This is a genomic window from Curtobacterium sp. MCBD17_021 (assembly GCF_003234525.1).
Classification (GTDB): domain Bacteria; phylum Actinomycetota; class Actinomycetes; order Actinomycetales; family Microbacteriaceae; genus Curtobacterium.
This window is the reverse complement of record NZ_QKTS01000002.1, coordinates 288,358-380,309: the sequence shown is the minus strand read 5'-3', so window position 1 is coordinate 380,309 and position 91,952 is coordinate 288,358. Positions and strand designations below refer to the sequence as shown.

82 protein-coding genes and 1 riboswitch are annotated in these 91,952 nt (G+C 72.2%); of the genes, 55 read left to right on the top strand and 27 right to left on the bottom strand.

What is annotated here, in order from left to right; genetic code table 11:
• Nucleotides 1-147 precede the first annotated feature (147 nt).
• Nucleotides 148-1,116: an ADP-ribosylglycohydrolase family protein gene (locus DEI83_RS03625; RefSeq protein ID WP_111080395.1), complete on the top strand. Its 969-nt coding sequence runs from the start codon at nucleotides 148-150 to the stop codon at nucleotides 1,114-1,116.
• An 83-nt stretch (nucleotides 1,117-1,199) separates the two neighbouring features.
• On the opposite strand, the gene DEI83_RS03620 is transcribed toward DEI83_RS03625, so the two are convergent.
• A complete protein-coding gene (locus DEI83_RS03620; protein WP_111080394.1) occupies nucleotides 1,200-2,654 on the bottom strand; it encodes an APC family permease in 1,455 nt (484 codons plus the stop codon).
• Nucleotides 2,655-2,750: 96 nt separating this feature from the next.
• On the opposite strand from DEI83_RS03620, the gene DEI83_RS03615 reads away from it, so the two are divergent.
• Nucleotides 2,751-3,179 (top strand): DUF6892 domain-containing protein, encoded by a 429-nt coding sequence (locus DEI83_RS03615; RefSeq protein ID WP_111080393.1) that lies wholly within the window; start codon nucleotides 2,751-2,753, stop codon nucleotides 3,177-3,179.
• Nucleotides 3,180-3,309: 130 nt separating this feature from the next.
• On the opposite strand, the gene DEI83_RS03610 is transcribed toward DEI83_RS03615, so the two are convergent.
• Nucleotides 3,310-3,945 (bottom strand): uracil-DNA glycosylase, encoded by a 636-nt coding sequence (locus DEI83_RS03610; protein ID WP_258371045.1) that lies wholly within the window; start codon nucleotides 3,943-3,945, stop codon nucleotides 3,310-3,312.
• A 7-nt stretch (nucleotides 3,946-3,952) separates the two neighbouring features.
• On the bottom strand, nucleotides 3,953-5,152 hold the full coding sequence (locus DEI83_RS03605) for a glycosyltransferase (RefSeq protein WP_111080392.1): 1,200 nt from the start codon (nucleotides 5,150-5,152) through the stop codon (nucleotides 3,953-3,955).
• Between the two features lie 168 nt (nucleotides 5,153-5,320).
• Between DEI83_RS03605 and ligD the strand changes: the two genes are divergently transcribed.
• The gene (gene ligD / locus DEI83_RS03600) at nucleotides 5,321-6,340 is read left to right on the top strand and encodes a non-homologous end-joining DNA ligase (RefSeq protein ID WP_111080391.1); all 1,020 of its coding nucleotides are present in this window, start codon (nucleotides 5,321-5,323) and stop codon (nucleotides 6,338-6,340) included.
• On the opposite strand, the gene DEI83_RS15810 is transcribed toward ligD, so the two are convergent.
• The 3 genes from DEI83_RS15810 to DEI83_RS03595 all read right to left on the bottom strand — a co-directional run bounded on the left by DEI83_RS15810 (nucleotide 6,337) and on the right by DEI83_RS03595 (nucleotide 7,836).
• The gene (locus DEI83_RS15810; protein WP_181431054.1) at nucleotides 6,337-6,486 is read right to left on the bottom strand and encodes a hypothetical protein; all 150 of its coding nucleotides are present in this window, start codon (nucleotides 6,484-6,486) and stop codon (nucleotides 6,337-6,339) included. The two genes, ligD and DEI83_RS15810, sit on opposite strands and share 4 nt — an antisense overlap.
• The gene (locus DEI83_RS15805) at nucleotides 6,483-6,644 is read right to left on the bottom strand and encodes a hypothetical protein (protein WP_181431053.1); all 162 of its coding nucleotides are present in this window, start codon (nucleotides 6,642-6,644) and stop codon (nucleotides 6,483-6,485) included. The genes DEI83_RS15810 and DEI83_RS15805 overlap by 4 nt, the downstream gene beginning before the upstream one ends.
• A gap of 145 nt (nucleotides 6,645-6,789) precedes the next feature.
• A complete protein-coding gene (locus tag DEI83_RS03595) occupies nucleotides 6,790-7,836 on the bottom strand; it encodes an ATP-dependent DNA ligase (protein ID WP_111080390.1) in 1,047 nt (348 codons plus the stop codon).
• Between the two features lie 86 nt (nucleotides 7,837-7,922).
• Here DEI83_RS03595 and DEI83_RS03590 point away from each other — a divergent pair, with 86 nt between their 5' ends.
• Nucleotides 7,923-8,942: an MBL fold metallo-hydrolase gene (locus DEI83_RS03590; RefSeq protein ID WP_181431052.1), complete on the top strand. Its 1,020-nt coding sequence runs from the start codon at nucleotides 7,923-7,925 to the stop codon at nucleotides 8,940-8,942.
• 100 nt (nucleotides 8,943-9,042) lie between these two features.
• On the opposite strand, the gene DEI83_RS03585 is transcribed toward DEI83_RS03590, so the two are convergent.
• The 3 genes from DEI83_RS03585 to DEI83_RS03575 form a co-directional block, all read right to left on the bottom strand.
• Nucleotides 9,043-10,752 carry a putative Ig domain-containing protein gene (locus tag DEI83_RS03585; RefSeq protein WP_111080389.1) on the bottom strand — a complete coding sequence of 570 codons (1,710 nt, stop codon included), beginning with the start codon at nucleotides 10,750-10,752 and terminating at the stop codon, nucleotides 9,043-9,045.
• A 311-nt stretch (nucleotides 10,753-11,063) separates the two neighbouring features.
• A complete protein-coding gene (locus DEI83_RS03580) occupies nucleotides 11,064-12,884 on the bottom strand; it encodes a putative Ig domain-containing protein (RefSeq protein WP_111080388.1) in 1,821 nt (606 codons plus the stop codon).
• Between the two features lie 166 nt (nucleotides 12,885-13,050).
• On the bottom strand, nucleotides 13,051-13,953 hold the full coding sequence (locus DEI83_RS03575) for a LysR substrate-binding domain-containing protein (protein WP_111080387.1): 903 nt from the start codon (nucleotides 13,951-13,953) through the stop codon (nucleotides 13,051-13,053).
• An 82-nt stretch (nucleotides 13,954-14,035) separates the two neighbouring features.
• Here DEI83_RS03575 and DEI83_RS03570 point away from each other — a divergent pair, with 82 nt between their 5' ends.
• Nucleotides 14,036-17,500, top strand: a complete 3,465-nt coding sequence (locus DEI83_RS03570) for a proline dehydrogenase family protein (protein ID WP_111080386.1) — start codon at nucleotides 14,036-14,038, stop codon at nucleotides 17,498-17,500.
• 343 nt (nucleotides 17,501-17,843) lie between these two features.
• On the opposite strand, the gene DEI83_RS03565 is transcribed toward DEI83_RS03570, so the two are convergent.
• The gene (locus tag DEI83_RS03565; protein WP_181431051.1) at nucleotides 17,844-18,470 is read right to left on the bottom strand and encodes a QsdR family transcriptional regulator; all 627 of its coding nucleotides are present in this window, start codon (nucleotides 18,468-18,470) and stop codon (nucleotides 17,844-17,846) included.
• A 63-nt stretch (nucleotides 18,471-18,533) separates the two neighbouring features.
• On the opposite strand from DEI83_RS03565, the gene DEI83_RS03560 reads away from it, so the two are divergent.
• A complete protein-coding gene (locus tag DEI83_RS03560) occupies nucleotides 18,534-19,727 on the top strand; it encodes an acyl-CoA dehydrogenase family protein (protein ID WP_111080385.1) in 1,194 nt (397 codons plus the stop codon).
• Nucleotides 19,728-19,748: 21 nt separating this feature from the next.
• Here the strand turns inward: DEI83_RS03560 and DEI83_RS03555 are convergent, their stop codons facing one another.
• Nucleotides 19,749-20,627, bottom strand: a complete 879-nt coding sequence (locus tag DEI83_RS03555; RefSeq protein WP_111080384.1) for a patatin-like phospholipase family protein — start codon at nucleotides 20,625-20,627, stop codon at nucleotides 19,749-19,751.
• A 160-nt stretch (nucleotides 20,628-20,787) separates the two neighbouring features.
• Between DEI83_RS03555 and DEI83_RS03550 the strand changes: the two genes are divergently transcribed.
• Nucleotides 20,788-21,612: a GAF domain-containing protein gene (locus tag DEI83_RS03550; protein ID WP_146243227.1), complete on the top strand. Its 825-nt coding sequence runs from the start codon at nucleotides 20,788-20,790 to the stop codon at nucleotides 21,610-21,612.
• A 40-nt stretch (nucleotides 21,613-21,652) separates the two neighbouring features.
• Nucleotides 21,653-21,853, top strand: a complete 201-nt coding sequence (locus tag DEI83_RS03545) for a hypothetical protein (RefSeq protein ID WP_111080382.1) — start codon at nucleotides 21,653-21,655, stop codon at nucleotides 21,851-21,853.
• A gap of 6 nt (nucleotides 21,854-21,859) precedes the next feature.
• On the opposite strand, the gene DEI83_RS03540 is transcribed toward DEI83_RS03545, so the two are convergent.
• Both DEI83_RS03540 and DEI83_RS03535 read right to left on the bottom strand, forming a co-directional pair.
• Entirely contained in the window at nucleotides 21,860-22,891 is a 1,032-nt protein-coding gene (locus tag DEI83_RS03540; RefSeq protein ID WP_111080381.1) for an NADPH:quinone reductase, read from the bottom strand.
• Nucleotides 22,892-22,940: 49 nt separating this feature from the next.
• Nucleotides 22,941-23,306, bottom strand: a complete 366-nt coding sequence (locus DEI83_RS03535; protein ID WP_111080380.1) for a helix-turn-helix domain-containing protein — start codon at nucleotides 23,304-23,306, stop codon at nucleotides 22,941-22,943.
• Between the two features lie 113 nt (nucleotides 23,307-23,419).
• On the opposite strand from DEI83_RS03535, the gene DEI83_RS03530 reads away from it, so the two are divergent.
• A complete protein-coding gene (locus tag DEI83_RS03530) occupies nucleotides 23,420-24,067 on the top strand; it encodes an NAD(P)-dependent oxidoreductase (protein WP_111080379.1) in 648 nt (215 codons plus the stop codon).
• Between the two features lie 136 nt (nucleotides 24,068-24,203).
• Here DEI83_RS03530 and DEI83_RS03525 read toward each other — a convergent pair whose 3' ends face one another.
• Nucleotides 24,204-25,529, bottom strand: coding sequence for an MFS transporter (locus tag DEI83_RS03525; protein WP_375334640.1), 1,326 nt, complete (start codon nucleotides 25,527-25,529; stop codon nucleotides 24,204-24,206).
• Nucleotides 25,530-25,652: 123 nt separating this feature from the next.
• Between DEI83_RS03525 and DEI83_RS03520 the strand changes: the two genes are divergently transcribed.
• Entirely contained in the window at nucleotides 25,653-26,510 is an 858-nt protein-coding gene (locus DEI83_RS03520; protein ID WP_111080377.1) for a LysR substrate-binding domain-containing protein, read from the top strand.
• Nucleotides 26,511-26,531: 21 nt separating this feature from the next.
• Here the strand turns inward: DEI83_RS03520 and DEI83_RS03515 are convergent, their stop codons facing one another.
• Nucleotides 26,532-28,196, bottom strand: a complete 1,665-nt coding sequence (locus DEI83_RS03515; RefSeq protein WP_146243226.1) for a hypothetical protein — start codon at nucleotides 28,194-28,196, stop codon at nucleotides 26,532-26,534.
• A 104-nt stretch (nucleotides 28,197-28,300) separates the two neighbouring features.
• Complete coding sequence (locus DEI83_RS03510; RefSeq protein ID WP_111080375.1) at nucleotides 28,301-28,948, bottom strand: NADPH-dependent F420 reductase; 648 nt, start codon at nucleotides 28,946-28,948, stop codon at nucleotides 28,301-28,303.
• 101 nt (nucleotides 28,949-29,049) lie between these two features.
• Between DEI83_RS03510 and DEI83_RS03505 the strand changes: the two genes are divergently transcribed.
• From DEI83_RS03505 to DEI83_RS03495, 3 genes are all read left to right on the top strand, one after another.
• On the top strand, nucleotides 29,050-29,346 hold the full coding sequence (locus DEI83_RS03505) for a GNAT family N-acetyltransferase (protein ID WP_111080442.1): 297 nt from the start codon (nucleotides 29,050-29,052) through the stop codon (nucleotides 29,344-29,346).
• Between the two features lie 209 nt (nucleotides 29,347-29,555).
• Nucleotides 29,556-30,032, top strand: coding sequence for a MarR family winged helix-turn-helix transcriptional regulator (locus tag DEI83_RS03500; protein WP_111080374.1), 477 nt, complete (start codon nucleotides 29,556-29,558; stop codon nucleotides 30,030-30,032).
• Nucleotides 30,029-30,565, top strand: a complete 537-nt coding sequence (locus DEI83_RS03495; RefSeq protein ID WP_111080373.1) for a metallophosphoesterase — start codon at nucleotides 30,029-30,031, stop codon at nucleotides 30,563-30,565. Before DEI83_RS03500 ends, DEI83_RS03495 begins: the two co-directional genes overlap by 4 nt.
• On the opposite strand, the gene thiD is transcribed toward DEI83_RS03495, so the two are convergent.
• The 3 genes from thiD to thiM form a co-directional block, all read right to left on the bottom strand.
• Nucleotides 30,551-32,146, bottom strand: a complete 1,596-nt coding sequence (gene thiD, locus DEI83_RS03490) for a bifunctional hydroxymethylpyrimidine kinase/phosphomethylpyrimidine kinase (protein ID WP_258371042.1) — start codon at nucleotides 32,144-32,146, stop codon at nucleotides 30,551-30,553. The two genes, DEI83_RS03495 and thiD, sit on opposite strands and share 15 nt — an antisense overlap.
• On the bottom strand, nucleotides 32,143-32,835 hold the full coding sequence (gene thiE / locus DEI83_RS03485; RefSeq protein WP_258371041.1) for a thiamine phosphate synthase: 693 nt from the start codon (nucleotides 32,833-32,835) through the stop codon (nucleotides 32,143-32,145). The genes thiD and thiE overlap by 4 nt, the downstream gene beginning before the upstream one ends.
• Nucleotides 32,832-33,704, bottom strand: coding sequence for a hydroxyethylthiazole kinase (gene thiM, locus DEI83_RS03480; RefSeq protein WP_111080372.1), 873 nt, complete (start codon nucleotides 33,702-33,704; stop codon nucleotides 32,832-32,834). The genes thiE and thiM overlap by 4 nt, the downstream gene beginning before the upstream one ends.
• Nucleotides 33,693-33,789: riboswitch (TPP riboswitch) on the bottom strand. It overlaps the preceding gene by 12 nt.
• Nucleotides 33,790-33,856: 67 nt before the next feature.
• Between thiM and DEI83_RS03475 the strand changes: the two genes are divergently transcribed.
• The 3 genes from DEI83_RS03475 (at nucleotide 33,857) to DEI83_RS03465 (ending at nucleotide 36,728) form a co-directional block, all read left to right on the top strand.
• A complete protein-coding gene (locus DEI83_RS03475; RefSeq protein ID WP_111080371.1) occupies nucleotides 33,857-34,798 on the top strand; it encodes an NUDIX domain-containing protein in 942 nt (313 codons plus the stop codon).
• A gap of 128 nt (nucleotides 34,799-34,926) precedes the next feature.
• Nucleotides 34,927-35,673: a phosphotransferase enzyme family protein gene (locus DEI83_RS03470; protein WP_111080370.1), complete on the top strand. Its 747-nt coding sequence runs from the start codon at nucleotides 34,927-34,929 to the stop codon at nucleotides 35,671-35,673.
• 104 nt (nucleotides 35,674-35,777) lie between these two features.
• A complete protein-coding gene (locus DEI83_RS03465) occupies nucleotides 35,778-36,728 on the top strand; it encodes a DnaJ domain-containing protein (RefSeq protein WP_111080369.1) in 951 nt (316 codons plus the stop codon).
• A gap of 10 nt (nucleotides 36,729-36,738) precedes the next feature.
• On the opposite strand, the gene DEI83_RS03460 is transcribed toward DEI83_RS03465, so the two are convergent.
• Entirely contained in the window at nucleotides 36,739-37,101 is a 363-nt protein-coding gene (locus DEI83_RS03460) for an RNA-binding S4 domain-containing protein (protein WP_111080368.1), read from the bottom strand.
• Between the two features lie 87 nt (nucleotides 37,102-37,188).
• Here DEI83_RS03460 and DEI83_RS03455 point away from each other — a divergent pair, with 87 nt between their 5' ends.
• Both DEI83_RS03455 and DEI83_RS03450 read left to right on the top strand, forming a co-directional pair.
• Nucleotides 37,189-37,485, top strand: a complete 297-nt coding sequence (locus DEI83_RS03455; RefSeq protein ID WP_111080367.1) for a hypothetical protein — start codon at nucleotides 37,189-37,191, stop codon at nucleotides 37,483-37,485.
• 73 nt (nucleotides 37,486-37,558) lie between these two features.
• A complete protein-coding gene (locus tag DEI83_RS03450) occupies nucleotides 37,559-38,731 on the top strand; it encodes a hypothetical protein (protein WP_111080366.1) in 1,173 nt (390 codons plus the stop codon).
• A 129-nt stretch (nucleotides 38,732-38,860) separates the two neighbouring features.
• On the opposite strand, the gene DEI83_RS03445 is transcribed toward DEI83_RS03450, so the two are convergent.
• On the bottom strand, nucleotides 38,861-40,357 hold the full coding sequence (locus DEI83_RS03445; RefSeq protein WP_146243225.1) for a trypsin-like peptidase domain-containing protein: 1,497 nt from the start codon (nucleotides 40,355-40,357) through the stop codon (nucleotides 38,861-38,863).
• A 174-nt stretch (nucleotides 40,358-40,531) separates the two neighbouring features.
• Between DEI83_RS03445 and DEI83_RS03440 the strand changes: the two genes are divergently transcribed.
• From DEI83_RS03440 to DEI83_RS03415, 5 genes are all read left to right on the top strand, one after another.
• Complete coding sequence (locus DEI83_RS03440) at nucleotides 40,532-41,566, top strand: iron ABC transporter permease (protein ID WP_111080365.1); 1,035 nt, start codon at nucleotides 40,532-40,534, stop codon at nucleotides 41,564-41,566.
• Complete coding sequence (locus tag DEI83_RS03435; RefSeq protein ID WP_258371040.1) at nucleotides 41,563-42,597, top strand: iron chelate uptake ABC transporter family permease subunit; 1,035 nt, start codon at nucleotides 41,563-41,565, stop codon at nucleotides 42,595-42,597. Before DEI83_RS03440 ends, DEI83_RS03435 begins: the two co-directional genes overlap by 4 nt.
• Nucleotides 42,598-43,008: 411 nt before the next feature.
• Entirely contained in the window at nucleotides 43,009-43,485 is a 477-nt protein-coding gene (locus DEI83_RS03425; protein WP_111080364.1) for an FHA domain-containing protein, read from the top strand.
• Nucleotides 43,485-44,189 (top strand): MerR family transcriptional regulator, encoded by a 705-nt coding sequence (locus DEI83_RS03420; protein WP_111080437.1) that lies wholly within the window; start codon nucleotides 43,485-43,487, stop codon nucleotides 44,187-44,189. Before DEI83_RS03425 ends, DEI83_RS03420 begins: the two co-directional genes overlap by 1 nt.
• A 184-nt stretch (nucleotides 44,190-44,373) precedes the next feature.
• Nucleotides 44,374-44,934 (top strand): MerR family transcriptional regulator, encoded by a 561-nt coding sequence (locus DEI83_RS03415; RefSeq protein ID WP_110825505.1) that lies wholly within the window; start codon nucleotides 44,374-44,376, stop codon nucleotides 44,932-44,934.
• 257 nt (nucleotides 44,935-45,191) lie between these two features.
• Here DEI83_RS03415 and DEI83_RS03410 read toward each other — a convergent pair whose 3' ends face one another.
• The gene (locus DEI83_RS03410) at nucleotides 45,192-46,010 is read right to left on the bottom strand and encodes a ParA family protein (protein WP_111080436.1); all 819 of its coding nucleotides are present in this window, start codon (nucleotides 46,008-46,010) and stop codon (nucleotides 45,192-45,194) included.
• A gap of 60 nt (nucleotides 46,011-46,070) precedes the next feature.
• Here DEI83_RS03410 and DEI83_RS03405 point away from each other — a divergent pair, with 60 nt between their 5' ends.
• From DEI83_RS03405 to DEI83_RS16185, 4 genes are all read left to right on the top strand, one after another.
• Nucleotides 46,071-49,481 carry a pyruvate carboxylase gene (locus DEI83_RS03405; RefSeq protein ID WP_111080363.1) on the top strand — a complete coding sequence of 1,137 codons (3,411 nt, stop codon included), beginning with the start codon at nucleotides 46,071-46,073 and terminating at the stop codon, nucleotides 49,479-49,481.
• Between the two features lies 1 nt (nucleotide 49,482).
• Nucleotides 49,483-49,977, top strand: a complete 495-nt coding sequence (locus DEI83_RS03400; RefSeq protein ID WP_111080362.1) for a peptide deformylase — start codon at nucleotides 49,483-49,485, stop codon at nucleotides 49,975-49,977.
• A 189-nt stretch (nucleotides 49,978-50,166) separates the two neighbouring features.
• Nucleotides 50,167-52,389 carry a hypothetical protein gene (locus DEI83_RS03395; protein ID WP_146243224.1) on the top strand — a complete coding sequence of 741 codons (2,223 nt, stop codon included), beginning with the start codon at nucleotides 50,167-50,169 and terminating at the stop codon, nucleotides 52,387-52,389.
• Nucleotides 52,390-52,547: 158 nt separating this feature from the next.
• Nucleotides 52,548-52,679, top strand: coding sequence for a hypothetical protein (locus tag DEI83_RS16185; RefSeq protein ID WP_258371039.1), 132 nt, complete (start codon nucleotides 52,548-52,550; stop codon nucleotides 52,677-52,679).
• A gap of 105 nt (nucleotides 52,680-52,784) precedes the next feature.
• Here the strand turns inward: DEI83_RS16185 and DEI83_RS03390 are convergent, their stop codons facing one another.
• Complete coding sequence (locus tag DEI83_RS03390; RefSeq protein WP_375334639.1) at nucleotides 52,785-54,671, bottom strand: AMP-dependent synthetase/ligase; 1,887 nt, start codon at nucleotides 54,669-54,671, stop codon at nucleotides 52,785-52,787.
• A gap of 141 nt (nucleotides 54,672-54,812) precedes the next feature.
• On the opposite strand from DEI83_RS03390, the gene DEI83_RS03385 reads away from it, so the two are divergent.
• From DEI83_RS03385 to DEI83_RS03375, 3 genes are all read left to right on the top strand, one after another.
• A complete protein-coding gene (locus DEI83_RS03385) occupies nucleotides 54,813-55,766 on the top strand; it encodes an ROK family glucokinase (RefSeq protein WP_111080435.1) in 954 nt (317 codons plus the stop codon).
• A gap of 28 nt (nucleotides 55,767-55,794) precedes the next feature.
• The gene (locus tag DEI83_RS03380; protein WP_110889603.1) at nucleotides 55,795-56,520 is read left to right on the top strand and encodes a 1-acyl-sn-glycerol-3-phosphate acyltransferase; all 726 of its coding nucleotides are present in this window, start codon (nucleotides 55,795-55,797) and stop codon (nucleotides 56,518-56,520) included.
• Between the two features lie 117 nt (nucleotides 56,521-56,637).
• Nucleotides 56,638-57,981, top strand: a complete 1,344-nt coding sequence (locus DEI83_RS03375; RefSeq protein WP_111080434.1) for a class II 3-deoxy-7-phosphoheptulonate synthase — start codon at nucleotides 56,638-56,640, stop codon at nucleotides 57,979-57,981.
• Nucleotides 57,982-58,006: 25 nt separating this feature from the next.
• On the opposite strand, the gene pknB is transcribed toward DEI83_RS03375, so the two are convergent.
• Together pknB and DEI83_RS03365 are read right to left on the bottom strand one after the other, a co-directional pair.
• Nucleotides 58,007-60,049, bottom strand: coding sequence for a Stk1 family PASTA domain-containing Ser/Thr kinase (gene pknB, locus DEI83_RS03370; protein WP_111080433.1), 2,043 nt, complete (start codon nucleotides 60,047-60,049; stop codon nucleotides 58,007-58,009).
• Nucleotides 60,050-60,162: 113 nt separating this feature from the next.
• On the bottom strand, nucleotides 60,163-61,404 hold the full coding sequence (locus DEI83_RS03365) for a LysM peptidoglycan-binding domain-containing protein (protein WP_258371038.1): 1,242 nt from the start codon (nucleotides 61,402-61,404) through the stop codon (nucleotides 60,163-60,165).
• 238 nt (nucleotides 61,405-61,642) lie between these two features.
• Here DEI83_RS03365 and DEI83_RS03360 point away from each other — a divergent pair, with 238 nt between their 5' ends.
• Complete coding sequence (locus DEI83_RS03360) at nucleotides 61,643-61,999, top strand: Rv2175c family DNA-binding protein (RefSeq protein ID WP_258371037.1); 357 nt, start codon at nucleotides 61,643-61,645, stop codon at nucleotides 61,997-61,999.
• A gap of 97 nt (nucleotides 62,000-62,096) precedes the next feature.
• On the opposite strand, the gene DEI83_RS03355 is transcribed toward DEI83_RS03360, so the two are convergent.
• A complete protein-coding gene (locus tag DEI83_RS03355) occupies nucleotides 62,097-63,215 on the bottom strand; it encodes a polyprenyl synthetase family protein (protein ID WP_111080359.1) in 1,119 nt (372 codons plus the stop codon).
• An 84-nt stretch (nucleotides 63,216-63,299) separates the two neighbouring features.
• Here DEI83_RS03355 and DEI83_RS03350 point away from each other — a divergent pair, with 84 nt between their 5' ends.
• From DEI83_RS03350 to DEI83_RS03235, 24 genes are all read left to right on the top strand, one after another.
• Nucleotides 63,300-63,701: a DUF3040 domain-containing protein gene (locus tag DEI83_RS03350; protein WP_111080358.1), complete on the top strand. Its 402-nt coding sequence runs from the start codon at nucleotides 63,300-63,302 to the stop codon at nucleotides 63,699-63,701.
• 354 nt (nucleotides 63,702-64,055) lie between these two features.
• Nucleotides 64,056-64,487 carry a division/cell wall cluster transcriptional repressor MraZ gene (gene mraZ, locus DEI83_RS03345; protein WP_110825266.1) on the top strand — a complete coding sequence of 144 codons (432 nt, stop codon included), beginning with the start codon at nucleotides 64,056-64,058 and terminating at the stop codon, nucleotides 64,485-64,487.
• Nucleotides 64,488-64,592: 105 nt separating this feature from the next.
• Nucleotides 64,593-65,546, top strand: a complete 954-nt coding sequence (gene rsmH / locus DEI83_RS03340; RefSeq protein WP_111080357.1) for a 16S rRNA (cytosine(1402)-N(4))-methyltransferase RsmH — start codon at nucleotides 64,593-64,595, stop codon at nucleotides 65,544-65,546.
• A 1-nt stretch (nucleotide 65,547) separates the two neighbouring features.
• Nucleotides 65,548-66,234 carry a hypothetical protein gene (locus DEI83_RS03335; protein ID WP_111080356.1) on the top strand — a complete coding sequence of 229 codons (687 nt, stop codon included), beginning with the start codon at nucleotides 65,548-65,550 and terminating at the stop codon, nucleotides 66,232-66,234.
• Nucleotides 66,235-66,268: 34 nt separating this feature from the next.
• On the top strand, nucleotides 66,269-68,038 hold the full coding sequence (locus tag DEI83_RS03330) for a penicillin-binding protein 2 (protein ID WP_111080355.1): 1,770 nt from the start codon (nucleotides 66,269-66,271) through the stop codon (nucleotides 68,036-68,038).
• Between the two features lie 35 nt (nucleotides 68,039-68,073).
• Nucleotides 68,074-69,696: a Mur ligase family protein gene (locus DEI83_RS03325; RefSeq protein WP_111080430.1), complete on the top strand. Its 1,623-nt coding sequence runs from the start codon at nucleotides 68,074-68,076 to the stop codon at nucleotides 69,694-69,696.
• Complete coding sequence (gene murF / locus DEI83_RS03320; protein ID WP_111080354.1) at nucleotides 69,693-71,159, top strand: UDP-N-acetylmuramoyl-tripeptide--D-alanyl-D-alanine ligase; 1,467 nt, start codon at nucleotides 69,693-69,695, stop codon at nucleotides 71,157-71,159. Before DEI83_RS03325 ends, murF begins: the two co-directional genes overlap by 4 nt.
• Nucleotides 71,156-72,259: a phospho-N-acetylmuramoyl-pentapeptide-transferase gene (mraY, locus tag DEI83_RS03315; protein ID WP_111080353.1), complete on the top strand. Its 1,104-nt coding sequence runs from the start codon at nucleotides 71,156-71,158 to the stop codon at nucleotides 72,257-72,259. Before murF ends, mraY begins: the two co-directional genes overlap by 4 nt.
• The gene (gene murD / locus DEI83_RS03310) at nucleotides 72,256-73,785 is read left to right on the top strand and encodes a UDP-N-acetylmuramoyl-L-alanine--D-glutamate ligase (protein ID WP_111080352.1); all 1,530 of its coding nucleotides are present in this window, start codon (nucleotides 72,256-72,258) and stop codon (nucleotides 73,783-73,785) included. The genes mraY and murD overlap by 4 nt, the downstream gene beginning before the upstream one ends.
• Nucleotides 73,748-75,082 carry a putative lipid II flippase FtsW gene (ftsW, locus tag DEI83_RS03305; RefSeq protein ID WP_111080351.1) on the top strand — a complete coding sequence of 445 codons (1,335 nt, stop codon included), beginning with the start codon at nucleotides 73,748-73,750 and terminating at the stop codon, nucleotides 75,080-75,082. Before murD ends, ftsW begins: the two co-directional genes overlap by 38 nt.
• Nucleotides 75,079-76,221, top strand: coding sequence for an undecaprenyldiphospho-muramoylpentapeptide beta-N-acetylglucosaminyltransferase (gene murG / locus DEI83_RS03300; protein WP_111080350.1), 1,143 nt, complete (start codon nucleotides 75,079-75,081; stop codon nucleotides 76,219-76,221). The genes ftsW and murG overlap by 4 nt, the downstream gene beginning before the upstream one ends.
• Nucleotides 76,218-77,642, top strand: a complete 1,425-nt coding sequence (murC, locus tag DEI83_RS03295) for a UDP-N-acetylmuramate--L-alanine ligase (RefSeq protein ID WP_111080349.1) — start codon at nucleotides 76,218-76,220, stop codon at nucleotides 77,640-77,642. The genes murG and murC overlap by 4 nt, the downstream gene beginning before the upstream one ends.
• Nucleotides 77,639-78,877, top strand: coding sequence for an FtsQ-type POTRA domain-containing protein (locus DEI83_RS03290; protein WP_111080348.1), 1,239 nt, complete (start codon nucleotides 77,639-77,641; stop codon nucleotides 78,875-78,877). The genes murC and DEI83_RS03290 overlap by 4 nt, the downstream gene beginning before the upstream one ends.
• A 159-nt stretch (nucleotides 78,878-79,036) precedes the next feature.
• Entirely contained in the window at nucleotides 79,037-80,203 is a 1,167-nt protein-coding gene (ftsZ, locus tag DEI83_RS03285; RefSeq protein ID WP_110903099.1) for a cell division protein FtsZ, read from the top strand.
• A gap of 76 nt (nucleotides 80,204-80,279) precedes the next feature.
• On the top strand, nucleotides 80,280-80,981 hold the full coding sequence (locus tag DEI83_RS03280; protein WP_111080347.1) for a YggS family pyridoxal phosphate-dependent enzyme: 702 nt from the start codon (nucleotides 80,280-80,282) through the stop codon (nucleotides 80,979-80,981).
• A 44-nt stretch (nucleotides 80,982-81,025) separates the two neighbouring features.
• Entirely contained in the window at nucleotides 81,026-81,610 is a 585-nt protein-coding gene (locus DEI83_RS03275; RefSeq protein WP_111080346.1) for a cell division protein SepF, read from the top strand.
• Nucleotides 81,611-81,706: 96 nt separating this feature from the next.
• On the top strand, nucleotides 81,707-82,003 hold the full coding sequence (locus DEI83_RS03270) for a YggT family protein (protein WP_258371036.1): 297 nt from the start codon (nucleotides 81,707-81,709) through the stop codon (nucleotides 82,001-82,003).
• A gap of 191 nt (nucleotides 82,004-82,194) precedes the next feature.
• Nucleotides 82,195-82,875, top strand: a complete 681-nt coding sequence (locus tag DEI83_RS03265; RefSeq protein ID WP_111080345.1) for a DivIVA domain-containing protein — start codon at nucleotides 82,195-82,197, stop codon at nucleotides 82,873-82,875.
• Between the two features lie 2 nt (nucleotides 82,876-82,877).
• On the top strand, nucleotides 82,878-83,543 hold the full coding sequence (gene lspA, locus DEI83_RS03260; RefSeq protein WP_258371035.1) for a signal peptidase II: 666 nt from the start codon (nucleotides 82,878-82,880) through the stop codon (nucleotides 83,541-83,543).
• 10 nt (nucleotides 83,544-83,553) lie between these two features.
• On the top strand, nucleotides 83,554-84,477 hold the full coding sequence (locus DEI83_RS03255) for an RluA family pseudouridine synthase (protein WP_111080344.1): 924 nt from the start codon (nucleotides 83,554-83,556) through the stop codon (nucleotides 84,475-84,477).
• A gap of 162 nt (nucleotides 84,478-84,639) precedes the next feature.
• On the top strand, nucleotides 84,640-88,122 hold the full coding sequence (dnaE, locus tag DEI83_RS03250; RefSeq protein ID WP_375334642.1) for a DNA polymerase III subunit alpha: 3,483 nt from the start codon (nucleotides 84,640-84,642) through the stop codon (nucleotides 88,120-88,122).
• Between the two features lie 78 nt (nucleotides 88,123-88,200).
• Complete coding sequence (gene hisD / locus DEI83_RS03245) at nucleotides 88,201-89,508, top strand: histidinol dehydrogenase (RefSeq protein WP_111080342.1); 1,308 nt, start codon at nucleotides 88,201-88,203, stop codon at nucleotides 89,506-89,508.
• A 12-nt stretch (nucleotides 89,509-89,520) separates the two neighbouring features.
• Nucleotides 89,521-90,024 carry a transcriptional regulator NrdR gene (gene nrdR / locus DEI83_RS03240; RefSeq protein ID WP_111080341.1) on the top strand — a complete coding sequence of 168 codons (504 nt, stop codon included), beginning with the start codon at nucleotides 89,521-89,523 and terminating at the stop codon, nucleotides 90,022-90,024.
• Nucleotides 90,021-91,088, top strand: a complete 1,068-nt coding sequence (locus DEI83_RS03235; RefSeq protein ID WP_111080340.1) for a quinone-dependent dihydroorotate dehydrogenase — start codon at nucleotides 90,021-90,023, stop codon at nucleotides 91,086-91,088. Before nrdR ends, DEI83_RS03235 begins: the two co-directional genes overlap by 4 nt.
• Before the next feature lie 247 nt (nucleotides 91,089-91,335).
• Here DEI83_RS03235 and DEI83_RS03230 read toward each other — a convergent pair whose 3' ends face one another.
• Entirely contained in the window at nucleotides 91,336-91,911 is a 576-nt protein-coding gene (locus tag DEI83_RS03230) for a DUF3043 domain-containing protein (protein ID WP_258371034.1), read from the bottom strand.
• Between the last annotated feature and the right edge of the window lie 41 nt (nucleotides 91,912-91,952).

Genomic DNA, 91,952 nt, shown 5'->3' with positions numbered 1-91,952 from the left:
CGGGTCCTCCGTCAGGGTGGGCGGGTCGGAACGGGATCGGACGGGTCGGGCACCCTCCGGTACCACGAGGCTAAGCGCTCCTGCTGGACGGCGGGCGTGCCGACATGCCCCCGGTTCGCGGCACTACCGTGGGGCGCGGAGGGAACGATGGACACAGCGATGCAGGACCGGGCGCTCGGCGCCGTGTTGGCGAGTGCGTGCGGGGACGCGCTCGGAGCCCCGTACGAGTTCGGTCCGCCACTGGCGGCCGACCACCCGGTCGAGATGCGCGGCGGCGGGCCGTTCGGTTGGGGGCCGGGGGAGTGGACCGACGACACCAGCATGGCGATCCCGGTCCTCGAAGCGGTCGCGAACGGCGCTCGGTGGAACGAGACCCGGACCCACGGACGGCTCCTGGCCGCGTGGTCGGATTGGGCGCAGGACGCTCCCGACGTCGGCGCGCAGACCCGTGCCGTCCTCGGCCGGATGACCGCGAACACCGAGGACGCCGCGAAGGCCGCCGCTCGGGCCGTGCACGACCAGCGCGGACAGTCGGCGGGGAACGGCTCGCTCATGCGGACGACACCACTCGTGCTCGGGTTCCTCGGCGACGGCACGAAGCGCTCCCTCGCCGTCGCCGCCCGGCGGGTGAGCGACCTCACGCACCACGAGGACGACGCTGGCGACGCCTGCGTGCTCTGGACGGTGGCGATCCGGCACGCCATCCGCCGCGGGCGGCTCGACGTCCGCCGAGGGGTGCCGCTGCTGCCGCGGGAACGCCGCACCCTGTGGCTCGACCGGATCGCGGAGGCCGAGGCCTCGACGCCGGCGGACCACACCGGACGGAACGGCTGGGTCGTCGCGTCGCTGCAGGGCGCCGTCGCGGCGATCACGCACGGGGACGGCGTCGTCGACACCCTCGAGCGGGCCGTCCGCGGGGGTGGGGACACCGACACCGTCGCCGCGATCACCGGCGGACTGGCCGGAGCGCTCGCCGGGGCGTCGGCGCTGCCCGAGCGCTGGACCGTGCTCGTGCACGGGTGGCCGGGCAAGCGGCTCGACTGGGTTCGGGCGCTGGCCGTCCGGGCGATCGAGCGGACCCCGGGCCCGCTCGGGCTGCCGGCCCGCCGGGCCTGAGCCGGGTGGGCCTGAGTCGGGCGGGCCACCGGGGTCGTCGGTGCCGTCGGTGCGCCGGGCTGAGCCCGGCGCACGGGTCCGGGTCAGCGGTGGTCGTCGCTGCGGTCGCGCTGTACGGCGGTCGGCTCCGTGACGAGGCCGGTCGGCGCCTTGTCCGCGACCTTGCGGCCGTGCGTGAACCAGGTCACGAGCCACAGCACGACGCCGAGCGCGAGCAGCGCCCCGGCGATCTGGTACTGCTCACCGGCGCGGCCCGACGAGAACGGCAGCACCAGCCACAGGCACGCCACCACCCCGATGACGGGGAGGACGACGCCCGCCCTAAAGTGCTTGTGCCCGACCTTGTCCCGTCGCAGCACGAGCACCGAGGTGTTGACGACCGCGAACACGGCCAGCAGCAGCAGCGAGGTCGTCCCGCCCAGGATCACCACGATCGGCGACTCCGGGTCGAGCGACACCCAGCCGATGAGCACCAGGGAGATGAGGGTCGTGAAGACGATCGCGGTCGACGGGGTCCGACGCGTGGGGGAGACCCGTCCGAGGAAGCCCGGCAGCACGCCCTGCTTGCTCATGCCGTACAGCAACCGGGACGCCATCATCATGTTGATGAGCGCGGTGTTCGCGACCGCGAACATCGAGATGAACGGCAGGACCGCACCGATCGGGAAGTCCGGCGCCGCGGTCTGCACGACGGTCACCAGCGGGGTCTCGTTGCCCGCGAGCTGGCCGATCGGGACCACGGCGACGGCACAGATCGACACGAGGACGTAGATGACGGCGGTGATGCCGAGGCCGGTCAGCATCACGCGGGGGAAGATCCGCGACGGGTCCTTCGTCTCCTCCGCCATGTTCACCGAGTCCTCGAACCCGACCATCGCGAAGAACGCCAGCGACGTCGCCGTCGAGACGCTGAGCAGCAGGCTCTTGTCCTCCGGGGTCTCGAACATCACCACCCGCGAGAAGTCCGCGTTGCCCCCGGCGATGGCGGCGAAGCCCACCAGGATGACGAGCACGAGACCCGAGAGCTCGACGAGGGTGAGCACGACGTTGGTCTTCACGCTCTCACTGACCCCGCGGAAGTTCACCGCCATCACCGCGAGCATGAACCCCATCGCGATGAGCATCACCACGGTGTTCGGCAGCTCGAGCCCGAAGCCGACGCCGAGGTTCGCCGCGAACGCCCGCGACGCCGTCGACGCCGACGTGATCCCCGAGCACATCACGATGAAGGTGACGATGAACGTGACGAAGTGGATGCCGAACGCCTTGTGCACGTAGAGGGCGGCACCGGCCGTCTGCGGGTACTTCGTCACGAGCTCCAGGTACGAGAACACCGTGAGCAGCGCCACCGAGAAGGCGATGAGGAACGGCAGCCACGCAGCACCGCCGACCTCCGCCGCCACCTGCCCGGTGAGCGCGTACACCCCCGTTCCGAGGATGTCGCCGACGATGAACAGCAGCAGGAGTTTCGGACCGATGACGCGACGGAGCTCGGTCTGCTGCCCCGGGTCGTGCTCGGTCTTCGTGGTGGTCGCCATGCCTCACCCTGGTCCTGCTGACCGCTCCCTGTCCAGTCCCACAGGGAAATCCGCCGGCCCGGGCACGTGCAGCGGTCCGTCGATACGCTGCCCTGCATGGACGAGGAGTCGACGACCACCGAAGAACCCATCGAGTTCGCGGACTTCAACGCGAAGCTGCTCGTGCTCGACGTGCTCTGCTACGACCTCGACGTCATCGAGCCCTACGACGGGGACGACGACGAGGACGTCGTCGCGGACGAGGACGTCGACGGGCAGGACGACCGTGCGCGGGAGTACTACGACGAGCTCGACCTCCTGCCGTCGCAGCTCGACCTGGTGACGGAGCTCACCGTCGACTCGGACCTCGAGATCCTGCAGGACCTGCACCCCGGGTGGGACGGGTCCGACGACCGCTACGACCCGCAGAACTGGGACGACCTCGTCGACCTGCCGGCCCTCCGGGTCGTGTACGCGGCAGCGCCGTTGCCGGCGCACGTGTCCGAGGCGCTCACCGCGAAGGGCGTCGAGGTCCGCTCGGCCTGACGCCGACGCACCATGGGGCACCGCCCGCCTGCGACGCCTGACCGCGCACCGACCGGTCGAACACCGACCGGTCGAACACCGACCGGTCGAACACCGCCCGGCCGCACACCGCCCGGCCGCACACCATGCGTCAGCGCAGTTCGGCCAGCTGCGCGGTGAACTGCGCCGCGCCTCCCTGAGCGGGGTGCCGCACCGCGATCGCGTCGATGCCCGCTGCCGCCAGGGCACCCTGTGCCTTCCGCCCCACCGCGACGAACCGACGCGCTCCGACGGCCTCGGCCAGGGCGAGTGCGACGGGAGCGCCGTCCCGCACCTCGGCCGACCGCGGCGTCCGGTTCGTCAGCCGGTCCGGGGCGACGAAGGGGTGGTGCGGGAACACCGCCCACAGCACCGGGAGCGGGCCGTGCCATCCGCGGAGGGCGGCGTGCACCACCCGGGAGGACGCCTCCCACGGCGCGGTCGGGGCGTCGGGGACGGTGAGGGGGACGTCGGCGAAGAGCCCGTGCGGGTCCTGCAGCTCCCGCATGCTCGTGAAGGGCACACCGGTGTTCGTCATGCCACGCCACCCCGGAGCCTCCGCGACCAGGATCGTGTCGGCGCCCGGCCCGGACCGCTGCAGGTAGCGGTCGAGGTTCGCGCGCCGGAGGGCCCCCGCCCCGCCGACCCCGTCGACGTCGAACAAGCGCTCGGCGTCCGCCGCTGCCGGGACGGCGTCGAGCGCCGCCCAGAACGCCGCCAGGTCGACCGGTGCGGTGTCGAGCGTCACGTCGCCCTCAGCGTCCGAGGACCCGCAGGTACACGCGCTCGAGCCCGGCGGCCGACCGTTCCCAGCTCAGGCGCTCCGCGTGCTCGCGACCGGCGGAGGCCAGCGCGGCGGCGTACTCCGGCTCGGTCAGGATGCGCTGGATCTCCGAGGCCCAGACAGCGGGGTCGCGGGACTCGAGGACGACACCGGTCTCCCCGTCGACGACGGCTTCGCGGAGGCCGCCGGCAGCGGCTGCCACGACGGGCACACCGGACGCGGAGCCCTCGAGCGCCACCAGGCCGTAGGTCTCGGAGTGCGACGGCACCAGCACGGCTGCCGCCCCGCGGAACAGGAACGCCAGGTCGGCGCGCGACTGCGGCCCGATGAAGGTGACACGGTCGGCGATGCCCCGCGACTCGGCGAGCCGACGCAGTTCGGCCACGTGGTCGCCCGCCTCGCTCGAGGCGTCCCCGGCGATGACGAGGGTGGGACGGGCCTCCCGGTCGATGCCGGCGACGGCCTCGATCGCGAGGTCCAGGCCCTTGAGCGGTTGCACGCGTGCGGCGGCGACGACGTAGGGGGCGGCCGCACGGCGGGCACCGAGGCCGGCAGGTCGGAACACCGACCCGTCCACCCCCGGCGGGACGATCCAGACGCGCGACGGGTCGCCGCCGAGCCGGGCGCGGACGGTCTCGGCCTCGGCCTCGCTCACGACGACGATCGCGTCGGAGCCGCGGGCGAGCTGCTGCTCGCCGGCCATCCGCCCGGCCGACTCCGGTCGCTCGCCCTCCGACAGGGGCGTCGCGGCGTCGGCGGCGATCGAGTGGAAGGACTGCACGTGCGGCACGCCGCGATCACGGGCCACGGGCAGTGCGGCTGCGCCGGAGAACCAGTGGTGCGAGTGGAACACGTCGAACGGTCCGAGGGCGGCGAGTCCCTGTCGGAACGGTTCGATGAAGCCGTCGTGCTCGCCCTTCGGGACCGGTTCGGCAGGGCCGGCGGAGAGGAACCGCAGGCAGACCCCGGGGACGAGGGCCACGGAGTCGGGCTGCGTCGGAGCCGACCGGCGGGTGATGATGTCGACCTGGTGGCCGCGGTCGGCGAGGGCCTCGGCCTGGTGCCGCACGACGACGTTCATGCCGCCCACCTCGCCGGAACCCGGTTCGTCACCGGGGGAGGTGTGCAGCGAGACCAGCCCGATGCGCAGCGGTTCGGTCGTCGTGCTCACCGGACCAGCCTAGCGAGCGGGTGGTCGCGCCCAGGCCGCGGGACGCTGCTCCGGGCGCACAGGAGCGACGACGGCGGGCTGCCGGCCGGCGTCGTCCACCGGGTCGGACGGGAGGCCCGGGACGGTCCCGAGCACGTGCACCCGCGCCGAGGGAGTAGGTTCCGCAGCATGGCGACACCGGCGACGACGCTGACCGTACCCGGACCCGCTGGCGACCGGGAGGTCCGGATCTCCAGTCCGTCCCGCGTGCTCTGGCCGGACCTCGGCATCACCAAGCTCGACCTGGCGCAGTACCTCGTCGACGTGGGCGAGCCCTTCGTCCGGGCGAACGGCGACCGGCCGATCTCGCTGCAGCGGTTCCCGGACGGCGTCGACGGCGAGCAGTTCTTCTCGAAGAACCCGCCGAAGGGCGCCCCCGACTACGTCCGCGCCGTGACGGTGACCTACCCGAGCGCCCGGAGTCACCCGCAACTCGTCGTCGACGAGCCGGCCGTCGCGGTGTGGGCCGCGCAGATGAACACCGTCGTCTTCCACCCTTGGGCGTCCCGTGCCGAGGACAGCGACCACCCGGACCAGCTCCGCATCGACCTGGACCCGCAGCCCGGTACCGACTTCCACGACGCCGTCCCCGCCGCGCACGAGTTGCGGAAGGTCCTGGCCGAGGTCGGTCTGGAGGCGTGGGTGAAGACGAGCGGCAACCGTGGCCTGCACGTGTTCGCACCGATCGAGCCCGCGTACGAGTTCCTCGACGTCCGGCACGCGGTGATCGCGGCGGCACGCGAACTCGAGCGACGGATGCCCGAGCAGGTGACGACGGCGTGGTGGAAGGAGGAGCGCGGCCAGCGCGTATTCGTCGACTTCAACCAGGCGAACCGCGACCGGACGATGGCCGGCGCGTACAGTCCGCGCGCACTGCCGCACGCCGCGGTGTCGACCCCGCTCGCCTGGGACGAGCTGGACGCAGCCGACCCGACCGCGTTCACGATCCGGACCGTGCCCGAGCGGCTCGCCACGGTCGGCGACCCGTGGGAGACGATGTCCGCTGCGCCGCGGAGCATCGACCCCCTGCTCGAGTGGTGGCGGCGGGACCTGGAGGACGGCCTCGGCGAACTGCCGTTCCCGCCGGACTTCCCGAAGATGCCCGGCGAGCCGCCCCGCGTGCAGCCGTCCCGAGCCAGGAAGGCCTAGACGAGCGAGGAAGCGTCCTCGCGACGGACCCCGTCGTCCTCGACGCGGGAGGTCTGCAGCGGCAGGCCGACCGTGGCGGTGTGCAGTCGGGTGAGGCGCGACCAGGTGCGGCGGTTGCCCTGCGTGACGCCGTCGAGGACGATCATGCGCCGAGTCCGACCGTGACGAAGGCGAGCGCTGCGGCGGTGACGCCGGCGATGCCGCTGACGACCGCGCTGGTCTGGAGGGCACGCTGGTGACGCGCCTCGCGGACCTCGCTGAGAGGGCTGCGCTGTGCTCGGCGTACGAGGATCTCGTTGCTCATGTCCACTCCGATCCGTGATGTCGAGACGGTGGCGGACCACCGTTCCCCTGGTGTCTGGAATGCTTCCACAGTTTCACTAGTTCGGCTAACTACCGATGAGACCGGAGCGCCAATCGGACAACTGCTCGCCCGTTGCTGCGCCCCGTCAGGACAGGACGTCGCTGAGGTCGTACGCCGCCGGGACCTCCAGCTGGTCGAACCCGCACGAGCGCGCCTCGCGGTCCGGCCGCCACCGAGAGAACTGCACCGTGTGCCGGAACCGGTCGCCCTCCATCTGGTCGTACCGGACCGCCAGCACGCGCTCCGGTGCCAACCGGACGAAGGACGTGTCGCGACCGGACGAGAACCGCGACCGTTCCCCGTCGCCGGTGACGGGCCTCCCGTCCGCGTCCCGCTCGACGAGCGGCTCCAACTCGTCGACCAACTCGCGACGGCGCTTGTCGGAGAACGCGGACACGCCGCCGACCATCCGCAGCTCGCCGTCCTCGTCGTACAGGCCGAGCAACAGCGACCCGACGCCGGTCCCGCTCTTGTGGACCCGGTACCCGACCGCCACCACGTCGGCCTCGCGGTGGTGCTTCACCTTGAGCATCGTCCGCTTGGCCGGCTCGTAGGGACGACGCCGCGGCTTCGCCACCACCCCGTCCAGTCCCGCCCCCTCGAAGGTCGTCAACCACCGGCGGGCGGTCTCCACGTCGAGCGTCGTCCGGGTCACGAACAGCGGAGACGTCAGACCGTCCCCGAGTGCCTCGAGCGCCGCCCGTCGGTCGTCGAACGGTCGACCGGTCAGGTCCTCGCCGTCCAGGTGCAGCACGTCGAACGCGACGAACTGCGCGGGCGTCTCCACCGACAGCTTCGCGATCCGGGACGCCGCCGGGTGGATCCGCTGCGACAACGCCTCCCAGTCCAGCCGTTCGTGCCCGGGCTCGCCAGAGCGGACGATCACCTCACCGTCGAGCACGACCGGGTGGTCGCGACCGCCGAACTGGTCGCGGAACGCCTCGACCAGCTCCGGGAAGTACCGGGTCAGCGGCTTCGACCCGCGGCTGCCGATCTCGACCTCGTCGCCCTCGATCGTCACGATGCCGCGGAAGCCGTCCCACTTCGGCTCGTACCGCAGGCCGCCGGCGACGCTGTCGGGGTCGGGCACGGTGGCGACGGCCTTGGCGAGCATGGGCGCGATGGTCTCCATGCGGCCTGTCTACGCGCAGACGACGGGTCCGGCCTGGAGGCGCGACCCGGGCCCGCCAGGACGCCGTCGGTCGTTATGGTGGTCGCGTGTCGATCCCGCCGCCCGTCAGCAGCGTGCAGGCCGAGGCGCTCGCCGCCGGTGTCCTGCCGCCCGTCGAGGAGGTCCGGCCCGGCATCTGGACCGTCGCCGTCCCCTTCCGCAGCGGTGTCCCCGACGCGACGCTCGCGTACGTCGTCGAGGGTGCCGACGGATCGCTCGCGGTGATCGACCCCGGGTGGAGCGAGGACGGGGCGCTCGACGTGCTGTCCGAGGGGTTCCGGGCCATCGGTCGGGCCGTCGAGGACGTCACCCTGATCGCGGTCACGCACCTGCACGCCGACCACCTCGGTGCTGCCGCCCACGTGCGACGGGTCTCCGGCGCCCCGGTCGCGATGCACGCGGCGGAGGTCCGGGCGCTCGAGCACGAGCGTGACGACGCCGAGCAGGACGAGCGGGACGTCCGGACGTGGGGCGTGCCCGAGCACCTGCTCGGCGGGTTGCTGGCTGCGTGGGGGACCGGTCGGCGCATCGGCTCCGGCACCACGGGGGCTCCGGTCGCCGACCTGCTGCTCGCGGACGGCGACGTGCTGCCGATCCCGGGCCGGTCGATCCGCACACTGTGGACGCCGGGGCACACCGGGGGACACGTCTGCTTCGTGGACGAGCCGGACGGGCTGCTCTTCACGGGCGACCACGTGCTGCCGCGCATCAACTCCGGCATCGGACTCGGCGGCCGGACGGAGTCGAACCCGCTGCGCGACTCGCTCGACTCCCTGGCCGCACTGGCCGGGTTCGCCGCGTTCGAGGTCTGCCCGGGGCACGAGTACCGCTTCCGTGACGTCGTGTCGCGGAGCCGGGAGCTGGTGCGGCACCGGGACGAACGCACCCGGCACGTGGCGGACGCCCTCGACCGACTCGACCGCCCCACACTGTTCGAGGTGGCGTCCCGCGTGCCGTTCACGGGCGGGATCGGAGCGCTGTCGGGGTACCTGCTCGGCAGCGCTCTGCGGCAGACCGCGTACCACGTCGACCTGCTCGGTCGCGCCGACGAGGTCCGACCCGTCTGACCCGCCGGCGGGCAGCCGACCGATCGCGCTGCCGGACGGGAACGGCCCCGTCGATCCGTGACGGGATCGACGGGGCCGCGGGAGGAGCCTCCCGTCCGGGTCAGCGCTGGGCGCGACGACGGACGATGCGCAGGCCCACCATGGCCGCACCGGCGGCGAGCATGCCGAGCGCCCAGGGCAGGGCGTCGGTGCTGTCGGAGCCGGTGTAGGCAAGACGGCCGTGCGAGGCGGACCGGACCGGGACGGTGCCGATCGGGGCCGCGGCCGTCGGCGGGGTGACGATCGGGGGCGTCGCGACCGGGGCGGTGGCGGTCGGGACGACCTCGACCGGGAACGAGGTGGCGAACTGCTCCGACGCCACCGTCAGGGTGTGCGTCGACGCGTGCGGGAAGGTCACGTCCACGAAATTCGTGAAGCCCCCGAAATCCTCGTCGACCGTGACGACGTCCGACGCGACGTCGGACGTCACGGTGACCGGGGAGAGGTCACCCTCCTCGTCGATCACCTGGTTCCCGAAGCGGTCGACGATCCCGCCGTTCACCAGGAGGGTCCCGCCCTGGGCCACGGTGGGCTGTCCACCGGGAGTGACGACGGGCATGACGTCACCACCCTCCGGGCCGGTGCTCCAGTTGAGGTCGAGCGTGTCGATGTCACCGTCCGCGTCGATGATCCAGCTCCGGACGCTGCCCTCGCGGGCCGCGTCGTCCTCGAAGCCGAACGCCAAACCGTCCTCGATGAACTCGATGTAGTCGGCGCGGTCGGAGGCGAACACCTCGACACCGACCGGTGCTGCGGCGTCGACCGTCAGCTCGACGTACTGCGTGACGGAGTCGGTGCCGTTCGACGCGGTGACGGCGAAGTCGTAGGAAGACGCCCACTCGGCCGTCCCGGACAGGACGCCGGTCTCCGCGTCGAAGGTGATGCCCTCGGGAAGCTGACCCTCGGGGGTGTCTTCCGGGAACTCGGGGTCCGCTTCGAGCCCGTCGTAGAACCACGCGAGCGTCAGCTCCGGAGCGGGGAACCCGACGGTCCGGAAGGTGTACGAGAAGGCCTCGCCGGCGGTCGTCCCGAGGGGCAGGACGTCCTCGTCGGCATCGGTCCCGCCGACGACGGGCGCACCGGCGGCGTCGACGAACACCGGGGCCTGCCGCACGACGGCACTGCTCGTGGTCGCCGTCTCGTCGGTGTGCCCGGTCGAGGTGTTCTGCACGGTCACCGAGACGACCTTGCCGGCGTCCGCTGCGACCACGTCGTAGGTCGATCCCTGGTCGCCGGTCACGACGCCGTCGACGGACCACCGGTACGCGAGGGCGGCCGGGTCGGTGAAGCCCTTCGGCTTCGCGTTGAGCGTCTCACCCACCTTGGCGGTGCCGGAGATCGTGACGGTCGCAGCAGCCGCTGCCGCGGGAGCGGCCTCGGCGGGGCTGGTGGCGCTCGGCTTCGTGCTGGTCGACCCGGACGGCGCCGGTGCGGCGGTCACGGGAGCGATCGGGGTGGTGCCGCCGGGTGCGCTGGTCGCGCCGTCGGCGGGGAGGCCCGGCTCGGCCGGCGCGGTCGCGCCGGCTCCCGGGGTGGTGGCGTCTGCGCCGGGCGCGGTCGTGTCGGCTCCCGGGGTGGTGGCGTCTGCGCCGGGCGCGGTCGTGTCGGCTCCCGGGGTGACGGGGGCAGCGACCGACGAGCCGGTCGTCGGGGCCTCGGCCGCGGACGCGGTCGTGGCGGTCATGACACCGAGGCCGGTCGTGAGGCCGATCAGGGCGGTTGCGGTGCCGACGGCGCAGGCGCGTCGGACGAAGGAGGTGCTGCGGTGCACGGGTCTTCCCCCAGGTCGAGTCCGGCCGGGTGCCGGAACACAAGAGTTCACCGAGAATCCTCGGGTGGTCGGAGCGTATTGGGCTCTGAAGGTGTAACGGGACGCGCAACAGCAGAAGTACCCCGGGTTGGGGGTACGCATGCGTCGCCCGACACGGATCGTGCGGTTTCCCGCAAGCCGCCCGATCCGGTTCCCGCACGCTCGGTCAGGACGCGCCCCTCGTCTTCCCCCGGTCGGGCCCGTCGGCGCCACGCCCGCGCACGGGAGGAGGGGCGTGCCCACACGGACACGCCCCTCCTCCCGTGCGGTGGTCAGGCCCGCCGGCGGCGCGCCCGTACCGTGAGCAGCGCCACTCCCGAAGCGAGCAGGCCGAGCCCCCACGTGACCGGGCCCGTCGTGTCGGCGCCGGTGAAGGCAAGGCTGCCGGTCGTCCCGGTCGTTCCGGTCGTCCCGGTGGCGGTGGACGGGACCACCGTGACGGGGAACGTGGTCGAGACGCCCTGGCTCGTCACGGTCAACGTGTGCTTCGACGCGTGGGGGAAGGTGATCTCCGCGTTCCACCCAACCCGCTGAACCACGTCGGTCGCGACGTCACTCGTCACGGTGACGGGGGTCCTGCCGTCCCAGTCGCCGTCCAACGGGACGGTGATGTTGCCGAAGGCGTCGACCGGTGCTGCTGCGATCCGCAACGTCGAGCCCTGCGCGACGGTGGGACGACCGCCGACCTCCCGCTCGATCTCGTGCTGCGGTCCGTTCGGGAACCAGGTGCTCTCCACCGAGCCGTCGGGCTGGATGACCCAGGTGCGCTGCTCCCACCGGTCCCCGGGGCGGGTCACCGTCACGAGGGCGCCGACGGCCGGAGCGGGAGCCGTGCGGAGGTCGACGTACTGCACGGCCGTCTGCCCGCCGGAGGTCGCGACCACGGCGAAGGAGTAGAAGGCCGCCTGGTCGTCCGTGCCGCTGAGGACCCCGGTGGTCCGGTCGAGCGTGATGCCCGCGGGGAAGGAGGCACCGATGTCCGACGCCGGGAACGGCTGCCCGTCCGTCCGCAGGACCGAGTAGCGCACCGGCTCGTCGACGGGGCCGCCCGTGGCGCGGAAGGTGTGCGAGAACGGCTCGCCGGCCTGGGCGTGGAGCTGCACGGCGTGGTCCTCGGTCGTCCCGCCCGCGAAGGACAGTCCCCCGGTGTTCTCCGGGGGCGCGACCGAGAGCAGGATGCGCTCCGACAGCCCGCCGCCCGGGTGGTACGGCGTCGAGACGTGGACCCAGATCTGGTCGCGGAGCGGCGTCGAGGAGTCGAGCGTCCCGGAGATCACCCCGTTCGCCGACAGGGTGACGCCCTCGGGCAGCACGCTCGGGTCCGCCGTTCCGCCGATGGAGCCGTTCACGAAGAAGGACAGGTCCGGGTTGTCGGCCGGGGCGAGGTCCACGGAGAACGGCTCCCCGCTCGTGACGGGGATGACGCGTTGACCGTAGATGAACTGGCGGTCCGAGTCCTCGACGACGACCGGTGTGCTCGGTGCGCTGGTGACGGACGTGGGCGTCATGCCGGGAGCCGTGCCGGTGACGGTGACCGTGAAGGTGCCGTCGGCCTGCTCGGGGTCGACGATGTACGTCCGCTCGGTGCCCTGGTCACGGTTGGTGAGGACCGGGTGGTGGAAGTCCCACCGGTAGGTGAAGGTCGTGCCGGCGGGCCAGCCGGCGGTGTCCGCCGAGACGGTACGCCACGCTCGGGTCGTGCCGCTGATCGTGACGGTCCCGGCGGGAGTCGCCGTCGCGGCGGCGTCGTCGGTCGGCGCGGGGGTCGCCGCAGCGGGGGCGGCCGGGGCTGCAGCGGCCGGAGTCGTCGGTGCCGTCGGCGTGGTCGTCGGCGCCGGTGCAGCGGTCACGGCAGGAGCTGGCTCGGCCGGCATCTCGGCGGCGGCGCTGGCCGGGTCGGCAGCGGGGTCCGTGGTCGGGCTCGCGGTCGGTGCGTCGACGCTGGTGGAGGTGCCGACGCCGGTGGTCGGTGCGAGCTCGTCGGCGGAGGCGCTGGTGACGCCGATGCCGAATGCCGACGACGCCGCGACGATCGCGACGGCGGAGCCGATGGCCGCGATCCGGTGGATCGGCGGCAGGCAGGTCTTGTGCATGTGTTCCCCCCCTGGGATGAACGTGTGGCCGGGTCGCCCTGGTGGTGCCCGTGAGCTGATCGTAGGGTCGTCAGGCGCCCCGGGAAGGCCGTTCCCGGTCACGAATCCGTCACGGAAAAAACGGCTGGACAGTCGTCATGATCGGGGGTTTTCCGACATGGAGTGCTCAGCTTCGCGGTGCGTTCGCCGCCCGCTCGAGCGCAGCGCGGAACGCGGTCACCGCGGGGGACTCCGCACTCGCGATCCGCTGCGCCGTGAAGATCGTCCGACGGCCCGGTTCCGGCAACTCGAGCAGTCGGCAGCTCGTCGACCGACCGGCCCAGACCAGGTCGGGCATGAGCGCCACGGCGTTGCCCGACTCGATGAGCCGGATCTGCGCCTGCAGGTCCGCGGTCTCGTACCGGACGTCGGGCTCGAACCCGGCACGACGACAGGTCTGCTCGGCGAAGTGCCGGGAGGCGGCACCGCGCGGTTCCATCACCCACGGCAGGGTCGCCGCCTCGTCGAGCGAGGTCACCGGCCACAGCGCCGTCGCCACCGGTGGCAACGCCAGGCGCACCGGGTCCGTGGTCAGGTCGCGCCGGTCCAGTCCGGGGAAGCGGGGAGCGGCGTGCGCCGGGTACTGCTCGGCGACCACCATGTCGAAGTCCCGGGCCCAGGTCTCGTTGAGGGCCGTCTCCGGTTCGCGCTGCACCATCTCGACCCGCACGTCCGGGTGTTCGAGGGCCATCGTGCGGAGCGCGGACGGCATGAGGGCCAGCGCCGCCGACTGGAACACGGCGACCCGGATCCGCCCCTGCACGCTCGTCAGCGTCGACTCCACCGACGCCTGTGCGCGCTCCAGCGTGTCGAGCACCTCGCTCGCCGCTGCCACGAGGACCTCGGCCTGCGGAGTGAGCTGCAGGCGCCGACCGGCGCGGCGGAGGAGCTGGACGCCGGCCTCGCGCTCGAGCACCGCGAGCTGCTGCGACACCGCCGACGGGGTGAAGTTCATCGCCTCGGCGACCGCGGCCACGGTGCCGCGGATCGACAGCTCGCGCAGGAGCACCAGGCGGCGGACGTCGAGCATGCCGAAAGCGTAGCTGAGCTGAACGGAATGCATCAGGAAGAGTTGCTTCCGCTACCGAAAGAGCGCCCGTCACACTGTCCCCATGACCGACGTCCAGCCGCGCACCGACGCCGCCACCTCGCCCGCATCCGACGACCTCGCCGACGAGTCCGTCGCCCTCGTCCGGCAGTGGCTCGCCGAGGCCGAGACGTACCCGGTCGACGGCTCCGCGAAGCAGCTCGCCGGCGTCCTCGCCGACCCGAAGGGCCTGGCCTTCGCCGTCGGGTTCGTCGACGGTGTCGTCCGCCCCGAGGACCTCGGCGTCGCCGCACGCAAACTGCGCGCCATCGCGCCGGACGCACCCGGCTTCCTGCCGGCCGCGCTCCGCGGCCTGGTGCGCCTCGGCGGCGGACTGGCACCGAGCCTCCCGGGTGTCGTCGTCCCCGTCGCCCGACGGGTCCTCCGGAACATGGTCGGCCACCTCATCGTCGACGCCACCGACGCCAAGCTCGGTCCAGCGATCGCGAAGATCAAGCAGGACGGCATCCGCCTCAACGTGAACCTGCTCGGGGAAGCCGTGCTCGGCGAGCGCGAAGCTGCCAGGCGCCTCGCCGGCACGCACGCGCTGCTGAACCGCGGTGACGTCGACTACGTCTCGATCAAGGTCTCGTCGACCGTGCACCCGCACTCGCCGTGGGCGTTCGACCACGCCGTCGAGGACATCGTCGGGCAGCTCCGTCCGCTGTTCGAGCGTGCGGCAGCGGCGACGCCGAAGAAGTTCATCAACCTCGACATGGAGGAGTACAAGGACCTCGACCTGACGATCGCGGTCTTCACGAAGCTCCTCGACGAGCCGCAGTTCACCGACCTCGAAGCGGGGATCGTGCTGCAGGCGTACCTGCCCGACGCCCTCGCCGCGATGGAGCACCTGCAGGAGTGGTCCGCCGCCCGCCGTGCCCGCGGTGGTGCCGACATCAAAGTCCGGCTCGTGAAGGGCGCGAACCTGCCGATGGAGCAGGTCGAGGCCTCGGTGCACGGGTGGCCGCTCGCGACCTGGCACACGAAGCAGGACTCCGACACGAACTACAAGCGCGTGCTCGACTGGGCACTGACGCCGGAGCGGATCGCGAACGTGCGGGTCGGGGTCGCCGGGCACAACCTGTTCGACGTGGCACACGCCTGGCTCCTCGCCGGTGAGCGCGGTGTGCGCGACGGCATCGAGTTCGAGATGCTCCTCGGCATGGCGCAGGGGCAGGCTGCCGCGGTGAAGAAGACCGTCGGCTCGCTGCTCCTCTACACGCCGGTCGTGCACCCGGGAGAGTTCGACGTCGCCATCGCCTACCTGATCCGCCGGCTCGAAGAGGGCGCGTCGCAGGACAACTTCATGTCAGCGGTGTTCTCCCTCGCCTCGTCCCCGACGCTCTTCGCCCGCGAAGAGGCACGTTTCCGCGACTCCCTCGCTCCGCTCGCGCTGCCCGGCGGACTCGACGCTCCCGCGTCGCACCGCGTCGCCGACCGCTACGCGGCCGTCGAGCGTCCGGTCCCCGGCCACTTCGAGAACACCCCGGACAGCGATCCGTCCGTCGGCGCCGTCCGCGAGTGGGGCGCCGCCATCACCGAGCGGATCGCCACCTCCACGCTCGGCGTCTCCGCCGTCCGGGAGGCCCGCATCACCTCCGCCACGACCCTCGAGTCCGCCCTGCAGCGCGTCCGCGCCGCCGGCACGACCTGGGGTTCGTGGTCGGGCGCTGCCCGCGGCGCCGTCCTGCACGCCGTCGGTGACGCCCTCGAGGCGAACCGCGCCGCCCTCATCGAGGTCATGGCGTCGGAGACCGGCAAGACGGTCGACCAGGCCGACCCCGAGGTGTCCGAGGCGATCGACTTCGCGCACTTCTACGGCGAACTGGCCGCGTCGCTCGACGCCGTCGACGGTGCGTCGTTCACCCCCGCTGCGCTGACGCTCGTCACGCCGCCGTGGAACTTCCCCGTCGCGATCCCGGCCGGGTCGACGCTGGCCGCCCTCGCCGCCGGGTCCGCCGTCGTGCTGAAGCCCGCGCCGCCGGCCGCCCGCAGCGGCGCCGTGCTGGCGTCGGTGATCGAGACCGCCCTCGACGCGCACGGTGCTCCGGCGGACGTCCTGGCGTTCCTCGACGTCGAGGAGTCGGAGCTCGGCAAGGACCTCATCGCCTCGCCGCTCGTCGACCGCGTGATCCTGACCGGCGCGTACGAGACGGCCGAGCTGTTCCGGTCCTTCCGTCCGGACCTGCCCCTGCTCGCCGAGACCTCCGGCAAGAACGCCGTCATCGTCACCCCGTCGGCGGACCTCGACCTGGCCGTGAAGGACGTCGTCGCCTCGGCCTTCGGACACGCGGGGCAGAAGTGCTCGGCCGCATCGCTCGTCGTCATGGTCGGCTCGGTCGCGAAGTCCAAGCGCTTCCGGAACCAGCTCCTCGACGCGGTGTCCTCGCTGACCGTCGGCTACCCGACCGACCCGACGACGCAGATGGGGCCGATCATCGAACCGGCGTCGGGCAAGCTGCTCGACGGCCTCACGACGCTCGGCGCGGGGGAGTCCTGGGCGATCGAGCCGAAGCAGCTCGACGAGACCGGGAAGCTGTGGAGCCCCGGTGTCCGGCAGGGCGTCCGGCGCGGCTCGGAGTACCACCGCACGGAGTACTTCGGGCCGATCCTCGGTGTGATGGTCGCGGAGACCCTCGACGAGGCGATCGACATCGTCAACGAGGTCGACTACGGCCTGACCTCCGGCCTGCACTCGCTCGACCCGGGCGAGATCGGGACGTGGCTCCGACGCATCCAGGCGGGCAACCTCTACGTGAACCGCAGCATCACCGGCGCGATCGTCCGCCGTCAGCCCTTCGGCGGGTGGAAGAAGTCGGCGGTCGGTGCGGGCACCAAGGCCGGCGGCGTGAACTACCTGGTCGGCCTCGGCTCGTGGGCGCCCTCCGTCGCCACTGCGGGCTCGACGCCCTCGTCCGACGTGTCGGCCTTCGTCCGGGCGACCGGTGTGGCGTCCGAGTCCGTCGACCGTGCGATCGCCTCCGACGAGCTCGCGTGGACGTCCGAGTTCGGGACCGCGGCTGACGTGTCCGCACTCTCGGCCGAGCGCAACGTCTTCCGGTACCTGCCGTTCCCGAGCGTGCACGTGCGCCTGGGTGCCGAGGGCACGACCGAGGACCTCGTGCGGGTCGTCGCCGCGGCGCTCCGTGCGGGCACCTCCGTCGAGGTCTCCACTGCCGTCGCGCTCCCGGAAGCGGTGGCCACCGCGCTCCGAGCCCTCCCGGTCGTCGAGTCCGTGCGGCAGACCGAGTCGGACGAGACGTTCGCCGCTCGGATCGCTGCCGGCCCGTCCACGCGCGTCCGAGTCATCGCCGGGGACGCTGCCGCGCTCGCCGTCGGGACGGACGGGCGGCCCGACGTCGCCGTCTACGCGGAGCCCGTGACCGAGGCCGGCAGCATCGAGATGCTGCCGTTCCTCCGGGAGCAGGCGGTGTCGATCACGGCGCACCGCTTCGGGACGCCGAACCACCTGTCGGACGACCTCATCTGACGGCTGCTGCCGGCTCGACACCGCAGAACGCCACACAGCACCGCGTATCGTCGTGGTGCTGTGTCCGTTCCGCGGTGCGGTGCCGTGGGAAGGGCCCGGCGGAGGCACGGAGCAGCCGGTCGACGCTCCCCGGGTCCGCCCTCGGCGAGGCGTCGGTACAACGGGTGCATGTGTGAGTCGGTGCAGTGCCTGGTGTGTGGGAAGGCGACGTGGACCGGGTGCGGTGAGCACGTCCGCGAGGTCCTCCGTGGCGTCCGCCGTCGTGACCGCTGTCCGGGCCACGGAGTGCCGCGTTCGGTCGACGACGACGGGTTCCACTGAGCTGCTGGCTCACCACTGGCCGTCACCGTGCGGGGCGCAGGATGTACTCGAACGTCGTCCGTGCCCGCTCGGGGTCCGGCGTCTCGCCCGAGATCAGGTCCGCGTAGGTGAACGACTCCGAGACCCGGACGAGCAGCCGACCGAGTTCCTCGGGGGAGAGCGGCGACGGGTCGAAGGCTCCGGACTCCTGCTCGGTGGCGATCAGCGTCGAGACCACGGCGACGAACCGGCGCTGGACGTCGCTGTCCGTCGTCGTCAGGAGTCGCAGCGCACGCGCCGGCTCGCGGGTCAGGAACACGCGGAAGTACGGCGCCCGGATCAGGTCCGCGGTGAAGTGGTCGAGGACGTCGACGATGCGCGCGGCCCCTGCCGGCGCTGCCGCCCGGCCCGCGGCGTCGAGCGTCGGCACGGCCAGCGACCAGAGGATCTCGGACAGCAGCTGGTCCCGGTTCCCGACCCACCGGAACAGCGAGGTCCGGTCGACCCCGAGCGACGCCGCCAGTGCTCCCATGTCGATGCGCGCGCCGTCGATGAAGGCGTGGCGCGCGGACCGGAACGCGCGCCGGGACTCGGGGTGGGCCTCCAGTCGGGTGGCGAGCGCGCTCGGGACGAGCGCCGATCCGAGGGCGCCGAGTGGCTGTCTGCTCACGGTTCCCCCCGAGTCGTCGTCAGCGTCTTGCAACGTTTCCGAGAATGATGCATCGTTGGATCCATGTCAACGACGGCTGCGCAGACGCCTCTGCTGGAATCCGACTTCTACCGGTTCCAGGAGCAGCTGACCGACCAGGAGCGCGACTCCCTCGGTGAGCTCCGCGAGTACCTCGAGCGCGACGTCGCGCCGATCGCGGACGAGTACTGGGCCCGCGCCGAGTTCCCGAAGCAGGTCATCGCACCGCTCGCCGAGCTCGGCATGTACGGGCCCGGCGTGCCGCTCGTGCGTCAGTTCGAGAACTCGGCGGTGTACCGCGGCTGGGCGGCGCTCGAACTCGGTCGGGTCGACGCCGGCGTCGCGACCTTCATCGGCGTGCAGTCCGGCCTGGCGATGAACTCGGTCGCGGTCGCGGGCAGTGACGAGCAGCAGCGCGAGTGGCTGCCCCGGATGGCGTCCGGCGAACTCGTCGGGGCGTTCGGGCTGACTGAGCCGCTCTCCGGCAGCGACTCCGCCCGCGGCCTCCGCACCACTGCCCGGCGCGAGGGTGACACCTGGGTCCTCAACGGCTCGAAGCGCTGGATCGGCAACGCCACCTTCGCCGACGTCGTCGTCATCTGGGCGAAGGACGAAGCCGACGGCCAGGTCAAGGGCTTCCTCGTGACCTCCGACACCCCGGGGTTCACCGCGACGAAGATCGAGGACAAGATCGCGCTCCGGTCCGTGCAGAACGCGGACATCACGCTCCAGGACCTCCGCGTGCCGGAGTCGCGTCGTCTGCAGCGCGCCGACTCGTTCCGGTCCACCGCCGCGGTGCTCCGCCTGACCCGCACCGAGGTCGCGTGGCAGGCCGTCGGCATCTCGGTCGGTGCCTACGAGGCCGCCCTCCGCTACGCCCGGGAGCGGGAGCAGTTCGGCAAGCCGATCGCGTCGCACCAGCTCATCCAGGACCTGCTCGTGAAGTCCCTCATGAACATCACCGCGTCGATCGCCCTGTGCACGCAGGCGTCCGCGCTGCAGGACCAGGGACTCGGCGGCGACGAGCACTCGGCGATGGCGAAGGCGTTCGCCACGGCGAAGATGCGCGAGACCGTCGGCTGGTGCCGCGAGGTCCAGGGCGGCAACGGCATCGTCCTCGACAAGGGCGTCGCCCGGTTCTTCGCCGACGCCGAAGCGATCTACTCGTACGAGGGGACGCGGGAGGTCAACACGCTCATCGTCGGGCGCGCCGTCACCGGTCAGGCTGCGTTCGTCTGAGCTGATCCCCGCCGGGTCGGCTCAGCACCAGAACGCGACGATCCGGTCAGCGACCCGCTCCGCCTGCGCACGCCCGGCCTCCGCGGCGGGTCGCTGCGTGGACAGCGCCAGCGAGTTCGTGCCGAAGGCCCGCTGCGACGCCTCGTCGGCGACGAGGACCTCCACCTGCGAGCCGCCGTCGCGCAGCGTCGCCACGGCCCGGTCGAGCCACGGCCCGAGCGGGGACGGTCCCTCCGGGCTGCAGGCGATCACGAGCACGCGCTCGTACCCGGCCGCCACGTCCGCGTTGGTCGCCGACCTGGCTCCGCCGTCGACGTACGGGTGCCCGTCGATGCGCACCGGTGACCACACCATCGGTACCGAGCAGCTCGCGGCGACGGCCCGCTCGAGCGGGACGCCGTCCTCGGCGCGGAGGACACGGAAGGAGCCGTCGACGGCGTCGACCGCGGTCACCGCGTACGGGCGGTCCGGCCACTCGGCCGTGGGCAGCGTCTCGCGGAAGGTGGCCACGCGCTCGTCGTCGCTCTGTCCGCCGGTGACCTCCTGCGCGGCGGCGCCGATGCGTGCCCGGGCGTCCTGCTCCGAGGTGGCACCCTGCAGTGCGGCGGCGAACCGCTGCTCGACCGCGGTGACGTCGACGGGTGCGGGCTCCTCGTAGGTGGTCGGGAGCGGGCTCAGCTGCTGCTCGTAAGCCCCGCGGACCCCTCCGGCGCGGAGGAAGGCCCCGACGACGCTGCCGGCGCTCGTGCCGACCACGAGGTCCGCGGCCCCGAGGTCGGCCCCCGCGTCCTCGAGGGCGGAGAGGACGCCGAGCTCCCAGGCGATGCCGGCGACACCACCCCCTCCGAGCACGACTGCTCTGGTTCCGGGCGTGGGAGGGGGCGTTGCGACGTCGGTCATGCCTCCTGCATACCAAGCCCACCGATGAGCGGGCACCGTGTCGGTCCTGCCGGGCCCCGTCACGCGACGGACGGGAGGCCCGGACCAACACCGCCACGCGCCTCCCGACCGGTCCGGTCGTCGGTGTTCGGTCGTCGGTGGTCGGCCGTACCGTGCTCGTGTGGGACAGGGGAACGGACGGCGAGGGCGCGCCGGCGACGTGGCGCTGCCGATCGTCGCGGCGGCGCTGCCGACGGCGGTCTTCCAACTGCCGAACCTGGTCGGCGTGCCGGTCGGCCGCGCCTGGCTCGTCGTCTCGGGCCTCGTGGTGTTCGTCGCCGTCGTCCTCTGGCAGGTCCTCCGGGCCCGACACGCTGCACGGGCCCGTGCCTCCGCCGAGGAGACCGGTGCGGCTGCGCTCGCCGCGTACGAGGTCGCCGTGCAGTACGGCTTCGGGCAGATCGCCACGCGGTTGGCGCGGTTCTCCGGGCACGACCCGGTCGTCCGACGGACCGAGCTGAGCGCGTTCGCGGACCGGGCGGCCGCGGCCCTGGCCTTCTACCTGCTGCCGCACGTCCCCGACGTCCGGGCGAACGTGTACCTGCTCGCACCGGCGCTGGACGCCCTCGAACCGATCGGGCACGGTGGCGCCGGCGACACCGCCGGGACCTTCCGTGCGGGCACCCCGTACGGCGACCGGAACCTGGAATGGGTGCTGCAGGGCGGTCCGCCGCGGGTCGTCGGTGACCGTGAGTCCGACGTCGACGCCGAGGACGACGATCCCGAGTTCGAGCCGCGCTGGCGCTCCTACGTCGCGGTCGTGGTGCGGTCGGAGGACTACTCGTTCGGCATGCTCACCGTCGACAGTCCGGCGCCGGACGCGTTCGTCGACCTCGACGTGCGGAACGTCGCCGTCATCGCGGAGTTCGTCGCGACCGCCTGTGTGCTCGCCTTCCCACCGGTGCTGGACCCGGTGTCGGCGGCTGGCACGGAACCCGTCCGGTGAGCAGCGTCCTCGTGTCGGGGCCGAGACGTAGCATGACGCCATGACGAGCATCAGTCCGTCGGGCGCTGCCGGGTTCGGCCGCGCTCGGGTGACGCCGCCGCGATCCGTCGGCGGCGACGACCGGGACTACGACGACCCGCGCGTCGTCGCAGCCAACCTGCAACGTGCCGTCGCTGCCGCACGGACGCGGCTCGCTCGTGCGACGGGCGGGCGCGCGACCGGCGAGCACCGGCCGCGCTGACCCGTCCTACTCCACCGACTGCACGTCGACGAGCACCTTGCCGACCGCGTCGCCCTGCACCGCGTCGTGGGCCGCCGCGGTCTCCTCGAGCGGGAAGCGGATCAGTGCGAGCCCGGCGTCCTCGCCCACTGCCAGCACCCCGTCCTGCAGCGCAGCCGTGATGTCCTCGGCCGCCGCTGCGCGGGCGGCGTCGCCGATCGTGTACAGCAGCAGGAACTGGTAGCGCGCGTTGATGCCCATGTTCGGCCGGACCGGGATCGAGGCCGCGTCGCCGCCGTTGTCCGCGTACATCGAGACGACGCCGTGGTTCGCCAGGACCGCGGCGTCGAGGTCGGCGTTCGCGGGGATCGAGACCTCGACGACGATGTCCACGCCGTCCGGGGCGACTGAGCGGATGCGGTCGGCCGCACCGTCCTCGCGGTAGTTCACGGTGTGGTGCGCGCCGGCGGCGGTCGCGAGGGTCGCCTTGTCCTCGGAGCTGATCGTCGCGATGACGGTCGCACCGGCCCAGCGCGCGAGCTGGATCGCAGCGTGCCCGACCGCTCCCGCGCCGCCGGCGACGAGCACGGTCTTGCCGGACAGGGAGCCGGGGGACAGGCGGGTGGGGCCGTCCTCGTGCACGGTGAGGGCACGGTGTGCGGTGATCGCCGGGACGCCGAGGCTGGCACCCACGTCGAACGAGACGCCCTCGGGGAGCGGGACGACGCGGGCGGCAGGCATGACGGTGAACTCCTGCGCGGTGCCGGTCGGGCGGGACGCGGCGGCCATGAACAGCCAGACGCGGTCACCGACGGACAGACCCTCGACGCCGTCGCCGACTGCATCGACCACGCCGGCACCGTCCTGGTTCGGCGTGATCTCCGGGAACGGCAGACCGTCGCCGTACGTGCCGCCCTGCCGGGCCTTCCAGTCAGTGGGGTTCACCCCGGAGACGACGACGCGGATGCGGACCTCACCGGCGCCGGGCTCGGGGACAGGGCGGTCGGCGAGGGAGAGGACGGCGGACGTTCCGGGCTGGGAGTAGACGATGGATCGCATGCCTCCACGCAACCACCCGCGGTCGGCGACGATTCCAGACCGGGTGCGGTCAGGAGCGGGAGTCGTACCCCGTGCGTGCCTCGGCGACCCCGTCCATGTGGTCGATCGCCCACTGTTCGAGCGGCACGAGCACCGCGCGGAGTGACCTGCCGACGTCGGTGAGCTCGTACTCGACGTGCGGCGGGATCTCGGGGAAGACCGTCCGGGTGACGAAGCCGTCGCGCTCGAGGGCCCGGAGCGTCTGCGTGAGCATCTTCTGCGACACACCCTGCACCCGCGTCGCGATCGCGGAATACCGTCGCGGTCCGTCGGCGAGGGCACCGATCGTCAGGACGCTCCAGCGGTCCCCGATCCGGTCGAGGAGCTGCCGCGAGGGGCAGTCCGCCGCGTAGGGGCTGTACTCGAGCGCACTCATCCGGACCTCCGTCACGCACCGCGAGGTGCCTACTCACCAAAAGAGAGTAACACCCGTACAGTGAGTGACACGGCGCGCGATCGCGTCGGCACCACCACCACGAAGGAGCTCGTATGTCCACCATCGTCGTCTTCGGGGGTACCGGCTACGCCGGCTCCGCCATCGTCCGTGAAGCCCTCTCCCGCGGCCACGAGGTCATCGCCGTCGCGCGTGACACCTCCAAGCTCGACGCGGCCGAGCACCTCACCCTCGCCCAGGGCGACGCGTTCGACGCCGGCTTCGTCTCGGACGTCACGAAGGACGCCGACGTCGTCATCGTCGCCCTGCACGCGGTCCAGTCGGACGGTACCGAGTTGAAGGACCGGTTCCAGCACTTCGTCGACGCCGCGGCCGCTGCCGGTGCGCGCCTCGGCATCGTCGGCGGTGCCGGCTCGCTCCTCGTCGCCGAGGGCGGCCCGGCCCTCTACGACACGGCCGAGTTCCCCGACGCGTTCAAGGGCGAGGCGAAGAGCCACGGTCAGGTCCTCGAGTCCCTCCGCGCCGGTGGCACCGACGTCGACTGGTTCTACGTCAGCCCCGCCGCCGCCTTCGGCAGCTACAACCCGGGCGAGCGTCGCGGCACGTACCGCACCTCGGACGACGTCCTCCTCACCGACGCCGACGGCAACTCGGACATCTCGGGCGCCGACTACGCGATCGCGGTCGTCGACGAGATCGAGGAGCCGAAGCACCACCAGGCGCGGTTCGGCGTCGCCTACTGAGCGCAGGCACTCGCGTCACCACGGGACGGACGGGAGGCCCGTGACCGGCTGGTCACGGGCCTCCCGTCCGTCACGGCCGCCCCGCCGCTGGCGCGTCGGTCCGGTACCGGCGGCGTGGGGGGCGCGCCGTCCGCGGTCAGCGGTCGCCGACGATGGCCGGCAGCGGCAGGTGGTGGCGCATCCGCACTTCGAGGTGCAGGCCGCCTCGCCGGGCCAGGACGAGGGCGATCACCGCGGCCGCCGCGGCCGGCACGCCACCGGCGACCACCATCCCGACGTGCGCGCCGAAGTGGTCGACGACCTGGCCCATCACCGGACCACCGACGGCCTGGCCGCCGAGCAGTACGAGGACGTACAACGACATGACCCGCCCGCGGATCGCGACGTTCGACGACAGCTGGACGAGCGAGTTCGACGCCGTCATGAAGAGCAGCTGCGACAGGCCGACCACGACGAGCAGGACGGTGAACGGCGCGATGGTCGGCGCCGACCCGGCGACCACGAGCAACAGCCCGGTCCAGAACACCCCGCCGACGATGGTGCGCAGGCGCACCACCGCGCGACGGGTGGAGAGGACCGCGCCGGTCAGCGCGCCCACCGCGACGGCGGAGTTGAACAGGCCGTAGCCGCCGGCACCGACTCCGTACACGTCGGACGCGAAGGCGGACAGCAGCACCGGCATCGTCAGCGCGAAGACGGAGAAGAACGCGAGCAGGACGACGGGCACGATGATCGTCGGCTTGGCCGCGGCGTACCGCAGCCCCTCGACGAGCTGCCCCTTCGCCCGGGCGGCCGGCGGTGTGCGGTGGAGTTCGGAGACGCGGAGGAACCCGAGCGTCACGACCACCGCGACACAGGCGACGGCGTTGATGCCGAACGACCACCCGGCCCCGACGGCGACGAGCAGGATCCCGGACAGCGCCGGACCGATCATCCCGCCGAGCTGGAACACCGACGAGTTGACGCTGATCGCGTTGCGGAGGTGCTGGTGCCCGACGATCTCGGTGACGAACACCTGCCGCGCCGGGTTGTCGATCACGGTGACCATGCCGACCAGGAACGCGATCACCCAGATGTGCCACGCCTCCACCATCCCGGCCAGGGTGAGGACGGCGAGGAGCAGGGAGAGGACCGCGAAGGCGCCCTGCGTGATCATCATCAGCGCGCGCTTCGAGTACCGGTCGACGAAGACCCCGCCGAGGAGCCCGAACAGCAGCATCGGGGCGAACTGGCACGCGACCGTGATGCCGACCTGCGCGACCGAGCCGGTGAGCTGCAGCACGAGCCAGTCCTGGGCGATCCGCTGCATCCACCCGGCGGTCATCGCCACCAGGTTGGTGGCGGTGAAGAGCCGGAAGTTCGGCACCGACAGCGCGATGAAGGAGCGTCGCCACGGAGGGCGGGTCGTGCTGATCGGGAGCGGCTCGGTGGGTGGGTGGACGGTCGTCGGGGACGGACGCACGGTGTGGGGGACTCCGGCTGTCGAGGGCGGGAACGGTACCCGATCGAAACTAACCGTTCCGAACCCATTCGATCCTCCTATGATCGGCATCACTCCATTGCGATGTCGAATGAAGGGCCAGCCGTGCTCGATCCCGTCCTGCTCCGGACCTTCCTCGCCGTCGCCGAGACGAGCAGCTTCACGCAGGCCGGTGTCCGTCTCGGCATCAGCCAACCGACGGTCTCGCAACACGTGCGCCGGCTCGAGTCCGCGGTCGCCCGGACCCTCGTCGCCCGGGACACCCGCGGCGTGCGCCTGACCGACAACGGCGACGCGATGGCGGGGTTCGCCAGGACGATCCTCGCCGCGCACGCCACGGCGGATGCCTACTTCTCCGGGGTGGCCGCGCGGGGTCGTCTCCGGTTCGGCGCGGCCGACGACCTCGCGATCACGCAGCTGCCCCGCATCCTCCGCGACTTCCGGAAGCTGCACCCGCAGGTGGACCTCGAGCTGACGGTGAACCAGTCCGCACCGCTGCTCCGACGGGTGCACGCGGGGCAGCTCGACCTCGTCTTCATCAAGCGGACGGCGGGGGAGTCCGCCGAGGGCACCCGCGTCGCGTCGGACCAGATGGTGTGGATGGCCCAGGACGGCATCGCGCTCGAGGTCGATGACCCGGTGCCGTTGATCGCGTACCAGGCGCCGAGCATCAGCCGACAGATGGCCATCGACGCCCTCGAGGCCGGGGGCCGCACCTGGCGGATCACCTGCAACACCCGCGACGTCAACGGGGTGCTCGCCGCGGTCCGTGCCGGCATCGGCGTCGCGGTGTTCCCGCACTCGCTGATCCCGGCGGACCTCGTGAAGGTGTCGCAACGGCTGTCGCTGCCGGACCTGCCGGCGGTCGACTACGTCCTCATCGCGAACCCGACCGTGCAGCGCGAGCCGATCGAGGCGCTGACGAACGCGATCCTGTCGCGCGGCGTCGTCCGTGCCGTGTGAGGGGGTGAGCCCGGAGTGGACTCAGGGCACGATCGTCGGCGTGGTCCCCGTGCCGGTCAGGTCCGGTAGCGGCGCACCGAGCGCGGACGCGACCGCCCAGAGCAGCACGACCGTGCCGACCGCGCCGAGCACGGTGCCGAGGAGCGCGACCGGCCTCTGCCAGGTCGATGCCGGATTCCGCATCGTCATCGAGGACACCAGGACCGCGATCACGCCGAGCAGGACACCGACGGCGTGCACGGTCGCGGGGGCGGTGAACCACCAGGCGGCCAGACCGAGCGTGCCGAGACCGGCCAGGGCGCCGAGCACGGCACCCGGCGTCGACCCGAGCGGACGTCCCGGGCGCACGGCCGAGCGAGCCGTGCTGGCTGGTCGGCCTGTGGTGGCTTCCGACACGGGCGCCGCCGTCGGGGCGTGTTCCGGCGTCGTCGTCGTCCCGGCGAGGGGAACCGCGGTGGAGCGCGTCTTGGTGGGCGGGGCCGTCGGTCGCCGAGGCAGGAAGGGACGTCGGCTGCTCGTGGCGCGGCCACGGGCAGCGTTCCGGTGCTCGCGGGCAGGGGTCGGGAGGTGCGTCGCCGCACCGTCGGACGCCACGGTCTCCGTCGCGATGTCCTGGGTCGGCGTGACGGCCGGGAGGGCGCGCGTGACCGCGGGGACGACCGGCGCGGTGACGGGCTGCGCCTCTGCCGCCGGACCGGGGAACCGGGCTGCGGTGCTCGGTGCCGGGCTGGCGAGCACGGCGTCGAACGTCGGCGGTGCGGTGACCGCGGGCGGGACGACACGTGCCTGCTGTCGGGCGAAGCGGGCCGGGGTGCGGTACCCGATGGGTCCGACGGGCTCGGGCTCGACACCCTCGACGACGACGTGTTCGAGTCCGGGCACCGAGAACCGCGGCTGACCGGGCGCGGGCACCACCGGGAGCACGGGTGCCGGCGGCATGGCCGGGGCCGGTGCGCTGCCGGCTGCCGGAGTGCCGACGGTGGTCGCTCCCGCCGCAGTGCCCTGGTCGCTGCCGACGGTGGGCAGCGGTGGCCCGGCGGGGAGCGAGCCGCTCGGGAGCAGCCCGTGCGGAGCGGTCGGCAGCGAGGTGGGCGTGGCGGGCTGAGCCTCGAGGGTGCCCGGCGCGCTGGCGGTCGAGCGCGTGTGGGCAGCGTGGGCACCACCGAGGACGGGTGCGACCGGCAGGGCCATCCCGCTGCCGGCAGCGACGTCCTGTCGATCGGCCGAGGCGACCCGGGCAGCCCCGTGTCGCCCGGCGGCGCGCGTGGTGTCGGCGTTCCCGGCCTCCCCCCGGTCACCGGCGACCTGCACACCGGAGCCGTCGGCCGGGCCGGGACCCGCGACGACCGCGCGAGCACTGGCGAGCGCCGAGAAGGGGACCGTGTCGACGTTGGGCGACGTCGGAGCGGGCGGCAGCAGTTCCGGTGTCGGCGGGAAGTCGGGGACGACCGCGTCCGGGTTGAGGACCGGCGGGGCGGCAGTGGGGCGTGCCTCCAGGACCGGCGCCGCCTCGGCACCGGACCGGGTGCGGTCGGTGACCGGATCGGCACCGGCGCGGTCGGCGACGACGACCGCGGGGAGGACACTGCTCGGGGCAGGGGCACCGGCGTCCTCCGGGGGCGCGGTCACCCAGGCGGGCACCGCGCGACGGGGTCGCTCGGACTCGGGCATGCGATGAGACGCCACGGCCGCAGTTCCTCTCCCTGGATCGATCCAGTGTCAGTTCTACCGGGAGGGACCAGCGGCCGAACGCCCCAGTCAGAGGGGGTGGAACGGTCGGTGCAGGACCGTCACATGTCGCGGTACCGCTTCGCGGCGGCGAGGGCGTCACGCAGCTCGTCCGCGGTCATGCGCACGCCGTAGCCCGGGGTGTCGCGCTGGATGCGCCATCCCTCGGCGAGCGGACCGGCGTCGACGGTGTCGAACCCGAACTCGTCGATGAGGTCCGCGACCGTGCGCTTGGCGCCCTCGTCGTCACCGGCCACGACGAGGGCGCGGCGGCCCTCGGTGCCGCGGGCGGCGCCGTCCGTGGTGAGGTCGGCGGCGACGATGTGGTTGAAGGCCTTGACGACGTGCGCGCCGACCAGGCGGTCCTGCAGCATCTCGGCCGTGGTGGTCGTCTCGTCGTCAAGGGCCGCGATGTGCCCGTCGCGCTGCGGGTAGTAGTTGTCCGTGTCGATGACGACCTTGCCGACGAGTGGCTCGACCGGGATCGTCTCGACGGCACCGAGCGGCACCGTCACGACGACGATCTCGCCCTGCGTGGCCGCGTCCTCGCGGGTGCCGGCGGTGGCGTGCTCGCCGAGCTCCGCCACGAGGTCCGTCAGCGTCTCCGGTCCCCGTGAGTTCGCGATCACGACCTGGTGGCCGTGCTGCACCGCGAGGCGTGCGAGCTGGGATCCGATGTTGCCTGCTCCGATGATTCCGATGGTGGTCATGAGGGGTGCAACACGCTCGCGCACCGGTCATTCCACGCGCACCGCCACGCCTTCGGGACCGACGCATGACCGGCCGTGCGTGCGCGGTGCAGGATGGCGCCATGACACACGAGTTCCGGAACGAGGCCGACCGCGACCGCTACGCGATGTACGTCGACGGGGCGCTCGTGAGCGTCCTCGACTACCGCGTGAACGGTGACGCGATCGCCTTCCCGCACACGTACACGGTCCCGGAGCACCGCGGGCACGGGTACGCCGGTGAGCTCGTGGAGCACGCCGTCACGGACGTCGAGACGACGTCCACGAAGCGCATCGTCCCGATGTGCTGGTTCGTCAGCCAGTGGTTCGACGAGCACCCCGACAAGGTCGACCTGCTCAGCCGCGGCGTCGCGGACTGAGGCCGAGACCGGCAGGGACCGCCGCACGGAGGTCCCGGCTCGTCCCGTCACACCGGTCCCCGTTCCGGGGGACCGCCGTTATCGTGGGGTCGACACCGTCGGCGGAGGGGCCCTCGCGACACCGACGCGGGGGACCGCCGACGCAGCACCGCGCTCCGTACCGGGGCGACCCGCCACCGGCCGACGGCCGGACGACAGACTGGAACACCATGGCCGACCCGAGGGGCCCGGGGATCCGCGAAGCGGACATCGGACGGGCGTACACCGAGCTCTCCCGCATCACCCGACGCGCGAGTGTCCGGGCCCGCGGGACCGCGGACGTGCTGAGTGTCGTCGACCAGTCCCTGGTCGACTTCGTGGTGCAGCACCCGGGGTGCATGGCCATCGACATCGCCCGGTACCTTCGTCTGAACCGGTCGACCATCTCGCGCCAGTTGTCCGGGCTCCTCGCCGCCGGGCTCGTCCGCACCGTCGACGGCGGCACCGGCAACGCCAAGCCGCTCGAGGCGACCGATGCCGGCCGCCAGGCCCTCGACCGATCCGTCCAGCTCCACCGCGACGCCCTGGTGGAGCGGTTGGCCGACTGGTCCGACGACGACGTCGCGCTGCTCGCCGGGATGCTCGAGCGGCTCGGTGCCGCGGACGAGGCCGAGCTGCCGATGCCGGCCAGATCGACCGAGCCGTGACCACCTCGCTCGTCCTGCTGTCCGACACGCACCTGCCGAAGCGGGCGAAGGACCTGCCACCGGAACTCTGGGCGGACATCGACGCCGCCGACCTCGTCGTGCACGCGGGGGACTGGGTGGACCTGGCGACGGTCGACCTCCTGGCGGCCCGGTCCCGTGACCTCCTCGCGGTGCGGGGGAACAACGACGTCGGGTTCGAGGACCGGCTGCCGCTCGTCGCCTCCCGCCGCGTCGAGGGGCTGCGGTTCGCGGTCGTGCACGAGACCGGCGCGGCGACGGGACGCGAACGACGAGCGGTCGTCGACCACCCGGACGTCGACGTGCTCGTGTTCGGGCACTCGCACATCCCGTGGGACTCGACAGCAGCGAACGGCATGCGCCTGCTCAACCCCGGGTCGCCCACCGACCGTCGTCGTCAACCGGACCACACGTGGATGCGCTGCTCGGTGGACGGCACGGACCTGCAGGTCACCCTCGTGCGGCGCGGGACCGGTGCGGACGGGGTCCGCACCGCCCGCTCACACCCGGCCTGACCCCCCACCCGCGGTCGGACCCGGAACGGGCGCACCGGCCGGGAGACCTGCCCCGCCTCCGTCGAGCAGGGGACCGGTGAACTGCTCGGGCATCCGGAAGAACGCGAGCTCCTGCGCGACCGACTCCCGGAAGGCGCGGGCCATCCGCCCGCGCAGTTCCGGGTCCGCTCGTGCCGCGAGCTCCTCGACGAGGTCGGTCGCCCGCGCACTCGACGTCGCGAACCCCGGATCCCCGTACGCCGTGATCCAGTCCGCGAACGGATGCCCGACCGGCGCCGTGCCGAGCCGTTCCCCGACCCACGCGTACACCCGGAAGCAGGGCAGCACGGCGGCGGCGAGCACCGAGACGTCACCCGTCCGAGCGGCCTCGTCGGCGGCCGACGACAGGTGAGCGAGGTAGCCGGCGCAGACCGGGTGCACCGGGTCGTCGGCGTGCGAGCCGGCCAACCGGCGGTGGTGCAGGTCGCGGGCCTCGTCCGCGCAGCCCTCGCTCGCCGAGGTCCAGAACGCCGCGGCGTCACCCGTCGACCCCGCTGCGACCGCCCGGAGGTGCTGCTCGTACGCGCGGAGGTAGTGCACGTCCTGCGCGAGGTACCCGGCGAAGACCTCGGCGTCGAGCGTGCCGTCGGCGAGGCCCCGGAGGAACGTGCACGCGAGGGTGTCGTCGAGCACCGCCGTGGCGTCGGTCCACCACACGTCGGTCACCCGCGGCGTCGGCAGTGCAGCACGCACGACGGCGTTGTGGTCGACGGGTCCGTGACCCTGTCCGACCGCGAGCGCGTCCGCCCCGAGGAGTGCCGCGGTGAGCCACGTCTTGGCGGTGCCGACGGCGAGCTCCCAGTCCCCGTGCCGGGCCACGGTCGTCGCGATCGCACTCGAGAGCGAGCAGCCCGTCCCGTGCGTGTTCTCCGTCGCCACCCGTGGCCCGGTGAACACCCGCACGGAGCCGTCCGGCGTGACCAGGGCGTCGTCCGACGTGGGACCGCCGTCGTGTCCGCCCTTCGCAAGGACCCGGACGTCGAAGTGCCGGGCGACCGCCAGGGCCGCGTCGAGGGGCTCGGTGGCGTCGGACCCGGCGAGGTCGGCGAGGACCCGCAGTTCATCGCGGTTCGGGGTGACGAGGTCAGCGAGGGCGAAGAGGTCCACCATCGCTGCCTCGGCGTCACGGTCGAGCAGGCGGTCACCGCTCGTCGCCACCATCACGGGGTCGACGACCAGCCACCGCGGCCGGTGCCGTCGCAACCCGTCCACGACGACCCGGACGACCTCGGCGGTGCCGAGCATGCCGGTCTTCACCGCGTCGACCGTGACGTCGTCCCACACCGCGTCGAGCTGCTCGCCCAGGAACGCCGAGTCGGGGACGTGCACGGACCGCACCCCGCGGGTGTTCTGCGCGACCAGGGCCGTGACCACCGCCATGCCGTACCCGTCGTGCGCGGCGATCGACTTGAGGTCCGCCTGGATGCCCGCCCCACCGGTCGGGTCCGTGCCGGCGATGCTGAGCACCCGCGGCACCCGCGGCACCCGCGGCACCCGCGGCATCGGCGACGGACCCGCCGTGGTGACCGTCCCCGCGGTCATCGCCCCGCTCCGTCCCACGCAGCGACGAACGCCGCAGCAGCAGCCGCCGGGTCCGGCGCCGCGCAGATCCCCGACACGACCGCCACCCCCGCGGCCCCGGCGTCCCGCAGCGGTCCGACGTCGGCCAACCCGACACCGCCGATGCCGACGCACGGGACGGTCGTCGTCACCGCGATCCGAGCGAACCCGTCCACGCCGAGCGCCGGCGGGTGGTCCGCTTTCGTGCTCGTCGGGTGCACGACCCCGACACCGAGCAGGTCCACCGTCCCGGTCGGCAGGGCCGCGACCGCCACCAGGTGCTCGGTCGTGTTCGCCGTCAACCCCACGTGGCCCTCCGGACCGAGCAGCGCCCTGGCGGCGCTCGCCGGGACGTCCGACTGGCCGAGGTGCACCCCGGCCACCCGGTGACCCGCGTGCCGGGCCGCCAACGCCACGTCGAGCCGGTCGTCCACCACGACGAGGGCACGGTCGCCCACCGCGTCGGCAACCGCGGCCGTCAGCGCGAGGAGGTCCCGTGCCGACGCCGTCTTGTCCCGCACCTGCACGATCCGCACCCCCGCTCCCACGGCAGCCCGCACGACACCGACGACCCCGTGCCCGTGCCGCTCGGCCATGGCGGTGTCGGTGACCAGGTAGACGCCCAGGCCGGCGCTCCCGGAGGTCGCAGCAGCGGTGTCGGGCGCGCTCACGACGTCGGTCCGCTCGTCGCGGCAGCGGCCGTGGTGGCCGGACCGTGGGCGGTGATCCGGGCCTCCCGGACCACGTCCTCCGGCGTCAGTGACGCGAGCCGGTCGAGGAACAGCGGCTGGAAGGTGCCGGGGCCGCCGGCGTCCCGCGCGGCGAGCTCCGCGGCGATCGTGTGCACCGCCGTCGCGGCGACCGCCGCGTCGAGCGGGCGGCCGGGGGCCACCGCGGCGAAGGCGGCGACCACCGCACCCAGCGCGCACCCACCACCCGTGATCCGGGTGAGGAGCTCGGTCCCGTTCGCGACGCGGACCAGCCCGTCCGGAGCCACCAGGAGGTCCACCGCGCCGGACACCGCCACCGCCTGGACGGTGCCGGCGTCCACGGCGGCGGTCGCGGCGTCGCGGGCGTCCTCCGTGCCCACCGTGCTGTCGACGCCCCGACCACCCGCCGAGGCCCCGAGGACCGCGAGCACCTCCGACGCGTTCCCGCGCAGCACCGTCGGCCGCAGCGCGAGCAGGTCACGTGCCAGGGCCGTCCGCACCGGCAACGACCCGACCGCCACCGGGTCGAGGACCCACGGCGTCCCGGCGACGACGGCTGCGGCAGCGGCCTCGAGCGACGCGGCCGACGGCTCGGCGTGCGGCGTGCCGGTGTTGACGAGCAGACCGTCGGCGACGCCGGCGAACGGCCCCGCCTCGGTCGGCACGTCGACCATCGCGGCCGACGCCCCCAGCGCGAGCAACACGTTCGCGGTGACGTTCTGCACCACCGTGTTCGTGATGCACTGCACCAGCGGCGCCCGGGTACGGACGGCCTCCAGCAGGTTGGCGGTGCGGTGTGCCCAGTCGGTCGTGGGCGCAGCGTTCTCCATGGACGATCCCTTCGCGAGTACGAGCTCGAGCAGGTTCGACGGGTGTGATCTCAGCCGCTCGGATGCGGCACCCCGTGTCTCGGACGACACCGTACACGCTCCCGCGCCCACGTCCAGGGGCACGTGCACGACCGGTGTGGGAGGCTGGGGCCGTGGACGACGAACGACGGACCGCGACCCCGGCGGGACCGCCACCCGGACCCCCGACCGGGCCGCGCGACCCCGGTGACGCCTGGGCGATCGGACCCGACGGCACCAAGGCCTGGGGTCGCTTCGGTGCGGCCGGCCTGCTCGTCGACGACGGCGACGGCCGTGTGCTCCTGCAGCACCGCGTCGAGTGGAGCCACCACGGCGGCACCTGGGGCATCCCCGGCGGCGCCCGCCACCAGCACGAGGACCCGGTCACCGCCGCCCTCCGCGAGTCCGCCGAGGAAGCCGGCGTCCCGGAGGACGGCATCGACCTCCGCCACACCGCCGTGCTCGACCTCGGGTTCTGGACCTACACGACCGTCGTCGGGCGGGCCTCCCGGCCGTTCCAGCCGGTCGTGGCCGACCGCGAGAGCCTCGCGCTCGCGTGGGTCCCCGTCGCCGAGGTCCAGGACCTGCCGCTCCACCCCGGCTTCGGCGCCTCGTGGCCGGCGTTGCGCGCCACCCTCGACCGGACACCCCACGTCGTCGTCGACGCGGCGAACGTCGTCGGGAGTGTCCCGGACGGCTGGTGGGCGGACCGTGCCGGCGCCGCCTCCCGACTCGTCGCCCGGGTGTCGGCGCTCGCCGCGTCCGGGGTCGACGGCGGAGCCCTCGACCTGCCGCCGGCCAGGTGGTGGCCGCGGTGGACCGTGGTGCTCGAGGGGGAGGCCCGCGGCGCATCCCCGACCGACGTCGACGGCCGCCCGGGTCTGCCCACGGTCGTCGTCCACCGCGCGCCCGCGGCGGGGGACGACGCGATCGTCACCGCGGCCGAGGCCGCCGTCGTCGCCGGGGACGGGCCGGTCGTCGTCGTGACCGCGGACCGGGGGCTCCGCGAGCGGGTGACGGCCGTCGGTGCCGACGTGCGCGGGCCCTCGTGGCTGCGGGAGCTCCTGCCCGCCTGAGGACCACGCGCGCGAGTCGTCGCACCAGAGCGCGTCCTCCGGATGGTGTCCGCACCAGCCGGACACCGCCAGGGGTGCAGCCACTACAGTTGCGGGCACGTCGACGACGACGCTCAGGAGGTTCCCCCATGGAACGGATCACCAAGACCGACGACCGGGTGCACCGCCCTGCCGGTCCGTGGACCCCGACGGTCCACCGGTTGCTCGCGCACCTGCACGAGCAGGGGTTCGTCGCGGCCCCGGCACCGATCGCCCTCGGCGACGCGCTCGAGACGGTGTCGTTCGTGCCGGGTGTGGCGGGCGAGTACCCATGGAGCGAGGACGTCGCCAGCGAGGCCGCGCTCGTCACGAGTGCGCGGCTCCTCCGTCAGTTCCACGACGCCGCGGCGAGCTTCCCCCTGGACGACTCCGTCGACGTCTGGTCGCAGGCCGCCCGCGTGCCGGTCGAGACGGTCGTGCACGGCGACTTCGCCCCGTACAACGTCGTCTACGACGGCATCGCAGCGGTCGGCGTGATCGACTTCGACACCGCCCACCCGGGCCCTCGCGTCTGGGACGTCGCCAGTGCCGTGTACCGGTTCGCGCCGTTCACGACGGGGGCGGACGAAGGTCGACCCGTGCCGGCGTTCGAGGACCGGATCACCCGTGCCGCCGAGTTCTGCCGCGCCTACGGCCTCGACGACCGTTCGCGCGGCGTGCTCGTCGAGACGATCACCGCCGGACTGGTGGCCCTCGTGACCACCCTCGAGACCGAGGCCGCCGCCGGCAACCCGAAGTTCGTGAGCGACCTGGCGCACGGGCACGCCGACCTGTACCGGGCCGACGTCGCCTGGCTCGAGGAGCACGGGGACCGGATCACGGCCGCACTGCGCTGAGGGCGGTCCCGCACCGCAGGAGCCCGTCCGGCCCCGGCGGCTCAGCGCGTGTCCAGCGCGCTCGCGGCGGACACCGACGCTGCGTCGGGTAGCGTTCCAGGGCCATGACCGACAGCCCGGCGGACGCCACCCCGTACGAGGTCCTCGGGGTCCCCGCGACCGCCGACGACGACACCCTCCGCCGCGCCTACCGGCGTGCGGCGCGGGAGAGCCACCCCGACCTCGGTGGGGACGCGCAGCGGTTCCGCCGGGTGCAGGTGGCCTGGGAGCGCATCGGCACACCTGCGGCCCGCCGTGCCTACGACTCCGGCGCGGTCCGGCCGGGTACGTCGTCGCCGACCTCCGCCCCGACGGGCTCCGCCGCCTGGAGGCCCGACGCCGGTCGCGACGCCTACGCACCCCCGTCGGCCCGTCGCGACTCCCGCCCGCGGGCCCGGTCGTACGGGCACCCCGGCGGGCGCTCGCGCGAGGTCTTCCTCGCCGCGGAGCGCGAGTGGGTCGGTCTCGGCGACCCGATCGAGGACCCCTACGACCCGGTGCTCGTGCGCTCGGCGCCCCGGCACGTCCGGCGGCTCCTCGGCGAGGCGCTGGCCGAGGAGGCCACGGCGGCGATCGTCGCGGACATGGGCATCGGCGTCACCGTGTGGCACGACCTCGACGCGGGGGCCGAGGGCAAGCTCGACCACGCGATCCTCACGCCGACCGGGCTGTGGGCCGTCGAGTCGATCGACTGGGGTGGCCCGGTCATGGTGGAGCACGGCGAGGTCGTGGGCGAGACGCTCGGGTCGGGGGAACGGCCGGTCAAGGAACTGGTCCGTGCGGCCCGTGCCGTGCAGAAGCAGACCAGGGTCCGGTTCACCGGCCGGGTTCTCGTGGTGCCGGACTCCGCCGTCGACGAGGACGTCGAGCTCATCGGCACGCCCCGGAAGCCCACGGCGTTCATCGTCCGCCGGAGTGCGCTCGGGCAGGTGCTCTCCGGCGTCTGGTCGCCCGAGGGTTCGGTCGACGTCTTCGCGATCCGCGACCGACTGCAGCAGACCGTCCGGTTCGTCTGAGCGGCGGGGCTCAGTAGCCCCGGAGCTTCTCGAGGTCGCGGCGCTCCCGCTTGCTCGGCCGTCCGGCTCCGCGCTCCCGGATCGGGACGAAGCCGGCCTCCTCGCGCGGCAGACGCGGCGGGGTCTTGTCCTCGAGGTGCTTCGCCGCCTCGGTCGCACCGACCCGCTTGAGGATGATGCTCTTCACGACGACGATCCGGTCGAAGCCGGACTGGCGCACGCGGACCTCGTCCCCGGGGCCGACCGGCTGGGACGGCTTCGCGCGCTCCCCGTTGACGCGGACGTGCCCGGCCTTGCACGCCGTCGTCGCCGCGGACCGGGTCTTGGTGATCCGGACCGCCCAGATCCAGCTGTCCACCCGGGCCTTGTCCATCCCGCCACCCTAGCCGCGCCGGTCCCGCGTCCCCTCGACGTCCGTCCCGTCCCCGCCCGACCCGTCCGCGCCCGTACCCTCGGAGCCATGACCGACCCCGACCTGCCGACGACGGGTCCGTCCCAGGCGGCGCTCGCCCGCGCGCGGGCCCTCGCCGCACTCGACGGCGCGGAGCTCGGCGACCGGCTCGTCGTCCGGGCGCACCACGGTGACGGTGCGCGGGACGCACTCGGTGAGCTGACCGACCGGACCGCGGACACCGTGACGATCGCCACTCGTCGCGGACCGGTCACCGTCCGCCGCTCGGACGTCGTCGCCGCGAAGCCCGTGCCGCCGCCCCCACCGCGCCGGGCGCGTCGGTCGGAGGTCGAGCCGTCGAGCTGACCGTCCGACGCGATCCGACCGGTCCCGGCGAGCCGCTGACCGCTCTCCACCAGGGCGCACGTAGCCTCGCAACATGGCCGTCCCCGACCCACCCGCCGCCGCTGCCGGGACCACCGAGGACCGCACCGCCCGCGTCCGGTTCACCCGTCCGACCGGCTGGCGTGCCGAGGAGGCCCCCAGCGCCGACCTCCGGGTGCGCGGTGACGACGTCGTCCTCACCGTCCGGTCCCGGCCGAGCGACCGGGCGATCGGGGACGAGAACGCCTCGCTGCTGGAACGCCTGCCGGGCTCGGTCGACGGACTGCTCCTGCTCGGTTGTGACGTCTGGACGACCGCGGGGGCTCCTGCTCGTCTCGTCGAGTACGTCCGCCCGGACGAAGCGGGCGACGTCGTCGGCGCGCACCTGTTGCTCGTGACGGGTCGGCACCGGGTCGACGTCACGGTGGAACGACCGCTCGCCCGCATGACCGCGACCGACGACGGCGTGTTCGCCGTCCTCGACTCCGTCCGGGTGCTCGACCATGTCACCGCCACCGAGACCCGCACCCTCGAGGCGCTGCCGGTCCTGCTCTCGGGGTCGACACTGACCGGTCCGTCGCTCGGCGCCGAGGCCGTCGCCACGCTGCAGAACCTCGCCGGCAGGCGCTGGAATCCCGCCCTGCTCCGCACCGACGGCGGCCGGGAGCTCGTCGCGGCCGACCTCGTGGGCCGCTTCGGCACGGTGCCGCCCGAGACCGCCGCGGTCCTCGCCCCCTGGGCCGAGGGCGTCCAGCCGACCACGCTCGACCAGCACGACGACGACGGGCGCGTGACGCGCCTCCAGGCCTGGGCCGGGACGGTCGTGGACACGGGGGCCGACGGCCGGTCGGTCGTCGCGTCCGTTCCGGCGGACCGCGTGGTCGGGCTGCTGGCCGGGAGGCTCGGGGTCCGCCCGACGTGGACCTGGCCGTTCCGCACGCCCGTCCTGTCGAGCGACCTGTTGGACCGTCGTCTGGCGGGTGGCGCGTCCGCACCCGACCTTCCCGCCGCTCTGGCCGAGGAGGACCCGACGCTCGCTGCCTTCTGGGCGGCCCCGTGGACCGTGTCGGCGCTCCTCCGCCCGGGACGGACACGTCCGGTCGTGGTCGTGTCGGCCGAGGGGATCGGCTTCGCGCGCGTCGGTCGCTCCGAGGGCGGGGCGACGGCGTTCACCGCCGAGGCGTCCGCGAACGTCTACCGGTCGGTCGTCCGGGCCGTGCTCGGCTGACGCTGCTCGTCCCGCGGTTCCGATCGACCCGGCCGTCACCAGGAACGGACGGCACGATGCCCGCGCGGGTCACGCGCGGGCATCGTGCCGTGTCGGTCCCGAGCCCGGGTCACACTGTGCCGGCCCGGGTCACTGCGCCGGGCCGGCGGTCAGGGTGACGGTGGCCGTCGTCGCGGTCCCGTCGGCCGTCGTGTAGCCGACGGTGACCCGGTCGCCGACCTCGTGCTGCCCGATCGCCGCGGTCAGCTGCTCCGGGCTCGTGACGGTGGTGCCGTCGATGCTCGTGATCGTGTCGCCCGCGGCGAGCCCGGCGGTGGCGGCGCCGGAACCCTCGACGGTGCCGGCGACCGGGACACCGCTGGTGGTGCCGGTCGCACTGCTGCTGACCTGCACGCCGAGGAACGCCGGCAGGCCGATCGTGATGGTGTCCGAGGACCGGCCCGCCAGGATCTCGTCCGCGATGCTCTGCGCCGTGCTGATCGGGATCGCGTAGCCGGTGACCTCCGCCGAGCCCGACGACGCGGCGGTCGCCATGCCGACGACCTCGCCCTCGCTGTCCAGGACCGGGCCGCCCGAGTCGCCCGAGACGATCTGTGCGGCGACCTCGATGAGCCCGGTCAACGACTCGGTGCCGGTACCGGACTCGCTCTGTACCTGAATGTCCTGGTCCGTCGCGGTCACGGTGCCCTCGGCGGCGACGAGGTCACCGGTGCCCTCGGCGTTGCCGACGTCGGTGACGGCGTCGCCGGTGCTGACCCCGCCGTCGTCGTCGAGCGCGACCGTCGACAGCCCGGAGGCGTTCCGCAGCTTCAGCACCGCGACGTCGTTCGTCGCGTCGGCCCCCACCACGTCGGCCGTGTACTGCTTCCCGGTCGTCTCGTCCGTCACCTCGATGGCGGTGGCGCCCTGGATGACGTGGTTGTTCGTGAGCACCGTGCCGTCCGAGGTGAGCACCATGCCGGTACCGGCGGCCCGCTGCGAGTCGTCGTAGTCGATCACGGTGTCGATCGTCACGACGCCCTCCGTCTGCGCCGCGGTGGCCGCCGTCGCGGCCGACTGCGAGGTGCCGCCGCTGCCGCCGGTGCCGGTCCCGCCGTCGGTGCCGGTCCCGCCGCTCGTCCCGCCCGGTCCGGGGACCGTGAAGCCGTCGGTGCCGCTCCCGTCCCCGGCCGACCCCGAGCCGGTGCCGGGGACGGTCGTGGCGCCCTGCGACTGGCTCGACGTCGTCGTGGTGTGTGGGGACGACAGGCCGAGTGCGGTGCCGCCGGCGGCCCCGACGATCGCGAGGGCGGCGATGCCCGACCCGATCACGAGCCCGAGACGACGCGGTCGTCGACCCGTCCCACGAGCGGCACCGGGAACAGCGCCGAAGGCCCCCGTCCACCCCTCCGGTGCGGGAGCGACCCCGAGGGCCGCGCTGCCGACCCGGTAGGGGCCGCGACCGTCGGGGGAGTAGGCGTACGGGCCGGAACCGTCCGGGCCGAACAGGTACGGACCCGAGCCGTCGAAGGCGTGGGCGGGACGGAGGGTCGCCGGGTCCGCGTGCGGCGACTCCCACGCCGTCCCGTGCTGCTCGTCACGGGGCTGCCCGGCGTCGTCCGCGGCTCGGTTCGGGGTCTCGTTCATGGTGCTCTCCGGTCGTCCTCACGGCCCGGTCGGCCGTCGATGGGGACCAGTACAGGTCCGCTTCCGATGAGCACCCCATGAACGAACCGTGGCCTGGCCGTGCACACCCTCGGGAGCCGCCGAACGCGGTCCCTCGTGCTGCGTGCGTGATCGGTTAGGCTCGCCGCACCTCCCATGCGTTCCCGAACCGTCGTGCGTCCCGCGCCCGCTCCCGTGTCCCGGCTCGTGCTGGCCGTCGTCCTCGCGGTCGTCGCGCTGGCCGTCGCCTGTGCCCTGAGCATCGCCGTCGGGTCCCGGCCGATCCCGCTCGGAGTCGTCCTCGACACGCTCGCCCACCCGCGGCGTGACGACGAGGTCGGTCTCATCGTCGTCGGCAACCGCGTACCGCGCACCGTCGTCGGCCTCCTCGCCGGTGCCGCACTCGGCGTCGCCGGCGCGGTGATGCAGGGGATCACCCGCAACCCGCTGGCCGACCCGAGCATCCTCGGTGTCAACGCGGGAGCCGCCCTGGCCGTCGTCGTCGGGATCGCCGTGTTCGGTGTGAGCGGGACCGCCGCCTACCTGCCGTTCGCGTTCGCCGGGGCCGCCCTCGCCGCCCTGCTCGTGTACGGCATCGCCGCCGTCGCCCGCGGCGGTCTCACCCCGGTCGGCCTCGCGCTCTCCGGGGCGGTCACCGCCGCCGCCCTGTCCTCGATCACGACCGCGGTGCTCGTCACGAACGCGTCGCTCCTCGACCAGCTGCGATTCTGGCAGGTCGGTGCGCTCGCCGGCGGGGACCTCGGCACTGCCGGCGTGGTCGTCGCTCCGGTCGTCCTCGGGCTCGTCGTCGCGGTCGGGCTCGGGCGCTCGCTGAACACCCTCGCGCTCGGCGACGAACTCGCCGCCTCGCTCGGTCAGCGCGTGGTGCTCGTCCGCGCGGTCGGGGCGGTCGTCACGGTGCTGCTCGCCGGGTCGGCCGTCGCGGCCGCCGGGCCGATCGCGTTCGTCGGACTGGCCGTCCCGCACGCCGTCCGTCGGCTGTCGGGGCCCGACCACCGCTGGACGATCCTCCTGTCCGCCGTGGTCGCGCCCGCGCTGCTGCTCGTCGCCGACGTCATCGGCCGTGTCGTGGCGTACCCGGGGGAGCTGCAGGTCGGCATCGTCACGGCGCTGATCGGCGCGCCGGTCTTCATCGCCCTGGTCCGGTCCCGGGCGGTGCGGGGCCTGTGAGCACGACACCGATCAGGACCACCGCCCGGGGGACCCGCGACGTCCGCCGCCGTGGTGCCGCCCGCCGTGAGGTCCTCGTGCTCGCCGGCGCCCTCGTCGTGCTGCTCGGCCTCGTGCTCGTCGGCCTCGGCGTCGGCGACATCCCGCTGTCCCCCGGACAGGTCCTCGGCGCCCTCCTCGGACGCGGCGACACGGTGTCGGACTTCGTGCTCGGGCAGCTGCGCGGCCCACGGGTCCTCGCCGCACTGCTCGTCGGCGCGAGTCTCGGCACGGCCGGCGCCATCGTGCAGAGCGTCGTCCGGAACCCGATCGCGAGCCCGGACATCATCGGCATCACGGCCGGGGCGAGCGCCTCGGGACTGGTCGCGATCGTGCTGTTCGGCGCATCCGGAGTCGCCCTCTTCGGCGTGGTGCTCGTCGGCGCCGTCACGGTCGCGGTGCTCATCGCCGCGCTCGCCTGGCGCCGGGGGATCACCGGCAACCGCGTCGTCCTCGTCGGCGTCGGTGTCGGCGCGGTCTCGCTGAGCATCACCGGGTGGCTCCTCACCAGTGGCAGCGTGCAGCAGGCGGGGACCGCGCTGCTGTGGCTCTCCGGCAGTCTCAACGCGGTCGACCGTGTCGTCGTCGGGGCGCTGCTCGTCGGCTTCGTCGTGCTCATGGCGCTCGCACTCCTGCAGGCGCCGCGCCTCGGCGTGCTGTCGCTCGGGGACGAGGTCGCGGCCTCGCTCGGGCTCCGGCCGGACCGCGCCAAGGTGCTGCTGCTCCTCACCGCCGTGCTCCTCACCGCGGGGGCCGTCGCCACCGCCGGGCCGGTGTCGTTCGTCGCGCTCATGGCCGCCCCGATCGCCAGGAGGCTCGTCGGCGGCGGACGCACCGCCCTCGGCCCGGCGGCCGCGGTCGGTGCGGTCGTGACGCTGGGGTCCGACCTCGTCGCGCAGTTCGCACTGCCCGGTGTGACCCTGCCCGTCGGGGTCGTCACCGGGGTGGTCGGCGCGCCGTACCTGCTCTGGCTCCTCGCGCGCGGACGCTGACCGGGTGCCACCGGGACGCTGACCGGCCGGAGCCGACCCGGAGAGTCCGCGCGTGCTGGGAAGCCGAGCGGATGCGGTCCGGGACGCGCTCGACCTGTGTGGACCGGGCCTCCAGGCGGGGCGCAGCCCCCGGTCGGACTCGCCGGTCCGGCACGGGCGACCGGGTGCTGTTCGACGGCACGCCGTACCAGGCGGAGTGGTGGAACACCGGCGACAGCCCCGAGGCGTCGACCAGCGACCCGGACGGCTCGCCCTGGATCCGGTTGCACACCTGCGTGGACGGGTCCGGCAGGCTCCGGACGGGAGGCTCCCCACCGGTCGGTGGGGAGCCTCCCGTGTCCCCTGTGGACGGGGCTCTCGCCGACCCGCCGGTTTCCGATACGCTGGACGACCAAGAGGAGGAGGTCCACGATGCCAGATCCAGTGGTCCCGCAGCCGGGACGACGAACCCCGGAGCAGCGGCTGGTCGACACCACGCTGACCTTCAGCATGGAGAACGCCGCGGCGCTCACGCCCGAGGCCGGAGTCTCTGCGGAAGAACGCGACGCGATCTCGGCGCTGCCGTCGGGGTCGGCGCTGCTCGTCGTCCGACGCGGTCCCAACGTCGGAGCGCGTTTCCTCCTCGACTCGGACGTCACGACGGCCGGTCGACACCCGGACGCCGACATCTTCCTCGACGACGTCACGGTCTCACGCAAGCACGCCGACTTCGTCCGCCGCGGGACGTCGTTCAGCGTGAAGGACCTCGGGTCCCTCAACGGGACGTACTTCGACGGTGTGCGCATCGACGAAGCACTGCTCGTCGACGGTTCCGAAGTCCAGGTGGGCAAGTTCCGCCTGACGTTCTACGCTTCCCGGGTCGACCTGGCGCGCCTGGCGAACGCGTAGTGGCCCCCCGCTCCGCTGCGGCGCGGGCGGTGTCGCCGGCGCCGGACCTGCTCACGATCGGTCAGGTGCTGGCACGACTGAAGCCGGACTTCCCGGACCTGTCGAGCTCGAAGCTCCGGTTCCTCGAGGAGCGCGAGCTCGTCACGCCCGTTCGGACACAGAGCGGCTACCGGAAGTTCTCGCCCGCCGACGTCGACCGGCTGCGCATCGTCCTCGGCCTGCAGCGGGACCACTACCTGCCGCTCAAGGTCATCAAGGAGTACCTCGCCGACCTCGACGCGGGGCGCGAGCCGAACCTGCCGGGTGGTGGGGACGTCCCCCGTCCGTCGATGCTCGGGCGCGAGCGTCGGTACTCGCGGGACGAACTCCAGCGTGCGGCGGGGGCGTCCCCGATGCTGGTGGGGGACGCGGTGTCGTCCTCGCTCATCCCGGCGGCGGACACCTACGGCGAGGAGTCCGTCGGCGTCCTCAAGGCCCTCGTCGAGCTGCAGCGCTCCGGGATCGAGCCGCGACACCTCCGGACCTTCCGTGCCACCGCCGAGCGCGAGGTCGGACTCATCGAGTCCGCGCTCATGCCGGTGTCCCGCCGGGGTGACGCCACCTCGCGTGCGAAGGCGCTCGAACTCGCCCGGGAGATCGCCGGACACCTCGAGGTCATCCGTTCGTCACTCATCCGAGCGGCCATCGGTCGGCTCGACTCGTGAGCGCTCAGGGCGTCGTCGACCCTCGACGTGGGTCGGTGCCGGGGCATATCCTCGACACGCCGGACGCGCCGGAGCGGATGTCCCGCCTCCACGCCGCCCGACTCGCTACCGTGGACCTCGGAACAACTCTCAACCCGCTGTTGAAGCTTCGGGTGGGAGCTCGATCGTCGTGGAAGGCAAGCTGATGAGTGGGAACGATGTCCCCGGTACCCCGTCTGACATGACGCGGTACGACCTCGGGCTGCTGTTCACCGACGGCCTGCCCGAGCATGACGAGCAGAACGGCTACCGCGGCACCGTCGCCGCGAAGGCAGCCGGCATCAGCTACCGCCAGCTCGACTACTGGGCCCGCACCGAGCTCGTCCAGCCCACCATCCGCGGCGCTGCCGGATCCGGGTCGCAGCGGCTCTACGGCTTCCGCGACATCCTCGTGCTCAAGCTCGTCAAGCGCCTGCTCGACACCGGCATCTCCCTGCAGCAGATCCGCACCGCCGTGAACCAGCTCCGCGAAGCCGGCGTGAGCGACCTGGCGCAGACCACCCTCATGTCTGACGGTGCCTCGGTCTACCTGTGCACCTCGGACGACGAGGTCATCGACCTGGTGTCCCGCGGCCAGGGCGTGTTCGGCATCGCGGTCGGCAAGGTCCTGCGCGAGGTCGAGTCCTCGCTGGTCGAGCTCGACGCCACCCCGGCGGAGGACCCGAGCGACGAACTCGCGGCGCGCCGCGCGACGCGCGCCTCCTGACGCCGCCGGCGTCCTGACGCGGCCGCTCGGCGCCTCCCGGGCCGCCAGCCAGCTCCAGGTTCCGGGATCGCGGCATCTCGACGTCCGAGATCCCGGACTCCTGGAACCGCGACGACCGCATGCGGCACGTCGTGGAACCGTGACGTACCGCTGACGGTGGGCCGCAGGGGCCCAGACTCGAGCCCCAGCAGTGGCAGCACCGCACCGGGAACGACGAAGGGCCGCCCGCGGGCGACCCTCCGGATGACGAACCCGCGTCAGGCGATCGCGCCCGCGCCGTCGGCGTACGGCCCGATCTTGCCCGTGCGCATGATCCGCTCGAGCAGCTGGTCGAAGTTCCGCGCCATCTCCTGCGCCGACTCACCCGGCCACACGTGCAGCGGCTTCGCAGCACCCTGCGCCTGCTGGAGCGAGGTGCGCTCGGGCAGCTGCGGGGAGAGCACCAGCGGGCCGAACATGTCGCGCAGTTCCTTGATGCGGAACTGGTGCTCGAGGGACTGCACCCGCGCGCGGTTCACGATGATGCCGAGCGGCTGGAGGCGCGGCGAGAGTCCGCGACGGATCTCCTCGATCGCACGGAGGGCGCGGTCGGCGGCGGCGACGGAGAACAGGCCGGGCTCGGTGACGACCGAGACCCGGTCGGACGCAGCCCAGGCGGTGCGGGTCAGCGCGTTCAGCGAGGGAGCGCAGTCGATGAGGACGAGGTCGTAGTCGGCCTCGACGTTCGCCAGCGCCTCCTCCAGCTTCCAGATGTCGCGGATCGACGGGTGCGGCCCGTCGAAGTTGATGGCCGAGGGGGAGCCGACCATCACGTCGATCTTGCCCTGGGACCCCTTCGTCCACCCGGACGGGGCGATCGCCTGACGGACGATCTTCTCCTTCGGGTTCTCGAGGACGTCGGCCACGTTGAGGTGCCCGGTCAGGTCGATGTCGAGGCCCGTCGAGACGTCCGACTGCGGATCGAGGTCCACCACCAGGGTGCGCAGACCCTTGGCGAACGCTGCCGAGGTCAGGCCGAGTGTCACGGTCGTCTTGCCGACACCGCCCTTGAGGGAGCTCACGCTGAGTACATGCACGATGAGCAACGTTACCGCCAGTAGGGTTGTGACACCTCAACCCGGGCTGAAAGGGACCTCGTGTTCGACAAGATCCTGGTCGCCAACCGTGGCGAGATCGCCATCCGAGCATTCCGTGCGGCGTACGAGCTCGGTGCCCGCACCGTGGCCGTCTACCCGTACGAGGACCGCAACTCCCTGCACCGGTTGAAGGCCGACGAGGCGTACCTCATCGGGGAGCGCGGGCATCCGGTCCGGGCCTACCTGGACGTCTCCGAGATCATCCGGGTCGCGCGCGAGTCGGGTGCCGACGCGATCTACCCGGGCTACGGCTTCCTGTCCGAGAACCCGGAGCTCGCCGCTGCGGCCGCGGCCGCGGGCATCACGTTCATCGGCCCGGGCGAGCACGTGCTCGAGATGGCCGGCAACAAGGTCACCGCGAAGGAGCACGCGATCGCCGCCGGGGTCCCGGTCCTGGCGAGCACGCCGGCCAGCCGCGACGTCGACGAACTCGTCGCCGGGGCCGAGGCGATCGGCTTCCCGGTGTTCGCGAAGGCGGTCGCCGGTGGTGGCGGTCGCGGCATGCGCCGGGTGGAGACGCCCGCGGAGCTCCGTCCGGCCCTCGAGGAAGCGATGCGCGAAGCCGACAGCGCGTTCGGCGACCCGACGATGTTCCTCGAGCAGGCGGTCCTGCGCCCGCGGCACATCGAGGTGCAGATCCTGGCCGACGCCACGGGCAGCGAGACCGGCACGATCCACCTGTTCGAGCGGGACTGCTCCGTGCAGCGCCGCAACCAGAAGGTCGTCGAGATCGCCCCGGCGCCCGACCTCGACCCGTCGATCGCGGCGGCGCTCCACCGCGACGCCGTGGCCTTCGCGCGGTCGATCGGGTACGTCAACGCCGGCACCGTGGAGTTCCTCCTCGACACGGTGGGGGAGCGAGCGGGGCAGCACGTCTTCATCGAGATGAACCCCCGCATCCAGGTCGAGCACACCGTCACCGAAGAGGTGACCGACGTCGACCTCGTGCAGTCGCAGATGCGCATCGCCGCCGGGGCGACGCTCGCCGAGCTCGGCCTGACCCAGGACACCGTCTCGGTGCACGGCGCGGCGCTGCAGACCCGCATCACGACCGAGGACCCGACGCAGGGCTTCCGCCCGGACACCGGCCGGATCACGACCTACCGCAGTCCGGGCGGAGCGGGCGTCCGCCTCGACGGCGGCACCGTGGCCACCGGCGCCCAGATCAGCCCGCACTTCGACTCGATGCTCGCGAAGATGACGTGCCGCGGTCGGGACTTCCCCGCCGCGGTCGCGCGGGCGCGCCGTGCCCTCGCCGAGTTCCGGATCCGCGGCGTCAGCACGAACATCCCGTTCCTGCAGGCCGTCCTCGAGGACCCGGACTTCGCCCGTGGTGACGTCTCGACCGCGTTCATCGCCGAGCGTCCGCAGCTGTTCGACGGCCACGTGTCGAAGGACCGCGGCACGAAGGTCCTCAACTGGCTCGCCGACGTCACCGTCAACAAGCCCAACGGCTCACCCGCCGCGCACGTGGTCGACCCGGCGCTGAAGCTGCCGACCACGGACCTCGCGGCACCGGTGCCGGAGGGACAGCGCGACCTGCTGCTGCGCGTCGGTCCGGCCGCGTGGTCCGAGGCGCTCCGCGCGCAGACCGCCCTCGCGGTGACCGAGACGACGATGCGGGACGCACACCAGTCGTTGCTCGCCACCCGGGTCCGCACGAAGGACCTCGTCGCGGTCGCCCCGCACGTCGCGCGGCTCACCCCGCAGCTGCTCAGCGTCGAGGCCTGGGGCGGTGCGACCTACGACGTCGCGCTCCGGTTCCTCGGCGAGGACCCCTGGGAGCGCCTGACCGCGTTGCGTCAGGCGATGCCGAACATCCCGATCCAGATGCTGCTGCGCGGTCGCAACACCGTCGGCTACACGCCGTACCCGACCGAGGTGACGGACGCGTTCGTCGCCGAGGCCGCCGCCACCGGCGTCGACGTGTTCCGGGTCTTCGACGCGCTGAACGACGTCGGTCAGCTGCGTCCCGCCCTGGAGGCCGTGCTCGCCACCGGCACGGCGGTCGCGGAAGCGGCGCTCTGCTACACGGGCGACCTCCTCGACCCGGCCGAGGACCTGTACACGCTCGACTACTACCTGCGACTCGCGGAGCAGATGGTCGAGGCCGGCGCGCACGTCATCGGGATCAAGGACATGGCGGGGCTCCTCCGCGCGGGTGCTGCGGAGAAGCTCGTCGGCGCGCTGCGCGAGCGCTTCGACCAGCCCGTCCACGTGCACACGCACGACACCGCCGGTGGTCAGCTCGCGACGCTCCTCGCGGCCTCCCGGGCCGGTGCGGACGCCGTCGACGTCGCCGCGGCACCGATGGCCGGGACGACCAGTCAGCCGAGCATGTCGGCTCTCGTCGCCGCACTGGCCCACACCGAACGCGACACCGGCATCGACCTCGGTGCCGTCGGGGACCTCGAGCCCTACTGGGAAGCGGTCCGCCGCGCCTACGCCCCGTTCGAGTCCGGGCTCGCCGGGCCGACCGGCCGCGTGTACAAGCACGAGATCCCGGGCGGACAGTTGTCGAACCTCCGACAGCAGGCCATCGCCCTCGGGCTCGGCGACCGGTTCGAGCAGGTCGAGGACTGGTACGCCGAGGCGAACCGGATCCTCGGCCGTCCGACGAAGGTCACGCCGTCGTCGAAGGTCGTCGGCGACCTCGCGCTCCAGCTCGCCGCGGTCGACGCCGACCCTGCCGACTTCGAGCAACACCCGGAGAAGTACGACGTGCCGGACTCGGTGATCGGCTTCATGGCGGGCGAACTCGGCGACCTGCCGGGCGGGTGGCCGGAGCCGTTCCGGTCGAAGGTCCTGGCCGGGCGGGACGTCCGGATCGAGGTCACCCCGGTCCCGGAGCACGAGCGAGCAGCCCTCGGTACTCCGGGCACCGTCCGCCAGCAGGCCCTCAACCGGCTGCTGTTCGAGCAGCCGACCCGGCAGTTCCAGCAGGTCCGCGACGAGTTCGGCGACCTGTCGGTGGTCCCGACCGTCGACTACCTCTACGGCCTGCGCCAGGGGGAGGAGCACGTGGTGCCGCTCGGCAAGGGCGTGAACCTGCTCGTCGGGCTCGAGGCGATCGGCGAGGTCGACGCCCGGGGCATCCGGACCGTGATGGCCACCATGAACGGGCAGCTGCGGCCGGTGGCCGTGCGTGACCGGTCGGTCGTCGTCGAGACCAAGGCCGCCGAGAAGGCGGACCGGTCCGACCCGAAGCACGTCGCAGCCCCGTTCTCCGGGGTCGTGACGCTCAAGGTCGCCGTCGGTGACGTCGTCGAGGCCGGTCAGGCCGTGGCGAGCATCGAGGCGATGAAGATGGAAGCGGCCATCACGGCTCCCGTCGCGGGGACCGTCGGCCGTCTCGCGATCCCGGTGACCCAGCAGGTGGACGCCGGCGACCTCCTGGTGGTGCTGCAGTAACGTGACCGTCCGTCCCATCCGCCTGTTCGGCGACCCCGTCCTCCGTTCGCCCGCCGACCCGGTCCGCATCGGGTCCGACGGAGTCCGCGAGCTCGTGCAGGACCTCATCGACACCGTCAAGGAACCCGGTCGTGCCGGCGTCGCGGCGCCACAGATCGGCGTCGGGCTCCGGGCCTTCTCGTACAACGTCGACGGCGAGGTCGGGTACGTCCTCAACCCGGAACTCGTCGAGACCGCTGGCGAGCCCGAGCTCATGGACGAGGGGTGCCTGTCGGTGCCCGGCCTGGCGTACCCCACGAAGCGGTTCCCGTACGCGAAGGTGCGCGGTGTCGACGTCGACGGCGCCGAGGTCGTGCTCGAGGGCACCGGCCTGATGGCGGAGGCACTGCAGCACGAGTGCGACCACCTCGACGGCACCGTCTACGTGATGACGCTCGACCCGGAGACCCGTCGTCACGCGCTCCGCGACATCCGCGCGCAGGACTGGTTCCACTAGGGCTCGACCGACCACTGCGCGCCGCGGATCGTCACGCTTCCGTTGCCGCCCTGGGCGTCGTAGGCTCCGGTCGACGGCCTCGTGCACTCCCGACGTGCCGCGCCCGGAACGGGGGCTCGGCGCGGCCGGGCCGTCTGCGTACCGTTGCCCCGTCCACAGGGCACCGGATGACCAGGCAGGGGACAGCACATGCACGACCACACTCCCATCTCGCGCGCCACACGACGAGCGTTGGCCGTCGCCACGGCCGTCGCGGTCGCGGCGGGTCTCGCCGTCGGCGTGACCGTCGGCTCACCGGGCCGCGCGACAGCGGCGCCCGCGAGCGAGTCCGAGGCCGCGGACTACGCCAGCGACGTCCACGGCGACGCCTGGGACTTCATCAACTCCTCGGACTTCAACACGGACTTCTCGGGGACCCCGGCTCGGGTCACGGGCGGCGCACTCAAGGTCGACCTCGCACCCGGCAACCGCCTGTTCATGGTGCACTCCATCTCGGGCAGCCTGGCGACCGGTCGGGACGGCGCGCGGCAGCCGGTGGACCCCGCGCGGTACTCGCGACTGACCTTCTCGATGGACCAGCCGCTCACGAAGCACATCGGCGCGGTCTACTGGTTCACCTGCCGTGAGCAGACCTCGGCCTGCGGCGGTGGGTTCACGTTCCCCATCGTGCAGGGCCCGCACGTGTACAGCTTCGACCTGACGGCGAAGTCGAACCTGCTCGCGAAGGTGCCGTGGCGATCGGCGAAGAAGGTGGTCTTCCGCGTCGACCCCGTGATCCTCGCCAACGGCTCCGGGAACACCGGGAAGCAGGCCAGCATCGACTGGATGCGCCTGCACGCCGCACCGGATGCGACGCACCCGCACGCGGGCATGCCGGCCGGGACCTACAGCGGGTACACGGTGACGCCGCGACCGCAGCTCGTCGTCGACAGCCCGAACCCGACACAGGGGCAGGACTACGCGACCGCCACGACCGGTCGGCCGTGGAACTTCACGTCGGCCGCGGCCACGTCGCGGGTCAGGTACTCGAACACGACGGTGTTGGCGCGCGACAGCCGTGGCATCACCGCCCGGAACAACGGCCCGCGGCAGAACGACCCGCAGGTGCACCTCCCGGTCTCCCGGCTCGCCGGCAGCACCTACCACCACCTGCAGTTCGACCTGACCTACGACGGCCCGTTCGACCTGTCCGGTTCGGCGGGCGGCGGCAAGATGGCGAGGGCGATCTGGAACGTCTCGGGCACCGGGACCCCGCAGATCAGCAACGACATCCTCACCTACTCGTCGGGCAACGCCGCCGAGACGACCGTCGACCTCACGGCGCAGAACCCGCTCGACGAGGACGCCATCGCGCCGAAGGCCGGCTGGGGTGGGCAGACGATCACCGGGCTGCGCTTCGACCCGAACGAGGACCCGGGCAAGGCGGTGTGGCACCTGAAGTCCGTGCACCTGCGCGCCGATCCGGCGGCGACCGGGTCGACGAACGTGACGTTCCACGACAACGCCTGGGTCGCGGGGAGCACGGCGGACGTCGCGGTGAGGACCGGCAGCGGCGGATGGCAGCGGATCGCATCGGGCGTGGCCGTGACGAAGGGGTCGAACACCGTGCCCTTCCGGCTCGGGTCACGGCCAGCCGGCAAGTACGCCGTCCAGGTGACGCTGCGTCACCCCGACGGCAGCTCGGACAGCGAGACCGCGAGCGCTCCCGTCGTGATGAAGGCGGGTGCCGCGGTGGACCCGGCGACGTCGCACGACCCGATCGGCAACTTCGAGCGCGGCACCGGCACCACGAGCGGCGTCACCTTGACCGGGTGGGCCTACGACCCCGACGCGAGCGCGGTGCAGGTCCGGGTGTACGACCGCACCTCGGGCTCCCGCTCGCTCGGCACGGTCACGACGTCGATCGCCCGGAGCGACGTCCGGCGTGCGCGTCCGGCTGCCCCGGCGAACAGCGGATGGTCGCTCACCGTGCCGCTCTCCGCCGGCTCGCACAAGATCTGCGCCTACGGCCTCAACACCGGTCCCGGCACGACCAACCCCCTGCTGGGCGCCTGCCGGCAGGTGACGGTGGGCGTGGACCGGTCACACGAGCCGGTCGGCCGCCTCGACACCGCGACCGTGGGCAGCGGCGGCGTCACCGTCACGGGCTGGGCGTACGACCCCGACACGCGCGATCCGCTCTCCGTCGCCTTCTACGACCGCACCTCGGGGTCGCGGAACCTCGGCCGGGTGTCGACCTCGGTGGCACGTCCGGACGTGGTCCGAGCGCACCCGGCAGCGCCGGCGAACTCCGGGTACACACGCACGATCGCCCTGTCGAAGGGCACCCACGAGCTCTGCACGTACGGCATCAACGTCGGGGCCGGGACGACCAACCCGCTGCTCGGGTGTCGGTCCGTCACCGTCCGCTGACGCGCGCTCCGGCACCACCGGTGACCGGGGCGGGGGACGCCCGTGGGGGACGGTCCGTGACACCCGGACGCGGGATTGTCGCGCTGTCCTGATCGCGAGGTACCGTGTTGCCCAGTCGGTCACCCGCCGGCGGTCCCCACTCACCCAGGACGAGCACGATGGCACCCCAGAACGACGAGCTCAGCTCGCACCGCACCCGCACCAACCGCCGCCCCGAGCAGGTCTCGACGAGCACCGCCGCGACCGCGGTCCTCGACCCGATCGACGCTCCTGAGGTCCCGCAGGCCTGATCCGTCCGGCCTGTCGCCGCCAGGCGACGCACTGGAGGCCCGTTACCCGTCTCATGGACAGGTGACGGGCCTCCAGGCGGTTGCGGGGTCCTGCGGACGCGGCGGTCAGTGCCGACGCCGCGACGGCACGACCGGCGTCGACGTGGTCTGCACCGCAGAGCCCGAGTAGATGTGTTCGATGTCGGCGGCGAAGTCGCGGAGCACGACCGACCGCTTGACGGTGAGCTTCGGCGTGAGGTGACCCGAGCCCTCCGTCAGCTCCACGTCCACGACCGAGAAGGACCGGATCGACTCGGCGCGGGACACGCGTCCGTTCGCGGCGTCCACCGCCTCCTGGACCGCCTGCTGCACGCGGTCGTCACGGGCGGCCTGGCCAGGGGTCAGCGCGGGCGTGATGCCGCGGGCCTCGCACCAGCCGGGGAGCATCTCGCGGTCGAGCGTGACGAGCGCGGCGACGAAGGGCTTGCCCTCGCCGACCACGACGACCTGGGCGACCAGCGGGTGCTCGCGGATGGCGTCCTCGAGCGGGGCCGGCGCGACGTTCTTGCCGCTCGCCGTGACGATGAGCTCCTTCGCCCGCCCGGTCACCGTGAGGACGCCGTCCGGGTCGAGCCGGCCGAGGTCGCCCGTACGGAACCAGCCGTCCCGGAACGCGGCGGCGGTCGCCTCCGGGTTCTGCCAGTAGCGGTCGAAGACGTCGACGCCACGGATGAGGATCTCCTGGTCGTCGGCGATCCGGACCTCGACGCCGGGGAGGGCCCGGCCGACGGTGCCGATCCGGAGCTCGGTGGCACGGTTCACGGTCGCCGGGGCGGTCGTCTCGGTGAGCCCGTACCCCTCGAGGATGTGCACGCCGATGGACCGGAAGAAGTGCGACAGACGGGGGGAGAGCGGCGCGGACCCGCTGATCGCGTAGCGGACCCGGCCGCCGAGCGCGTCCCGGAGCTTCGCGTACACGAGCTTGTCGAAGAGCCGGAAGCGCAGCGCGAGTCCGAACGGCACACGACCGGCGGCGACGGCCTCGGAGTGCGCGACGGCGGTGGCGGCGGCGGCACGGAAGACCCGGCCCTTGCCGCCGAGGTCGGCCTTCTGCTCCGACGAGTTGTAGATCTTCTCGAAGACCCGGGGGACGGCGAGCAGGAAGGTCGGCTTGAAGGTCGACACCGCCTTGAGCAGGTCCTTCGTGTCCGGTTCGTGCCCGACGAGCACCCCGGCCGAGACGGACATCGCCGCGATGAACCGGGCGAAGACGTGGGCCATCGGGATGAAGAGGAGCGTGGACGCATCGCCTGAGACGACCTCGGACATCGCCTCGGTGGAGTTCTCGACCGTGGCGGTGAAGTTGTCGTGCCGGAGCACACAGCCCTTCGGCCGACCGGTCGTGCCCGAGGTGTAGATGATCGTCGCGTCGTCACGGCCCGAGACCGTGGCGGTCCGACCGTCCAGTTCCGCGTCGCTGACGTCCTCGCCGAGCCGGACCAGGTCGTCGAGGCCGCCGCCGTCGATCGTCCAGTGCTGGCCGAGGTGCGGCAGGTCGGGGGCGATGCCCGCGACACGACGAGCGTGCTCCTCCTTCTCCACCACGATCGCGACGGACTCGGAGTCGGACAGGATGTGCCGGATCTGGTCGGGCGCGCTCGTCTCGTACACCGGGACGGACACCAACCCCGCGGTCCAGACCGCGAAGTCGACGAGCGTCCACTCCATCCGGGTCCGCGACAGGATCGCGACGTGGGCGCCCGGTTGCAGGCCCGCGGCCACGAAGCCCTTCGCGATGCCACGGACGCGAGCCAGGACGTCGGCGGCGCTGATGCCGATCCAGGTGTCACCGGTGCGCTCGGCGAGGATCGGGCGGTCCGGGGTGAGCCGCGCCCGGTCGGAGAGCAGGCGCGCCGCCGAGCCGTGGTCGGCAGCGACCGGGCCGGTGTCGTGTTCGGCGGGTGTCCCGCCCCTGCTGGTGGACGTGGTGCGGTCGGCACGCTGATCGGTCACGGCAACTCCCTCGTCGGCCGGTTCGATGTGAGTCCGCTCATCGTCGAGTCGGCTCACACTCAGCATAGGACGACTCCTCCCGAGTTCGGTGAGCGTCCGACCGTTCGGTGCGCACGCGTCGACCCGGTAGGCTCCATGTTCGTGCATGCCATCGGAATCGACATCGGGGGCACCAAGATCGCGGGAGCGGTCGTCACGGAGCTCGGCGAGATCCTCGCCGAGGACCGCGTCGCCACGAACGCTGCGGACCCGATCGCCATGCTCGACGACGTCGTGTCGATGGTCGAGCGCCTCAGACCCCAGCACCAGGTCGGTGCGGTGGGGGTCGCGGCGCCGGGCTTCATCGACGCCTCGCAGTCGATCGTCTACTACACGCCGAACATCCGGTGGCGGAACGAACCGCTCCGCCAGAAGCTGCAGGAGCGCCTGGGCGACCTGCACATCACGGTCGACAACGACGCGAACGCCGCCGGCTGGGCCGAGTTCCGCTTCGGCGCCGGCCGTCTGGTGTCCGACATGACCATGCTCACCATCGGCACCGGGGTCGGTGGCGCGATCGTCACCGAGGACCGCCTGTTCCGGGGCGGGTTCGGCACCGGCGGCGAGATCGGCCACCTGCGCATCGTCCCGAACGGCCTGCCGTGCGGGTGCGGCGCCCGCGGCTGCATCGAGCAGTACGGCTCCGGTCGCGCGCTGCAGCGGATGGCGAACGACGTCGCGGACGCCGGCGGCATCGGCGTGGCGTTGGCCGAGGCCCGTGACGCGAACGGCGGGCACCTCGACGGCGCGGTCGTCGGGGACCTCATCCTCGCCGACGACCCTGGCGCCCTCGCGGCACTCCGCCGCCTCGGTCGGCACCTGGGCGAGGCGTGTGCGTCGCTGTCCGCGGTGCTCGACCCGCAGCTGTTCGTCTTCGGTGGCGGGGTCGCGAGCGCGGGGGACCGGCTGCTCGAACCGATCAAGCAGGCGTACCTCAACAACCTGCCGGCGCGTGGATACCACCCGGAGCCCGACTTCGTCATCGCCGAGCTCGTCAACGACGCCGGCGTGGTCGGAGCCGCCGACCTCGCCCGCATCCACGCCCGCACGGCCTGACCCGCACCCCCACCCGACGGAGTCGACGATGCTCTACTGGCTGCTGAAGAACTTCGTGCTCGGCCCGCTCATCCTGACGCTGTTCCGACCGTGGGTGATCGGACGCGAGAACGTCCCCCGCTCCGGCCCGGTCATCTTCGCCTCGAACCACGTGTCGTTCATCGACTCGGTGATCCTGCCCGCCGTGCTCGACCGGCGGATGTCGTTCCTCGCCAAGAGCGACTACTTCACCGGACGCGGGCTCAAGGGCTGGGCGACGAAGACGTTCTTCAACGCCATCGGTCAGCTGCCCATCGACCGCTCCGGCGGCAAGGCGTCCGAGGCGTCGCTCCGCACCGGGCTGCAGGTCCTGGCCCGCGGCGAGCAGCTCGGCATCTACCCCGAGGGCACCCGCAGCCCGGACGGCAAGCTGTACCGCGGCCGGACCGGCATCGCCCGGATGGTGCTCGAGGGTCGCGTCGTCGTCGTGCCCGTCGCCATGGTCGGCACCCGCGAGGTCCAGCAGATCGGCCAGAAGTTCCCGAAGTTCAAGCGGGTGGGCGTCGTCTTCGGCAAGCCGCTGGACTTCTCGCGCTTCGAGGGGCTCGAGACCGACCGGTTCATCCTCCGGAGCGTCACGGACGAGATCATGCACGAGCTCCGCGGCCTGAGCCGGCAGGAGTACGAGGACGTCTACGCGACGAGCGTCAAGGAGCGCGCGACGACCGCACGCGAGACCGTCATGCGGGAGCGTCGGGTCACCCCCGGACGGTAGGCTCGGACAGTCCCGCAACCGCCGGGGCGCCGTCCGCGTGACGGCCGCGTGCGACCAGAACACCGAGGTGCAGCCTTGTCCGAGTCGATCGACTCCCTCACCCTGCAGGATCCGGACGTGATCGAGGGCCTCGACCACTGGCGCACGCTCCCGATCAAGCAGCAGCCGACGTGGCCGGACCCCACCGCTGCCGAGGCCGCCTCCGCCGAGATCGCCACGCTGCCGCCGCTCGTGTTCGCGGGTGAGGTCGACCAGCTGCGCGACCGTCTGGCCGCCGCCGCCCAGGGCAAGGCGTTCCTGCTGCAGGGCGGCGACTGCGCCGAGACCTTCGCCGGGGCGACCGCCGACTCCATCCGTGACCGGGTGAAGACGATCCTGCAGATGGCCGTCGTGCTGACCTACGGTGCGTCGACGCCGGTCATCAAGATGGGCCGGATGGCGGGACAGTTCGCCAAGCCGCGTTCGAGCGACTTCGAGACACGCGGGGACGTGACCCTGCCGGCGTACCGTGGTGACATCGTCAACGGCTACGACTTCACCCCGGAGTCCCGACAGGCCGACCCGCGTCGCCTGGTGCAGGGCTACCACACGGCCGCGTCGACGCTGAACCTCGTCCGCGCCTTCACGCAGGGCGGGTTCGCGGACCTGCGCCAGGTGCACTCGTGGAACAAGGGCTTCGCCGCCAACCCGGCGAACGCGCGTTACGAGAACCTCGCGGCCGAGATCGACCGTGCGATCCAGTTCATGGCGGCCTGCGGCGCGGACTTCGAGGCCCTCAAGCACGTCGAGTTCTACGCCTCGCACGAGGGCCTGCTCATGGACTACGAGCGCCCGATGACCCGCATCGACTCGCGCTCCGGCCAGGCGTACGACACGTCCGGTCACTTCATCTGGATCGGGGAGCGCACCCGCGACCTCGACGGAGCGCACGTCGACTTCCTGTCGCGCGTCCGGAACCCGATCGGCGTCAAGCTCGGTCCGACCACCACGGTCGCCGACATGGAAGCACTCATCGAGAAGCTCGACCCGGAGCGCGAACCGGGCCGTCTGACGTTCATCACCCGCATGGGTGCCGGCAAGATCCGCGACGAGCTGCCGAAGCTGCTCGAGGCGGTCAAGGGCATGGACGCGAACCCGCTCTGGGTGACGGACCCGATGCACGGCAACGGCCTCACCACGCCGAACGGGTACAAGACCCGCCGGTTCGACGACGTCGTGGACGAGGTCGTCGGGTTCTTCGAGGTGCACCGCGCGGTCGGCACGTACCCTGGCGGCATGCACGTCGAGCTCACGGGCGACGACGTGACGGAGTGCCTGGGCGGTTCCGAGCACATCGACGAGGCGACCCTGGCCACCCGCTACGAGTCGCTCTGCGACCCGCGGCTCAACCACATGCAGTCCCTCGAACTCGCATTCCTGGTGGCCGAGGAGCTCCGCGCGCACCCCTCCGTCGCCCGCTGACGGCCGTCCTGCGGCCGGGCTGCGCCTACTGCTGGTAGGTGAGGGTGACGGTGTCACCCTTGTGCACCGTCGTCCCGGGGGCGGGGTCGGTGGACCGGACGGGGAGCTTGCTCTCCCAGTCGTAGAAGCCACAGAGGATGTTGGTGCAGTCGGGGTAGGTCACCTCGAGGCCGCTCGCCTCGAGGGTCGCCCGCGCCTCGTCGATCGTCGCCCCGCGGACGTCCGGCAGGGCGATCGGGACCGGCCCGTCCGAGACGACGACGTCGACGGCGGTGCCCTCCACGGCGGGGTCGGCGGCGGGGGTGGCCGAGATGACCTGACCAGCGGGCACCGTGTCGCTGAACTGCCGTGCCTGGGCGCCCAGTGCCAGGCCGACGCCCTCGAGCGTGGCCCTGGCGTCGTCGACGGTCTTCCCGGTGACGTCCGGAACGGCCCCGAGTGACACGGTGAGTGCCACGGGTGCCCCCTCGGGGTACTGCTCCACGGTGGTGAGGTCCACCGGACCGTCGTCACCACGTCCGGTCGCCGCGATCACCGTGTCGGCGCCGACGTCAGCCGAGAACTGGTACCGGACGTCCTGCAGGTCGAAGTCGTCGTCGAGCGCCGCCTGCGCGGTGGTGACCGACTGGCCGACGATCGCGGGCAGGGCGATCATCCGCGGACCGCTCGAGACGACGATGCGGATCGCGGTGCCCTTGCGCACGGTCCGGTCGGCCGGCGGCTGCGTCGCGGTGACCAGGCCGGCCTCGATGGTCCGGTCCGGCTCGCTCCGGGTCGCGGCGGCGGCCTGCAGGCCGTTGGAGGCGAGCACCTGCCGGACCTGCTGCACGGTCTTGCCGGCGACGGCGGGGATCCGGACGTTGCCGCCGGGGCCCGGCCCGTACCAAGCGGCGATCCCGGCGCCGACGAGCGCGAGGACGACGACGACGACGAGGGCGGTCCAGCCGCGCTTGCGCCGCTTGGCGGACTTGTCGGCGAGGCGCTGCCCGGCCGGGGAGAGCGTCGCGGCGACCGCGCCGGTCCGTCGGGGCCCCGGAGCGGAACGGCCACCCGGGCGGCGTGACGGGGTCTCCTGCGTGCCGCGGCGGTCGAGGACGGTGGTGTCGTGCTCGCTCGCGTCCTCGACGTCGTCGTCGCCGAACGCCACGGCCCCGGCGCTGCCACCGGACGGGAGGATCGCGGTCGCGTTCTCGGGGCGCAGCACGGCCGTGCGGTACTGCCCGGTCGCACGCTGCTGCGCGCCGGCCATGTGGTCGAGCATCTCGCGGGCGTCGCGGGGGCGGTCACGGGGGTCCCTGGCGGTGGCCCAGGCGACGAGGTCGTCGAGTTCGGACGGGACACCGGGCAGCGCGGCACTGGGCGGGGGGACGGTGTCGTTCGCGTGCTGGTAGGCGATCTGCATCGGCTGTTCGCCCTTGTAGGGCTGTTCGCCGGTGAGCATCTCGTAGAGCATGATGCCGAGCGCGTAGATGTCGCTGCGCGAGTCGGCTGCCCCGCGGGTGACGAGTTCGGGGGAGAGGTAGGCGATGGTGCCGAGCAGCGCCGCACCGGTGGCCGTGTTGGCGGTGGTGGCACGGGCGAGTCCGAAGTCGCCGAGCTTGATCCGGCCGTCGTCGGCGAGCAGCACGTTCTCGGGCTTGAGGTCGCGGTGCACGATCCCGGCGCGGTGCGCGGAGGCCAGACCGGCGAGCACGGCACGCAGGATGTCGGTCGCCTGCTCCGGGGTGAGCGCCCGGTGCTCCTGCAGGAGGTCGCGGAGCGTGATGCCCGGGATGTATTCCATGACGATGTACACGCAGTCGTCCTCGGCGCCCTGGTCGTAGACGCCCACGAGGTTCGGGTGCGAGAGCCGCGCGGCCGAACGGGCCTCCTGGATGAAGCGCTCCCGGAAGGCCTGGTCGTCGGCGAGGTGGCCGTGCATGATCTTGACCGCGACGCGGCGCTCGAGACGCACGTCGGTGGCGAGGTACACCGTCGCCATGCCCCCACGCGCGATGCGGGAGCGCACGCGGTACCGCTGATCGATCATGCGACCGATCATCGGGTCCGTGGCGGCGTTCGTGGTCATCTGCGGCATTCTACGAAGCGGCGCGGCGGACGGCTGCACCGGCGCTCCGGTCGTTACACGATCTCGACCGGAGGGATGACCCGGGCGACGCGGTCAGACCCGGTGGAGTCGGCTCAGAGCGAGCGCAACCAGGTGGTGGCCGACTGCTCCCACTGGGCGTACGCCTTCGGGTAGGCCGACAGCTGTACGGCCTGCGCGGCCTCGGTGACGCTCATCGACGACCATCCGGGGATGTCGAGGAGCCCCCGGGTGACACCGGCGTTCGGGTTCCGCGACCCGCCGAAGAACAGCTCGGTGGCGTAGGCGGTGTCCTGGAGCTGCCCGGGCGTCCCCCAGCCCTGGCTCGGCCGCTGCTGGAAGAGCCCGACGGAGTCGCGGTCGCCGTGCGCGAGGTTGCGCAGGCTCGACTCCTGCATGGCGGTCGCCAGCGCGATGACGAGCCCGCGGTCGGACACGCCGAGGGAACGTCCGACGCGGACGATCGTCGCGGCGTTCGTGCGCTGCTCGCTCGTCAGGGACGGGCCGCTCGTCGGCAGGACCAGGGTGCCGCCGGCGTAGATCGTGCTCGTGTAGGTCAGGCCGTTCGCGGCGAGGAGCGACGCGACGGACACCCCGTGCGTCGTCGCGACCGAGGCGATGGTGTCACCGTTGCCGATGGTGACCGAGCCGCCGCGCGAGACCGCAGCGGACGTGGTCGGAGCGCCGGGGGACGCGACCGCCGGTCCTGCGGTGGTCGACGTCTTCGGGGTGCTGGCCGTGCCCGCGGGGACCTTGAGGCTCTGCCCGGGGTAGATGACGCTGCGCTGGGACAGGTCGTTCGCGGTGAGGAGTGCAGCGGTCGGGACGCCGACCTTCGCGGCGATGCCGGACACCGTGTCGCCCTGCTTGACGTGGTAGCTCGCCGTGCTGGCGGTCGTCGACACCGCCGCGCCGACCGGGGTCGAGGCGAGGCGCAGCGTCTGACCGGCGTGGATGATCGTGTTCCAGCCGAGGCCGTTGCGGACGAGGATCTCCTGTGCGGAGAGGCCGTACCGGGCCGCGATGCCGGAGACGGTGTCGCCCTGCTGCACCGTGTACGTGGTGGGGGTGGCGGTGCGCGTCGCGGCGACGGTGGTGGCGACCGGCGTCGAGGGCCGAGCCACGGCGGTCCCGAACACCGGGCGCGACCCGACGTTCCGGTCCTCGTCCACGTGACGCCCGCCGGCCTGGTCGTCGTGGCGCTGGTCGGCGTGCGCGATCGGTCCGGTGAGCCCGGCGGTCACGGCGATCGTGCCGGCCAGGACGATCGGCATCGTCGCGAAGCGCGCCGAGCGGATGCGGCGAGCCGCCTCGTCTGCGGTCGTGTCCCTGTCCACGGTCGTTCTCCTGTCTCCGCACGTCGTCGGCACGGGGTGGGTCTGGCGGCCGTGCGCGCACGCACGGCACGCACAGGTGACCACACGCTGACATGCTGTGAATCCCAAGTCAACCAGAGAGTCGGATGTTGTGCGTGTGACTGATGTGACATCAGTGGTCGTCCTGGCGCAGGCCACGGTGGTCCTCGAGGCGGCCCGGTGCTGTGCGCGCCCGTCGGCCTCTGGCACGATGGACCTCGTGAGTGCCACCCTTCCCGGAGACGACGCCCTGTCCGAACGTTGGTTGACCGTGCCCGACCTGGTCGACCTGCTGGGGGTGAGCCCCGGCCGAGTCCACCGTCTGTTCGAGCAGCGCACCCTGCTGCCCGCCCGCGTCGACGGCGTGCTCCGCGTGCCGGTCGAGTTCCTCGAGGACGACGAACCGCTGCCCGAACTCCGCGGGACCCTCATCGTGCTCGGTGACAACGGTTTCACCGACGACGAGGCCGTCCGCTGGATGCTCACCGTCGACGACTCCATGGGCACGACGCCCATCGCCGCGCTCCGCGCCGGACGCAAGGCGGAAGTGCGCCGCGTGGCGCAGTCGCTGCTGTAGGCACAGCGCGCAGTCGCTGCTGTCGGCACAGCGGGCAGTCGCTGCTGTAGGCGCAGCGCGCAGTCGCTGCTGTCGGCGCAGCGAGCAGTCGTTCCGCTCAGGAGGCCCGGCGGCTGACGGTGTCGGCGAGGGCCGCGAGCTGTTCACGTGCCGACGGGGTGAGCGGGGCGGCGTCGAGTGCGGCCTTGGCGCGCTGGACGTGCCGGTCGATCGACCGTTCGACCGCGCTGACCGCGCCGGACTCGGTGAGCGTCGCGCGCAGCATCTGCACCTGGTCGTCGTCGAGGTCCGGGTCGCCGAGCAGCTCGTCGAGGAGCTGGCGTGCCCCGACCGGCAGCGCCTTCCGGGCGGTGGCCACGAGGACGGTGCGCTTGCCCTCGCGGAGGTCGTCGCCCGCGGGCTTGCCGGTCACCTCCGGGTCGCCGAAGACCCCGAGCATGTCGTCGCGCAGCTGGTAGGCGACGCCCAGGGGGAGGCCGAACGAGCGCAGGCCGTCGAGCTGGTTCTCGCCCGCGCCGGCGATGAGGGCGCCGATGAGGAGCGGTGCTTCGACGGAGTACTTGGCGGACTTGAAGACGATGACGCGCTGGGCGCGGACGAGCTGTTCGGCGTCGTCCACCGTCGGCCAGGCGGTCTCCTCGTGGATGTCGAGGTACTGACCGGCCGTGACCTCGAGCCGCATCGCGTGGAACTCCTGGCGGACGATGCGCGCCCGCACCGGGTCGAGGAGTGCGAGGGCCTCGTCGAAGACCGCGTCGCTCAGCGAGAGCAGCAGGTCACCGAGGAGGAGGGCGGCGTTCGTGCCGTAGAGCGCACGGTCGCCCACCCAGCCGGACTCGGCGTGCAGCGACTCGTAACGGCGGTGCGCGGCGGGACGCCCGCGCCGGGTGTCCGAGCGGTCCATGATGTCGTCGTGCACGAGGGCCGCGGCGTGGAAGACCTCGAGTGCGGCGGCGGCGGTGACGACGGCCTCCGCGGTGGTCTGGCGTGAGCCCTCGGACAGCGGGTCGAACGACCCCGACCGGCCGGCGACGGACTGCCAGCCCCAGTAGCAGAACAGGGCCCGGAAGCGCTTGCCGCCGGCGAGCAGGTCGCGGGCGAACGTGTCGAACGGGAGCAGGTCCGGACTGATCGCCGCGAGGCGGTCGCGCTGCTCGTCGAGAGCCCGATCGATCCGCGCCGAGACGAGGTCCACTAATCGCGTACTCTCAGCCACGGTCCTTACCTTAGTGGGTGGTCCGGTCGTAAGATCGATCCACCCCTTCCACCGCGTCGATCCCAGGAACAAGAGGGAACCAAGATGCCACTCTCGGAGCAAGAGCAGCGCCTCCTCGAAGAGATGGAGCGGAGCCTCTACCAGAACGACTCCGACTTCGTGGCGCGCGTCACCCGCCGCCAGGGACGTCCGACGTACACCGCCATCACGATCGGTGTCCTGATCGGTCTCGTCGGCGTCGGTGTGATCGTCCTCGGGCTGGTCGTCAAGCAGCCCCTGATCGGGGTGCTCGGCTTCGTCGTGATGCTCGGCGGGGTGCTGTTCGCCCTCCGGTCCGGCGGTCGTACCCCGACCGCCCGCCCCACCCGGACCGCGTCCTCCGGACCGGCAGCGCGTGGCGCCTCCCGTCCCGCACGCGGGTCGTCCGGCGGCTCCTTCATCGACCGGATGAACGAGCGCTGGGACAAGCGCAACCAGCAGGACTAGCTCCACCGGTCCTCCACGATCCTCCACGGGGTCGGCCCTCCCGGGCCGGCCCCGTTTTCCGTGCCCGCCGGACTCATCGACCCCGGCGGACCCCCGGTGTCCGTCGTCGGCGCCGCCGCATCGCACGGTCCGATCGACGGTCACCGGTGTTCGCTGCGCCCTGGTCTCCCTCCACTGCCCTCCACCCGGGCTCCAGGCCCGTCACGGCGCGGATCGAGAGGCCCGCGCCGGCCCTCGTGTGCCCCCAGTAGGGGTGGCTGAGGCTGAGAGTGGGGCAGATCAGCGGCGAAGTGGAGGGAAGTGGAGTACGGTGGGGCACGACGAAGACCGGTGGAGCTGAGGGGAGGCCCCGACGTGCTGCTCGGTACCCATGCCCCGAAGCTCGACGAGAAGGGTCGCGTGATCCTCCCCGCCAAGTTCCGGGACGAACTGTCCGGCGGTCTCGTCATGACCCGCGGCCAGGAGCGGTGCGTGGTCGTCTTCAGCGCCAGGACCTTCGAGGAACTCCACGAACGGATCCGCCAGGCGCCGATGACGTCGAAGCGCACCCGCGACTACATGCGCCTGTTCCTCTCCGGAGCGAGCGCCGAACAACCCGACAAGCAGAACCGCGTCACGATCCCGCAGAACCTCCGCGAGTACGCGGGGCTCGAGCGGGACCTGACGGTCATCGGCAGCGGTGACCGTGCCGAGATCTGGTCGACCAGCGCATGGGAGGCCTACTACGCCGAGGCCGAGGAGGCCTTCGCCGAGAACGACGAGGAGGTGATCCCGGGGATCTTCTGATCCGCGGATCGGGACTCCCAGCCGTGAAGCCCTGACACACCTTCCCCGGTGTCAGGTCGCATGGATGGGGATCCGGACCCGCGGCCCAGGAGTCCAGGGGCGCACATGGCAGCACCGGAGAAGTTCCCGCACACCCCCGTGATGCTCGAACGGATCGTCGACCTCTTCACCCCGACGCTCGAAGGGCCGGGCAAGGTTGTCGTCGACGCCACGCTCGGCATGGGTGGACACTCCGCCGGCCTGCTCGAGCGGTTCCCGGAGCTCACGCTCGTCGGGCTCGACCGCGACACCGATGCACTCGGCATCGCGGGGGAGCGGCTGGCCCGGTTCGGCGACCGTGTCCAACTCGTGCACACCGTCTACGACGAACTCCCGGCCGCGCTCGACGGTCTCGGGATCGCCGAGGTCGACGGCGTCCTGTTCGACCTCGGCGTCTCGTCGCTGCAACTCGACCGCGCCGAACGCGGCTTCGCCTACAGCCAGGACGCCCCGCTCGACATGCGGATGGACCGCACGCAGGGCATCACCGCGGCGGAGGTCCTCGCCGAGTACGACGAGGGCGAACTCCGCCGGATCTTCCAGCGGTACGGCGAGGAGAAGCTGGCGGGCCGGTACGCGAAGGCCATCGTCGAGCGGCGCGCGACCGCCCCGTTCACGATGTCCGGCGACCTGGTGCAGGTGCTGCACGACGCGACGCCGGTCGCCGTGCAGCGTCAGGGCCACCCCGCCAAGCGCGTGTTCCAGGCGCTCCGGATCGAGGTCAACACCGAGCTGAGCGTCCTCGAGCGCGCGATCCCCGCCGCACTCGACCGCATCCGGGTCGGCGGGCGCCTCGTCGTCGAGTCCTACCAGTCGCTCGAGGACCGCATCGTCAAGCGGGCCCTCGTCGAGCGCACCACCTCGAGCGCCCCGGCGGACCTGCCGGTGGAGCTCCCCGAGCACGCGCCGACCTTCGCCCTCGTCGTCAAGGGCGCGGAACAGGCGGACGAGGCCGAGCGCGCCGCCAACCCCCGAGCTACCCCCGTGCGCCTGCGCGCGGCCGAGCGGATCCGGAAGTGACATGAGCACGAACCTCGCACTCGTCGACCCTGCCGTCGCCCCGTCGCGTGCCCCGCGTCCGGAGCACGACCGTTCGGCACGGAACCGCCCCGAACTCGTCGAGGTCACACCGACCAAGGCGCAGCGTCGGGCCCGGCCGCGGGTCGCCTACGCCGTGGTGGCGATCGCCGCGCTCGGCATCCTGCTCCTCGCGCAGCTCGGCATCAGCATGGCGCTCAGTCAGGGGGCCTACACGCTCAGTTCCCTGAAGAGCGAGCAGACCGGCCTCAACCGGACGCAGGCCTCGCTGTCCGAGGACCTCAAGGTGCTCGAGTCGCCGCAGAACCTGGCCCGGAACGCGCAGGCCCTCGGGATGATCGCCAACTCCACGCCCGTCTACCTCGACCCGAAGACCGGCACGGTGTACGGCACGCCAAAGCCCGCGACCCCGGAAGAGGCCACCGGCAACACCGCGAACCAGGTGCCGAACTCCCTGCTCGGGGACGTCCCGCTCGCGGCGCAGGCGGGCGACACCGCCACGAGCAAGGAGACCGGCGCGGACCCTGCCACCGCTGCCGACGCCCCTGCTGCCGGCGCGTCGGCCACCGACGCTGGGAACACCGGTGGGGCCAGCGCGTCGGACCAGGGTTCCGCGAAGTCGTCCGTAGAGTCCGACGCGAACCAGCTCCAGGCACCCACGACCCGGTGACCCACGGCTCAGCTCCATCCCGGAAAGGCCGCTCGTGACGAAGACCCTCCGCAACCGCCGACTCCGCTACAGCGTGGTGATGATCGCGGTCATCGCGCTCGTCGCGGTGTTCGTCGTCCGCCTGGTCGACATCCAGGTCGTGCAGGCCGCCGAACTCACGAAGGCCGCCGAGTCGAAGCGCAGCATCCCGGTGACCCTCTACGGCACGCGTGGCGCGATCGTCGACCGGGACGGCACCGCGCTGGCGGAGAGCGTGGTCCGCTACAACATCACGACCTCGCCCCGGCTCGTCAAGGGCTTCGAGGGCAAGCTCGGCGGCACCCGCGTCAAGGACGTCACCGTCGAGCAGGCGCTGAGCGCCGTCGCCCAGGCCTCGGGCGGGGACGTCGACACCATGCGGAAGAACATCGCCGCCGACCGGAAGTCGGACTTCGCCTACCTGGTCAAGGGCATCGACGCGAAGCACTACGAGGCCGTCACCGCACTCGGGATCCCGTGGGTCTACAAGGAGCAGCAGGCGTCCCGCACGTACCCGACGGCTGCGGCGACGGGCAACATCACCGGCTTCATGGGCACGGACGGTGCCCAGGCCGGCCTCGAGCTGGCGTACCAGGAGTGCCTCGCCGGGACGAACGGCTCCGAGACGTACGAGCGCGGCGAGGACGGCGTACAACTGCCGGGCAGCACCGTCACGAAGAAGCGGGCGAAGGACGGCGGCACGCTCGTCACCACGATCGACAGTGACCTGCAGTACATGGCCTCGCAGGACATCGCCGACGCCGCGCAGCAGCTGAAGGCCGAGTCGGCGACCGCCACGGTGATCAACGCGAAGACCGGCGAGGTCCTCGCCGTCGCGGACTACCCGACGGTGGACCCGAACGACGTCGACGCCACGACGGACCCGGGCGCGTACGGCTCCCGGGCGCTGACAGCGGCCTACGAGCCCGGATCGACCATCAAGGCCGCGATCGCCGCCGCCCTGATCGACAAGGGGCTCGCGAGCCCGACGACGCCGGTCGTGGTGCCGTACTCCAAGACGTTCCCGTGGGGCGGCACCATCCACGACTCGGAGTTCCACCCGACCGAGAACCTGACGCTGACCGGCATCCTGCGCGATTCCTCGAACGTCGGGATCACCGACCTCGGTGCGCAGATGTCGACCCAGCAGCGGTACGACGTGATGCGCGAGTTCGGGCTCTTCGAGCCGGAGCCCGCGATCGACTACCCGGGCCAACCGACGATGGACTACGGCTCGAGCCCGCAGTGGGACCAGCAGACCGACATCAACTCGATGTTCGGCCAGGGCATCCTGACCACCGCCATGCAGGTCTCCAGCGTCTACCAGACCCTCGCCAACGACGGCGTCCGGATCCCGCTGCACATGGTGAAGGGCTGCGAGGCCGAGGACGGCACGGTGACCGACGTGCCCGACGTGCAGAGCAAGCGCGTCGTCTCCGAGCAGGCGGCGAGCCAGACGGTCGACATGCTGCAGAGCGTCGTCACCGGCGGCACGCTCGTCGGCATGAAGCCGATCTCCGGCTACAACATCGCCGCGAAGACCGGTACCGCCGAGGTCGCGGACGGCGCGAAGGGCTACGGCGCGGACCGTATCATCTCGGTGGCCGGAATGGCACCCGCCGAAGACCCCCAGTATGTTGTCACGGTGACGTTCACGAAGCCGCAGACCACCAAGTGGTCGAGCGGAGCGGCTCCGGCGTTCCGCACACTCATGTCCCAGGTGCTCGAGAAGTACCGAGTCGCCCCCTCCACGACGCAGCCACGGACCTACCCGTCGACCTGGTAGGCCTGCCCGTCCACGTGGTGAGGAAGAAGGAGCACTTGTCAGCACGGATCCCCCCGGTCCTCCGGCCCGAACACCCGACCCCGCGGCCCGTCGCCGAACTCGCGAACGCCTTCGGGCTCCGGGTCGTCGGCTCGCTCGACGGTGTCGAGACGACCGGCGTCACCCTGAGCGCCGCCGAGGTGCAGCCCGGTGACCTGTTCGTCGGTGTGCACGGCGCGAACCGCCACGGCGCGGAGTTCGCCACGGACGCCGCCGAGCGCGGCGCCGTCGCGGTGCTGACCGATGCCGACGGTGTCGCGATCGCCGAGGCCTCCGGCTTGCCGGTCCTCGTCGTCGACGACCCCCGGGCAGCGCTCGGCGACGTCTCGGCCTGGGTGTACCGCACGAACCCCGACGAGGCCGAGCTGCCGCAGCTCTTCGCCGTCACCGGGACGAACGGCAAGACGAGCACGTCGTACATCCTCGAGGGCGTCCTCAAGCAGCTCGGGCTGGTCACCGGTCTGAGTTCCACCGCCGAGCGCCACATCGGGTCGCTCAGCGTGACGAGCCGCCTCACCACGCCCGAGGCCAGCGAGATGCACGCGCTCCTCGCCCGGATGCGCGAGAGCGAGGTGCGCGCGGTGGCCGTCGAGGTCAGCGCGCAGGCCCTCAGCCGGCACCGGGTCGACGGCATCGTGTTCGACGTCGTCGCCTTCACGAACCTCAGCCACGACCACCTCGACGACTACGCCGACATGGAGGAGTACTTCCAGGCGAAGCTGCCGCTGTTCCAGCCGGAGCACGGCCGCCGCGGGGTCGTCTCGCTCGACACCGACTGGGGTCACCGCGTCGTGCAGGACTCCCGCATCCCGGTGACCACCATCACGGTGCACCCGGACGTCGAGGCGGAGTGGCGCGTCGACATCCTCGAGGCGCACGCCGCCTACACCGAGTTCCGGCTGACCGGTCCGGAGGGCCGCGGCCTCACCACCCGCGTGCCGCTCATCGGCTGGCACATGGCGGCGAACGCCGCACTCGCGATCGTGATGCTCGTCGAGGGTGGGTTCGAGCTCGGGGCCATCGCGCACGCGCTCGAGACCAACCACCGTCGCTACCCCGACGAGACCGACGGCACCGTGGTGAGCGCCATCGAGTGCTACCTGCCCGGGCGCACCGAGCGCGTCTCCGGCGACACCGGGCCGAGCGTCTACGTCGACTTCGGGCACAGCCCGGACGCGTTCCTCAACACGCTCGCGGCGGTCCGACAGTTCACGCCCGGCAAGGTCGTCATGCTCTTCGGTGCCGACGGTGACCGCGACACGACGAAGCGCGCCGACATGGCCCGGGTCGCGGCAGCGGGCTCCGACATCCTCGTCGTGACCGACCACCACCCGCGCTTCGAGGACGCCGCGTCGATCCGGAAGACCCTGGTCGACGCCGCCCGCGCCGCGTACCCCGACCACGAGATCCACGAGGTCAGCCCGCCCGAAGCGGCGATCCGCGCTGCCGTCGCGCTCGTCGGCGATGGGGACTCGATCCTCTGGGCCGGCCCCGGCCACCAGGACTACCGCGACATCCAGGGTGTCCGGACGCCGTACTCGGCCCGCGACGAGGCCCGTGCGGCGCTCCGTGAAGCCGGCTGGGAACCGAACTCCGGCCCGGCGGAGGACGCCCGATGATCGCTCTGACCCTCGCCGAGATCGCTGCCGCGGTCGACGGCGAGCTCGTCCGCGGTGCCGCCGACACGACCGTCGACGGCTCGGTGGAGACGGACTCGCGTCTCGTCGGGCCGGGCAGCGTCTTCTTCGCCCTGCTCGGCGAGGAGACGGACGGACACCGGTTCGTGCCGGCCGCGGCCACCGCCGGGGCCGCCCTGGTCGTCACCGAGCGTGCCGTCGACCTGCCGACGGACTCCACCACCGCGCAGATCGTGGTGACCGACGGGTACGCCGCGCTGGCCGCCCTCGCGCACGACGTCGTCGCGCGCGTCCGCGCCGGCGGTGCCCTGCGGGTCGTCGGCATCACCGGCTCGAACGGCAAGACGAGCACGAAGAACATGCTCCGCACGATCCTGTCCCGCGCGGGCGAGACCGTCGCGCCGGAGGGGTCCTTCAACAACCACGTCGGCGCACCGATCTCGATGCTCCGGATCACGGTCGACACCCGGTTCCTGGTGGTCGAGATGGGCGCGAGCGGCATCGGTCACATCGCCAGCCTCGTCCGCATCGCGGAGCCGGACGTCGGCGTCGTCCTCAAGGTCGGGCTTGCCCATGCCGGTGAGTTCGGCGGGATCGAGGCCACCGAGCGCGCGAAGTCGGAGATGGTCACCGATCTGCCGACCACCGCCACCGCGCTCCTCAACGTCGACGACGACCGCGTCGCGCGGATGCGCGAGCGCACCGCCGCCCGCGTGGTCGGCTTCGGCACGTCCGCCGGAGCGGACTACCGCATCAGCGGGGTCACCACGGACCGCGAGGGCACCCGCTTCACGCTCACCGCGCCTCCCGTCGGTGACGGTGCACCGGCACCCGACGACGTGACGCAAGGCCCGTCCGACGCTCTCGAGACCGTCGACGTCCGCCTCGCCATCCTCGGTGAGCACCACGCCATGAACGCGGCCGCCGCCCTGACGGTGGCGCACCTCTGGGGTGTGCCACTCGCCGACGGCGCCGACGCGCTGGCGTCCATGACGCGTGCCGAGCGCTGGCGGATGGAGCTGCTGCAGGGCCCGGACGGCGTCACCGTCATCAACGACGCGTACAACGCGTCACCCGACTCGACCGCTGCGGCGCTCCGGACGCTCGCGCAGGTCGCCCGCCCGGGGGAGCGCACGGTCGCCGTCCTCGGCGAGATGGCCGAGCTGGGCGAGTTCTCGGTGGAGGAGCACGACCGGATCGGTCGGCTCGTCGTCCGTCTCGGCATCGGACAGCTCGTGGTCGTCGGCCGCGGCGCGATGGCCGTCCACCAGGCGGCCACCCTCGAGGGATCGTGGGACGGCGAGTCCGTGTACATCGAGGACGTCGACGACGCCGTCCGTGCCCTCCAGGAGATCGTGCGTCCGGGTGACGTCGTCCTGGTCAAGTCCTCGAAGTCGGCCGGGCTGCGGTTCCTCGGCGACCGCCTCGGAGGTGTCCCCGAATGATCGCGCTCCTCGTCGCCGGCGCCGTGTCGCTGGTGTTCACACTGCTGCTCACGCCGCTGTTCATCAAGCTGTTCCACCGTCTCGGGTGGGGACAGTTCATCCGAGACGACGGCCCGCAGTCGCACCACACCAAGCGCGGCACCGCCACGATGGGCGGCATCGTCCTCATCCTCGGCGCCGTCCTCGGGTACTTCGTCGGGCACCTGGCCGGTCGTGACCCGCTGACGCTGTCCGGCCTGCTCGTGCTGTTCCTCATGGTGGGGCTCGGCGTGGTCGGGTTCGTGGACGACTTCCTCAAGGTGCGTCGTCAGCGCAGCCTGGGTCTCGGCGGTTGGGCGAAGGTCCTCGGTCAGGTCATCGTCGGCGTCGTCTTCGCGACGATCGCCCTCGTGGTGCCGACCGACAGCGGCAAGCCGCCGGCGTCGACCATGATCTCGGCCATCCGGGACGTGCCGTGGCTCGACTTCATGGCACTCGGCACGGTCATCGGGACGATCCTGTTCCTGGCGTGGATCGTGCTGCTGACGGTGTCGACCTCGAACGGCGTGAACGTCGCGGACGGCCTCGACGGCCTCGCGACCGGATCGAGCATCCTCGCGATCGGCTCCTACGTCGTCATCGGGTTCTGGCAGTCGAACCAGATCTGCGGCGGTGCCCGCATCGACGAGAGCACCCGGCACGCCTGCTACACCGTCACCGACCCGCTCGACCTCGCGGTCGTCGCGGCCGCGGTCTGCGGTGGGCTGATCGGGTTCCTCTGGTACAACACCTCGCCGGCCCAGATCTTCCTCGGCGACACCGGTTCGCTCGGTCTCGGCGGTGCCCTCGCCGGTCTCGCGATCCTCAGCCGCACCGAGCTCCTGCTCATCCTCATCGGTGGCCTGTTCTTCATCGTCACCGGGTCGGTGATCCTGCAGCGCGCGTACTTCAAGATCACGCACGGCAAGCGCATCTTCCGGATGAGCCCCCTCCACCACCACTTCGAGCTCAAGGGCTGGGCCGAGGTGACCGTCGTCGTCCGGTTCTGGATCATCGCGGGGCTCTGCGTCGCGGCCGGGGTCGGGCTGTTCTACCTGGAATGGATCGCACGAGTCCAATGAGCGAACGCCTGAACGGTCTCGACAGCTGGTACTCCGGAGGCTGGAAGGGCCTGCGGGTCGCCGTGCTCGGACTCGGTGCCACGGGGTTCTCCGTCGCCGACACGCTCGCCGAACTCGGCAGCGACGTGGTGGTGTACTCGACCGACGCGCCGGACGACAGCGTGGAGCTGCTCGACGTGATCGGTGCCCGGTTCGTGCAGACGCCGCTCGACACCGTGCCACCGGAACTCGTCGCGCACGCGCCGGACCTCGTGGTCGTGTCGCCCGGGCTGCCGCCGCACAACGCGACGGTCGCGTGGGCCGTCGCGAACAGCACCGTGTGGGGGGACATCGAGCTCGCCTGGCGGGTGCGGGACAAGGTCGTGAGGGGACCCGTCGCCGCGCCGTGGGTCACGATCACCGGCACGAACGGGAAGACCACCACGACGCAGCTCGCGACGGCGATGTACACCGCGGGTGGCCTGCGGGCCGTCGCCTGCGGCAACATCGGGGTCCCCGTGCTCGACGTCGTCCGTGACCCCGAGGGCTTCGACGTCCTCGTCGTCGAGCTGTCCAGTCACCAGCTGCACTACATGCCGACCACCGGGCCGGGCGCCGTGGTCCCGCTCGCGTCGGCGTGCCTGAACATCGCCGACGACCACCTCGAGTGGCACGGCTCGGCCGAGGCCTACCGGGCCGCCAAGGCCAAGGTGTACGAGCGCACCGTGATGGCGTGCGTGTACAACACCGCCGACGAGGTCACCCGACGCATGGTCGAGGAGGCCGACGTCGTGGAGGGGTGCCGCGCGGTCGGCTTCTCACTCGGCGTGCCTGTGCCCGGCGACGTCGGCGTCGTGGACGACGTGCTCTGCGACCGGGCGTTCACCGAGGACCGCCGCAACAGCGCGCTCGAGCTCGCGACCGTGGCGGACCTCGAGCTCGCCGGTCTCGACAGCCCGCACATGACCGCGAACGTGCTCGCCGCGGCCGCACTCGCACGCGCGGCGGCCGTGCAGCCGAGCGCCGTCCGGGCCGCGGTGCAGGGCTTCCGTGCCGACCACCACCGCACCGAGTCGGTCGCGAGCGCCGACGGCATCGCCTGGGTCGACGACTCGAAGGCCACGAACCCGCACGCGGCGACGGCGTCGCTGTCGGCGTTCGACTCCGTGGTGTGGATCGTCGGCGGGCTGTTCAAGGGCGTCGACGTCGACGGGCTGGTCGAGCGGTTCGGTCCCGGCGTCCGAGGCGTCGTCGTCATCGGCACCGACCGCGCGCCGGTACTCGAGGCATTCGCACGACACGCGCCCACGGTCCCGGTGCTCCAGGTGGAAGCGACGGACACTGAGCAGGTCATGCCCGAGGCGGTCCGGCATGCCGCATCGGTCGCGCGACCGGGCGACACGGTCCTCCTCGCCCCGGCGGCGGCGTCGTTCGACCAGTTCGCTTCCTACGCCGACCGGGGCGAGCGTTTCGCGGCTGCGGTCCACGAGCACCTGGGAGGCGACGCCGATGGCGACACCGACGGATCTGCCGACGAACGGCCGTAGCCCCCGAGCACGAGCGAGCGCCGCGGGGGCCGCTGCTGGTGCCCGCGTCACGTCCGGTGTCGACGGTGCACGACGCCGCTCGAACGGGGCCGTCGTGGCGGTGAAGAACGTGTTCGTCGCCGAGTCGACGACCTTCTACACGATCCTCGGCGTCACGCTCTTCCTCGTCGTCTTCGGCGTGGTGATGGTCCTGTCGTCGTCGAGCGTCGAGGAGTACCGCTACAAGCACGGCTTCTTCGGCGCGTTCGCGAAGCAGGGCCTCTACGCGCTCATCGGCGTGCCGCTCATGCTCGTGGTGAGCCGGCTCTCCGCGGAGTTCTGGCGTCGGTGGGCGATGCGGATCCTCGGCGCGGGGCTCGTGCTCCAGCTGCTCGTCTTCACCCCGATCGGCATCTCGGTGCAGGGCAACCGGAACTGGATCGGTCTGGGCGGGTTCACCGCGCAGCCGTCCGAGATCCTCAAGCTCGCGCTCGTGCTCGGCATCGGGGCGGTGCTCTTCCGGAAGCGCGAGAAGCTCCACGACTGGCGCGAGGTCTTCATCCCCGTCGGGCTGGCGACGGCCGTGTCGATCGGCCTCGTGCTGCTCGGCGGTGACCAGGGCACGGCGATGATCATGATGATCCTCGTGTTCGGCAGTCTGTTCGTCGGGGGCGCGCGCCTCCGGCACCTCGCCGTCGGCATCGTCGCGATCGCGGTGATGCTGCCCGTCGTCACGATGGCCTCGAGCTCCCGGCAGTCGCGCATCAGCGCGTGGCTCTCCGGCTGCACCGACTCGAACCAGGCCCAGGACCTCTGCTGGCAGCCCGTGCACGGCATGTGGGCCCTGGCGTCCGGCGGAGTGTTCGGCGTCGGGCTCGGCAACTCGAAGCTGAAGTGGTCGTGGCTGCCCGAGGCGGACAACGACTACATCTTCGCGATCGTCGGCGAAGAGCTCGGACTCATCGGCGCGGTCGTCGTGCTCGCGCTGTTCGTCGTGCTGGCGATCGGCATGGTGCGGGTCATCCGACTCTCCCCGGACCCGTTCGTCCGGACCGTCACGGGCGGCGTGCTCGCGTGGGTGATCGGGCAGGCGCTCGTCAACATCGCCGTCGTCCTCGGCCTGCTGCCCGTCCTCGGCGTCCCCCTGCCGCTGATCTCCGCCGGCGGATCGGCCCTCATCATGACCCTCGTCGCGATCGGCATCGTGCTGTCCTTCGCCCGCGACCTGCCCACCCGGACCGGGTCGGGCGGGGCCGGCAGTGCCACCGGTCGCACCACCGTCCCGGCTCCCGGGACGCAGAACGGAGCCCTGCGGTGAGCCGCTACCTCTTCGCCGGCGGCGGGACCGCCGGTCACGTGAACCCCCTGCTCGCGGTGGCCGACCGGCTGACCCAGCGGTCCCCGGAGGACGAGGTCCTGGTGCTCGGCACCGCCGAGGGGCTCGAGTCCCGGCTGGTGCCGATGCGCGGGTACGAGCTCGTGACCATCCCGCGCCTGCCGTTCCCACGCAAGCCGAACGCCGCAGCGCTCCGGTTCCCGGGTGCCTTCTGGTCGGCCGTCCGCCGCACCGAGCGGATCATCCGCGAACGGGAGATCGCCGTCGTCCTCGGTGTCGGCGGGTACGCAGCCGCCCCGGCCTACGTCGCGGCCAAGCGCACCGGGACCCCGATCGTCGTGCACGAGCAGAACGCCAAGCCGGGGCTCGCGAACCGGATGGCGGCGGTGTTGACCGAGCACGTCGGGGTGACGTTCTCGAACACCCGTCTCCCGCACTCGCGGGTCGTCGGCATGCCGCTGCGCCGGGAGATCGAGCGCCTGGACCGGCGTGCCGAACGCGCCGCCGGCTTCGCGGAGTTCGGGCTCGACCCGGACCGGCCCGTCCTGCTCGTCACGGGTGGCTCCTCGGGCGCACGGAGCATCAACCGCACGGTGCACCGTGCGGCGGCGACGATCCTCGGCGCGGGCTGGCAGATCCTGCACGTGGTGGGCGCCGCCTCCGACATCGGCCCGAGCGACCTGGACGGCTACCACGTGCTGCCGTACTGCGACCGCATGGACCTGGCGTACGCCGCTGCGGACTTCGTGGTCTCGCGCTCGGGTGCCGGCATGGTGTGCGAGCTCACGGCCGTCGGCCTGCCGAGCGTCCTGGTGCCGTACCCGGTGGGGAACGGCGAGCAGCGGCACAACGCGCGCGACGTCGTGGCCGCCGGGGGAGCGGTGCTCGTCGCCGACCAGGAATTCACGCCGGAGTGGATCACGTTGCAGCTGCTGAGCATCCTGGAGGACCGTGCCGGCATCGCGGACATGGCCGTCCGGTCCGGCAGCGTCGGACACCGCGACGGCGCCGACCGCATGACCGAGCTCGTCCTCGGTGCCGCGGAGGCCAGCGGACGCAGCACGGGCAGGACCGGGAACACCCGCGGCACCAGCACCACCAGCACCACGGAGGAACCATGACCATCAAGCCGGACCTCACGCAGCCGATCCCGGAGGACTTGGGGACGGTGCACTTCGTCGGCATCGGCGGCTCCGGCATGAGCGGCATCGCCCGGATGTTCCTGGCCGCCGGCCACCGCGTCACGGGCAGTGACTCCCGCGAGACCGCGACGACGGGCCGCATGCGCGAGCTCGGCGCCGACGTCCGGATCGGTCACGACGCCGCGAACCTCGGCGACGCCGACACGGTGGTCGTCACCAGCGCGCTCTGGCCGGACAACCCGGAACTGCTCGAGGCGAAGCGCCGGGGGCTGCCGGTGCTGCACCGGTCGCAGGCCCTCGCCGCCCTCATCTCGGAGCACCGCCTGGTCGCCGTCGCCGGTGCGCACGGCAAGACCACCTCGACGGGGATGATCGTGACCGCGCTCGTCGAACTCGGTCTCGACCCGAGCTTCGTCAACGGGGGCGTCATCCAGTCCCTCGGCACCAGTTCGGCACCGGGCAGCAGCGACCTGTTCGTCGTCGAGGCGGACGAGTCCGACGGTTCCTTCCTGCTCTACGACGTCGCGATCGCGCTCATCACGAACGTCGACCCGGACCACCTCGACCACTACGGCAGTGAGCAGGCCTTCATCGACGCGTTCGTCGCGTTCGCCGCCGAAGCACGCGAACGCGTCGTGGTCTCGAGTGACGACGCCGGCGCCGTGCGGGTCACCGAGGGCCTCCGGGCACGGTCGGACGCCCCCGAGATCGTCACCTTCGGTCTGGCCGAGGACGCCGACGTGCGGATCGAGCGCATCGACGAGGGCGTCGGCGTCGGCGTCGACCTCCGCTGGGGCGGCTCCTCGTACCACCTCGCTCTCCGGGTGCCGGGTCGCCACAACGCGGTGAACGCCGTGGGCGCCTTCGCGGTACTGGTCGGCCTGGGGGTCGAGCCGTCCGACGCGGTCCGCGGCATCGAGGCGTTCGGCGGGACCGAACGACGCTTCGAACTGCACGGCGTCGAGCGCGGGGTGTCGGTCTACGACGACTACGCGCACCACCCGACCGAGGTCGCCGCGGCGCTCCGGGCCGCGCGCAACGTCGTCGGCGACGGCCGGATCATCGCGATCCACCAGCCGCACCTGTACTCGCGCACCCGCATGATGGCCGGCGAGTTCGCGGCGGTGTACGAGGAGCTCGCCGACCACACCGTGGTCCTCGACGTCTACGGCGCCCGCGAGGACCCGGAGCCCGGCGTCACCGGCGCACTGGTGCAGGAGCGCTTCGCCGACCAGGAACGGGTGGACTACCTGCCCGACTGGGCCGAGGCTTCCGCCCGTGCCGCCGCGGTGGCCCGGGAGGGCGACATCGTGATGACCCTGAGCTGTGGTGACGTGTACCGCATCATCCCGCAGGTGCTGACCGCGCTGCAGAGCGGCCCGGGAGCCGCGGGCCGGTGAAGCGTCCCGAGGGCTTCGACGAGCACGCCGGGGCCGACGACCGCCGCACCGGATCGAGCGCTGCGGCGGACCGGCCACGGAAGCCGCCGCGTCCGTCCCGGGGTGCCGGTCTGCGCGCAGCGCTGGACGGCGTCCGGGAGGCCCGCCGCGGCTCCGGGACACCGGCTACGGACGAGGGCGCCCTGCGCGGCGCGGGTCCGGCACTGGATGCCGCCGACGGCGACCGAGTCGTACGGCGCCGCGGCGACGATGCCGTCCGCGGCACCGCTGAGCAGCCGGCGGGTCTGCCGGAGCTGCCGGTGGTCGACCTCACCGAGGACGACCGCGCCGTCGAACCGACGGCGGAGCCGGAGCCGGCCGGTGGACCGGACGCGCGCGTCGACGAGGGCGCGACCCCGGGCGTCGCACCGCACGTCCCCTCGACCACCCCGATCGGTGCCCGTGTCCGCGCTGCCGAGACGGCCCGCGAGGCCCGGGTCGCCCGCAAGCGTCGCCGTCTGCTCGAGCGCGCCGAGGTCCGTCGGTTCACGCGTCGCAGCCGACACCGCCGTGCTGCGTGGACCGCGGCGGGCGGTGTCGTCGCGGTGCTCGTCGTGTCGATCCTCGTCGCGGTGTACTCGCCGCTCATGGCGCTCCGCACAATCGAGGTGAAGGGCACCGACCGGGTCGACGCCGCACAGGTGCGAGCAGCGCTGTCCGGGCAGCTCGGCACGCCGCTCGCCCGGATCGACCTCGACGAGGTGCAGCAGCGGATCGCCGGGTTCCCGCTCATCGAGAGCTACGTGACGGAAGAGGAGCCACCGCACACCCTCGTCGTCACGGTCACCGAGCGGACCCCGGTCGTCGCGGTGCAGTCCGGGCGCACCTTCGACCTGGTCGACCCGGCCGGCATCGTCGTGCAGTCGACGACGAAGCGACCGGGCGACATGCCGGTCGCGGACATCGGACGCGCGAAGCTCGGGAGCCCGGTCTTCCGGACCATGACCGAGGTCGTCCTCGCGATGCCGGCGGCCGTCCGGGCCCAGGTGTCGGGCATCGGCGCCTCGACGACCGACGACGTGACCCTGAGCATGCGCGACGGGTCGAGCGTGGTGTGGGGGAGTCCGGACGAATCCGCGGCGAAGGCCGAGCTCCTCGCCGCCCTCGTGGCGGACCACGCGAAGCGGTCGCCGGACTCGAAGGTCGAGTTCGACGTGTCGGCACCCGACAACGGGATCATCCGGCCGCGGTCCTGACACCGTCGGACAAAAGCCGGGCGGCATCGGCGACACGCGGCGTGGCGGGTCGTCACGAGCACGACGGCACCCGTAGCGTCGGGGCCAGCACCATTCGTAGCAGCTAGAACTCTGAACTTCAAGCACAGGTTGAGGGTTTTGACCGGAGGCCGGACAGACGTGACCACGAACCACAACTACCTCGCCGTCATCAAGGTGGTCGGTGTCGGCGGCGGCGGTGTCAACGCCGTCAACCGCATGATCGAGCTCGGACTCCGCGGGGTCGAGTTCATCGCCATCAACACCGACGCGCAGGCGCTGCTCCTGAGCGACGCCGACGTGAAGCTCGACGTGGGTCGCGAGATCACCCGCGGGCTCGGCGCTGGTGCCGACCCCGAGGTGGGCCGCCGCGCCGCCGAGGACCACGCGGAGGAGATCGAGGAAGCGCTCGCGGGCGCCGACATGGTCTTCGTCACCGCAGGCGAGGGTGGTGGCACCGGGACGGGCGGCGCCCCGGTCGTCGCGCGCATCGCGAAGTCCATCGGTGCGCTGACCATCGGTGTCGTCACGAAGCCGTTCGGCTTCGAGGGCAAGCGCCGCCAGTCCCAGGCCGAGAACGGCGTCGCGAGCCTGAAGGACGAGGTCGACACGCTCATCGTCGTGCCGAACGACCGCCTGCTCGAGATCTCCGACCGCGGGATCTCCATGGTCGAGGCCTTCGCCACGGCCGACCAGGTGCTCCTCGCCGGTGTCCAGGGCATCACGGACCTCATCACGACCCCGGGTTTGATCAACCTCGACTTCGCCGACGTCAAGAGCGTCATGCAGGGTGCCGGCTCGGCGCTCATGGGCATCGGCTCCTCGCGGGGTGCCGACCGTGCGATCAAGGCGGCCGAGCTCGCCGTCGCGTCGCCGCTGCTCGAGGCTTCGATCGACGGTGCGCACGGCGTGCTGCTGTCGATCCAGGGTGGTTCGAACCTCGGCATCTTCGAGATCAACGACGCGGCCCGCCTGGTGCAGGAGGCCGTCCACCCCGAGGCGAACATCATCTTCGGTGCGGTGATCGACGACACGCTCGGTGACGAGGTGCGCGTGACCGTCATCGCCGCCGGCTTCGACGGCGGCGAGCCGTCGCAGCAGCAGCACCAGGAGCGGCGCTCGAGCTACGTCGACCCGGATGCCGGTGCCACGGTGCCGGTCACCACCGGTTCGTCCAACCGCATCGAGGACTCCGGCCACTCGACCCCGTCCTGGGCGTCGCAGGAGCACGAGCCGCCGGCGCAGCGCGCCGCCGACCCGGCCTTCGACGACGACGACGAGCTCGACGTCCCCGACTTCCTGAAGTGAGCCGTCCGCGCACGTGAGTGACGCCGACCAGCGTGAGCCGAGCCTCCCGTCCGATCCCGGACCGGAGGCTCGGCCTGTGTCCGCAGCGTCCGACACCGGTCTGGAGGCTCGGCTCGAGTCCGTCCGGGCGGGCATCGCAGACGCCGCCCGCGCCGCCGGTCGCTCCGCCGCCGAGCTGACGCTCGTCGTCGTCACGAAGTACCACCCGGCAGCCCTGGTCCGGCAGCTCGCCGCGCTCGGGGTGACCGACGTGGGGGAGAACCGCCACCAGGAGGCGCAGGCCAAGGCCGCGGAACTCGCAGACCTCGGCTTGACCTGGCACTTCGTCGGGCAGTTGCAGTCGAAGAAGGCCCGGCAGGCGCGTCGGTACGCCCACGTGGTGCAGTCCCTCGACCGCGCGAGCGTCGTCGACGCCTTCGCCCCGACCGAGACCGAACCGGACCCCCGCGTGCTCGACGGGTTCGTCCAGGTGAACCTGACGGACGACCCCGGTCGTGGCGGGGTCGCGCCGGACGACGTCGACGCGCTGGCCGAGCGGGTCCTGGCGACCGGCACCCTCCGACTCCGCGGCGTGATGGCGGTAGCCCCGCTGGACGAGGAGCCCCGCGCCGCGTTCGCCCGGCTCCGTGTGGTCTCCGAGCGGGTCCGTCTGCTCGATCCCGCGGCGACGGACATCTCCGCCGGCATGAGCGGCGACTACGCAGAGGCGATCGCGGAGGGCGCGACACACCTGCGGATCGGGACCGCAATCACCGGGAATCGCCCCGCCGCGCCCTAGCCTCGACGCAGGGCACCAACGAGCACGCACTCCCCGGAGGAACCATGGCCAACCCCCTGAAGAAGACGATGGTCTACCTCGGCCTCGCCGATGAGGAACTCGAGTACGAGGACGAGCAGCAGACCGCGCCGACGCAGGCGCGGCAGCAGGCTCCCGCCGCGGCAGCGCAGCAGGAGGCCCCGGCCGCCGCGACGCCCGCTGCCGCTCCGGCCGCCGCAGCACCGGCGGCTGCCGCTCCGGCCGCCGTCGCCGTGAAGCCCCAGCACACCTCCCAGCGCGGCGCGCAGGTCACCCCGCTCCGCCGCTCGCACACGACCGCACAGAAGGCGACCCCGGTCCAGGAAATGAACGAGATCCTCACCGTCCACCCGCGCGAGTACAAGGACGCCCAGTCCATCGCCGAGAGCTTCCGCGACGGCATCCCCGTCATCATCAACCTCTCGCAGATGACCGAGACGGACGCCCGTCGCATGATCGACTTCGCGAGCGGCCTGTCGCTCGGCCTGTACGGCAAGATCGAGCGTGTCACGAACAAGGTCTTCCTGCTGTCGCCCGCGCACATCGCAGTGAGTGGCGAGCCTGCTGAGGTAGAGTCCGACATCGAGGCGAACTTCTTCGCCCAGTCCTGAGCCGCCCGTGCGGTGCCGGTGCCCGCGGGTGCCGGAACACCGCTCGGCACCCAGGCCCACCCCGGCCCCGGTCACACGAGACGAGCGAGCCGAACCGTGTTCATCTTCACGATCCTCTCCTTACTCCTCACGCTGTACTTCTTCATCATGTGGGGTCGCTTCGCCCTCGACATGGTCCAGGCGTTCAACCGCACCTGGCGTCCGCAGCGTGTGCTGCTCGTCATCGCGGAGTTCGTGTACACCGTCACGGACCCGCCGATCAAGGCCGTCCGACGCCTCCTGCCGCCGCTCCGGCTCGGTCCCGTGGCGCTCGACTTCGGGTGGACGATCGTGATGCTCGTCGTGATCATCCTGCGTGTCGTGGTCCAGTCCCTGGCCTACCGATTCGTCTGATCCCGACCACCCCGACACGCGCCACGCGGCGAACCGACACGGTTCCGAGCCGCCCTCGGTGTACGGTGGTCGGGATCGATGCCCCGCCCTGGCGGGACATCCGCACCGGGAGCCCCGGCTGGTAGGTTCAGCACGGACGGCCAGCAGGGCCCCGGTTCCACACGTTCAGCAGTTCTATTGAGGTGACGGCAATGGCTTTGACGCCGGAAGACGTAGTCAACAAGCGGTTCCAGCCGACCAAGTTCCGCGAGGGCTACGACCAGGACGAGGTCGACGACTTCCTCGACGAGATCGTGGCCGAGCTGCGTCGCCTGAACCAGGAGAACGAGGAGCTGCGCCAGCGCCTCCAGTCGGCCGACTCCGCGCCGTCGCTCGCCAAGGACGACGAGCCCGCGCCGGCACCGACTCCGGAGCCGGCCCCGGTCGCCGCCGCGCCCGAGCCCACCCCGGTGCCCGCCGCCGCGCCGACCACGACGGTCAACCCGGACGAGGACACCGAGGGCACGACGAACCTGCTCACGCTGGCCCGCCGCCTCCACGAAGAGCACGTCCGTGAAGGTGTCGAGAAGCGTGACGCCCTGATCGCCGAGGGCCAGGCCCAGGCCGCCCGCCTCGTCTCCGAGGCCGAAGCCAAGCAGCGCCAGATCATCGCGGACACCGAGAACCAGAACCGTCAGCGGGTCGCGGTGCTCGACCAGGAGCGCACGCAGCTCGAGGGCAAGATCGACGAACTCCGCACGTTCGAGCGCGACTACCGTGCGCAGCTCAAGAGCTACATCCAGAGCCAGCTCGCCGAGCTCGACTCGTCTGCCAGCACCGAGCAGTCCGGCTTCTCGCCGGCCCCGGCCTCGGCGCAGGGCTTCGGCAACTGACGTTGGACCGACCCGTCCCACGAGCGAAGGTCAGTGCACGCGCGATCGCGGCACTGGCCTTCGCCGCTGTCGTGGTGGTGACGCTCGACCAGGTCACGAAGGCGCTCGTCGTCGCGAACCTGCCCGAGGGCGTCGTCGTCCCCGTGCTCGGGGACGCACTGCAGTTCCTGTCCGTCCGGAACCCCGGAGCGGCGTTCTCCTTCGCGGTCAACATGACCTGGGTGTTCTCGGTCATCTCGGCAGCCGTCGTCGTCGCGATCGTCGTGTACGCCCGTCGCATCCGCTCGATGTGGTGGGCGCTCGTGCTCGGCATGCTCCTCGGCGGTGCGCTCGGGAACCTGACCGACCGGCTCTTCCGTGAGCCCGGCTTCGGCCGCGGACACGTGGTCGACTTCATCTCGACGCCGTGGATGATGCCCGCGATCTACAACGTCGCCGACTCGTTCATCTGCGCCAGCATGGTCGTCTTCGTGCTGCTCGTGGTCCTCGGGGTCAACCTCGACGGAACGCGAGCGGTGTCGGAGAAGCAGCAGGCGCGTGCCGCTGCCGACGCGACCGACGTGCCGGACGAGGGACGGGCCTCCCGGACGGACCGCGACGGCACCGTGCACGACGGCCGCCCCCACGACGGCCGTCCGCACGACGCCCTCGGCCACGACGCGACGTGACGCCGGCATCATGACCGAGTCCCGCAGCCTCCCCGTGCCCGACGGGCTCGCCGGTGAGCGCGTCGACACCGCCATCGCCAAGCTCCTCGGCTTCAGCCGCTCCTTCGCCGCCGAGGTGGTCGCAGCCGGCGGGGTCCGGGTCGACGGCGCGGTCGTCGACAAGTCCGACCGTCTGCACGCCGACACCTGGCTCGAGGTCGAGTGGCAGCCGAAGGAGCCGCCCCGCATCGTCCCGGCCGCCGTCCCCGGCATGACCGTCGTGCACGACGACGAGGACATCGTCGTCGTCGACAAGCCGGTCGGCGTCGCCGCGCACCCGTCACCCGCGTGGGACGGTCCGACCGTGCCCGGCGGTCTCGCCGCCGCCGGCTTCACGATCGCCACGTCGGGTGCCGCCGAGCGCGCCGGGATCGTGCACCGACTCGACGTCGGCACCTCGGGGTTGATGGTGGTCGCGAAGACGGAGCTGGCGTACACGCACCTGAAGCGGGCGTTCAAGGAGCGGACCGTCGAGAAGGTCTACCACGCGCTCGCGCAGGGCCACCCGGACCCGACGTCGGGCACGATCGACGCCCCCATCGGACGGCACCCGTCGAGCGACTGGAAGTTCGCGGTCACGGCGGACGGCAAGCCGAGCGTCACGCACTACGAGACCCTCGAGGCGTTCCGCTCCGCGACCCTGCTCGAGGTGCACCTGGAGACGGGGCGCACGCACCAGATCCGGGTCCACATGGCGGCGACGCGGCACCCGCTCGTGGGCGACACCACGTACGGCGCCGACCCGGTGCTCGCAGCGGAGCTCGGCCTGACCCGGCAGTGGCTCGACGCCGTCCGGCTCGGCTTCGCGCACCCGCGCTCCGGGGACTGGGTCGAGTTCCAGGCGTCCTACCCCGACGACCTGCAGCAGGCACTCGACCGGATCCGCGCGGCCTGACCCGCGTCGTCGCGCGGCCCGTGCGGCTCCCGACGCGACACGCTCGGGTTCGTCACCGGTCGCGGTTAGGCTGTTCCCACCCCGCCGCAGACCGTACGAACCGGAGGTTCCGTGTCGGATTCCGACTCCTTCGTCCACCTGCACGTGCACAGCGAGTACTCGATGCTCGACGGTGCCGCCAGGCTCTCCGACCTCGTGGCGGAGACCGCCGCGCAGGGCATGCCGGCCGTGGCGGTGACCGACCACGGCAACATGTTCGGGGCGTTCGAGTTCTGGAAGACCGCGAAGGCGGGTGGCGTCAAGCCGATCATCGGGACAGAGGCGTACATCACGCCGCGCACGCACCGCTCCGACAAGACCCGTGTCCGCTGGGGCGACGGCGGCGGGGACGACGTGTCCGGGTCGGGCGCGTACACGCACATGACGATGTTCGCCGAGAACACGACGGGCATGCACAACCTGTTCCGCCTCTCGTCGCGGGCGTCGATCGAGGGCTACTACTTCAAGCCCCGCATGGACATCGAGCTGCTGCAGGAGTACCACGAGGGCGTCATCGCCACCACGGGCTGCCCCTCGGGGGAGATCCAGACGCGGCTGCGCCTCGGGCAGTACGACGAAGCCGTCCAGGCAGCGGCGGACTACCGGGACATCTTCGGCAAGGAGAACTACTTCGCCGAGGTCATGGACCACGGGCTCGAGATCGAGCGGCGCATCATGAGCGACCTCATCCGCCTGGCGAAGGACCTCGACATCCCGCTGGTCGGCACGAACGACCTGCACTACACCCACGCACACGACGCCACCTCGCACGCGGCCCTGCTCTGCGTGCAGTCCGGATCGACGCTGAACGACCCGAACCGCTTCAAGTTCGACGCCGACGAGTTCTACCTCAAGACCCCGGCGCAGATGCGGCACGTCTTCCGCGACAACCTCGAAGCGTGTGACAACACGCTGCTCATCGCCGAGCGCTGCAACGTCGAGTTCGACACCGCGGCGAACTACATGCCGAAGTTCCCGGTGCCCGAGGGCGAGACCGAGCACTCCTGGTTCGAGAAGGAAGTGGCGAAGGGACTGGAGTACCGGTACCCGGGCGGCATCCCGGAAGAGGTCCAGCAGCGCGCCGACTACGAGGTCGGCATCATCAACCAGATGGGGTTCCCGGGCTACTTCCTGGTGGTCGCGGACTTCATCAACTGGTCGAAGAACAACGGCATCCGGGTCGGCCCCGGCCGTGGTTCCGGCGCTGGCTCCATGGTCGCCTACGCGATGCGCATCACCGACCTCGACCCGATCCGGCACGGCCTGATCTTCGAGCGGTTCCTCAACCCGGACCGCGTCTCGATGCCCGACTTCGACGTCGACTTCGACGACCGGCGCCGCGGTGAGGCGATCAAGTACGTCACCGAGAAGTACGGGTCGGAACGCGTCGCGCAGATCGTCACCTACGGCACGATCAAGGCGAAGCAGGCCCTCAAGGACTCCTCGCGCGTGCTCGGCTTCCCCTTCGGCATGGGCGAGAAGCTCACGAAGGCGATGCCGCCGCCCGTGATGGGCAAGGACATCCCGCTCACCGGGATCTTCGACAAGGACCACCCCCGGTTCAAGGAAGCCGTCGACGTCCGCACCGTCGTCGAGACCGATCCGGAGGCCAAAACGGTGTTCGACACCGCGCTCGGGCTCGAGGGGCTGAAGCGGCAGTGGGGCGTGCACGCCGCCGGCGTCATCATGTCGAGCGACCCGCTGATCGACATCATCCCGATCATGAAGCGGGAGCAGGACGGCCAGATCGTCACGCAGTTCGACTACCCGGCAGCGGAGTCGCTCGGCCTGATCAAGATGGACTTCCTGGGGTTGCGGAACCTCACGATCATCAGTGACGCCCTCGACAACATCAAGACCAACCGGGGGATCGACCTCGACCTCGAGAACATGGGGCTCGAGGACCCCGAGGCCTACGCGCTCCTGCAGCGCGGCGACACCCTCGGCGTGTTCCAGCTCGACGGTGGGCCCATGCGCGGGCTGCTCCGCCTCATGAAGCCGGACAACTTCGAGGACATCTCCGCGCTCATCGCCCTGTACCGGCCGGGGCCGATGGGTGCGAACTCGCACACGAACTACGCGCTGCGCAAGAACGGCGAGCAGGCGATCACCCCGATCCACCCGGAACTCGAGGAGCCGCTGGCGGAGATCCTCGGCGGGACCTACGGCCTGATCATCTACCAGGAGCAGGTCATGGCCATCGCGCAGAAGGTCGCCGGGTTCTCCCTCGGCCAGGCGGACATCCTCCGCCGCGCGATGGGCAAGAAGAAGAAGTCCGAGCTGGACAAGCAGTACGCCGGGTTCCAGCAGGGCATGAAGGACAACGGGTACTCCGACGCGGCGATCAAGACGCTGTGGGACATCCTGCTGCCCTTCTCCGACTACGCGTTCAACAAGGCGCACTCGGCGGCGTACGGCGTGGTGTCGTTCTGGACCGCCTACCTCAAGGCCCACTACCCGGCCGAGTACATGGCCGCGCTGCTGACGAGTGTCGGGGACGCGCGGGACAAGCTCGCGCTCTACCTCAACGAGTGCCGCCGGATGGGCATCCGGGTCATGCCGCCGGACGTCAACGAGTCGATCGGCTTCTTCGCGGCCGTCGGGGACGACATCCGCTTCGGCATGGGCGCGATCCGCAACGTCGGGTTCAACGTCGTCGACGACATCGTGAAGGCGCGCACCGAGAAGGGCGCCTTCGAGTCCTTCCACGACTTCCTCCGCAAGATCCCGATCTCGTCGGCGAACAAGCGGACGGTGGAGTCGCTCATCAAGGCGGGTGCGTTCGACGAGTTCGGCGACAGCCGGCGCGCGCTCGTCGAGATCCACGAGGGCGCGGTCGAGGCCGCGGTGAAGGTCAAGCGCGACGAGGCCCACGGCAACGTCGGGTTCGACTTCGACTCGCTCTTCGCCGAGGTCGCCGAGGAGCACCCGGCATCGCTGACGGTGTCGCAGGTGCCGGAGCGCCCCGAGTGGTCGAAGCGCGACAAGCTGGCGTTCGAGCGGGACATGCTCGGGCTCTACGTGTCCGACCACCCGCTCGCCGGACTCGAGATCGAACTCGCCAAGCACCAGTCGATCACGATCGCCGACCTGTTGGTGGCCGACGACTCGGTCGAGGGCGAGACGGTGACGGTCGCCGGACTGCTGACCAGCGTGCAGCACCGTGTGGCGAAGACGAGCGGCAACCCGTACGGCATCGTCGACATCGAGGACTTCGGCGGCCAGATCGGCGTGATGTTCCTCGGCAAGACGTACCAGGAGTTCGGCCCGTCGCTCGTCCCGGACTCGATCGTGGTCCTGCGCGGCCGCGTCAACGTCCGCGACGACGGCAAGGCGCTGCACGCGGTGAGCATGTTCCAGCCGAACGTCGGCGACGCGATGGGTTCCGGGCCGCTCACGCTGTCCCTGCCGGAGCGCCAGGCCACCACGCAGACGGTGACCGAGCTGGCGGCCGTGCTCGGTCGGCACCAGGGCGACACCGAGGTGCGGCTGAAGCTCCTCAAGGACGACGTGGCCCGGACGTTCGAGCTGCCGTTCCCGGTGGCCCTGACGCCGGACCTGTTCGGCGAACTGAAGAGCCTGCTCGGTCCGCGCTGCCTGGTCTGACCGGCTCGTCGCTGCCCGACGCCCGAGCACCACTGCCGGTCACCGACCGACGGCGGTGCTCGGTACGCTGGGGGCCTCATGATGCAGCGAATCGACCTCCGCGGCGGGCTCCCGCCCCGCGCCGAACTCCTCCGTCTCATGCCGCGGGCCGCCGGTGACGTCAGCAGTGCCACGGCCGCGGCCCAGGAGCTGGTGGATGCCGTCCGCGAGCACGGGGCCGCCGCGCTGCACGAGCAGGCGGAGCGCTTCGACGGGGGAGCGCCCGAGCACGTCCGGGTGCCGGCCGCCGAGATCGCCGCGGCCGTGGCCGGTCTCGCACCCGAGCTCCGGGTCGCCCTCGACGAAGCGATCCGCCGGGTCCGCGCGGCCAGCGCCGCGCAGGTCCCCGCCGGATCGGTGACCTCCCTCGCCGACGGGGCAGCGGTCCACCAGCGCTGGCAGCCGATGCGTCGCGTCGGCCTCTACGTCCCCGGTGGCAAGGCCGTCTACCCGTCGAGCGTCGTCATGAACGTCGTCCCGGCGCAGGTCGCCGGCGTCGGGTCGATCGCACTCGTCTCCCCGCCGCAGCGTGACCACGGGGGCCGCGTGCACCCGACGATCCTCGCCGCCGCCGGACTGCTCGGCGTGGACGAGGTCTACGCGATGGGCGGCGCCGGAGCCGTCGGTGCGCTCGCGTACGGCGTGCCCGAGATCGACCTCGAGCCGGTCGACCTGGTCACCGGTCCGGGCAACAACTACGTGGCCGCGGCGAAGCGTCTCGTCCGCGGTGTCGTCGGCATCGACTCCGAGGCCGGTGCCTCCGAGATCCTCGTGATCGCGGACGACACGGCCGACCCCGGGTACGTCGCCGCCGACCTCATCAGCCAGGCCGAGCACGACGAACAGGCCGGGAGCGTCCTCGTGACGACGTCGGCTGCGTTCGCCGACGCGGTCGAGGCCGCGATCCCGGAGCGTACGGCGGTGCTCGGGACCGCGACGCGCGTCCAGGCGGCCCTGGACGGGCCACAGTCGGCGATCGTGCTCGTGGACTCGCTCGCCGATGCCGCGACCGTCAGCAACGCGTACGGGCCGGAGCACCTCGAGATCCAGACGGCCGACGACGACGCCGTACTCGCCGACATCGACGCGGCGGGGGCGGTGTTCGTCGGGCCGGACTCGCCCGTCAGCCTCGGCGACTACCTGGCCGGCTCGAACCACGTCCTGCCGACCGGCGGTCAGGCGCGGTTCGGAGCGGGGTTGTCCGCGTCCACGTTCCTCCGGCCCCAGCAGGTCGTCCGGTACACGGCGGCCGCCCTGGCCGAGGTGGTCCCGCACATCGTGGCGCTCTCCACCGAAGAGCAGCTGCCGGCGCACGGGGCCGCCGTGTCGGAACGCACGAACCGGTAGCCTGAGGGCGACATGTTCTGCCCCTTCTGCCGCCACCCGGATTCCCGCGTCGTCGACTCCCGGACGAGCGACGACGGAACCTCCATCCGCCGACGCCGTCAGTGCCCGAACTGCGGACGGCGGTTCTCGACCACCGAGACCGCGTCGCTGAGCGTCGTGAAGCGCAACGGCGTCCTCGAGCCGTTCAGCCGCGAGAAGATCATCTCGGGTGTGCGGAAGGCCTGTCAGGGGCGGCCGGTGACGGACTCGGACCTGGCGGTGCTCGCGCAGCGCGTCGAGGAGATCGTCCGGTCCTCCGGCGCGAGCCAGATCGAGGCGAACGACATCGGACTGGCGATCCTCAGCCCGCTCCGGGAGCTCGACGAGGTGGCCTACCTCCGCTACGCCAGCGTCTACCAGGCGTTCGACTCGCTCGAGGACTTCGAGGACGCGATCGGCCAGCTCCGGATCGACCACCACGCCGGGCCCGGCACGGTCGGCGCACCGGGCCGTACCACGGACGGCGCCAGCGCGTGACCGGCGTCGAGGCGCTCGTCCGGGCCGGGTACGGCGTCGTGTTCCGCTCCGTGTTCGCGAAGATGGAGCCGGAACGGGCGCACCACCTGGCGTTCGCCGTGATCCGCGTCCTCCCGAAGGTGCCCTTCCTCGCCAGCACGGTCGAGCGGTACGCTCGGCCCCCCGCCGAGGACGGCATCACCACCATGGGGATCCACTTCCCGTCGCGCTTCGGCATGGCCGCCGGCTTCGACAAGGACGCCCGGGGCATCGCCGGCCTCGGTCTGCTCGGCTTCGGACACGTCGAGGTCGGCACCGTCACCGCCAGGGCGCAGCCGGGCAACGAACGCCCCCGGCTGTTCCGGCTCATCGCCGACCGCGCGCTCATCAACCGGATGGGCTTCAACAACCACGGGGCCGTCAAGGCCGCCGGTCGCCTGGAACGTGCCCGCCGCAACCCCGGTCGCCCGGTCATCGGCGTGAACATCGGCAAGAGCCGCGTGGTCTCCGTCGAGGACGCCGCCGAGGACTACCGCGAGTCCACGCGGCTGCTGGCCCCCTTCGCCGACTACCTGGCCGTCAACGTCAGTTCGCCGAACACGCCGGGTCTGCGCGGACTGCAGGAACTGGACCAGCTCCGGCCGCTGCTCGCCGCCGTGCACGAGACCGCCGGACGGACTCCCGTGCTCGTGAAGATCGCGCCGGACCTCACCGACGATCAGATCGACGCGATCGCGGGGCTCGCGGTCGAACTCGGACTGGCCGGCGTCATCGCGACGAACACGACCATCGAGCGCAACGGCCTGACGACGCCGGACGCCGAGGTGGCGGCGATGGGCGCCGGGGGACTGTCCGGTGCGCCGCTCGGGGAGCGCTCGCTCGCGGTGCTCCGTCGCGTCCGCGCTGCCGTTCCCGCCGGGTTCTGCGTCATCGCCGTCGGCGGGGTCACGACCGAGGCGGACGTCCAGGCGCGCATCGACGCGGGGGCGACGCTCGTGCAGGGCTACACGGCGTTCCTCTACGAGGGGCCGACCTGGGCCATGCGGATCAACCGGCTCCGGCGGCGGCGGTTGCGCCGCCGCTGACGCCGCACCTGGCGAGTGGCCGTGTGGCGGCGCGTCGGGCCCGGAGCCGGACGTCGGCCCGGGCGGCGCGTGGTCGCGAGCCGCTGGCGGCCCGGCCGGGAGGCCCTGACCTGGCCGGCACGGTCCTCCCGACCGGCACCTGGTCGCGACCGCGCGGCCGCGGGGTCCCGGACGACGACGACGCCCGGACGGACGACGAAGCGCCGCCGACCCGGAGGTCGACGGCGCTCGCACCGCACACGCTCGGTCAGAGCGTCGGGTACTGCCCGCGCTTGACCTGCGGCTTGGGCAGGCGGAGGAACCGCAGCTGCCACCCGCGGGTGAGGATGTAGAGGAAGTTGCCGCGCTGGAAGTCCTGCCCGGCCGCGGCGAACTTGCGACGCAGCGCGAACCAGAGCACGGTGCAGTCGAGCACGAAGAGCAACACGAACGCCCAGATGAACAGCAGCGAGTACGACGCCGCCGGCGTCTGCGCGGCGACGAAACCCACGATGAGGAAGAGCACGAGGACCGGCATCATGACCTCGCCCACGTTCCAGCGGGCGTCGATGAAGTCGCGGATGAAGCGACGCTGGTCACCGCGGTCCTTCGCCGGCAGGTAGCGCTCTTCACCGTTCGCCATGCCGACGCGCGCGCGCTCGCGCTCGCTGTTCAGACGCGCCCGAGCGGCCTTCTTGTCGGCGGGGGAGTTGCCGACGATCGGACGCCGGTTGGCTGCCTCTCGCTCACGTCGTGAGGGCGTCGGGCGACCCTTGCCGTGCGCGACGAGCTCGTCGTCACCGGGGTTCACGGTCACGTTGGTCTTGGGGGATGCCTTCGCCACGGTGGTTCCTAACGGCGCTCTGCGTGCTGGACGTCCTCTAG

What these genes read in the sequence shown, in the direction of transcription:
- DEI83_RS03625 (WP_111080395.1), top strand. Translation starts at nt 148, where the DNA reads ATGGACACAGCGATGCAGGACCGGGCGCTCGGCGCCGTGTTGGCGAGT.
- DEI83_RS03620 (WP_111080394.1), bottom strand. Translation starts at nt 2,654, where the DNA reads ATGGCGACCACCACGAAGACCGAGCACGACCCGGGGCAGCAGACCGAG.
- DEI83_RS03615 (WP_111080393.1), top strand. Translation starts at nt 2,751, where the DNA reads ATGGACGAGGAGTCGACGACCACCGAAGAACCCATCGAGTTCGCGGAC.
- ligD (WP_111080391.1), top strand. Translation starts at nt 5,321, where the DNA reads ATGGCGACACCGGCGACGACGCTGACCGTACCCGGACCCGCTGGCGAC.
- DEI83_RS15810 (WP_181431054.1), bottom strand. Translation starts at nt 6,486, where the DNA reads ATGATCGTCCTCGACGGCGTCACGCAGGGCAACCGCCGCACCTGGTCG.
- DEI83_RS15805 (WP_181431053.1), bottom strand. Translation starts at nt 6,644, where the DNA reads ATGAGCAACGAGATCCTCGTACGCCGAGCACAGCGCAGCCCTCTCAGC.
- DEI83_RS03595 (WP_111080390.1), bottom strand. Translation starts at nt 7,836, where the DNA reads ATGGAGACCATCGCGCCCATGCTCGCCAAGGCCGTCGCCACCGTGCCC.
- DEI83_RS03580 (WP_111080388.1), bottom strand. Translation starts at nt 12,884, where the DNA reads ATGCACAAGACCTGCCTGCCGCCGATCCACCGGATCGCGGCCATCGGC.
- DEI83_RS03575 (WP_111080387.1), bottom strand. Translation starts at nt 13,953, where the DNA reads ATGCTCGACGTCCGCCGCCTGGTGCTCCTGCGCGAGCTGTCGATCCGC.
- DEI83_RS03570 (WP_111080386.1), top strand. Translation starts at nt 14,036, where the DNA reads ATGACCGACGTCCAGCCGCGCACCGACGCCGCCACCTCGCCCGCATCC.
- DEI83_RS03560 (WP_111080385.1), top strand. Translation starts at nt 18,534, where the DNA reads ATGTCAACGACGGCTGCGCAGACGCCTCTGCTGGAATCCGACTTCTAC.
- DEI83_RS03555 (WP_111080384.1), bottom strand. Translation starts at nt 20,627, where the DNA reads ATGACCGACGTCGCAACGCCCCCTCCCACGCCCGGAACCAGAGCAGTC.
- DEI83_RS03545 (WP_111080382.1), top strand. Translation starts at nt 21,653, where the DNA reads ATGACGAGCATCAGTCCGTCGGGCGCTGCCGGGTTCGGCCGCGCTCGG.
- DEI83_RS03540 (WP_111080381.1), bottom strand. Translation starts at nt 22,891, where the DNA reads ATGCGATCCATCGTCTACTCCCAGCCCGGAACGTCCGCCGTCCTCTCC.
- DEI83_RS03535 (WP_111080380.1), bottom strand. Translation starts at nt 23,306, where the DNA reads ATGAGTGCGCTCGAGTACAGCCCCTACGCGGCGGACTGCCCCTCGCGG.
- DEI83_RS03530 (WP_111080379.1), top strand. Translation starts at nt 23,420, where the DNA reads ATGTCCACCATCGTCGTCTTCGGGGGTACCGGCTACGCCGGCTCCGCC.
- DEI83_RS03510 (WP_111080375.1), bottom strand. Translation starts at nt 28,948, where the DNA reads ATGACCACCATCGGAATCATCGGAGCAGGCAACATCGGATCCCAGCTC.
- DEI83_RS03505 (WP_111080442.1), top strand. Translation starts at nt 29,050, where the DNA reads ATGACACACGAGTTCCGGAACGAGGCCGACCGCGACCGCTACGCGATG.
- DEI83_RS03500 (WP_111080374.1), top strand. Translation starts at nt 29,556, where the DNA reads ATGGCCGACCCGAGGGGCCCGGGGATCCGCGAAGCGGACATCGGACGG.
- thiD (WP_258371042.1), bottom strand. Translation starts at nt 32,146, where the DNA reads ATGACCGCGGGGACGGTCACCACGGCGGGTCCGTCGCCGATGCCGCGG.
- thiM (WP_111080372.1), bottom strand. Translation starts at nt 33,704, where the DNA reads ATGGAGAACGCTGCGCCCACGACCGACTGGGCACACCGCACCGCCAAC.
- DEI83_RS03470 (WP_111080370.1), top strand. Translation starts at nt 34,927, where the DNA reads ATGGAACGGATCACCAAGACCGACGACCGGGTGCACCGCCCTGCCGGT.
- DEI83_RS03465 (WP_111080369.1), top strand. Translation starts at nt 35,778, where the DNA reads ATGACCGACAGCCCGGCGGACGCCACCCCGTACGAGGTCCTCGGGGTC.
- DEI83_RS03460 (WP_111080368.1), bottom strand. Translation starts at nt 37,101, where the DNA reads ATGGACAAGGCCCGGGTGGACAGCTGGATCTGGGCGGTCCGGATCACC.
- DEI83_RS03455 (WP_111080367.1), top strand. Translation starts at nt 37,189, where the DNA reads ATGACCGACCCCGACCTGCCGACGACGGGTCCGTCCCAGGCGGCGCTC.
- DEI83_RS03450 (WP_111080366.1), top strand. Translation starts at nt 37,559, where the DNA reads ATGGCCGTCCCCGACCCACCCGCCGCCGCTGCCGGGACCACCGAGGAC.
- DEI83_RS03445 (WP_146243225.1), bottom strand. Translation starts at nt 40,357, where the DNA reads ATGAACGAGACCCCGAACCGAGCCGCGGACGACGCCGGGCAGCCCCGT.
- DEI83_RS03440 (WP_111080365.1), top strand. Translation starts at nt 40,532, where the DNA reads ATGCGTTCCCGAACCGTCGTGCGTCCCGCGCCCGCTCCCGTGTCCCGG.
- DEI83_RS03425 (WP_111080364.1), top strand. Translation starts at nt 43,009, where the DNA reads ATGCCAGATCCAGTGGTCCCGCAGCCGGGACGACGAACCCCGGAGCAG.
- DEI83_RS03415 (WP_110825505.1), top strand. Translation starts at nt 44,374, where the DNA reads ATGAGTGGGAACGATGTCCCCGGTACCCCGTCTGACATGACGCGGTAC.
- DEI83_RS03395 (WP_146243224.1), top strand. Translation starts at nt 50,167, where the DNA reads ATGCACGACCACACTCCCATCTCGCGCGCCACACGACGAGCGTTGGCC.
- DEI83_RS16185 (WP_258371039.1), top strand. Translation starts at nt 52,548, where the DNA reads ATGGCACCCCAGAACGACGAGCTCAGCTCGCACCGCACCCGCACCAAC.
- DEI83_RS03380 (WP_110889603.1), top strand. Translation starts at nt 55,795, where the DNA reads ATGCTCTACTGGCTGCTGAAGAACTTCGTGCTCGGCCCGCTCATCCTG.
- pknB (WP_111080433.1), bottom strand. Translation starts at nt 60,049, where the DNA reads ATGACCACGAACGCCGCCACGGACCCGATGATCGGTCGCATGATCGAT.
- DEI83_RS03350 (WP_111080358.1), top strand. Translation starts at nt 63,300, where the DNA reads ATGCCACTCTCGGAGCAAGAGCAGCGCCTCCTCGAAGAGATGGAGCGG.
- rsmH (WP_111080357.1), top strand. Translation starts at nt 64,593, where the DNA reads ATGGCAGCACCGGAGAAGTTCCCGCACACCCCCGTGATGCTCGAACGG.
- DEI83_RS03335 (WP_111080356.1), top strand. Translation starts at nt 65,548, where the DNA reads ATGAGCACGAACCTCGCACTCGTCGACCCTGCCGTCGCCCCGTCGCGT.
- murF (WP_111080354.1), top strand. Translation starts at nt 69,693, where the DNA reads ATGATCGCTCTGACCCTCGCCGAGATCGCTGCCGCGGTCGACGGCGAG.
- mraY (WP_111080353.1), top strand. Translation starts at nt 71,156, where the DNA reads ATGATCGCGCTCCTCGTCGCCGGCGCCGTGTCGCTGGTGTTCACACTG.
- murD (WP_111080352.1), top strand. Translation starts at nt 72,256, where the DNA reads ATGAGCGAACGCCTGAACGGTCTCGACAGCTGGTACTCCGGAGGCTGG.
- ftsW (WP_111080351.1), top strand. Translation starts at nt 73,748, where the DNA reads ATGGCGACACCGACGGATCTGCCGACGAACGGCCGTAGCCCCCGAGCA.
- murC (WP_111080349.1), top strand. Translation starts at nt 76,218, where the DNA reads ATGACCATCAAGCCGGACCTCACGCAGCCGATCCCGGAGGACTTGGGG.
- DEI83_RS03275 (WP_111080346.1), top strand. Translation starts at nt 81,026, where the DNA reads ATGGCCAACCCCCTGAAGAAGACGATGGTCTACCTCGGCCTCGCCGAT.
- DEI83_RS03265 (WP_111080345.1), top strand. Translation starts at nt 82,195, where the DNA reads ATGGCTTTGACGCCGGAAGACGTAGTCAACAAGCGGTTCCAGCCGACC.
- DEI83_RS03255 (WP_111080344.1), top strand. Translation starts at nt 83,554, where the DNA reads ATGACCGAGTCCCGCAGCCTCCCCGTGCCCGACGGGCTCGCCGGTGAG.
- dnaE (WP_375334642.1), top strand. Translation starts at nt 84,640, where the DNA reads ATGCTCGACGGTGCCGCCAGGCTCTCCGACCTCGTGGCGGAGACCGCC.
- hisD (WP_111080342.1), top strand. Translation starts at nt 88,201, where the DNA reads ATGATGCAGCGAATCGACCTCCGCGGCGGGCTCCCGCCCCGCGCCGAA.
- nrdR (WP_111080341.1), top strand. Translation starts at nt 89,521, where the DNA reads ATGTTCTGCCCCTTCTGCCGCCACCCGGATTCCCGCGTCGTCGACTCC.